Here is a 115,343-nt window from a genome sequence, read left to right as displayed (position 1 = left end):
GGTACGGATTCATTGTTCCGGCATCATAATTGAGGTACGGATCAATCTTCAGCGCCGTGACGCTGAGACCGTGGGACTTCAGCAGGTGGCCAAGGCTGGACGTTATTGTCCCCTTTCCAAGGCCTGAAATCACGCCTCCAGTAATAACTACGTAATGCATCAGAAGGTAGAGAATTAAAATTAATTAATCTTTGCTGGCATGGCAATCTTTGCCTGAAAACGCCAGCCGGGAGGGACAGTACTGCCGGATTCCAGCCGCTGATGTTATTATATTAGCAACCAGGTAAAGGCAACTCATTCAATGCCCCAGAAAATCCCGCAGGAGTGACACTAAGGCTTAATTCAACGATTGCATCACATTCCCGGCTGGGAATGATATGCAAGTGTTCCTGATTTACCTGCTGTGGGCGGCCATGGCTGCTATGGCTGCTGCAATGGCCTTTGCAATATATGCAGCCAGCAGGGCAGACAATCCGCTGCGGAAGCTGGTGGTTTACCTCATCCTTGCAATGATGAACGGAATGCTTGTTGGCCCCTTTATCTATCTTGCATTTCCCGGCATTCTCTCCGAAATCGGTGCCATAGAGGTTGCCCTTGTTGCCATGGCAGTGGAAATCATCCCGTTCCTGGCGCTGTTCATGCGCGATATATTCCTGGAGGATCAGAATGCTTCAAGAAGATTCCTCATGGTTTTCACTGCGTCCTTTGTGATCCTGGACGAGGTCCTCATGAGCCTGGTATTCAACCTTGTTCTGTCGCATCAGCAATACCTGTCACTGATGACTACCAGCCCCGTAGGTGCAATATTCCAGTCGGTCTCCAGCTACTGGTTTGTTTTTCCCATGAGCATTGAGATGTTCCTGAGCATAATTCTCATGAGAAGGGACCAGAACTCATGGGCTCTTGTTCTGTTGCTGACGCAGGCAGCAATAATGTTTCTGGCGCCCCCCGCGGTTGCTGGATATGGCTGGGGCCAGTTGACGGTCTATCTGTCAGGGGCTGTCATGACCGGGTTCTTTGTATTCCTCTTTGAACACCTCTACAGGGCACAATCGGTCAGGAGATCAATGGGATCATACATCCTCATCCTCCTTGCGGTTTACACTGCCATGATGGCGGGAGTTTTCCTGTGGCAGGTTTATGGAAGCATCTACATCTTCTCCCTGGCCATGATAGCAGACATGGTCCTGTACCTGTGGGGCACCATCCACAGGGGCATGCTTTCAACAGGTCCCCGCACCTACTGGCTCGCAAACAGACCATGGTCCTTCGGTTTTCTCCTTCTTGTTTTCGCGGCTGAATTCTTCATGGGTGCAGCCTTTGACGTCCAGTATTACGGGGCTGTTCCGTTCATTGCCTCCACAGGAATTGTGCCGCTTACAGGGAGCATTCTGGCAGTTGCAGGGAAGGCTGTTTTTGATTTCTTCATATTCTTCGGCAGCGTGAGCCTATCCTCATGGTTCCTTGTAATGATGGGCATTGAAATGGGATCTCTTGTTGTTTTCAAGATCAGGAAAACAAGGGACATGGAGACTCGCATCAGGCTTTCACTCATGCTTGTGGCGTACGGCATTTATTCAATACTCCTCCCATCCTTCATAATACAGAATCCCGCAAGTGTACCATTCATCGGATGGTCCATGGGCATAGGAACTGCCGGCCCTGTTTCTCCCCTGCTGATCCTTCCCATGGTGCTGACATATGTCATAAGCGGCATCCTTTCGCTCCTGTTCGGTTCCAGGCAGCTGTGTTCAGTTTTCTGCACTGCACCGGTGATGTATCAGGGGACATTCTACGATTCCATGAAGAAATTCAACACCTCGTCCGGCATGAGCAGATCACTCACAAGGGCGGATCGCACAGGAAATATGGTTTACAGGATCGTCTCCAACATGGTATATGTCTCAGTGATAGCTGCGGCAGTCATATCGTGGCTCGATTCAACAGGCAGGCTGAATCTGACATTTTACGGCACAGATCCAGAATATATGCTCTACATTTTCTATTTCGGCTTCCTCTGGTACGCCGTATTCATACTCATGCCTTACGTGGGATCATACGGATGCATCAACACCGGATACTGCCAGTGGGGCAACTTCAACAGGTTCATCTCAAGATTCGGCTTCTTCCGCCTGAAGGTCAGGGATCCGAACCAGTGCGCGACATGCCCCACCAAGGACTGTGCAAGTGCATGCCCTGTGGGGAATTACGGGCAGCCCGGCAGTTTCATCACCACAGGGGAATACAAGGACAGCAGGTGTGTGGGCATAGGAGATTGTGTTAATGCCTGCCCATATGAGAACATCTTCTATTATGATGTCAGGCACTGGGTAAAGGAGAAAATTTCCAAAAAGTGATGTGTCATCAGGAGGCGACTGGATTTTCGGCAGCTAATGGAACCCTGTCCGGTACAGGGGTAAACATTCCCAGTATTATCTCGAAATAGAGAACCATGGAGGACATCATGGAAACTGCAAATACGAACCATGACAGCCCGAAAGGCCCGTGAACCACAATGGGCTCCAGGAGGCCAGCTGTTGATAGTGCGAATATGAATATGAACCAGCCAACAAGCCTCCGGGACATCCTGTCAATGGATCTGCGGTTGCCATAGACGTAGCTGAATGCGTAATAAACAGCAAATATCATGATTATGGAATATGCAATGAGAAGCGGAATCACTGCTGCGGAATCGCCAAGGACGGCAGGATCAGCCACCTGCATGAGCAGAAGGGCTGTGGAAATTCTCCTTCCCAGGCCAGGGGAAAGCCTGAATGCTATGAAGAAGACCATTTCCGCAATCATGGGTGCAAGAAAGAGGAAATTGGTAATTGAAAGCCCGAAATAGGAAAGGTATGCAGCCAGCGATGCAACGTCATGAAAATAGTAGCCAAGGATTCGGAGAAACAGTGCCATGGATACCTCATTCCATCCCAGAATAAGCGCAAAAGCAAGTGCCATGCTTCTCTTCATGGAATAATCTTTTTCCTTCACTGCAGTCCAGAGGATATAGACAATGGCAATGGCCATGGCGATCATGGAAATGTTTGCGGCAAGAACCACGTTGAAGAAAGTTTTGGGCATTGCCATGTAATAAATCAGGGAATCGAACATGCTGCCCATCATGGATAGAAGGATAACGGATACAGAGAAACTTCGGAGTGTGAGACCCCGGGAATGTTTCCTCAGGTAGGCTATGATCCAGATGATGAATGCGGTCATAACTACCTCGGTGATGATGACCCAGGGGAGATTCAGCATGCCCCCCCATCAAGGTATGATATTATAATCTTCCCGGAAGCATGGAAAACTCAATGTGCGGGCCATCCATACGGGATGGATGCTGGATGCGGACGATGCCATTCAGAAACCAAGAATCCTTTTCGCATACCTGGGCGAGGATGATCCCACAAAGTCAACAATGCTGAAACTGAAGCGGTTTGGACTTGCAGAAAAAACAGGCATGAAAAAGATATCACAGACGCTTTCCCTGACACCTTTTGCTGATGTCTTCGTGACTCCTGCTGATAGCGCCATAATCCTGGAGAGGGGGATTTCAGTGATAGACGGATCATGGGCTAAAATAGAGGGCATAAGGAATCTGCGTCTGAGGTTCCCAAGGAAACTTCCACTGCTGGTTCCGGCCAATCCTGTGAATTTCGGGAAACCCGGAAAACTATCGTCCGTGGAGGCCATTGCAGCTGCACTTTACATCTGCGGTTTCAGAAGTTCCTCCACACTGGTGCTGTCCAAATTCAACTGGGGAATGCAGTTCCTCAAGGTGAACAGGGAGCCCCTTGAGGAATATTCCTCATGCAGCAGCCAGGAAGACGTGACGAAGGCAGAATCACTGTTTTTCTGATTGGTGCCATGCCCCGCCTGTATAAGAGTATGAAAGTGGCGCATACTGGCTTATTATCCTCATGATCCCGTCCCTGTAGGAGTCCGGCACGTGCTGGAAGAGCTGATGCTCATCAGGCAGGAGATGCATTCCCGAGACGTGCTGTAGCCTCTCCATGTCGTCTGCCTCAATGAAGCCCAGTTTCGCCTTCATGTAATTGAGCTCGTCAGTGTCCAGCCTCATCCTTTCCCTGGAAACGTTTTCCTTTAAATTCTCAATTGATTCTGTTGAATACAGGATCTGGTGGGGATCCCCACCAGCGGAAAGAATGAACATGAGTATGCCCAGGCACTTTGAGCACTTTCCGCAGGGAACAATCTTGCCATTCACGCTCCTGCAGGAATGGCATGATCTCTGAAGCCTGAACAGGTCTGGATATCTCTTTATGAGTATATTCTCAACCACTCCTCCTGTTATGGGGTAGACAGCGCTCCATACAGTGAAGTCAATACCCTTGGAATGAAGATATCCGCTCATGTACCTGTTGAAATCCAGTGTCTGGTCATATATGCCGTAGTAGTGCCTGATTCCGTGGAAAGGCTGCATATCGGAAGGATCATCGAATTCATCTCCAAGTACTGCACCCCTTATGCCGTGTTCAATGGCCACAGGGATCATTGACATCACGTATACGGGGAAAATGAACAGCTGAACAGGGTAGGTGTCAGTCTTCATATTCATGACGCGCTGATCCAGTATCCTCATGTTCCTGAGCACGTAGCGGTAGAACCTGTCCACATTTGACCAGACCTTGTGAACATTTGAAAACTCTGCGCTGTAATAATCATAGGCAGTCTTTGCTGTTAGCCAGTGTCCGCCTGATTCATTGAAATAGAAAGCATGAGTGTCCGGATCAATTTCCTTCAGCATGCCGTAGGAGAGCAGGCTTTCCTTGCCGCCTGAGGAAAGAACGGCATTACTGCCTCCCTGAATCTTTCTGGGGGTATCCACATACTGGGATGTAGCGGAGACCAGTGTATTTCCATTGGAGTTTTCCTCAGTTATGTCCTCATCCCGTGGGACATACTCCTGCCTGAAGAACTCGTATCTTCTCCTTGCAAGCTTGTTGATGAAGACCTCGCGGTTATTGATCCGGACAAACTCTGAAATGGCAGCAACATCGGATTCTGACGCCGGAAAATTAAGGGTGAGTTTCTTTGAGAAAAGAGTGAAGTTGATGGCCGGCATTGCAAGAATGAGCCCTGCCAGATTCTGGTCCGCCTCTATTCGATCCGAGTAGGAGAATATGAGATGAAATTTCAGGGTATCTGTTTCCCGCTCAAGACTGATGTCGCCTTCTATTCTGTGGTCGTCATAGGAGGTCGGGGTGACGGTAATGTTCTGGAATTCGGATATTTTCTGGAGATAGGACATCTACGGGTAATCAACTGCCTCAATAAGCTTCTGTGGTTGTGAATTGAGCGGATCAAAGACAGGTATGCCGAATCTTGCCTCAAGTTTCATTATCTCTTCAGCCACCTCGTTATGGTTCATATTTTCCCTGTTTATTGATATGGCAATAACTTTCCTGTCAGACAGCATCTCCAGTATCCTTATGTATTTCTCAAGGTCCGGAATGGGATATTCTGGGAACCCGTCAAATACAAGTCTCCTGGGTGCATGCTGCAGGATTATCCCGTCGGGCTTCAATGCACCAATGATCTCAAAGCTGCCTGGATAGGCCGGATGCAGGACTGATCCCTGTCCCTCGATGAACATCACATCCGGATGTTCCTGTTCCCATGCCTCAACTGCAACTTTCTCCAGCCCGCCAGGAATGAAGTCGTTTATCATGGAATCTATGACAACTGTGTGGTCGAATCCCTGCATCCAGGCTGTCTGGCCTGTTCCCACCATGGATGCGGCTATCCCTTTCTGCTTCAGGGTGTTTGTCAGTATAACTGCGGTTGTTCTCTTTCCTATGGCACTGTCAGTCCCAAGGACAGCGATTCTGCGGGCGCCAATTTCCCTCACACGACCCGTATATGGCGGCTTCATGTCCCTGAACATCTTCCTCACATCTGTTATCCTGCATCCCTTCTTTGCGGCAGCTGCAGCAAACTCAGGATCATCGCTTATGAATTCATGCAGTCCGCTAACAACATTCAGGCCCGAGGAAAGCGCGTCAGTTATGAAATGCCGGTATTCAGGAGGAATGTATCCGCCATCAGTGGCGATACCCACAACAAGAGTATCCGCACCAAGCCTGATACCCTCACTGACACTGCTTATGATGGGTATGTTGTTGGGCACACCGGTCAGGACTGCGCCTGCGTCCTGTCCGTACTTCGTTGAATCTATGACGGATGTAACCCTGAATCGTCTTGTATATCTTACCAGGCCGTTTGCGGTCTTTCCATAGGTTGTGCCAAAAACGCCTTCTGCAAGTACTACTGCGTTGTCCATGTCTTGTTTCTCCCCGTAAGTACCACAACTATGTCTTTGGGTTCGGATTTCCTGCTTATTACATGATCCACTGCCGCAAGGGAGGATGCAGACGCCGGTAGCACAGACAGCATCTCAAAATGCTCTATGAGCGTGCTGTAACGGTACATCTCGTCATCCGAAACGTAGGTTGCCATTCCGTTGCTCCTGTACAGTGCATTGAGTGCTTTCTGCCCATCGTATGATCTGTATGCCACGAGTGGTTCTGAGGCCTTGGTCTCCCTGATTATGGATGGATCAAGCTCCATGAGCGTGTGGTCCTTCCTTTTCCACGAAGCAACAATTGGGTTGCCGTTCGGGGTGCTGGAGCCAATGAATCTGGGAATCTTCCTGATGACGCCTCTCCTCTGCATTTTCTCGAAGCCGGAAAATATGCCTGCCAGGGTTGTGCCATTCCCCAGCGGGACTGAAACGTAACCGGGTGATCGGCCCAGCTGTGAGACTATCTCATAGGCTATGGTCTCATATCCTTCCATATCTATCTCAGAATTCACGGATCCAGGGCTGGAATCATACCATGCCTCGCTGCTGGATTTGTCTCTCATGAATTCCACAAGATCCTCGTACTTGGCCGGGACCTCAAGTATTTCGGCACCATTTCCCCTTATCTCGTCATTCCTGTCTCCGGAGTAATATTCCGGTACAGCCACCACGGACTTCATTCCGTAGAGATTGGCAAAATAAGAGATTGATGCGCCGTAATTTCCGCATGTAGCCAGTGAAATGGTATCATAACCCTTCTCCCTGGCCTTAAGGACATGCAGCTTTGAGATACGGTCTTTCTGGGTTCCTGTTATTCCCGCCCCTTCAAACTTTATGTAAAGGTTCTTAAGTTTGAGGGCGTGTTCAAGGTTTCTAGCTCTAAAAAAAGGTGTTTTTCCAGGAGGTTCGTCCTCTTCTATTCCTTCCATCTCTATTCACTCAGGACATATGCCTGATTGAGTCCTGTTAGAAAATTGAACTATATAAACATATTGCATGACATTTTAATCAAAATGTTCGTGGCGGAATCTGAATTTCCCGGTGTCCACTTAAATCATATAATTTATATACAATAACTTTTATAGCAAGTGCGGCATAGTCAAAAAATGCACAGTTAAATTCTTATTACCTCCAGGCCAAGAGAATCCGCAACGGATAGCACAGTTTCCCTCGCCTGGGACTTTGTGCCCTTGCGATCCATGATGAATCCGCGGCAGCCAGGCGTTTTCTCAACGCTCTGTCTTATGAGGTCCTGGCTTATGTTCTCCAGGGCATGCTTTGAGATCATGTGGCCCATGGCAACCGTATTCTCAACGGAATATTCCGTTATTTTGGGCATATAGTGGCCGCCACCGATGCCAACAAAGGACCCGTTAAAGTTCCTCCTGGGGGCGAAAATACCTCTGATTATGGTGTCCTGAGCCTCTGGGTTGTTCCACTGGGCTTCTGTTGTTCCTATTTCCATGTAAAAGTGGGGCATGTCAAGGGCTGGCCCGTGATGGGTGGCCTCATAGGTCACCTTAAACTCATCACCCCTGTATGTGCTGTGCATCTCCAGCAGGGCAGAAGTCATATCTGCCGGTGCCGTTGGCGAAAGCCTGCCCACAATTCCACCAAGTTTAGCCTCGCTGAAATTTCCCGTGGGATGCACCGTAAGGCTCTTAATATCGGCAGCCGAGGAATGCCGTGAAAGGAATATTACCACATCAATTGCCTGTGAGAGCCCATTCAGGCCGGCATCAAGATTATCCATGTACAGATGCCTCTTCTGTATGTAGCTGAACAGGAAATCTCCGTGCTTCAGCACACCGTCCTGTCCATCAAATGGCCGGAAATCAACAGTGTCCAGGAGCCTCTGGGACATTGCTACGCTGGCCTGGTCATCCTTCGATCCTATTATGAGATGCATTTCAATCAGTGATCAGGAAACGCGAGATTCTATAAAATCAAAGTACAGCCTGTCAGCCTTGGCTACCATGGCCGATTTCTCCGATCTGACAGTTTCCAGCAGGTTTGCTCTTCCGGTTTCTTTTATTTTTCCAGCTACTCTTTCGTATTTCCGAAGGGAATCCGATTCAGTTTTTGATATGAACAGGAGTACGCTCTGAAGGTTGCCAAGATCCAGCTCTTCATTCCTGGAAAGGTGGTCTGTGGCGTGTATGTTCCTGTATCTGCGGGTCTTCTGCCTGATATCGCTTTTCTTAACCCTGCTTTCTTCAAGGTAAGTTGCTATATTTTCATGACCCTTTGCAAAGGTGCTGAGAAACATCTTTATGTTATCCAGTGAGGCCCTGCTCTCAAGGTCTGAATAGATCCTGGCAAGTTCCTCTTCGGATTCTGCCAGTTTCTCAAGTGAATATTTCTGATCTGATGTCATTTCTGATTATGACTATTCAATAATAACGTATTAACATTATGTAATGCAAAATTCCAGTACCTTTCTATAGTTTTGCAATTTGACCTCTCAGTAAACCCATTGTTGACCTGTATGGATTCCCCATGGATGCGAGCAATGCTTCCAGAAACTCTTTTCCACCCTTTTTCCATGGCCCTGAACAGATCAACCAGAATCCAAAGTACCATTGACCTGAATCTCATGCCGGGTGTACCTTTCCCGATTTTAAGATGGGCATCCATGGAACGTATGGCAGAGATTTCCAGAAGCAGCTTACCCAGGGTACTCAGCTTTGCCGTACCAAGCAAGCTTTCATGCGTCCTCTGGTAGAGATGACTTAGGCAGTCCTGCTTCAGTTCCCTGTGAATAACCTCCATGTCTCATCTTTTGAGATACAGATCTATCACCTTTTTCGGCTTCCAGTCAATCCTGTTGGTGACAAAGAACTTTTCCCACATTCTTTCATCCCTGCTGTGATTGATCTCTTTATGACAGCCATCTGCATGGCTATCTTGGACAGCCCATTCTTTGCCTTGAGGTCCAGGTTCAGGGGAAATATCCCCTCCCTTCCAGATATGGCAGCAGTGACATACTGCATTCCCCATACTGATTTTCTCTTTGTGTGATCAAATACCCATGATGCCCTCTCAATATGCCTGCCATTTCTTTCAAGAATTGTGTCGTCAATGACCAGTACGGAATCTGATGAATAACGGTTGATCATGCTGACAGACTTCCTGAATATCTCCAGTACAGGGATATTCCTCAGGAACCTGTTCAGGTTGGACTGATTGGTATGTTCCATGAATATGCCGTTCAGGTGTGCCACTGAACGGGTTGGTGATACCTATGAGGATGTGAGGTATCTTGAGAACTGCCTGAACTGCCTCTTGTCAAAAAGACCCTGAATTCAGCAAGAAGTTCGCTGAGGATGTCGGGAGTAATCAACATGGGGATCCCAATCAAGATATGACACTGCCAGACACATGAATAAATCTTACCAAAACGCAAAACTATAGAACATTATAAGAAAACTGACGGAGTTCAGGAGAATCACTGACAACACAAATGGGATATCAAAGGGTCCAGTTAAAAGCAACCTCTGAAGTTTATTGATAGGATCACTTTTTGATGTCAAATGAACTCGGTGAATTGTTATCTCGCCATTTTTCCAGTTTTTTCTCTTTATTGAAAATATTCATTGAAGCAAAATCCCTCAAATCAGATTTCGTAAGACCATATTTGCTCTGGAAAATTGGAAATGTCAGCTTTTGAATCGACAAAATAGAAAGAGACAACCAAAGATATCCACCAAGGAAAAACACTAAAATGGATATTACTGGGGGAGACCATCCTATGATGTTAGACAGAGATGGTCTGGTTAAGTATAACGCAGTTAATGATACTCCCAAAGAAACTAACGAAACCAAAGTTGGAATTGTAACAGCCTTTATTATATATTTTCCACTTCTGTCATCCGCCAAAGCATAAATTAAGAAAACGATATAACAGGCTATGGTCATTGCTACAAACACATACGTTAATATGTTCATTCAATCACATTGCCCCGAAATCGAGTGCTAGATTTGCCCACTGTGGGGGGTTAGCCAAGTACTTTTCACTATTTATCCCATATACGTCCTTGACATTATTGAAGAGAGTTATGAAGTTCTGTGCAGCCCCTGAAAAGGCAGGCAATATCATCAGTAAAGCCATAAAAGTAACACCTAAAAACTTTGGGTGTGTTGTATTTATCACGCCTTTTGGTGCTTGTGATCAATCATAAATATTAAAGTCAATGAATAAAAGTAAACTCAGCCGCCCTGGTTATTCAGAATCTTCGTAAGCTTGTCAAGTGCTTCAGGGTTTTTTGACGCTACTATATATTGAAGACTCAGAGTCTCTAAGAGGAAGTGAGAAAATGGAAAATACGTAGGGTATATTGGTTAGGTCCCCTAATTGGAGACCATATTGTCCTATAAGAGTTCAAGAGATTTGAAAAGTTAAGACAATTTCAAAAAAATTGAGAGCTCATAGTGCGCACCACATTTTACAGATTTGTTGAGGGCCTTTTCGCTGCATAACCTCGATCAGGATCGGCTTACTTTTTCTCTAGTTCAAGGGCTCTTCTTCTCTTGATCTCTGCCTTCATTTCATTTAGACGTTTTTCACTAAATTGGTATGGATTTATCCCATACAAGCGAATTATATTTTTGTGGCCAGTTCTAAGTAGTTTGACCATATAAAGCATAATAAATGCTGCATATGATACAAATTCAAGAATATCTATAATGGATGATGGATAAGCTCCAATCTTCCATATAAGCAACATATAACCAGTTAATGCACCATCTATGGCAAGAGTTATGAGCGCAGGGACTATCATAGATGCGAGGAACTGCCTTCTGTTTAACTCTAGCGTACGCTTGCAGTAATGCAAGAAGAATATGAAAATGATCATAAGCACAAAGGCGAAGAATGTACCTTGCAAACTGTATAGAAAAACTATAGGAAACATTGTTCTTTCACAACCTTAGAGGGCAGGTATCACACCTGCTGAGAGTAACTTCTTCTCAAATGATGCCCAACTACCTGGTCCATCAAAGGCGTGTTCCTGGTTAACTCCGTAATTATAATGATTGACCAGGGAATTGTACATCGACTCGAAATTCCCTTCTGCACTGGATTTTACCCCAATGCTCCTAAACACCTGGGTAAGTACAGGAGAGGACCCTGTCGGATATTCATATCCCCACCACGAGAATTCCGGAGTAAGCCCCCAATTCCATGCATTCAATGTATCCACGAGCTCAAACTGAAAGTCAGAGCCTGTTCCAAAATGAAGTTCCTGACTTAGGAAAATAGCATTGATATTTGCAGCCATTGTTCCTGGATCACCTGCACCAGAAAGAATGTCATAGATTGAAAAGGCAATAGAAGCAATTCCTCCGACTATTGCCCCAACGATAGCTCCCTTTAATTTACCAATTTCAACACCAATGACGGTGCCTAAAGCAGTAGCTGCTGCAGCCTCTCCAACTATAACGAACAAAGCCTGAACCCAGCTTTTAACTGTGAGTGAGGATACCAGGAACTGTTTGAAGTTGTATGCATTTTTAAGGTTTGTGAATGTGAAGTAAATATTGTAGCTTTTTCCAGATATCAAACCGCCCCATCCCCAATGAATTGTGAACGCGTTTAGCCTGATATATGGATCTACTGGTTTAATTGTCCCGTTCTGATCTATTAATCCATATACCAATGATTTCTTGCCGTTTGTGTATCTGTATGTTAGAAGATTGGCACTTTGGTTGTCATATACGGTTGTCTTGTTGGAAACCAGATGGCCAAGGTGGTTGTTTACGACATAAGAGGTATTTATCTGGTTTTGTATTGTGAACTGGCTTACTTCATAATTTGCAACTGCCTGAACGTCCTCCATTGCATTAGAGCTTTCATTTTCCCACATAGGAAGAATTACGCTGGCATTTTGTGTTGTTATTCCCCTATAATTGGAGGGGATTTGGCTGTAGTTGCCTAAATACCAGTTTATAAAATTTGAATCTGCCTCGAATTGCAATTCGCTTAGTTCATTCGAAGAGATTCCATAATGAAGATAGTTATAGAGAACAAAATGGTAGAGATCATTTATTTCGGATCTGTTTAGCATAATTCCGTTATTTTGATGCTGATATTTCGCAATATCAACAAAATTTGCTTCCGCTTGTGGTTCATTAACATCTTTTCTTGATTGGATGTGTGTGATAATTCCAGTAAATGCGAGCAATAACATGACTGATGTCACTATTATTGCACCTAAAATTTTTATTTTTTCATTCATGTGAGAAAGATACACTTATGAATATATATATATATATTGTAACAGTAATAACTAAAATCTTCAAAGGGCATTCGAAAGTAAATCTGATGAGGCTCAGTACACAGGATGCATCCTTCGTCACATCTGATCATGGAAAGCATGGGAGGAAGAAGCCTCCCGCACCGGATATGCCTGATTTGTCTGAGAAACCGGTGCCGGCGGACAGGGAGGATGCTAAGAGACAGGCCAGGAGAGCCAGGGAGGAGAAGAAACGCCTCAGGAAGGATGAGCGCAGGGAATCCATGACGAGAAGATCCAGGGACGGATCGTTCGCGCAGAAGGATGGGAAGAACTTCTTCGGATACAAGCAGCATTCATCCCATGGTGTTGATATGCCCCTAGTACGGGAATCTGTCATCACCAGTGCCTCAGTGCATGATTCACAGGTTGATCTCTCCATCTCGGCGATTTTGCACAAATCTTGACCGGCGTTTACAGGATGCCCTGTTACAGGGATAAAGGATACCAGGGTGCCTCCTGCCGCGGCATCAATGCAACCATGGATCGTGCATACAGGAACACTCCCCTGACCATGAAACAGGTACACAGGAATCTCAGGATCTCAAGGAAGCGGACACCCGGAGAACGACCGTACTCAGTGATCAAGAGGGTGCAGAATGGTGGCCATACCCTTGTGACCATGGTGAGGAAAGTCATGTTGAAAATGACATTCGTTAACATGGCATACAATCTTTCAACGGTTGTTCACATGAAAAGAAGGGGTATGATAGCGTGAGCGCTCTAAAATAAGGAAAAAGCCAGGAAAAGAGTTGCAGACAGAGGGAATAGCTGTGAGTTTTCTGCCAGAAATTGACTGAATTTGCTGGAATTCCTCATCACATCAATGGAACCCTGGAAAACTGCCAGTTAAAAGAAAACGTCTGAAGTTAATAAAAAAATGAAACATCAAGTGTGAGTGGCATAACGGTCCAGATCTGCCACCAATGAAGCCAGTTTGTTGACAAACTCCGAAGATCTTGTGAGATGGTAAGCTTCCTTGAGATCATCATAATCAGCATGTACCACATAAACTGTGCTGCCTTCCTGGTAAACCAGAACCTTTGAAGGAAGTTCAAGACCTATGTCTGGATTTTCCTCTATTAGGTGCGTTCCAACAAGGGGAGACCCGAACATTATGACCTTTTCCGGCCTGAGGTTGAGCCCAACTTTCACAGCATTTTCATGGTGATCAACTGTTGTGAAAACCGCCACGTTCCTGGATTTAAGGAACTCATATACTCTGTTGCAGGTTTCGTCAAAACTAAATGTGCTTTTTTCTTTATGCAGATTTACCATTTCTTTTCTTGTAGTTATGATAATTTGCTATATATGTTTTGCAGAAACACTCTGTTTTTCAGGGCCAGATCTTGCAGGTAACCGGCTCACTTTTTCCCGTGAATTGCTGAGGCTTCCATGGTGGGTATGAAAATGGTTTTAATTGTCAACATCCTAACCAACAGAATGGATCTAGACATTCCTGCCATGGAAGCCAGATGGAAAAAACTCTGGTCTGAAGAATCAATTTATGCCACTGAAATCGGCCACAGTGAACGGGAGAAGTGTTTCTCCATAGATACTCCACCACCCACAATATCCGGTAAGATGCACATGGGGCATGCCTTCTCATACCCTCACCAGGATTTTATTGCAAGATACAAGAGGCTCAAGGGATACAGTGTATTCTATCCATGGGGGTTTGACGACAACGGACTTCCCACGGAAAGGTATACGGAAAAATCCCTGGGCATAAAGGGTGAAAGAACAGACCTGGGGGAGTTCATCCGTCTCTGCATGCAGGAAAGTGCAAAGGCAGAGGAGGAACTGAAGAAGAACTGGATGGATCTGGGAATCAGCGCCGATTTCTCACACGCCTACAGGACGTTTTCTGAAACTTCAATGAAAATATCGCAATCCATGTTTCTGGACCTGGTGGAAAAGGGGAGGGTATACCGGGAAGAAGGTCCCACAATAAGATGCCCAACTTGCAGGACGGCAATTTCTCAGATTGACCTGAAGGACATAAACCAGTCCTCCGAGTTTGTTTATGTGAGATTCACGGGAAGGGACGGAGGCGTTCTCATTGCCACAACAAGGCCTGAGCTGATGGGGGCATGTGTTGCAGTGGCAGTCAACCCATCTGATGAGAGATATTCAGGTTTCATAGGAAAGAAAGCAACTGTCCCAGTATACGGATACACAGTTGATATCATAGCTGACGACCTGGTCGCAATGGATAAGGGTACAGGGGCTGAAATGGTCTGTACTTTCGGAGACCAGAACGATATTTACCTGTGGAGAAAGCATGGGCTGTCAACCCGCATCATCCTGGACGATTTCGGGAAATTCAAGGAAGAGGCCGGCATAATCAAAGGTCTCACGGTCAGGGAGGGCAGAAAGAGGATCATAGAGGAACTGGAGCACCTGAAGGTCGTTGAAAAGATAGAACGTGTCAAGCACTCAGTCAATGCGCACGAACGCTGCGATACGCCAGTGGAGTTCGGCATCAGCAAGCAGTGGTATGTGAAAGTCCTTGACATAAGGGAAGACCTGAAAGCCTCGGCCCACTCGGCACAGTGGATACCGATTCACATGAGGGTCAGGATCGACAACTGGATAAACGGCCTGAAGTGGGACTGGGGCATCTCAAGGCAGAGGTTCCTTGGAGTGCCTTTCCCTGTATGGTACTGCAGGAAATGTGGCGAAACGGTATATGCCGGCAAGGATGATCTGCCTGTTGATCCCAGAACATATGCCGGAAAGATTGCCTGCCCAAAATGCGGCTCTTCCGATCTTGATCCGGAGACTGACGTGATGGATACATGGGCCACGTCGTCCCTGAGTCCCAGGCTTGCCCTTATACCTGAAGGGCTCTTTCCCAGTCTTTACCCCATGGATGCAAGATTCCAGGGCCATGATATAATTTCCACATGGGCTTTTACAACCATTGTCAGGTCATTCATACACGACGGCATTTCTCCATGGAAGAGCATCCTCATCAGCGGAAATGTATATGATCCGCAGGGCCAGAAGATGAGCAAGAGCCGGGGAAACATAATCGAGCCGGCGGACCTTGTGAATGAATACGGTGCAGATGCAGTGAGATACTGGGCATCCACGGCCCTGCCTGGCGAGGACATAAAGGTGCGGGAGCAGGATTTTGTCCGGGGCAAGAGGACCGTCATAAAGATATTCAACGCCTCAAAACTGGTTGCAATGCTTTCGGGGGGTAGCACAACACCTGCAGTGCCCGAAGCAAAGCATCCAATAAACGCAGGGATAATTTCCGGGCTCAATGACCTCATAGTAAAGGTAACGGACCTTATGGACAGCTACCAGTTTTCCAGGGCAAGATCTGAAATAGACAATTTCTTCTGGAACATATACTGTGACAACTATCTTGAGATTGCTAAGGGAATTGTGAACAGGTCTCAGGAGATTGGCAGCGATACAAGGGAGGAGTTCGGGCGGATACTCAGGTACGTTCTCCTCCAGATAATGAAGATGTACGCTCCTGTAATGCCATTCATTACCGAAGAGGTCTATCATTCGCTTAACCTCGGTTCCGAAAAAAGCATTCATCTGGAAAAATGGCCACTTCCTTCCGGAAACATTTCGGAGAAGAGTGGTGCGGCCGAGTTTGGATATATTCTGCAGGTCCTGTCTGCCGTCCGATCATTCAAGACATCGAAAAAGCTATCAATGGGCAGTCACATTGATTCACTGACCATAATGGGGGATAAGGCCATACTTGAAAGATACAGGGAAGAGGTAATGGCCGTGATGAATATCGGCAGCCTCAGCTTCCAGCAATCCCAGGAAATTCAGGTCAGGGAAGGGTAAGAAATGTTCAGGCCCGTAAGGAAAAGGATAGTGAGAATAGCCGCCATAATACTCATAGTTTCTGTCATTCTCTTCTCGTATTCTGTCTATTCCATTGAGAGCAACGTTTCCACTCACCGTAATGTATCAGTTCTGCCGGGATCAGCGTCATCCGTTTCCATCAGAGAGGATAATGTGCAGGCCGGCAATGATCTGGAATACATCATAGCATCACATAACGGCACTGACATAAATATCACGGCTTACATGCTTTCTCCAGGCGGTGTTCACAGCGGATCTCTCTCAATAACCAACATAAACCAGGGATCAAAGGTTTTTGTGGCAGATTCATCGGGCAACTGGACACTTGTCATAACCAACAATGCCCACACGTCAGCTGTAGTGGATGTGACAATTACGAATATTGGCTACCTCTATCTCATAGGGGCAATATTTGGTTTCATTCTCCTCATAGTGGGAATAGTAATGATAGGGCTGAATTCATACGCAAGATTAGCTGAAAGAAGAAGGGAAAAGAACAGGGGATTCTCTGAGTGAAAGGTCAGAGAATGGGCAGGTACCTGTCCAGTTCCCATTTTGTGACATAGGATCTGAAAGCATCCCACTCCCGCTGCTTCACGGTTATGAAGTTCTCAAAGATATGCTCCCCGAGGATCTCCTTCATTAATTTGCTGTTACGGAAGTGGTGCAGAGCTTCCCCAAGGCTCTCAGGCATGGACTGTATGCCATGCTTGACGCGCTCCTCTGCGGTCATGTGGAATATGTCTTTTTCCACGGGGTCAGGCGGCTTTATGTTGTGCTCAATGCCGTCAAGGCCGCATCCAAGGATCACGGCAAACTGCAGATAGGGGTTCCCAGCAGAATCCGGGCATCTGAGTTCCATTCTCTTCCTCATTCCGTTTCCTGCAGGCACCCTGACAAGTGCCGATCTGTTCTTGTTTGCCCATGAAATATAAACCGGTGCCTCATAACCAGGGATGAGCCTCTTGTATGAGTTTACCCAGGAAGCAAGCACCGCAGATGCCTGATTCACGTTCTTGAGTATGCCTCCAAGGTAGTGCATTCCAAGATCGCTGAGGCCATATTTCGTTCCCGCATCATAGAAAAGGTTCTCCTTTTCGCCTGTGGACATTATGCTCTGGTGAACATGCATGCCTGATCCATTGACCCCGTTGATTGGTTTGGGCATGAACGTGGCATACATTCCATGGTTCTGCGCAACATTCTTTATGATGCTTTTGAGCATTGCAACCCTGTCTGCCATTACAAGCGCCTGGCCGTATCTGAGATCGATCTCGTGCTGGCCGTAGGCCACTTCATGATGAGCAGCCTCAGGCTGATAGCCTAGGTTGTACATTGATCTCAGGATATCCTGCCTGATCTCATTCGCTGCATCGATGGGGGTATTGTCGAAATATCCGCCATAGTCACTTGGAATTGCAGTTGGATTCCCCTGGCTGTCCCTTTTGAAAACAAAGAATTCGAACTCTGGCCCCACAAAGAAATCCATGTCCTTCTTGTGGAGCTTCTCAAGCACTCTCTCAAGGGCATATCTTGGATCTCCGGGAAATCTTGTGCCTTCAGGAGTGAATACATTGCAGATGAATCTTGCAGTCCTGACATCCTTTGTACTTTCAGGAAGGATAGCATATGTATTCAGGTCCGGATGGGCCCTCATATCAGATTCTTCAATCTGTGCGTACCCTGCCACCGAACTTCCGTCAAAAACAACACCTTCTGTCAGTGCGCTCTCGAAACGGTTTTTAGGAACAGTCAGGGTTTTTACGGCCCCAACTATATCCATGAACTGAAGTTGCAAAAACTCAATATTATCCTGCTTTAGCCGGTCAAGGGCGAATTTAACATCCTCTTCCATGCTCAAGCTAATTTTAGGTGAACTTAAATAACTTTAGTTTCAAGCCGGTTAAATTTGTGAGAAATTTCTTCATTGCTTCGACATAACGTATACCGCCGGTATTATGTGAACGGCGTTGGTTTTCCGCGAACAGGAAATATGGGTTACAGTATTTCCACATTGTGAGGGTTGAATTCGGACAGGCCGCAGATTCAGTCATGATCATTTTTTTCGCACCTACATAAGTTATCAGGTGAACCCGCGGAAATCAACCCGGAAGGCAAAGAGTGTCAGGAAAACCTTTTCACCCCAGTCGCAAATCTATATTTGAGGTAATTAAGATGTTTGGAAAGCTTAAGATGAAAGTAGACGAGATTGACATACAGAAGATAAAGGTCAAGACCGAGCTTGGTGCCGGATCGTACTGTGTAGATTAATAATTCCTGATTTTTATAAATTTATCCACCTCTTCTTCAATTTCCAGTTTTTTCGTTAAGGACTGAATATAAGCCATCTTGTTGTTTAGCACCTTTTCAGGATAGTTGTAAAGTGTCAGCAGCTTTATGTAAACGCTGAATGCTTCCGCTATGAGGGAATTCTGTTTCTTAACCTTGAAATTCTGGATCATCTTGTCTATATCCTTTTCAGCCGCACCAAGATCCTTTGTGGCAAGATCATATGACATATAGACTTGGTACACCTGCCCCAGTCCGTTCGTGTCAAAATTCCTCCTGAAATATTCAAAGGCCTTTTCAATATATTCGTAAGCGTCTCCCGGCCTCTTTGTGTAAATGTATATCATTGCAATGTTGAGGCCGGATAGGTGCTGGACCCTTTCATTGCCTGTCTTCATGGCCAGGTGATTCGCCTCGATCACAGATTCTATTGCCGCATCGTACTCTCCCATGGCTAAAAGTACGGAAGACTCGTTCTGGTAACAGTACTGAAGATGATGGTCATCCGACCGTGATATGAAAAACTTCATGGCTTCGTGATTCAGTGTGAAGAATTCTTTCATGTTTCCCTTCTTAGCCAGTGTGAAGGCCTCGTTCATTTTCACCTGGTTCATACCCGTTTCATCACCCACTTCTTCGAAGAGCAGAAGAGCCTTCTCGAAGTACTGCATTGATGATTCCGGATCCCCCTTATATCCAAAGTATGATCCGAGCCCAAGATGTGCCTTTGCAGAAGTTAAAATGTCGTCTGCTTCCTCTGCATAACGTATTGATCTTTCGAAGTGGTTCCTGGCGAATTCAATGTCCATGCGATAGAGGTTTATCGATCCATATATCTGGTGTGCTCGTCCAAGCAATTTAGCGTCTTTGTTCTTGGTTCCCATATCAATAAGGCTGGAACCCAGATCAACTGCACGGTTGAAATTGCCAGCCTTCAGGAAATAATCTGCAAGTATGTAAGTTTCCTCAGATAATCCCTCCTTGCCGGCAAGGTAATTCTCAAGATAGCCTCTTATGAGTTCAATGATCTTTTCATTGTTTTTCATGTAGTCCTTTGTCAGCCCGTTCTCAAAAATATCAATTCCGAGCTTTGTGGGCTTCAGGCTTATGCGATCTCCCTCGTCGTATGAAATGTATATCCAGTCCAGATCCCTCATGAACTGCAGGATAGGCATGGATTTCTGGTCACCGTATACATTGAAATCCAGATCTTCAAGCTTCTTGAACTCCTTTTCCGGGATCAGGTGCCTGGCCAGAAGTTTGATTCCAGCGGGCGCAGATATATACATAGCAACGTGCATTAAAAGTTATATGAATAAAAAGATTGCTATAATAGAAAATTTAAGATGCGAAATTTTTCAGTTGGCTCTGAGGATTTTTCCCAGCACAAACTGAAGTATTCCGCCACTGGCAAGGTATTCCGCCTCAACAGGGGTATCAACACGCAGCGTAACTTCTGTGGTTTTCCTGTCGTTGGATCCTGTCGGGTAATACCTGAATGTGGCCTTTCCAAGCGGCTTGATTCCCTGGTCAAAGATGATATCCATGGGCTTGCTGAAGTCCACCTTAAGGCTGACATAGGTCTCTCCCTGCCTGAACTGCAGGGGAACAATACCCATCCCAACCAGGTTGCTCCTGTGGATCCTCTCATATCCGGTGGCAATCACTGCCTTCACGCCAAGAAGGAACGGCCCTTTTGCTGCCCAGTCCCTGGAGCTTCCGGTTCCGTACTGGTCACCGGCAAGAACAATTTCCGGGACATTTTCCTTCATGTACTGCATGGCAACATCGAATACGCTACCTTCCTTTCCGTCAGGGAAATGAACAGAGAAGCCCCCTTCTTTCTTCACCATCAGATTCTTTATCCTGTTGTTTGCAAAGGTGCCCCTCATCATCACCTCATGGTTACCTCTCCGGGATCCATAGGAATTGAAGTCTGCAGGCATTACACCCCTTTCCATCAGGTATTTCCCTGCAGGTGTGTCCTTGCTGAATGATCCAGCAGGAGAAATGTGATCAGTGGTGACAGAATCACCCAGGACCAGTAGGGGCCTGGCGTCCAGTATTTCGCTGTACTCAATCTCCGTGTCCGGGTTGAAGTTGTCGAAGAATGGCGGCTTCCTTATGTAAGTGCTTTTCTCATCCCATGCATATGTCTTTCCGGACGGTGCCTCCATGGCTTTCCATTTCGGGTTGTACTCATCCAGATTCCTGTACTTTTCCACGAACATTTCCCTGCTGATGGAACCCTTCATGGCAGATAGTATCTCATCTGATGTTGGCCATATATCCTTCAGGAAAACCGGCTTTCCATCGCTTCCCAGCCCAAGAGGCTCACTGTCCATGTCGATGGTGACCCTCCCTGCCAGGGCAAAAGCAACCACCAGAGGAGGAGACATAAGGTAGTTCGCCTTCACGTTCCTGTGAATCCTTGCCTCAAAGTTCCTGTTGCCTGAAAGAACGGCAGCAGTGCTCATGTTATCGCTGACGATGGCACGTTCAATGCTTTCATTCAGGGGGCCGCTGTTTCCAATGCAGGTTGTGCAGCCGAAACCCACAAGCTCAAAGCCAAGCTTGTCCAGATATTCCTGGAGTCCGGCCTTTTTGAGGTATTCCGATACAACTCTTGATCCGGGAGCAAGGCTCGTTTTCACCTTTGGGTTAACCCTGAGCCCTTTCTGGACGGCCTTCTTTGCAAGAAGTCCCGCGCCAAGCATCACGTAAGGATTGCTGGTATTTGTGCAGCTCGTGATGGCTGCAATGACCACATCCCCTTCCGTCAGGGTCTCGTCTTTGCCATTGATCTTAACAGGGGCTGATTTCAGGACGACCTGCTTCTGGGATCTGCTTCCTGTCTCCATGACAGAACCGCTCTGCTCCATGAATGCCAGGAAATTGTCCCCAATCCTTCCGAGATCAGTTCTCTGCTGAGGAAGGCTTGGCCCGGAAACACTGGGTTTAACTGTACCCAGATCAAGCTCTATGACCCTTGAATATTCAACATCGTTCTGTGAGCCAAAAAGACCCTGGGCCTTGAAGTACTTCTCTATGAGATCAACCTGTTCCTCATCTCTTCCGGTTAGTTTCAGGTACTCAATGGTCTGTTCGTCCACCGGAAACATGGCAACAGTGGCTCCGTATTCAGGGCACATGTTTGACACTGTGGCCCTGTCTGGTATGGTCAGTGACTTTATTCCATCACCGAAAAATTCAAGGAATTTGTCAACGACCTTGTTCTTCCTGAGGAGTTCAGTTATGGTGAGAACCATATCGGTTGAGGTCACGCCCGGCCTGAGTTTGCCTGTGAGCTTTACGCCGATGACCTCTGGAGTCTTGAAGGTGACGGGCTGATCAAGCATGGCCGCTTCAGCCTCTATTCCTCCGACTCCCCATCCTACAACTCCGAGGCCGTCTATCATTGTTGTATGTGAATCCGTCCCAACAAGGGTGTCAGGATATGCCCAGAGATCATTGCCTGATTTCCTTGTCATGACCACCTTAGCCAGGTATTCAAGGTTCACCTGGTGAATGATGCCTACTGATGGTGGCACTATGCGCATGTTGTGGAATGCATTCTGTGCCCACTTCAGGAAACGGTATCTTTCCCCGTTCCTCTCGAATTCCTTATCCACATTCTCCTGGAGTGCATTGGGTTCACCGTAGAAATCAACCTGGACCGAATGGTCAATGACAAGATCAACAGGGACCTGCGGGTTGATTACCTCAGGGTCTTTCCCGGCAGCCCTGGCGGCATCACGCATTGCCGCAAGATCCACAACTGCAGGTACCCCTGTGAAATCCTGCATCACAACCCGGGCAACCTTGAAGGGAATTTCACTGTCTGAGGGCTTTGCAGCATTCCACTTCAGCAGGTTTTCCACGTCGCTCTCCGTGACAGTCTTGCCGTCGATGTTCCTGATGAGTGATTCAAGAATGATCCTCACGGGGTAAGGAAGCCTGGAAATTCTGTGCCCATCCTTTTCAAGTTCCTTCAGAGAATAAAATTTGTATTCTTTTCCACCCGCCTTTAAAACCGATATTTTCTGGAATTTAGAACTCATGAATATCCATTGATAATCCATTCACTCTAATTATGATTTTCCAGCGGTTTCAGGATAATCTGGAAATATTTTCATGAAAACATTATAATGCATGATCAATGTGCACATCTGTCCATGACAGAGCTGGCAATGGGTTCAATGAATGAAATAGGCTTTTTCCTGATATGTTTAAGTACCATCCCGGTGATTCACTATTATGGCATCAAAAATAAAGAACATAGAGGTTCTTGAGCTTGGGGAAAAGGGAAAGGAAATTTCTTCGCCCTGGAGTTCAACAATACTGCTGGTGAAGCTGACATCGGACGACGGGCTCGTGGGTTATGGAGAAGCACCCACAACGCTGATGACGCTGCCCGTGAAGGAGAGCATGGAGGAGGTCAAAAGAGTATTCCAGGATGCTGACTTCTTCAACGTGGAGAAGAACCTGAAGGACTTTTACAGGAATTCATTCTATCTGTCAAAGTCCATGGAAGCCACCTCAGCCTTGAGCGCATTCGAGATTGCCAGCTGGGACCTCATAGGGAAGGCAGTTGGCTCACCGGTCTATAAGCTTCTGGGTGGTGAATTCAATCAGGACCTCAGGGCGTATGCCAACGGATGGTATTCAAATTGCGTGACGCCTGAGGATTTCGTCAAGAAGGCAAAGGAGGCACATGCCAAGGGATTTGACGCCTTCAAGTTCGACCCATTTGGAGACAACTATGACAGGTTATCCAAAGAGGGCCTCAAGAATGCCGTAAATATAGTGTCAGCCCTCAGGGATGAATTCGGGGATTCAGTTGATCTGCTCATTGAATGCCATGGAAGATTTTCAACAAGGGCAGCCATAGATGCTGGAACAGCACTGGATGAGTTCTCTCCCCTGTTCATGGAGGAACCTGTCCATCCCGAACTGGAAGTGGGCCTTGCAGAGCTGAAGAGATACATACGAACGCCAATAGCCCTGGGAGAGCGCCTCCTTAACAAGACGGACTTTGCCAGGTACATATCTGAGGGATTGGTAGACATCATACAGCCTGACCTCACAAACTCACTTGGAATCCTGGAAAACAAGAAAACCGCTGCCATAGCAGAAGCATTCGGAGTTCCTGTTGCATTCCACAATGCTTTCGGCCCCATCCAGACAGCCGCAACCCTGAATGTTGACAAGACACTCCCCAACTTCCTCATACAGGAAAGTTTTGAGGCATTCTGGCCGGACTGGAAGCGAAATCTTGTGAAGACAGGATATAAACTGGAGAATGGCAGATTTACGCTTTCCGGGAAACCAGGGCTCGGTATCGAGGTCAATGAAAAAATACTTGAGTCCAGTAAAGTTGATGGCATGGAGCCCTTTGATCCGGTTGAGCCTCCGTGGGTGGTATCTGGGACTTACAAGAAACCCAAAGCCTAACCCCATATTTGCATGGCGACCGGCCCTGGAAGCAGGTCTTTCAGCATGACCTGTGTGAAGAAAGGCAGCTGCCCACTGGCACTCTGGATGCAGGGAACCGCAAGAGAAAGGATATATGCAGGGAGAGGAAAAGGAGGAACAGGTGCAGGACAGGGAAGACCTGCTGCATCTGCGAGCAAAGCTTCTGGAACAGATAGAGCAGTCTACCAGGCTGCTGGCTGAGGTGGACAGGTCTCTACAGGCAACTTCAGTTCCTGCGAGGAAACAGCGTCCAGATTATCCTGCAGCCCCAGCAGTAAGTGGCAGGGCGGCAACCGGCATCTCCAAGCTTGACGATCTCCTGCGGGGCGGATATCCAGTTCCGTCAAATATTGTCCTGAACGGTCCACCCTTCAGTTCCAAGGAGATATTTGCGTCACAATTCATAACCGAATCCATTGCGGAAAATTATCCAATCATAGTTCTCACACTGGACAGGGAACCATCATCCATAATGTCCGCCCTTGGGGATTCAGCAATGATTGATCAGTGGCAGAAGTCAGGAATCCTCACAGTTATTGATGCATATTCCCGGTTTGTGCAGGTTGAGCCCATGGATGCTTCGGCAATAGTCATAGACGGGAGCTCAAACATCAGCAATTTCATGAAGAGCATAGACTCGGTGTGCAGCCGGATCATGGCACAGGCAGGGAAGTACAGGATGGTTGTTTACTCCCTGACCGGCCTCATGACGCAAACTGATGAGAAAACATTCATAAGATCCCTTCAGCACATTTCCCAGAGAAGAAAAGCAGAAGGATCGGTTTCCCTGTATCTCCTGGAGGACGGCATCTTCGAGAGGAAAATATACGAGAACGTCAATTATTTCATGGATATTTCACTGGAGTTCCGCACCGAGGCTACCACTGAATATCTCAGGGTTCGGGGTCTCCCGTCGGCAAGGACAAGGGAATGGGTCGAAATAATCAGGAACGAAGGATCTGTGGATCTGGGCTCATTTGACCTGAAAAGGGTAAGATAATCACAATTTATTTTTCAGTAAAGCGCCACAGCCAGTATTATGACCGCCATGAACGCCACTATCATGTACACCATGTACCATGCTATGGAGCTGTTCATGAATTTCCTTGTTGCTATCATGCACATTCTCCTGTAACCTCTTCCAAGGGAGTTCATTGCGAACCAGAAGACATCTATTACGGAAACAGGCTGGTTGTCATTTCCCATTCTGGTTCTGAGCACCCTGCGCAGCATGAGCCTTATGTTGTTGGCATAGGCAAACGAAGTATATTCGCTGGAGACTGATCTGCCGCTGTTCCATACCTCCGCTGTCCTGGTCTTTGGTTTCCTGAAAACGGCATAGGCTGCAAGCGAGAATACTGTTATGAGTGCTATGACATAGTCCGGTGACAGCAGCCCGAAATCCGCAGCGGAAAACCTGGATTCTATGGTGAACCCGTTGAATACAAGCACAGACGGTATGCCTCCCCTGAATACTGCTGGAACCAGCAGCACAGAAATGACAAAAAGTACCAGTATTGTGGCACCCACACTGAATACAGTCACTGTCTCAACCCTGCTGGCATGTCCTTTCCTGGCCCGGAACAGTGCTGAAAATGACAGTATCTTCATCATGGCGCCAGTGGCCATGCCTTCCGAAATTGCAATAACAGACCCCACTATTATGGCTATGATGCCAATATATCCGCCAAGATACGCCTGCATGAAGAAGGATTCAAGAAGCATCCATACTGCAAGCCCCCCAATGGCAGGGAACAATCCGGACAGGGACATAGTTGAAAGCAGGGTTCCCACACGCATCCACCTGTCCTCCGGTGCCCTGGCCTCCCCGAAATACTCGCCTCTGGTGCTCCCAATGGAAAGGAAAAGGCCAGTCTTTGACACTGCGTGGGACAGCGCGAAGATGATTATGGTAACCAGTTCAAACTCACGAAGGATGCTGTTCCCGGATACAAGGTAGAGGCCGAAGGCTGCAAGAATGGCTGCCTGGTTCTCTATGGTGCTGAAGCCCCCAAGCATCTTCATGTTCTCGGATATGTAGGCATAGATGGATGCAAACAGGATTGAGATGCTTCCTATGATCAGGAAGAGGATTCCTATGTAAACCAGTGCAGGACCTGCTGCACTCAGGAATATCATCCTGGTTATGAGGAAGACACCCATGAGCGTCATTGTTGCACTGAATACGGCCGATGCATTTGCGGGAGCATTCCCATGGGCTATGGGGAGCCACTCGCTGATCATGAATGGTGACATGCCCATCTTTATGAGCGCGCCGAATGAAATGAGAAGGAGCGGGACAAATGTGGCCAAATGGATGAAGCCAAAGGAGGAATTCCCTGATGCCACGAATGATGACACTGCGCCGGCAATGATCAGGACAGTGCTGAATTCACTGAATGTCATGAATGTGAACGCCGGCCCCTTCTGCGACCTGTTCAGGGCAACTATGGCATATGAGGGCACAGACATTATCTCCCAGCCAGCTATAAGTGCAGGATAATTGTTTGACACCAGTATGATGGACATTCCCAGAACTGTGAGTGACATCAGGGAAGCCAGCCATCTGCCGTACTTCTCCCCGTAAGATAATGAATAGATTCCGGCAAATACCCAGACAATTCCAGCTATGATGGAGTAATAGGAAAGATAATTCCCGTATACAAACTGGGTGGCAGCGAATACAATGGATGAAGCAGTCAGCATGAGGTACGAGGCTTTCCTGTTGAATATCCCCAGGAGGGCTGCAATACCGAATAGCACTACTCCAAGGTAAGGAAGCATTTTCAGTGCACCTCCGTACTTTCCCGTCCTGAATCCGTGTGGCCGTTGATGCCGCCTCTTGCAGCGTTGAGAGCAGCCAGCACTGTGTAGGGGGAAGGAGGGCAGCCGGCAATTTCCACATGATATTTCTCCCTGTCCAGCGGGGCATCCCCAACAATGCCACCCGTTACTGCACAGGCTCCCAGGGCTATCACAAGCCTGGGTTCTGGCATAGCCTCATAGGCCCTGTCCAGCGCCTCTTTCATTCCAGGCGTCATGACCCCCATTACGACAATTGCATCTGCATGCCGCGGCGTGTTCACCATGAATATGCCAAGTCGATTTGCATCATACTGTGGGGAAAATATGCTGAGAAACTCCATGTTGCATGAACCGCAGGCACCGGAATCCAGGGGGAAGACATGAAAGGACTTCCTGAACATTGCCTCAGCCTTCTTCACCGTGAATATGCCCTGTTCTCCCGTGGGCTGGTAATCTGGCAGGCACCGGCGGCAGAATATGCATTTCTCCATGATCCAGCCCTCCGGTGTTATTGCATCAACGGGGCAGTTGCCTGCATCAATTCCGGAGAGGCGTGACGGCCACAGCGGCGCGGCAGCAGGATCAGCGGAAGGATACCTTTCGGTCTTTATTCCCTTTTTCACGCCATTGAGGAACCATATGCTGCTCACTGCATCACCACCGCAAGTTCAGATATCCAGATGCCAAAGCTCTCCCAGTTGAAGTGGTAATCAGTGAAGATATTGCCTGCCATGGATTTCCTGAAGGCATCAATATTCAGCAGCGATGGAGAGGACATCTGAATATCATCAATCCTGCCGTCACTGATCTTGACGTAGTAGAACAGATCCCCCTGCGGGCTCTCAATCCTGGCTGCGCCTTCACCATTCATTCCAGCAGTATCGGCCTCCGTGGAATTTTCGCTGTTCTCCAGGGCCTCCAGGATCATGTCAGCGGAGGCAAGTATCTCCTGGCTTCTCACATAGAAACGCCCGAATGCATCTGGCTCATCGAATATGAAGGGTCTGAAGCCAAGTTTCCTGTATGGGATCAGTGTTTCGTCCAGCCTGGCATCCACGTTCATGCCGGCAGCCCTTGCCGCTGGCCCAAGCAGGCTGCCTTCACTGATGTTTCCGTTGTTCTGCAGTCGGTTAAGGAATATCTTGGACTGCAGCAGCGCATGGAAAATCTCCTGGAATTCTTTCCTTACGCCACCGATTCGGGTTTCGATCCCTGATTTGCTGATCTGGCAGCCTCCTACGGATGAAGCTGAAAAGAAATATCTGTGCCCTGAAAGCCGCGATATGATCCTTGCCACATTCTCCCTGAGGTATGCAATCTGGTTCTGTGGAACGCCAAAACCGGCAGGTTCACATACACGTTTCACAACCTCCAGGTTGCTTCTTATCCTCTCAAGTTCAAGCATTATGAGCCTTGAATACTGAACCCCCTCAGGCACGTCTATATCCAGTGCATCCTCCACTGCCATCTCGAATGCCACAGCATTTGAGGCCGCATGAAATCCGTTGATACGCTCCACCATCAGGAGAGCGTCACGCGGTGTGAGCCCCTTCACTTTCAGTTTCCTGGTCTTCACGTAGGGGTCAACCTCAATATGCTTGATGACTTCGCCGGGGGTATGCATGTCAAAGGCCACAGATTCCATAAGGCCTCCCGTTGCCGGGCCGTATGCAAACGTTAACTCTCCCGGGAGGTTCTGGTATGTTTCTGCAGGTATTTCATGCCTCTGTTCTGATATGACCTGTTCATACACGGAATACTTTTCCGTATTTCCCACGAATCTGCCCTGGGGACTATCGAATCTATAATATCTCAATGTACACCACCAGATAGAAAATTCCAATGAAAAGCGGCAGGACAGCAGAAAGCATGGAAAGTGCCGGCATGAGCCGGTCCTTCTCCACGTTGGGCTGGTTTCCGCTGAATATCATCCCGGTCACGTTATAGTTCATTGATATGAAGGCAGCGGCCAGGAATATGATCACTATGATGAACTGCGCATACATGTGCAGTGAGAGTATATCTGCAAGGATCAGGAACTCTCCAAAGAACGTCCCGAAGGGTGGCGCACCTGTCACAGCCAGTGACGACATCAGCAGGGAAGCGGACGTGTAGGGCATTGAAGTGCCCATTCCACTGATCTCTGCAATTTTCTTCTTTCCCGTGAACCTGAGCACATTTCCCGATGAATAGAAAGCCCCTGCCTTTCCGAAGCTGTGAGAAAGCAGTAGCAGCAGGGCTCCGGTAATTCCAAGCGGTCCCCCGGCAGCGATCCCTAGAAGTGCAAGATTCATGTTCTCCATGGTTGAATATGCGAACATCCTCTTGTACCTGACCTGGTAACCCAGGAATATTGATGCAGCCACTATGGATATGACGGCAAACCAGACATACAGGTCCCTCACCGGCTCGATTTCGTATACTCTGTAAAGCACGTAGAGTGCTGTTGGCAGCAGTACCCCCGAGAACATGGCACTCACAGGGGAAGGTGCCTCGCTGTGAGCATCTGGAAGCCACGTATGGACAGGGAAGACGCCAACTTTCGTGCCGAAGCCTATGAGTGCCAGCGAAACAGCAAGGACCATTATCCTGGAATGCACGTGTGAGGATATGGCAGCTGAAACGGAAAGGGTGCCCAGAGTATAATATATGAGAATTATTGAGATGAAAGCAAATGTTACTCCTGCTGAAACTATCACTATATATCTCCACGTTGCCTCAAGGGAAGTTTCTGTTTTCTCCGTGATGAGAAGGAGAGCAGATGAGATTGTGGTGGCCTCTATGCCGACCCACATCAGTCCATAGTTGTTTACCTCCAGTGAGAAAAGCATTGAAACAGTGAAGAGGTTCAGGAGAAGGTAGTAGGTCGGTTCGCTGATGCCCATCACCTCCACGCCCTTCAGGTATCTCGTGGAATATACTGTTGACAGCAGATATACTGCCAGAACCATTACTATGAAGACCATGGTGGAATTCTGGATGAAGAAAAAACCCACCTGGGGGCGGATGAAATACATTATGCCCGCAATGGCCAGATCAACTGCACCCCCAATGATGGAAGCCTGCTTTATGCCGGTGCGGTACAGGATGCCGGCAGCTCCCGGTATCAGTATGATAAGCACTGCAAGCAACTGGCCCAGAATCATCCTCTCAGCTCCTCCACAGGCTCGTGGGTGAATTTCTCCAGTACAACTATCGATGATATGACCACAAGGGCAAGCACATCAAGGAACACGCTGGCCTCAATTATGATTGGTATGGGAAGAAGGAACATTGCGAATAGAACCAGGGAATTCTCCTCCTCAACGTAGCCTATTATCTGGGTGAATGTGGTCCTGCGCGAGGCTATGAGAAAGAGCCCCTGGAAGAAGAGAGTGAGTGGGAAAACAAGCACAGCTGAATTTCCGGAATTCCCAAGGAACGAATGCAGGACTATTCCGGAGAATGCTATGGAGTATATTATGAACACAGATATTACGATGAATATGAGGTCAAGCAGGAACAGGTAGGAGAGGCTCACCTTCCTCTCATACAGGTAAACCTTCTGCTTCGGTATTCTTTTCTGGAGGAAGTAATTGACAAGAAACGCCCTGAGGACTATTATGAGCGCACCCAGGATGAAGAAATCATAGGACCTCTCCTGCCAGCCTATTATGAATGCAACAACTGCTATGAGCACGGACTGGACGGACTGTCCCCTTATCATTGAAACGATGAATTCCTGGCCCTGGATGTAAAATGCTGAAATCGCAATCAGGCTGGAGATAAGGTAAACCACAGTGTCGATGCTGTTCATGGTATCACCTCAGCAAAGATGAGGAAAAGTATGGAAAATGTGAAGGCGGTGGCAAGGTAGTCCATGACCCTGAAGAGCCTCAGCTTTGCCAGCGTCGTTTCCACCACAAGGACAATCAGTATGAGGAGCATCCATTTTGCAATCATGACCGGAATGTCAAGCAGGAAATACGGTGATGAGGAGAACAGTCCCCATGGCACAAGGAAAACATTCAGGAGGACGGAACCCAGCAGGTATTGCTTGATGTATGACGACCACCTGTTTATGGCCAGGAGCTTTCCACTGTATTCATAATTCAGCCCCTCATCTATCATTCCAAGCTCCTGCACACCTGAGCTTTCCAGTGGTATCTTCCCGGTTTCGTAGAAGAAGAGCATGAAGAATGCCAGTGTTGAGAATATATGTGCAAGGGATAGATTCTCAAGGGAATGGGATACAAGGAACGCATTTGTTGTATACGGGTTATTTGTTGCAGTCAGGAGTGACACGGCAATGAAAACCGTTATGAGGGTGCCTTCCGAGAGGAAATTGAATGACATGGATCTGGAGACGCCAAGGGCCACATAATTGCTCCCGGAGTTCATGGCCGCCGCAGTCTTGAGGAAAGCTGCAAGCGAGAAAAGTATGGCACCGCTGAGAAAATCACCGGAGGCAGTGAAATATATGGGTACGGGAATAAGTACGGGTATTATGAGCGCAATGAGAGAATAAATGCCGAAGAGGACATAGGGAATATATCTGAAGAATACACCTGAACCCACAGGAATTATGGTAACTTTCCGGAAAAGTTTCCAGAGATCATAGTAAGGCTGGAATATACTGGAACCTCTTCTTGATTCAACCATGCCCTTGAGCTTGGCAAGTATTCCTGCGTATAATGGGGCACTGAGAACAACAAAGAAGTACTGAGTTAAGGTCTCTGCCAGTGTGATCATGTCCATGTTTAACCACCAGTTTCAAGCAGGCGTCATCAGCCAGCTTCAGCCGGCGGTTTGAATTAGTGGAAACGCCATTCCACGGACCTCAGGATATTTTGATGATTTATTTAAATCCATCTTCAGGCGCATAAAAAGGTACCACTCAGTCTGCCCGTCGTTCATCACATATCAGACAAGGCTGAATTCATCACAGTGGCAGACTATGATCATGGAAGACTATTTCTTAATTTCCATCTGGTCATTCGCACAATGGTGCATTGCCCTGCGGATGGCGATGATCATAATGCGGGTGTCAGAAGGTATTCATCAGGCAAAAAATCAGGCCGCATCTAACACGGCAATTGCGTTAAATTTTTATCCGTACAGTGATGTACTGATTCCACCAGGGGGCTGTGGGGTAGCTTGGTATCCTACGGGCTTTGGGAGCCTGAGACTCCGGTCCAAATCCGGGCAGCCCCATGTGATCCAGGTCCGGATTCGTCCATTTGCACGGATTCGATCATTTTTTCACTTCCCTGAAATATCTCCCCAATGCGGGATCTGACCACCTCCGCAACTTCATGCTGAGACACATGGGTGTACCTCTGTGTCGTCCGGAGTGATCTGTGCCCCAGATGGATTTGGACCATGCGGATATCCATGGGTTTTGCTCTCAGGTAGCCCTTCAACAGGGCCGTGGCCGTAAATGCTCTCGCTTACGTTTCCCTGTTTCCGACTTCCGTCTACTATGCAATCAAGGGCATATTGAAACCTGTGTTCCCGGTTACGGGCGAGAGAAAGGCAAAACGATCCATAAAACTGGAACTTGCAGGAGATATGGCCATGGGAATATTCCTCGTCACAACCGGAGGATTCAGCATCCTTGGTGTGGTTTGCCTGCTGACAGGCATACTGTTCTGGGTATATAACTGAACTTAACGGGAATACACCATCTGGCAAAGACTAACTTTTCTGAAGCAAATGTTATTATAAAAAGTGATTTTCCAATATTATATGGTGCATTTTGAATATTTAAAGGAGGAAGAATTCCCTGAATACTGGAGATATTCCATAGAATCTGGAATGCATGACATGCAGAAGGCGGGTTTCTTTGGCAGGGACATGACCTATGAAGAGGCGGAGAAACAGCTCAGAAAGTATCTCCCCGATGGGTTGAAGACAACAGGGCATCATATAATGCATATCCTGAACAATGATGGTGTTGTAGGCAACATCTGGTTCGAGATTAGAAGCAAAAGCGTTAGGGAAGCCTATCTTTGGGACATCATAATTTTTAAGGAGCACCGGGGGAAGGGATATGGAAGGCAGTCAATGAATGAGCTTGAATCATTCGTAAAAAAGGAAGGTGTGAAGCAGATCTCACTTAACGTATTTCCTTACAACACGGTGGCCAGGAATCTTTATCAGACATCAGGTTACAAGGAAGCTGCCATTACAATGTTGAAGGATCTTTAGCAGCCATCAGTTATATTTTTTGAAATCCAGAGTCATTTTTACAGTTTATTCAGCTGAGTTGAATGGGACAATGTTCTCTAGGTCGCTGATGTTTATCCTGAGGCAGGAGTATTTGTCCGTTCTTACTGTGATCGTTGCGCCATCAAAATTCAGGAATTCAGCCTGGAACGGTTCATCCAGGGATACCTGAGAGGGTTCAAAGGTATTGCACCTTTCGCCATATGCTGTAAGAATATCACCATATCTGGTGCTCAGCGGGTAAACTGCAATTTTCTGGCCCGGGATGAGACCCCTTACGATTCTCTCCAGCCTGTCATCCATTCTGTCACGGCTATGAACTCCAACACTTAAAGATTATCGGACGGTTATAATTTCATCCATCAGTCCGCGGCAATATATTCAGTTATTCTGTCATTATGGCATTCCGCTTGTTTCTGAAATGCGATATTGTACATCATTTAATGGCGGAAACACCTGCGGGAAGCCAACGTTTCACGTGAACAGAAAAATTCCGCGATGGCATTCCCAGTATAAAGGTAACCTGCGTGCAATTTGCACTGTGGAAAATGCTTAATAATTCCCGGTGACAACTTCCCACGTGGAAAGGGAGGTTATCCTGAAAATCAAGAAGCTCAGGGAAGGGCAGAATATTGCAATATATCCTTTCAGCAGGGACTTCGGAGATCCGTTCACTGCTGTCGGATATCCATGCCCTGGCCAGGGCCCTGATCTCCCCATGGAACTGAGAGAGCCTTTTAAGGCCGTATTTCTCTCTTATTCTGGCACAGTTCTAATGATACGGACCGATAGAGGTCAGTATTTGCTGATTGAGGCTGAATTAATCAGGGATGTTGAAACCATATAGTGAACAAATAGATCAGAGGTCTCATGTCCTAGCTCTACTAGAAACTGCAAGATTCTATTCTATCTTTCTGACGAATATACTGCCATTATCTTCATAAAATCCCACGATGTCTTCCTCTTTGAGCCCAAGCTTTTCACGGATTGTCTTAGGCAACGTTATCCTCAAAGAAGATCCTCTCTTTGACACATGTGATACATCTAGCAATTGTGGCATTTATGGGTATACTAGGTATAGATTAAAAAGTTGATTTTGTTGTATTTTTAAGAAATCACGGCAAATATTTAAATTAGTTTAAAAAGAATGCGTTTCTAGAGTAGAAGTAAATGATACAACTGTATAAGTATTCCTTTAAGTTCATTCTTTATTTAAACAGCTCTAAAGATGACATCCTCTTCGATATAGACTTCTCAAATCCTAGAAAACATAATGGAAGAAAAGGGGCTTATGTTACACCTGATAAACTTAATAGCAATTTTTATGTAAGATACAAATTATCTCTGACTTACGTTCCAAATTACGTAAGTGAACTGGATCAGAAATTATTGATGCCGCTAATAAAAAATGAACAGCTGCGTGTTCTAAATAATAAACAGCAAGACATAACTCCATCATTTATAACAAATCAAGACAACTTTGACAGAGTATGGCCTTCATTCGGCTCTTACGGTGGAGCAAGAGAGGCTTTTTTGTGCTTCGATCAAAACATCAAACTAGGTTTCGGAAAAATCAATAGTTTTTCTATTCCGGGAAATATGGATTTTTACCACTCTGACGATGATGAGAATATTGCTCTCGATTTAATTGGTTTATTAGTAGAGATTGCAGAACTTTATCCTCATGGCGAAAATTATCCCGGAAGAGAGAATGGACAAGTAAAGAGAGCTGGAAAAAATATGTCTATAAATGTAACATACAGTGGGCATATAAATATAACGGCTTCAATAGCTTACAACGATTCTACCCACTCTGCCTACTTGAAATGTTGGTTAAATGTATGGGCTGATTTTCAAACTTCCATGAAGAGAGAAATATATTTTTCTCAATCTGCCGAATATCTCTTTGAAAAAATAGGCTTAAATGAGCTTTGCCAGCAAAAAAATTTGGCTAGGAATTTGTTCTTTCCCCTGTTCGAGGAATTGAAATCCTATATTCCGCGAATCAATGCCCATTTAAGTTCCATATACGAAGTGAAACTCACTTAACGCTTTTCTTGCAGCTATGCTAAAGTAGATTTGAGTTGTTAGTAAATATTTCTCCTTGTTGTAATCTGAGACCATTCGACTCGAGCAATTTTTTATTGTACCCCAGTTTTATGAAATGAAAGACCTTGAAGCATGATCTTAATAATATCAAGCAGTTGTCGACTACTCAGTGGTTTGGACACATTATAACACATTTGGCCAACCTTGATTTTTCTTATTAGAATCTTCATATCGAATGAAATCATCAACGAGTCTTGATATCCTTACTAGACGTAGTAACCCACTTTTAATATCGCACTTTGGAATCAAGAGTTTCGTTGGATGCATAACCTTTGGCCTCATAGAAACAATATCCGCCAGAGTTTTATCCGGGAGAGTTTCTCTGTGTTTGTTTCTGATATACTGTAAGGCAGATTCCTTCTTAAAAACTGTAATGAGGTCATCTATACTTGCCACAGCCAGTGTACTTTCATCCTTTTCTTTCGACCGCTTTGTTAACACCGTGGTTCTCTTTTGATCAAGAGACTTCATCCAATTAATGCTAATTTTTCTATATTTTGTCACAAACGTTTTGCTAATATTTTCTTTTAACCATTGTTCTAGGAATAGAATAATTACATAATTATAGATATAAACACTCCTTCTGTTAAAATCGGCGTAAGTCATTATCCCCAGCTCTTCATCATCATTTTTTACCAAGTAGGCATTAGACGATCCAGTTTTTTCAAAATCGACATAAATTCTTTCTACTATGCTTCTCACACTTTCTTCTGCCGATAAAGTATAGTTCTCGAATTTTTTAGTCATATGCTTACGCCGAGATATATTATCCCTGTTAGCTTCCAATTGCTCCCTTGGAATAAAACCCATTAACCTATCACCGTCATTTACGATGATGTTGTCGTAATCACCATTCCCCGGAGAAGCCTCGTACAATGCGTCATTTACTTCCCTTATGGAACTATCAAAGGTAACTGCACACAGTGAGTTCTTGTTTGTAGCCAAGTTTTTTGCTTTAAATATTTCATTATTTAGAAGTTCGATAAACACAACTTGGAAATAAATAGGAACACTTAAATTTAATTACCCTACATTTGTTCGGCATAGATTTTCCCAAACGCCTATACAGGTATTATCTCTTATTACCTGAACTCTTTCACATTAACCCATATTTTTTAATCAGCTGAACCCGTGATTTATGGGATCGGATAGGATGTTGTCATTTTTTATTTCAATCCATCCTTATTCTTCCAACCCTTTATTACGGCCATTTTCAGTGGAAACATGTAAATAGTAATAACACATGTGATTAACACATATGTCCATGATCCATAGTGCCCCGGATGCAGTTAAGGATACATACCTTAAGATGAAAAGCGAACAGGGAAAGAAACTTGAACTTAAGGTAATAGGAGGAAACTATTACCTGTATGTTGCAAAGGGCATATGGGACAAAAAGAAAAAGAAGCCTGTGAAGAAGACCATACTCCTCGGTTCCATTGATGAGAATGGAACTTACAGGGAGAAGAGGCCAAAGAGGATATTCTCATCCTCCATGGTGTATGAATACGGAAACTCACAGCTTGTGTGGAATCTTGCACAGGACATGTATACGATCATGGAGAAGCATCCTTACCGGGATCAGATCATTGCAATGGCAATGATCAAGGCCATTGATCCCATGCCCCTGAGGCTTGTTGCATCAAGATTCCAGAAGCTGTATATATCCAGATCGCTGAAGCCCAATCTGGATCCTGACGAACTGTCAAGAATTCTTGGATATGTTGGGAATCATTTCCCGGATCTGTACGAAATGTTCAGGAAACTCATGGAACCCGGCGGTTTGCTTTTTTATGATATGACATCCATCATATCATACTCAAAGAACCTCAAGCTTGCGGAGAAGGGATACAATCCTGGTCATGAATATGAGAATCAGGTCACAGTAATAATGGCATTCTCCGTGAAGTCTTGGATACCGGTGGCAGTGGATGTGTTCTACGGTTCAGTAAAGGATGTCAAGTCGCTTGGATATTTCATCGACCGTTTTCATGACCATGAAATAGGGTTCATCATGGATCGGGGCTTATTCTCAGAATCCATGGTTAAGGATCTGAGAAGGATGAAGATGCACTACATTGTCCCATTGAGAAGGAATTCCACCCTCGTTCCCGATAAGGTGAAATTTGATTCAGCGTTCATATACAACGGAAGGCCAATACAATCCTCAAGAAGATCCTCAAGACTGGGATATGTGTACATGTTCCAGGATCCAATGATGAGGGCGGAGGAGGAATCATCAATACTGAAGGATGTTGCATCCTCCAGGAAAGACATGGAATACTTTGAGGATAAGAAGAACCGTCTGGGTGTTTTTGCAATAATATCCGATCTTGATCGAAATCCATCAGAAATATATGAACAGTACAAGTCAAGGGAGGAGGTGGAACAGGTCTTCGACACAATGAAAGGTGATCTTGAATCGGACAAGACATACCTCGGGGATAATGAGAAAGTGAAAGGATTCTTCTTCATTGTCTTTCTTGCACTGAGAATAAGATTCAAAATACTGAAGGTGCTGAAGGATCACAACTTACTGGGAAAGATGTCTGTAAACGAGATAATCTTTGAACTGTCAAAGATGGAGAGGATTGTTGAAAAGAGCGGTGCAGAATACTTTGCAGCGGTTCCAAAAAAGGTTGAGAAGATTGTTGATCTGTTCAAGGACATGATACCTATGGGTTAAATTAGGGGGAGTTCAGGTTATTATACAAAAGTGATTGCGATCGCCTCTTTAAAAATTTATCAATTTTAACTGCAGAGTACATTTTCGAAATAAATTATTCAATCTACCTAACAATCTTGGTTTAAGCCTTTGTCCAGCGTTCTCAGGTCTTTATCGATCTCACTCTAAGAGTTACCATAAAAGTGAAATCAATAGGGTATATCAGAAATTTTAATGGAAAAACAGCAAAGATCAATTTCCTCGAGGTTAATGATGTTGTAGCTACAAGAAAGAATGATACAGGTAAATTTGGTATCTATCTTTTTATGAATCTATACGTTTATACATCCGATTAAAATGATAAAACCATCTGAGGACCAGGTCAAAGAAGCAGCCAAGATTCTTAGTGACATTTACGGAAATATTGATGAAACCAGAAGGCTAGAGATGAACAAAAATAAAGCATCTGTGATAGGTGATTATGCCCCAATATTCAGTATAGACAGAATAGATTCCCTTCAGTACGAAAAACTTGAGGAATTTGCTCAGTTTGAATATAATTGTCACTGGAAAGGTATATTTAGGCACTCTAATCAAGTTAAGGAAAATTTTGATAAAAACAGAGAAGCTTTAAAGATACTAGTAGATCCGAAAGTAGGGCCGATTGGAGAGCGTCTTTCGAAAGCCTATCAGTTATCAAAAGGCTTGGGACCTGCATTAATGACAGCGATTTTGTTGATCGAATTCCCCGAAAGTTGTGGAGTCCTTAATGGTATTTCATACTCAGCTCTCAAGGACTTGAAATTGGTAACATTTTCAGATTCTACCTATGGATATATAAAGAATTACAGTGTAGCGAATGAGGTTATCCTTAAATTAAAAGATTTTACGAAACTTGATCTCTGGACGCTTGACTGGATGTTTTATGAGTACGAAAAAAATATGGGAAAAGATCCAGAACCGGAACCGGAGTACCATAAATGGTACGTAGAAAAAACCAATGAAAGCAACCACAGATTACCAACAGGTCCAAACTCAGATATTGGTAAATTGCTATTTAGCCCAAAGACAGATAGTTCTGGTAGGGAAATATATCGTAACATGGAATTAATCTCCTCAGGGGACTATATCATCCACCTTGTAATGGATAATGGAAACTCTATAATGGGTGTATCGGTGGCCAAAGAAAGTGCAAAGTCTTTTGCTATACCCCCCGGGACATCAAAGACCAGTGAGGGCTTCATGGTGGAACTGGAAGGGTTCAGGCAACTATCTTCACCCCTTGAATGGTCGGAGATTCGTAAAAACGAAGAAAAAAGCTTACTGAATTTGCTGGAAGCTGCTTCAGGTCTTTTTTATGATAAAGACTTAGATTTACACCAGGGGGCTTATATCACTGCTGCACCTAAAGAACTGGTCTCTATAATTAACAGGGTGTATAATTCAAAAACCAATGAGAATTTGCCTTATTTCGAATCGACTGCCCAAACAACGTCCGTAGTCAATACACAATCACCTCCAGATAAAGATACTTGTGGAGACATACCTAAGAATATAATACTCCACGGCCCAGTCGGCACGGGAAAGACATTTTATGCAAAACTCTTGGCCCGAGGATTAGCACACAATAAAATTAGGGGCATTGGAGACATTGAAAAATTGTTAAGAGGAGATCAGGAGAAAGTCCAATCTCTTTCCGTATTAGATATGGGGAAGGAAATTAGAACTGTTACATTCCACCAGTCATACGGCTATGAAGACTTTATTGGTGGTATTAAAGCTACAACAGGAGAAGGCAAAGGTATTGAGTACAAAGTTGTGCCAGGCATATTCAAGACACTATGTGACGAAGCAAGAAAAGACCTTAACAAATCATATGTTATGATTATAGACGAAATAAACAGGGGAGACATCTCAAGAATATTTGGAGAGTTAATTACCCTGATTGAGGATGATAAAAGATCCAATGAAGAATCAAAAGGTATGGCAATAAATCTCCCTAACTTTGATGAGGAGTTTTCCGTTCCAGAGAATGTATACATTATTGGAACTATGAATGATTCAGATAGAAGCATTGCTTTACTGGATGTAGCATTAAGGAGAAGATTTTTATTTTTCTTGGTTCCTCCGAGTGATGAAATTATTAAAAGGTGGTTAAATAACAACCAATTTACGAGCGACCAGAATTTTCAAGATACAGTCATAGGTCTATTCAAGATGCTTAACCAAAAGATATTAGAAACCAAGGGCGAAGATTTTTTGATCGGCCACGCTTTCTTCAAAGATATTAAGGATTCTACTGCAGATCCATACGAGGCCCTTCGCCAAACATTCATGTATAAGATAATTCCACTTCTCAAGGAGATGTATTATGGCAGAGATGAGATCCTTTACGAAACAGTTTTGAATAAAAAATTCTTCTCAAAGAAGGGAAACGGAGGAAACACATTTTACGATCCCATGGACACTTCACTATACAGCGCTGAAGGCTTCAAATCAGAGATCAAAGATTTGGTAGGTAACACTATTGACCGGTCCTAAGTATACTAAACTGGTTGCCGAATATGGCCGTATCACAGACGGGCAACTGTTAAGGGAGCTAACCAGTTTGTACATGAAGGATGAGAAAATGTCCAAATTCCTCAAAGTGCAAAATTCGGCTGCCTATTTCAAGCATTATGTTGGTACGGTTCAAACGGAACACTTTACCGTTTCCATTTTCCCGAAAGTATGGGCAAAGTCCGATTTGATTCAAAACGATACTATAAAAAATCTTCTGAGGATACTTCTTTACACATACCTTACTTCATCTCTTTTTAAGCCGGAAACTATGATTTCTCCCCAGTATGAGAAGAACGATTTGTTTGAGTTGCTCATATTGTTCTATTCTAAAACGTTGGAAAAGGAACTGAACCAGGGGATGTTTCGGCGATACGTACGAAGAGATGAGGAGAGTAGGTATCTCAGAGGAAAACTGATTTTGGAGAAACAGTTAAACCGCCCGGATAAATCCGTCTTTGATATTACCGACTTCAGATTTTCAGCCGATAACGAGATGAACAGATACTTTGCCTATGCTACCAACCTGTTTTCAACCTTTACGCAGGACTTGAGGAATCTTGATTTGCTTACATCCATCGAACTGTTGTTTCAATCTGAGCTTATTGCGAATCACACTTTGCCAATGAATGTCAGCTTCAATCGTCTTAACGACAGATTCCAGATACCGTATAATTACGCAGACCTGATAATAAAACATTTGAGACCAGAGCCTGGCAATGGTAAACGGGCAATGATGATGCTATTCGATATGAACACGGTATTTCAGGAATTCTTTATTAAATTCATTAAGAAAAACAAGTCCGTTATTTTTCAAGATTGGGAAGTAATGATATGCTCTCAGTACAAGCATAGGAATTTTATTTTCAACCAGTCAAGGGCCTTAAGGTATACAATACCTGATTTGTGGATAGAAGTGAAGAAAGAAAATGTCATCAAAAGATTCATACTTGACATGAAGTATAAGATAATGCGTGATATAGAAATTGAAGAGACGTCTGAAGACTCTGATGACGATATCTTCAGGATAACTCAATCAGACCTGTATCAGATGTTCACCTACTCCAACCTTTATGAAGCGGACGGAACTATCCTGGTATTCCCCGGCAATAAAAACCAAATTGGAGGGCCTTACAATTTCAAAAAAGATGGAGCTATGCTTTGGGTCTGCATGCTGCGCTTAGATTTCAGCAAAGACACCTGGGAGAAGGATCTTGCAGAAGAATTCAGAGAAAAAGTATTCAACGAGATCGCCAGAACTATATTTTAAATGATTTTGAGCAGTTTCTCAGTCTCATCTCCTGTTAGGCGTTTGTTAGTCTGGAAATATGGTAAACCGGCATCGTCAAACGAAACCGGGTTTATGGGAGTGAAACCGGAAAGGATAATGCAAGTTATGGCATAGTCCTGATTTGCTGATTTGTCATCAAGAACCTCCGATATGCGCTGAATCATGGCAAATAGCCCTAGAGCCCCGTTGCCTATGCCATACCTGTCCCAGGCATCCTTTATTGTGACTCCACTTTCAACGCGGTTCACTCTAGCCATACCGATAAAACGTCTGTTATTCTTCATGAAGAATATCTCCCCTGGAAACAGGTTGATTTTTCTGTCTGTAATCCAGAAGTTAATCTCATCCGTGATACCGGAATTCTTAATGTTTCCAAACCAGGCGAGGTCCGTGATAGTATCCCGAATTTTGTGTAAGAGAGTCTAGCACTATCCTAGATCATGAGAGAAATTTCATGAAAAATGAAAGGATGCCTCCAGGAGCGACCCAGGAGGCAATAAACAATGGAAGAACTTGATAAAAAGATATCTGAGATTGTAAGATCGACAGTGAAGGAGTTCATGGAATCTCTCCTGAAGGGAGAGATTCAGGCCTTCCTTGAGGAAAAGGAAGGCCAGAGAAATGGATATTACGAGAGGGACATAGGGACAAGATATGGGAAAATAAATGAACTCAGAGTTCCAAGAGACAGGGACAATGAATTCCAGACCGCCCTATTTGACAGGTATCAGAGGAATGTTGGAATTGACGATCTTGTTGTTTCCATGTACTCAAAGGGCATTTCAACAAGGAAGATGGCTGAAATCCTGGAAGAACTGTTTCACAACAGGTATAGTAAATCCACAATATCAAGGATCACAGACATCACTGTTCCTGAAATAAGTAAATGGACCTCCAGAGCATTGGAGAAGAGATACATTGCAATATTCATGGATGCAATGTTCTTCTCCCTCAGGAGAGAGACAGTCCAGAAGGAATGTGTCATTTTCGCGATGGGCATCAGGGAATCCGGGAATTATGAAATACTGGGATTCTACATGAATCCTGTAGAAAATCATGTTGCATACAGGAATGTTCTCATGGACCTGCATGAAAGAGGAGTGGAAGAACCATTGCTATTCATAGCAGATGGCCTTCCGGGAATAGAGGAGGAGATCAGGCAATTATATCCAAGAGCTGATTTCCAGTTGTGTACCATACATGCATCAAGGAATTTTGAATCCCATGTACGTGTGCAGGACAGGAATGAGATTGATTCGGATCTCAAGGGAATATTCCTCTCCCGATCAAGGGAGGAAGCATTAAACCAATTCACGGAGTTCAAGAATAAATGGTCCTCAAGGTATCCTAGACCAATATACAATATGGAGAAGAATCTAGGCATATTGTTGAGGTACCATGATTATCCCGAATCCATAAGGAGATCCATACATTCAACAAATCTGATAGAACGCATGAACAAGGAAATACGGCGCAGAATAAAGATAATAGATTCTCTGCCATCAGAGGAGAGCGCCATGAAGATCATCTATCTCAGATCGGCTGAGATAAATGAGGCATGGTCACAGAGATCTCTGAGAGGATTCTATAAATGCAAGGACGAGATCGGGGAAATGTTCCAGAAGAGGTATCCTTTATAAGTACACAACTTTCGGGACGCTATGGGTCCGTATGATAAGCAAAACTCTCTGACATCAAAAGAAGTTAACGCTCGATCATAAATTAATTTTGCAATATTTTGATAATGTCCGATTTTACCCAGATAATGGTGAAAAATGATGTATTTCATAGCCTTTTCACTTTTATTTTCTCGTGAATTATCATCGCCTACGATGTCCCGTCAAGAAATCTTTCCGCTACAGGGTTGTAGCATATTTAAGTGAGGTGGGTCTTAACCCTCACCCTCTTCATTATTCCATAATATTTTTCCTTCCTTAAATTTATTAGTCTGGAAAGTTTTGTCCATTGAACGTTTATGAAGGACTCTGACTTTGAGGGCAAACTTAAGGAAGCGGCAGAAAATGCCACATGTGAGCTGAGGAAAATAGTTAAAAAGAGACATGAAGATAACAAGAATGATGAGAATATATATCCATTTGAGTCAACCTTCACTGCTTTAGTTTTTCATCATCTTTTGGAAAAAAACTTAAAAGTAGAAAATCTGGAGGTAGAATCATCCTATCCGGATGGGCGAAAGAGGATGGATATCCGCTATTACGATGATCAGAATAAAGAGGAATATTGCATCGAGATTAAGACTGTGCTCTCTCTGACTAAGAAGGGTATGCTTCGAAAGATAAGAGACGGTCTGAATGGAATAAATGAAGATATTTCGAGACTAAAGAAACTTGGGGGAAGTCGGAGGAAAATTATGTTGGTTGCATACCTTGGACTTGAAGATATAGATACTCAAAGTTTTGAAAAGTGGGAGCATCAGGTTGGAGAAGCAGGAGAGGTTTTTCTTAAGTTCTTTTAATGCCATCATATCAGAAGAACCACCTCTTGAATAGACAAATAGTAATGCTTGGAATTTTTACAGAACCAGTAAATATTCTAGAGGCAACGACTAAAGTTCTAATGACTGCTCCTTTCTTTGTTCTCATAGAGAGCTTATCCCCAGCCGGTGTTCAGAATCTTTATATGCCAGTCATGTCATGATTACTTGAACAGAAATGGCTGAAGAAAAGAAGCGTTCATCAAACGTCCAGAGGTCGGCTGCCCTCAATCCAACGTCAAGGGATTCAACAGCCAATGCCAACAACAGGAGCAACCAGATGAACCCTAACAATCCGGCCTACAGATCTTCAAGGAAGGGGAGAAAGTAATTTTCACCCTGCCATTTTTAAAGGGCTTTTCTTAATATGTCAAAATTTACATTTTGTCATGTTATGATTCAGTGGACTTTTCTATATTTATATACTCTAACCTCTGAGTCGGGTTCTCTCCCAGGTTACCATATGAACAAACCTATTTAAAGACTGAAATATTGTCATGTTATGTCTCTTCCAATACCCAAGAGCATGATGATCCAGTCCTCAGGAAGGCGACCCTCGATCGATTTCTTTTCAGATGAGGAGGTACAGCAGATCTTCAACGAGATTGCCGAAAAGATCAATGCTGACATAAGGAGGGCTGACAGGCATAAACGGTATTACCTCCTCGTCAACTTTCTATACAGGACTGGTGGTAGGATAGATGAGATCCTCATCCTCAGGCCATTAGACATCAATCTGGCCACAAATTCGGTCAGGATGCAGACACTCAAGCAGGGAAAGGACAGGAATGGGATTCAGAAAGAAAAGTACAGGATTATACCACTACATGCTGATCTGAGGGATGCCTATATGGAATATCTCCTGGATATGAACATTTCAACTAAATCTGAGGATATACTGTTTCCCATGTCAAGGCAGGTTGTTGATCTGTATTTCAAAAAAATTCAGGAGAAACTTGGTTTCAGGATTCATGCACACAAGTTCAGGCATACATTTGCTGTAAAGGCCATAATGGACAATGTCCCGTTGAATGTCCTGCAGCAGTGGCTGGGGCATTCTTCAATATTCACAACAAGCATCTACACACAGATAACCGGAATGGACACGTCGCAGTTCATGGAGAGGGTGAGATGAGGAAGTGGGTGGAGGGACGGAACTGGCAATTTCAAATATCAAAAATCTGTTTGAAAGGTAAAGAATCAAGTCAAATTTACTAGTTATATTATTATTTTAACAAGTTAGTAGCGGCTGAAGGTAAAATTATTTCAGTCATCAGATAGGTATATTGAAATGATACATAGAATAGTATCCTGCCAATGTTGACCTTGGATGAATACTCCATGCACAAATGAATCCATTTAGTGGAATCTTTTCAAAAAATGTCCGCTATCGAAATAAGGAGCAAATGCCTTGAGAAAATTAGGAGGTGATAAAGAATGAGTTCCAGGACCCCCAATGACCAAAAGTCAAATGTTCACAACCCCACTAGCTCTGATTACAAGGCAATGAACGACAACAGGTCAAACCAGATGAACCAGAAAGACCAGGCATATTACAAATCTAGGGGAAAGTAGATTTATCGACTTAAGGAAGGTTCATAACCCTTCCTCATTTTTTAGTATGGTGGAAGACAGAATTAGAGAAGAACTGAGGCAGAAAATTACTTTTGGCATAAACAGAACAGCAATTCTTTACAACCAGCAACGTTTGACTGACCCAGAAAAGTATGATTTCCAGTACCAGTGGGATCACCTATGGTTCCAAATCCGTCGGACTCGGGATCCGGGCTTTTTCCGTAAAATTTTCCAAATGTCACATGGAAGCTCAAATTTTCAAAGCAACAGATCATTTGTAATGAAGATCATACTGCGAGATCTCTGCTTAGGGCGTTTTAATACCCAGCAATTATCTGGTGAAACAGAACTGGAATCTTTCCATAAAAAAAACAAGACCGGCAACTATGAACCGAGGCATGTTAGACGAAGGCTGAACGATGAAATGAAAGATCTGGTGCTTAAAATAGGAAGAATAGGCCAAGATAAGAGAGCAGTAAGTTACAGCACTGCATTTAGTTTGGACCAAGTGAAACAAGAACCATTGCTTGACGAAGCGGGGAAAATGTGGGAAGAAGAAGTGCAACAAGCATTGAAAAGCAACCAGCAAGTTTTAAACGAATTCAAGGCGATCATGGTTAAAGAGATATTTCATGAAAGATGGCTTGATCTAATTGAGTTGCGGGAGAGTATGCTTACAACTTTGGGAACTCTTGACGATGAAGTAAGAATAAGCCCGTATTTTAAGGCCTTACATCTAGAAGTCTCTGAGTTCTCTCCTTATTTTATCAACTTGTGCAACCATTTAAACTCCACCTGTGAGATCTTCTGGTTCATGAAGAAAAAAGAGGAAAGTCGAGCTAATCTGCTGCAATCACCTCAGGTGCTGAAAGTTTACGATAACGACATTGACAAAACACTTTCTGCTATGCAATCAATAGGGTGGGACTCACAACACATTGTGAGTCGCCTGATGAGTACTCCAGATGCCCTAATCTCATCTGGATTTCTCGGTCAAGCGCTGAAACTATCTAAGGAACTGGTGGTGCTGAGCATGGGGACAGAAATATGGGGCGAAACATGTCTGGAACTTATATCCATGCTCAGAAACCAGAAATATTATGGAGAAATGCTTGAGCTATCTACTTCCATAATGAAGAATGTTGGTCAAGTTAAAGATCAATTTTTATCGGCTTTGCTTAGAATCAGGCATGCTGAAGCTCTAGGTCTGAATGGAAAACATAGCTTGGCTGTAAATGAACTGGAAAAAATATTTAGCGCTAGGAATCAGTTTACAGGAAACTATGTTCCATATGGCAGCATAGTCTTCCAAACTTTTAGATATGTGTTGACCGAGAAAGAGCCGTCCCCTAATGAAGGATCGGTGTCAGTCAAGATTTCAGTATTAGAAAATCTTTCTTTTGCAGCTTATAGGATAAGTGAATATTGCCTTGCGATGAAATATCTGGAAGAACTCCTTTACGGCGAAGCGGATTATTTTAAGCGAGATGATACGCTCGACTCATATTTGAGTTTGTCTAAGATTTACAACGAAATGATTTTTAAGTGTAATTCAAAGAAATACTTCTAAAAGAAAAATGGCAACCCCCTAAGAATTAAAACAGCTTTTAATCGATCCCTAAGCATGACGATCTGGTAGGCTGCGTGATGCCGGCATTGTACAGTCAATATCTATCGGCGTGGGATGAGGAGCTAAAAGCGAAGCTCAATTAGTACAATGAAGACGGCCTTAGATCACTGATGCATTTTATGGATTGTATCCTCGCTGGTGTCGCATCAATGGGCAACAGTCAATGAACACATATCCGTCAGAGTAAAGAAAATGCAAGTTGGCAGGTATATGTGAAGTCAGTGTACCTGCCGGAGCGGCCAGCGCCAAAAGTCAAATTTATCAGCAGTTTGAGCGGAGCTAGGAACTTTGGTGACAAAAAGTCACTGTACTTCAAAGGGCCCCAGTCTAAAATTTAAAGCGGATCAAGGCCATATCTTCTGACTATCCACGGCTATGCATGATTTTGAATGATATCATGGAGAGTCCACATTCAATGCCAAACTTCAATTGAGGGTGGGCAGTCGGATTTAATCAGGTATGCAGGTTCCGGATTTTGCCAGGAGTCCCTGCGGGCTTCATTGTTTAAAATTTTCCCAGGTATTCGCCTTATTTATTGTCATTACGGAAAAATCCGCCCCGTCAGTAAGGACAGCATGAAACGAACCACCTTCAATGAAACAAAATATATAGTTCACTGGCTATACTTACCGTGTCAACAGTGGTGTTGTTATCTTGCAGTAGCCGTAAGCGCAGGGAAAGGACAAAAGCCGAATACATGTACACAGGAGACCTGTTCAGGTATTCCCTTCTTTATGCCAGGTCCCTAAATCCAGACCGCATATACATATTGTCTGCGAAATACTGGCTTATTGGCCTTGACAGAGAGATCGACCCGTACAACGAGAGCCTGAATGATATGACAGCCTCAGGCAGGAGGTCGTGGTCGGAGAAGGTCCTGAGAGAGCTTGCAAAAGAGAATGACCTGGAGAGAGATACCTTTATCATGCTGGTCGGGAGAAGATACAGGGAATTCCTGACTGCCCGAATATTCCACCATCAGGTGCCGCTGGAGCACATGAGGATAGGAGAGCAGTTAAAGTATCTCAAGGGCATGCTTGATGAGTGAGACGTGCAGCAGGCTGCATGAATTTGCGCGCAGTTTGAGGAGGTACACTTTCCCGTATAACAAGAAGGAACTCCCCAAAAGCGGGCTCTACATTATGTTTGAAAGGGGTGAGGAAGCCCACGGGGGAGAGAGGATAACGAGAATCGGCACCCATACCGGAGACGGGAACCTGGCCAGCAGGCTGGGGGAGCATTTCTACAACGAAAACAAGGACAGGAGCATATTCAGGAAAAACATAGGGAGGGCGATACTTAACCGCAGGAAGGAATATTCTCTGCTCAAACAGTGGAACATTGACCTGACAGCATCCAGGTCAAAGGAGACTTATCTGAAGATCATCGACAAGGCAGGGATGCAGAAGATAGAGAGGGAAGTGTCAGAATATATTCGGGACAATATATCCTTCGCGGTCATCCCGATCACCGGTAAGGAAATGAGGCTGACCTTGGAATCACGGCTTATTGCCACAGTGGCGCAGTGTGAGGAGTGTGAGCCCTCTGATACATGGCTGGGGAAGGATTCCCCTGTTAAGAAGATAGCTCAGAGCGGTTTGTGGCTTGTCAGTGGGCAGAATGGCGCCATCCTGTCTCCGGAAGAACTGGATATGATCAAGATGACCTCAGAATGGAAGTGAAACCGCCGTTTTTTACCTAAAGGAAAAAATCCATCCGGACAAACGGTACGATTTGATTGATTATACAAGGATGAAAAGGAACACCTCTCCTGCTGTTAGTGACTGCAGTGAATTCATGCACATAAGACGCAATGGCGCTTAACATCCGGACATGAGACATACAAGGGAGCTTCCTGATGCATGATGCAACAACTTTCGTTTCTGCTAAATGAGAATTATATGCAATATAACCCTTTGTTCCCAGCATAACTTGGAAACAAATCCCCACCTAAGTTTAAGAAAGAACGTTCTGTTTGATGTCCATATGAAGGAAATAGTTCATGCGTTATCTCCTTTGATTATTCTTTCCAAATCAGTAATTGAAGCCGGATCCAAAAATAGGTCTAGTTTCTTCCTTATGTCATCGGGGCTGGATAGTTTATTGAGTAAGAGAATGTAATTCTGAAGAGCAATTCTTACATACCCGAAAAGTCTTGGTATAATGTCATTATTTATGGATGGAACCTGATCCCCGTGAAATAATTTGTTTCTTACAATATATATTGATTTCAAATCCTCATACGTCTTCTGTTTATCGGAATAAACGGATGAAACAAGTACTGCCACCCTGCGTCTTATTATTTCAGAGGAAGCATAGTTTCCGGCAACAATTGCTTCAAGGCATATCATCAAATTCAGAAATCTGTAGGTCTTTCGGTCAGCTCTACTCTCCTCCTGGCTTCTGAGAAAATAGTAAAGGGGAACATCCGCTTTTTCTAAGGCTTTTTTCTCTATTCTCGACAAAATTTGGATTGAATTGGCTAGGTCAATTGCCTCTTCAAGAGTCTGACTCTCACTTTTCTTTCGTGGCAAGAACGGAAAAAGAGGTATGGTCCAGTTTACCATTTCTTGCCCAGTCTTTGGATCTTTGAAGGTTAGTACATTTTCATTTGCGAAGAGGATCATTTGGTATTCCTCTTCTGGACCAACATTTAGATTAAACCATGCCAGATCTTGATCGAGCATTTTTTTGCTTTTGCAATTGGGTCCTCATTCTCATTTACTTTAACAGTGATACGAGCTCTGAGCGATTGTCCGGCACCCATAAATACAGTACCGTGAGGAAGCTTTACCTTTTCCAATGAAACGAAATTTTTAACGTTTGATTCTATATACCAAGTGCTTACAAAATCATATTCCATAGATGCTATGAATTCAATGATATATAGAAATTTATTTTCACCATTATTAAATTTAAATGGTTTTGCCTTTTTAAAGTTTATGGGTATTTATTTAAGATATCCACCAAAGAATATTGCTCTTTTTTAAAGCTCATGTAGGTTGAATTTCTCATAGACCTTGGGACCATCCACCGATTCTTGATGAAATCAACAATTTCGTGTTGCTTGATATTATAATAACCGACATTTTTAGTCTCGCCTCTCAAAAATTCGAATGAATGTTTGCCCAGTGGCATTGCAAACAATTCTCTTTTAACATTATGATAAAGCAGATCTCGAGGTAAATTAAGCTTATCTAGGGCTGCCGAAATTACAACTCTCTTGTTTCTTATACCAGTCCCCCACAACGGATTTTTCCTCTGTTTAACTTCTTCCTTCACTAAGGTCGCTAATTGATCATAGAAATCGGAAAAAAGATGGAATTCACCAGAACCACTTGACCATCCAGCATGAAGCATCTCAGGACCATTGTGTATTTTAATTCTGTCGTATACTGAACTTTTCCCAAATGCCGATGCGGTAGTTATCAGGGCAAGTTTTCCGTCAAATATCCTGCCACTAATCCGCGATCGTTTGCCTCTATACTTGTTCTTAAAATCGGATCTGATCCTCGGAGCAGCCAAAAGCGATGCAATCAGTTTACCTCCAAGAACTAATGAATAGGGCGGAACTGCCCCAAGTACGAATGCATCCATTACATTTCTGAGCATTTCACCTCTTGCTTCTCTTGTCCACCCTATGAGATTATCTCTGTCCTTGATGCCAAACACTGGATCAGCAAGGCCAATTATCCCCATCACCGCACCATTTGTATTGTCCTTCACAATATAACGAAGTCTTCGGCCATATCCTGCCGATATCGGAATAGACCAATGCAGTTTTATCCAATTGAATAAATTTGTATTTTCCTTGTCAACCAGCATAAATTTTGGTTCTATCTTGGCCACATCGAGGGATTTACCGTCAATTAAGTATTTGTCAATAAATTCTAACTCATGTTTCAGAATCATATGTCTGTTTTTGTTAATAGATATGCTTACAGCAGCTTGATGAGCCTCTCTCACGTATGATTTGTCTTTTGGCAGAGATAATTGACCCTTATCAGTTATCATAAAGCCAATTTTTGTGAGGTGCGACAGAATCAGCTCTTTAAGATTCGAAATTGGCTGCCCATAACTCTGATTCTTGCATTGACACAACTCAGTTTGCATAATTACGCCTAAGGGATCCTCAGGCCTAAACTTTTCTATGCTCTCAGAACTATTCAATACTTATTTCCCCAAGGAATTATAATATCTAGTTTTAACAGCAAACTCAACATTGTCTTTAGTCCTGGATTGAATTTGCCCCTCTTCTCTTAAATATGCCTTCTCGCGTTCATCAAGTCTGTTAAAAAGTTCGATAGTTCTTCTATTTATTTCTAATCCGGCCATATCTTTTTCCACTGCATTGTATTTTGAAATAATAGATGCAAACACTGGATTTCCGTTGCGATTTTGCGTCACTGACTGAATATTAGACAGCAGATCAGAATCTTTTTGGACTTCAGTGCTTCTGTTTGGTTCCACCACCTCCTCAAAGTTGTTTACAGATAGAGGCAAGACAAATGGTTGAAATGAGGTCCACATATAACATTTACCAGGAATAGGCTCACTCAAAATCTGTGTTAATATATCGTCAGAATAGTGCGCATTGGCACGTCTTAAACTCTCTAAATCACTTCTGCTTATGAGGTGGAATACGAAGAAATTATCCGCCTGGCTAAGTATTTCAAATGGAATGCTACCTGGCTGTTGTGTTATGAAAATACCGCCCAATCCATATTTTCTCCCTTCCTTGGCCAATTCTATGAATGAAGTGTAATTGGAATCCTGCCCTATCACAGACTGAGCTTCTTCAACCACAAAAGTTGCTTTGATTAAGCTTTTGGCTTGGTCTGTAAAGTGACGCTGATTATGATCAAATATTGATTTCACAACCATTGAGCTTAGCTGCAAGGCAGTCCTGCTATCCAGTAACGAGATGTCCACAATTACAACTTCTTCTCTGCGCATCGCTTCTGTAATGATAGCCATCAGATGAGAGTCAGGATTATGTAAACTACGGATAGGTGAAACCAGATTGTTTAGGACTGGCTGGAAATTTCCAGGATCTTCATCGCTACCTGTGACAATTCTAGCGACCTCGGCTAAATCTGCCCTCCAGCCATCCCTAAAGAGTAAATCAACAAGATTTCCCCACTCCTCATTTTCCATTCCCATTAATTTTGAAAAGAACACGGTTTCATGTTTTGAGGGATTGACTATGATTGGAAGGATGAATTTTGGGTCAAACTCGCGTAAATTGAGCTTCATGTAGGGATAAACATTTCGAAGCGTGGTGTCAACTCTCCTGTTGGTAATGAGGATCGCTTCCCTATGGTCCATAATTCCAGGCCTTTGTTTATTGTCAGTCACTGCATATTCGCCCTCAGGGTCAAATATAACAAGACCACCTTCGCCCTTTGGCCAGCCGCTAGATATAAGTTTCATAAGGTTACTTTTTCCATATCCGGCCCTGGCAAATACAAATGTACGCTTGGAATTAAGTTCCGAGATGTTGAATTTAATTTTAATATCTTTATCAGAATAAAGTGAGCCTATCTCCCTACCATTGGACTGCAAACGATTTACCGTTTCGATTATTTCTGAGAGCTGGTCTTTAGAAGGTTTATACACCTTACTCGTTATATTGGGTATCCTTGTAACGCCTGGTCTAAAACTTTGCCGATCCAGCGTTCCGAGTATTTTAATCCGGACTGCATATCTGATTTTCTTTTCTTTTATATCCATCCCAATGGCATCTAAGTTGTTTGCCACATCTCCAAGCCATTTTTGACCCATAAAAGCGGTCAATTCGCCAGTTGGTCTATATTCAGTAACCCGGGAAACAATATATGTCCCCATGTTTTCTATGAGAAGAAAATCCCCAATTTCTAATACAAAGTTGGCCTGATAAGGAGCAATAATATTTGCTATATATTCATAAGTTGCACTCTCTAATCCAATGAAAACACCCATTACGTTACCGTTATTCATCAATGTAACCACCCCCTAATACTCCCTTGTTAACGAATTCTGTAAGCACACTAGCATCTCTCATGAAATCCCTTCCTTCCGCATCCAGCATTTCCTTAAGTTTGTCCATGATCTTGTCTCTAACAACAGAAGCAGGGAACCCAACTCTAGCAGCTGCCTCGTGTGCCTTCATTATTGTCTGCGGATACCCAAGTACAGGATAAGAATAAGCAGAATCCTTTGCTAAGTGTGCCATCAGCTCGGTAATTTCCCGCTCGGAATATATTTCTTTGTCATTTTTTAAATCTCGTGGAATTTCAACTGTAACAAGGAGGTTACTGTTTCTAGATAATTTTGCAATATACAAATCGCCAAATGCATAGTATATCTTATTTTTCGTTTCAGAAATTTTACCCTTGCCAGACCACCTATACGCTCTTACTTCCAGATTTCTTGGAATTTTAACGTAACCTATTGAATTGATTGGGAAGACATGCTCCATGGATATGGCCGTTGACAGCAAGGTCATCACCTTGGAGGATTTAGAAACACCAACCAATCTAACAAGTCTCTTTTTCTCTTTCAGAATGTCCCAGAGATTAGGTATGAGTTCGGCTTTGATCTTCTTTGTCCTAAGGAGGCCATCCCTCATCAGTATTATTGGATCATCGCTCGAATTTGCAATTCTTTCAAAGATACAGGCCCATTCGGACAACTCCATATAAGTATCAGACTGATTCAATATTTCAGAGATTTCCTGAACACTTTTCTTCCCAAGCATATCCAGAAATTTTCTAACAATTGGATCCTCATCAAGGAAATTGCCCTCTCCTATTACATCGCTTTCCTTTTCATCACTTTCATCAGATTCTTTGGGTAAAACAAACTTCATCTTGAGATTGCCATAGGAATCGGCTACTTCAATCAAATCTATTTCGAGTGGTTCAAAGGAAATTTTCATCTTTCCGCCGTCTATGGCTTTGTAAGTTACAGATATGTATGAACCGATTGGATCTATTGGAACAAATTTTAGTTTTCTGACTTCTTCCCTCAGGTTTTCTAGTTTACTTATTTGAGATTTGAGGGATTTTTCCAGATTTCTTACATTCTCTATATCTGTGTCATTAGGATTTATCAATAATTACCACGTTTATGCCATGTCTTACTCATAGGAAAGATATAAGTTTTTTTATGATAGCATGACAATATTTATCATTTAGTTTTCGCATATTCTAAAGTTTAACATTTGTGCAATGAACGGGCACTAAAGAAGTCCCTATTCAGTGAGCGGCCATAGCTCGTTGAATTTTCTACTGAAATTGTGACTCCAAGGTAAATTTAAAGAACATTTCACTGTTTTACGCCTCAAACTCTTTGGATTTAAGATGCTTCCATCTAGAGATACCCCCATTCAGAAAACATAAAGAAAAATAAGTTACGCGCCAAGAATTGGGAGATTAATCCGCATTTGCTTATTTGACTCAAAATTGGTTCTCTCCTTCCCGCATACCATAATCCACGCAAGACCCGGAAATCCATCAGCTAGTACCCCAGTAATTTTCCGGACTGCCTATTGGGGCGGCAAAACTTCGCGTCAGTCATGATCTGGCCCCATAGCTGCATATTCTATTATAGTCGCATTCAGCGCACTTTGAGGACGAAGGTGATGGGGGGAACTCCCTGCCGGTTATTTTTGAAACCACTGTTTTAATCTCATTCTTGGCGGCCTGAAGCCTTGGTTCTGAAATGTCAACCTCCGTGAAGGCTTTGGAGGGATCATCCTGATCAAGATGATGCACAAAGGCCTTTTCAGGTTTCATGTTCAGCGATTCAAGGCACGCTATTGCATAGTACCGGAGCTGTCTCTCATAATCGGCGGAGTAAGCTCCGTCAAGTTTTTCCGTCTTGAAGTCAATTATTTCCACCTGCTTTATTGCCCCGTCACTGTCCAGCTTCTTTAAAAGGTCAATCTGGCCGTTTATGAGAGCACTGTCAAGTACAAACTCGAATCTCTTCTCTGTTTCAAGAATCCGTGAGAAGTCCCTGCTGTGAATCTTCACGTAGCGCTGTATGACCTTTATTGCAGACTCCATCATGTTCCTCTCCATTTCCCGCGTTGCATATCGGAGTCTGAACATCCTCTGCGTGATGCTTTCTATCTCCTTTTCATCCGGGACTCTCCCCTCTCTGATGTACTGGCGGTGAATCATGTTCAGAACATTGTGGATGTTTGTCCCGTATCCAAATGCTGCCGGAACTCCCGCATTGAACCCGTATATGTTCCTCAGTAGGAAGTCTTCAGGGCAGCGCAGATAGCTTATCATCTCGCTGTAGGATGTCTCATATTCGCCTGTGGCTCTGAGTCTCGGCGGGTAACCGCTCCTGCTTCTGGAAAGCATCGACGCCCCGGACACATATTTTGCAGGCATTTCTCCCAGAAACCGGTGCATATCCCTGGGTTTTTTCCTGTCTGGCACAGTACGGGATCCCGTCATAAAGATGTATTTCTCTGACCTTGTCAGTGCTGTGTAGTACACTCTCCGCTCATCCTCTTCCCCTCCCCTGTACCTGTCACTATTGTAAAGATTTCTGTCGACAAATGTCTGCGTTTCATTGGGACGACGTTTATCAACGAAATCCGGAATGAAAACTACCGGAAACTCCAGTCCTTTAGCTTTGTGTATTGTCATTATCCTCACCGCGTCCACAAGACCCTGATCGCTGTGTCTCGGGTCCTGGTATGCGTCATCGCCGTAGGCACTCACGAAATTGAAAAAATATTTCACTTCCGATGCCCGGAGCCTGACCCATACAGATTCGTAGTCTGAAACGGCCTGGCTGAGTGCCGCCAGGTTGTAGCTGTACACCTCGCCGAAATCAAACCTGTCCGCACCGGCCGCCTGAAGGATCCTGTGGTATATCTCCTGGAGACCAAGACCGGGCAGGTAATCCTTATCATCCTTCTCCGACAGTCTGATCATGTCCCCCCTTATTTGTTCAATATTCCTGACAAATAGGGACGGATCAGCTGGGCTAAACCTTTCCCGCGGAAAAATTGCGGAATAGGAGTTCCTGAGGTACTTGGCGTCAGGCAGGATTCTGCCGTCACGTCCAAACCTTTCGGTCCTGAAGACATAGGACAGACAGTCAAGTGCAAACTGGACCTCGGGCCTTTCAAATATGCTCTCCCCGCTTGATGCGACTGCCGGTATGCCCCCCCTCTCAAGCCTGTCAATAATCTTGGATGCCCAGCTGTTGGTCCTTGTAAGAACAGCCATGTCAGACCATGAGATGGAGAACGGTATGTTTCTCCGGTCAGTGAAATCGGTTTCATGCAGTTCCCTCATCCTGCCAACGATGAAATCAAGCTCCTCCTCCTCGTTCCCGAACATTCCCGCCTGAATGTCGCCAGGCTCGTATCTCCTTGCCAGCTTGGGATTGGATTTCATAGCCTTGCTGAGTCTTCTCCGATTGTTGGAGATGAAGACCGAGGCCAGATCAACTATTTCAGGAGTGCTGCGGAAATTTGTCTCCAGCTTCACATCGGTGCACGCGCCTTTGGTCTCTGATCCGAAATCAATGATAATGCTCACGTCAGTCCCCCTCCAGTGGTATATCCCCTGATCGTCGTCCCCCACAACGGCCACGGACTGAGCCCTTTCCGAAATTATGTCAAGAAGCTTTCCCTGCAGCGGATCAACGTCCTGGAACTCGTCGACAATCACGTGGCGGATTCTGTGTTCTATGAGATCCAGTTTCCCCCTGTCGCCTTCAAGTGTGCTGACCAGCCTGCTGATTATGGACGGGAAATCAAAGTATCTCTGGGCGTCAAGCTCGCTGATGTAGTTCCTGAAGACTTCGGCAAAGCTGGTGTCTGTAAGATTATCCGGATTTATGCTTTCCGTAAGCATTATGTCAGCACTCCGCATGAACTGCCTTACGGTCTGGTAAAATCTGAGACCGTGTTTTTTTTCGAGCCTTACCAGCCCTATATTATGGTAGTAGTTTCCGTATTTTGCCAGGAATGCCACCCTCCTGGGCCCGTCAAGTATATCATATGTCCTGTAAACAGGATCCATCTCCCTCAGCATCTCCAGACAGAAGGCATGTATGGTGCCGATGAACAGGTCACCAAAATCAGCCCTCTGGGGAAACTCTGAATCCAGGATTTTTCTGATCCTCAGCTTCAGCTCACCGGCGGCCTTCTCGGTGAATGTTATGGCGGCTATGCCCTGAGGCGGGCTTCCATTCTTTATCAGATTTGCAATTCTGCGGGCAATAATCTCGGTCTTTCCCGATCCGGGGCATGCAATGACCCTGAGTCTCCCCATCTCATGCCCCGCAGCACGTTCCTGCTGATCAGTCAGCACTATGTCATCAGGCATGAATTATTCATGCGGCAGAGTTTATAAAACTATCACCCTGTGCACGCATGATCCGGCTGTGACGCCCCGTACCGGGACAGAATGGATACAAGCCGTGCCAGCGCCGGCTCAGGGCCGTCACGGATTTCACATTCCCACAGTGTCACCACCGTCCAGCCCCTGCCCGTGAGCAGTGCTGAAACCTCAGCATCCCTCTCCCTGTTTCTCTCGAGCTTGACTTTCCAGAAATCCATTCTGGTGGATGGCATCTTTGAAAGGCGGCACCCGTGCATGTGCCAGAAGCAGCCGTTGACGAAAACTGCAATCCTCTTTCCGGGGAAAACAATGTCCGGTTTTCCGGGAAGCGGATAGTGCAGCCTGTACCTGAACCCCGCCGAGAAAAGATATTTTCTCACGGCAAGCTCTATTGAGGTGTCACTGCTGCGTATTCTGGACATGTTCCAGCTTCTTCTCTCCCCGGATATCCTGTCCGTTTCCCATCACCTCCAGAACCTTCTCAGCAACCGCCCTTACGACCGCCGGAACCACAGCATTGCCGAACTGCCTGTAGGCCTGTGTGTCCGACACCGGGACAGTGAACCAGTCCGGGAAGCCCATGAGTCTCCTGCACTCCCCCGGGGTCAGCCTCCTGGGATTCCGGCCCTCCTGCCTGATGAGTATCTCGGATCCGTCCTTGTGGTACCTTGCGCTGAGAGTCCTGGTTATCCTGTCCCTCCCGGGGTCCACAAGGCCGTACCCAAAGCCGTTGCCCTTTGCCCTGTGCTTTTCTGCATAGTTCTGCAGGTACTCCCACAGATGATCGGACAGTGTGTACTTCGGATCCGGGTTCTGTTCCAGTATGCGGGCCAGTGCCGGGCCATGAGCCGGCGGATCGGGGAACGTGAACTGCGGGTCCGGGTAGAGGTCCCCCCTGAATCCCACGATAATTGTTCTCTCCCTGTGCTGGGGGACGTACGCGGAGGCGTCAACGATCCTCCAGAATATCACATAGCCCAGTTCGGCCGTGAGTGTGTTCCTTATGATCCTGAACGTTCTCCCGCGGTCGTGGTGCACCAGGTTCTTCACGTTCTCAAGGATGAATGCCTTCGGCCGCTTTGCGGCAATTATCCGGGCTATGTCAAAGAACAGGTTGCCCTGCAGCTCGTCCAGAAAGCCGTGGGGTCTCCCCAGGCTGTTCTTCTTGGAGACGCCAGCAATTGAGAATGGCTGGCAGGGGAATCCGGCGGCAAGGATGTCATGGTCCGGTATGGTCCTCTCGTCTATCCGGGTTATGTCACCGGCCGGTTCCTCACCGAAGTTGGCCCTGTATGTCTCCCTCGAGAACCTGTTCCACTCGGATGAGAAGACGCACGTTCCGCCGAGTTCCTGAAGTGCCACCCTGAATCCGCCTATCCCGGCAAAAAGATCGATGAATGTGAATCCGCTCAAATGACCCCCTTCCTTCTCCAGACCTCCATCCTGGGATCAAGATGGTCCCGGAAGAACTCCATGAACGAGATAACGTTCTCCCTGCCGTTATACTTTTCCATCTTCAGGGCATGCGGGACGACCATGTATATCCTGTGCGACATCATCTCGGCAAGCTGCTCCGAGGAGACCCCGGGATCAATCGTGGCAAGGTAGAAGCCAAGACCCCTGGTCCCCTCTGTGACTATCTGCCTCCATCTCTCCCTTATGGTTCTCTTTGCCGTGAATATTATGCTTTCCATGGGGTTTTTCCTGTAGTAGTCCACCGATGGCATGACGAAGTCCGGCTTCCCGTTTATCACCGCCTGGGCCGTGAAAGGGTAGCCCAGCCTGGAGAAGAGGCTGTTGTGTATCTCCTCAAACCCCTTGCCAGCTCTGGACTTCCTCGACTGTGCCAGAGACAGGTAGAAGTGGTCAAGGATGGTGAAATGGTCACCCAGGACCGTGCCAAGGTCATCCAGTGTCCTGATCTCGCCGGTTGCGGACAGATGCTCTGCGAATTCCAAGAACACTCTCCTTCCGTACTCCCTCTCCTTCTTCAGATATATCCCGTACGCAAGTTTCTCGGAGAGGGAAACCGCCTCGTCAAAATTTTCCTTGAGCACCGCGGGGTCATCGCCGTATCCGGAAATTATCGACCGGAGAGCCTCATTCACAATGCCGTCCTGCGGCGGTATCACAATCCCCCGATCCTCGGCGAACTTTTTCAGATCAGCCACAGGCATATTATTTCACCATCCACTGCACCATCACATAATGCTGATTGCAAACCCCTATTATCCTTTATCGGAGATGTCCCGTGGACATGCATTCGGAGCAGGAGTTTCCCCGGGATTTCATCAGGCATCACTGTTCTGTTGCCGGCCGTTCCCGTCCTTTCCCTGCTTGAGTGTTTTCAGTCTGATTGAATTTGTGGCCAGATTTATGCTTAATGGCCTAACCTTTAGGATTTAATCTATCCTTTCGCATGTTCTGAAGAGAAATTCAACAAGAAGGAAATACCTTCTGTGCTTTTCTGACCTGCTCTTATCTGCCACGTTCTTGCGGGATATTTCATGCAGTATCTGCTGGATCTCCTCATCTGAGAAGAAATCAATTGAGAGCGGTCTTCCAGAAGACCGGATCAATATACTCTTTGTGGGATGGGAAGAGGCATAACGTGACAATATTTTAGTCTTTAAATGCGTTTGTTCATAGGGCAAATGAAAAACGTCTTCATCCAATGTGCCTGAGTATATAAACACGGGCAAGACCAACGAAATATAACATGACAAAATGTTTGTTTTGTCAATCTTGAGGAATAATGAACGGGGTAAGTTTGCATTAGTTTTACGATGCGAAAAAGTTATTATTAACAATCAACGCAAACTTGTACACATTCCATAATGGTATGTGATGCAGAAAAATTAGTGTTAGGCTAAACCACAAAGAGTGGACAGCCAAGCTAATCTAGAAGGGTTTCTAATTTTCAAAGCTTCTTTGCATTCAGCAAGGACATCTGATTTATCCACAGTTACACCAAATTCCCTGAAATACTGGTTGAATCTATCTATAGTAAAGTTCAACTCGTCCTCACTTGTTATTTCAACGATATTTGGCTTTACACGAGGTCCGCCATTGAATACTAAATTTTTAATGAAATTGGGTGCCGTGATTAAAAATGAGTTCTCAAGCCCGACGACCCCATAAGGCCCCAACAGATTTTCTGCAATAGATAGGCAATTCTTGAAGGATTCTGCCGCAGAATGAAAATCCAAGTATTTACTGTCCTTCTCAGAAACAAGTGAATAACCAAATTTGCGTAGTAGTGCAATTTCAACTATTTCTGGTTCCCTAGAAGCCCCGGTCATTATTTCTTCAAGACTCTCCTCAAATTGTGGAGATTCATATTGAAGGAGACTGCTATTCTCCTTCAACAATTTTTGAGCTTGTTTGGATATTTCTATGGAGGTCTTTTTGCCACCGCGCATTTGTGTAGGAATTCTGTTGATCTTACTTTCTTTGCTTACACCTGTTACCTGATAGAATTTTTCTCGTATAAAATCAGCACATCTTTCGGGATTCGCGTTAAGCTCCTCATTCTTTATCCTTATAACGGTGTAACCCATCATTTCAAGTGCCCTCTGCCTTATTCTATCTGGTGTTTTCATCCAGCTTCTATCATGTATCTTTCCGTCAATTTCCACAATGAGATTGCCCCCGACAATTAAGTCAGGTGTGTAAAACCTCGACAAAGAGAAGAAAAGTTTATGTTCTACTTCGAAGGGTATACCTATCTTCTTGAGTAAATATCTCGCCTTCAATTCACTTTTCGTTGGCTCTGGCATTCGGTCATCTCTTGTCATATCCTTTAGGGAGTATTTCCAGTAACTCGACATAATCCGCGTGCAATAAATGGAAACCATCTTTTATATGTTATTCTGTCCAAAGATCATTCTATGAAGACCCGAAAAACACATCTAAATTACTCAGGAAATCAGACACATAATTCAAAAGAATAAGGCGAGGTTTTAATTTGTATGGGTTCAGAAAATTGTGATATATTTTCTCAATACATTATCAATCATAATCAGAGGTTTCAAAACCAACGGGTCTGAGGGCCCTCACCCGAAATTTTTGAAGATCTAACTATGGGCCTAAATATAGCTGTTTAGATATTGACAATAATCATCATCTCCCTATGTTTAGAAAATTAGTTATTCATCCTGAGTCCCATTAATCTCACACTTGTTAGTTGAGATTACAGTGCCTTTATCATAATAGTGAATGTATTATCTGATGAAAGTTAAGATTATGAATTAAATTTAACGCAAGTATCTACCTGTTGTGCATTAGAAGTTAAAATTTTATTCGATGAGAATGTATAATTTATTCCCGTTAATGGATCATATTAACAGATTTGTATCTGTCATTTACCATTTTAATAACCAAAGCAGTTTTTTTAAGGATTTCTAAGGTCGAATCCTTGTCTTTCCAGAATTCTATTAACTGACTCGCACTTAAAGAACTTATCTCCTCACTTATTTTTTCACTGTAGTGTGCCACGATATCCCCACTGTGTCTGATTAGACCTGTTTCTTTGCCGTTTGAATCCAATTTTGGTTCTAACCACTTTTTTTCATTATCATTCAAATACTTATTAGCCTCTCTCAGGATTTCGTCATATTTCATATATCCTTTTTGGCCTCCTTTTTCCTTATTTTGTGGCCTCATGAATTTTATTTCCCTTTTATCGTGATCATACTCAGAGTTTATTGCGATAAATAAGAGTGATTCGGTAGCAGTCCGGCACATTATACATGATGCCATGTATGCTCCATTTTGGTAGCAGGACAGAGCTTCCCTGAATAAATCAAGGACACTTCTAAACTGGCCTGGAATAAATTTACTAATGTCAAGTGATTTCCACACCGAATTCACATCAGATGCCCTTCCATCTCTTTCATTTCCACACTCTGAGGGACCTATTGAAATCTGTTGCAAACCACCCTTTTTGTTGAAGGTATTCAAAACATTTACTGAAGTTGTAGACGGGGCAGATGAAATTACATATGGTCCATCATTTACTACAAATTTTATTGCTTCATTGCTAACCATGCGTCTATAAATTTTTAAAATATATAAATCCATAGGAAATATTTCAATACCTTAATTAGTTCTAAGTTCATGGCTGGATTCGAAGCAGAAGTAAGGTCTGCAACAGACTCAGATCTAGTAGACATTGTTTCACATTATGGCTCTGACGGAGGTTCTCCGTTGAATCCCTTTTCATCAATTGAACGGATCAGGTTCCTACCCATTGACGGATTCCTGATAGCAGATTTTGTCAACCTTGAGGAATAATGAGTCTGGTAAGTTTGTATTAGCTTTACAATACGAAAAAGTCATCATTGATAATCAATAATGTGCCATCTGTCCCAGTGACTTTCTATACGAGTAACTCCTAAGAACTCCTTCAGGGTCGAAGGATTCGTTAAAATTATATGGGTTAAATATGTTTTTGCAGCATGTGGAGGAAAAGAGATCTGATCATTGCCACTGTAGTAACCGTTGCATTAATTTCTGCCTCGATTGGATTTTATGAGCTTGGCCTTAACCATGGTAAGGACATTGGATATCAAAATGGGTTCTCCCAGGGATCAAGATCTGTTCTTATACAGAGTTTCAGTCAATTTTCGTTGTCGCCAAATGGAACCATATTGATTAACACCTATCCATTTTCAACCAGCAATGTAAGTGTCGTGTATTCATTCTATGTAGTCAATGGCCTAGGACAGAATCAGACCGTAAATATGATCGTTGTGGGGTGGAAAAATTCTAGTTCTGAAAAATTTCCATTTAGCACTGGTTACAAGCCAAACGACACCGGGATTGTAAACCTGACAAAGGTGAGCGCAGTGGAGATAGAGTTCAGGGCAAACCCGAATAATACGGCGAAGATCGATCTTGAATTCACCTACCCACTCCAAATTTTATTCAATTAATATATTTCGTCATTCTAAACAATGGCCTTAAAAAAATAGAAGGGTGAAAATTACTTTCTTCCCTTCCTTGAAGATCTGTAGGCCGTATTGTTAGGGTTCATCTGGTTGCTCCTGTTATCGGCATTTGCCCTAGAATCACTGGACGTTGGATTGAAGGCATCCGACCTTTGGGCGTTCGAAGAACGCTTCTTTTCTTCAGGCATTTTGTCTCATTGTACGAAACCATTGCTAGGGCATAAATTTTTGCCAACGTTGACTTTGATTAAGTCATCCATTATTATTGTAACGCCCAATAATTTGTTCTTTTTTTACCGTGTCAATTCGCTACTTGGACATGCATTTTCTATAACTGAACGGTCGTAATGGGCTTAACTTTGAGTATGTTTCTAATTAATATGGGCAAGTAAATGAAAGCACAAATTAACACTCCACTAAAAAATGCTGCTATATGTACGAAATAGTTAATGTGAGGAAGCTCTGAAAAAAATGCTCTCTGTCCATCATACAAATCCGCCAATACGATTATTGAGAACACAACAGAGCAGGCACCTCCTATCCATCTCAACCTCTTCGAGCTTGACTTAAGTGCCCCAATTTGAGAGGAATTTCTTCTGATTAATTTGGCTCCTTTGCCGATTATGATAATTATGGTATCGAAGAGGAACAGGGAAAAACATGCGCCCCAGAATGCATAGACAACCCCTGACTGGCCGGCACTGGTAACAGTGCTCCCACTTCTAAACATCTCATAAAACCACAAAAAGTTCGCAATAATGCCTCCTGCGAACATACTTACTAATGTGGCTATGTATCTTCCATTTCTAAGTTTAATTTTGAATGACACGCTTGTAAGATATAGAAATACTAGAAATAGAAGCATAGCTTCCATGTTCTGGAAGCCGTCAAAGACAAAGTTAGACGTGATTATTCCCCAGGGTGTATTCACGGAGTTAGCAAGAGACAACACTGCATTTCCAAAAAATATTCTAACTAAAAGGCCGACAATGAAGAACACCACTATAACAAAAAATGGAATCACATCGACAGTGTAAATTTTATATACTGACTTTGCCAGATTTATACCTCTTCACTACATTCAAGGTTTAATTATATAAAATATCTCTTTTGCTGTGCTGTGTTTGATCCGAGACCCCTTGCTCTGTTAATCATATTGAAGAATATTTAAGCCCCGTTAAGTTTTACAACAGGAGTTAACAAGAAATAAACAAAAGCGCCTAGAAGCTCTTCGCATTCGTACGCAGTAAAACCTGTGATTCTGTTTTCAATCCTCAGATTCACTGCTCTGCCATAAGCCTACTTTGAGTGTAAGGTAATATTTGTACCCGACAGCGCGCACTTCTATATCCTCATATACGTCATTGAAAATAGGTTCATCCTCATTTGAACCGTAGCGCGTAAATCCCATTTTCTTGGCCCGGTCCAGTATCTGATTATCAAAAAAATTACTCTTTGTTCCATTGCCTGGACTTGATTTTCGACATGAGGCAAAAACCAAACCGTAAAGTTTACTTCCAACTGCTTCCTGAACCACTGGATAACCTCCGTGTTTGTTGGTAATAACATTCTTGAGTTGTTTTGAGAGGCTCTTCAGAGTTGTGCCGATATTGTCAATGGCATCTTCCTCTTTTCTAAGTTTATGAGCGTTCGTAATATACTTGGCTTCAAATGCACTTACTATTTCTCTATTACCCATTAGATTGTTTTTAATAAAAGCAATGTCATACTTCCGCTCCCCTTTGTTTCCAAGATTGGTTATTCCTAAAATTTCACCCCTCGTTTCCTTGTACACATGAACTATAAATTCATGTACGAGATAATCTTCAAGTAAGCCTGTTAGCTGAAGTGGCGCAAGAGATCCACTTTTATTTGAGAGGTGCCGGAGAAAACGATTATAGGTTTCCGAAATTTCAATTAATCCCATTGAAAATGTATATTCCCAGCATCATTATTAAATCTCACTCCTACGGTCATCGTTCTGATGAGTAGATTTCCGTTTGTTCATCCTATTCAGATGAGGTTCTTTCTTCTGTATTGTGTCTCTTTCAAGCTTTTCTATATATTCTGCTTCACGACCAGTTTCTTGTTTCTTGTTAATATCAGAATAACTCCCGTTGTCCCAAAAAATCTTATCATACATAAAATTTACAAGGAACAACTTCAAGTCCGTTAATGCTTGATAGACTGTCTCCGAAATGTCATCACTTTGACTAAGTTCATCAACTCGTCTTCTGGCAATTGTAGCAAACCTAGCATGATTCCTGCAATCAAAATGAGATGGGATTCTTTCCATAAAAGACCTGGAAGTGCATTTACCAACATATTGAAGCTCATTTCTCATATTGTAGAAGAAATAAAGTCCAATGCCCGGGTATATGGCCAAGTCATTCAGCGTTAGTACGGATAAAGGTATTGCGTTTCCTGGATTCACACTTTTCATCAAAAGCTCGCTGTCTAGATTTTTTGCAGACATAAAAGAAACTACATGTTTCCTTTCCTTGTCGAAACTTGGTTCCGGGATCATATTACGGTTAAGAATACAAACATTTGAATTGTTGTATCTTTTAAACAAAATATATTATCAAGTCTGTCATTCAAATTTCTATGTTCAAACCAGAGTGTCTTTACTGTTATCAAAAGAGGGAATTCAGGTCATGGAAAGAAGTAAATTACCCATGTTAAGCTGAATCAGCCAGGACAGGAATATCTTGACAAATCTTATTACAATCCGCTTTTTAACACCATGTTCATAATACTGCTATTCACTATCATTGAGATTGCTGCAAATTTCCAAGCTATGAATCCGATCATAAGTGTTGTGCTAATCATAGAAAGTGGTTTAGTTCCTGTGGTTTACACAGTTTTAGATCATAAAAAATTCAGAGAAAGATATTCTTGCCCAAGATGCGGATCTTTAGTGTTCCCAAGAATAGGTAAGGATAATGTGGAATACTGGGTATGTGCCAACGATTCCTGTGAGTTGCATGACGGGAAAATAGATTTTCTAACATGGCAAGATTATGAAATATTAAGATAATTTGTTAAATATTTCGTTTATCAGCCACCTTGCATTGTTCAGAACCCTGTCAAGGTTCTCCTTTCCTAGTCCTTTTCCCGCCTTTTTAGCATCATCAAGCCATCCCTTGATGTATGCTGAAGAATCCTCTCTGAAGTCAAAGCCAAAGTGCGCTCCTACAAGGTATGTTGACAATTCTGCCTCAGATTCAGCAAGGCCTCTTGGAAGTTCTTTCCTGTAGAGATATTCAAGCCGAGCATGGGACATCTCATGTATCAGGGTATGGAGGACATTCACATCCTCTCCTAGTATCTTCATCACAACTATCTTCTGGCCTTCCCCTGAATGTGCTGTATATCCTCTTGCACCATTATTGATTGGAGATTCCTCAACCTCGTAATGCTCCTTTGCGATCTTTTTCAGAGTGTTGTAAAGGGTTGTCGCCTTTACATCCGCCTCAATCGGCTTTGCTTTTCCAGGAATGGGTGTGGTCTGTGAGAAGTAATATACCTTTCCGGTGCTTTATACCTTGGTAAAACCACCACCAGTGAGGTTGAATTTCTTCCTGACAATTTACTCAAGGGCTTCATCACTAAGACCTTCAAATCTTTTCTTCTCAATACAGTCCTTCACTTCTCTAGGGCCATCCTTGTGTGCTTCTCCCACAGGATAGAGCACACTTATTGGGATTGCACCATCATTCACTTCCCGACCGAAATACTTCCACTCGTTCCTAGACCTGACGATGGTAGCATTTGGACCCTGCATCCCTCTGAGCAGTGAATTGAAACCAGAATAGTCCCCTAGAGTGCCGGATTACTTTCTCATCTGCGGTAGGAGTTGATCCACTGTTGTTATTATGCTGAGACCTCCAAGGAGATTCCGGGCCTGCTTCTCAAGCTGTGTTTGCGTGGGACCGATGTCCTTCATCCGGAGATTGAAACATGAATATGATCAGGGGGCCACGATGACAGCACCAAAAAATTAGATGGGATAATTCCATCTTTTTCCAGAACCATTCTTAACCTTATTTGCGGACTTCTTTTACATGAGGTTTCTTCCGCAAACCGGAAGAAACGGAAACCACGGAACTGCCTGGCTCAGTGTAACATTTCCCGCCTATTTTCTTGCGAAACTCAATTTTTAATTCATCCGGAAAGTAAAATTAATTATAGGGCGCTGATGAATTTCAGTTTATATGGGCGATTCAAATTTCGCAATTTTTCTTTTGTATTTCAGGAAAAACCATTTGAGAAACTCCGTTTCGTCATTGAATTTCAAAGATCTTTCCAGTGCGTTTTCATACCGTTTCCTCTCACTGTAATCAATGTCCAGAATGGGAAACCCACTGGCATGTAAAACGCAGTTCATTGCGAGCCTTGCAATGATTCCATTCCCGTCCTGAAACTGTGGCCTTTTAAATAAAACAAAATGAATCAGGCCAGCAAGCATGAGACCACCAAATTTTTCTCTGTATTCTCTGTAGGCAGAATCGAACCCTGAATATTCCGCCTCAGCTCCATGCACCCCTGTGATTACACCGGCAATCGATGGCTTGATCTCACGATAGAGCTTCCAGTGCCACTCAGCCAGAAGGTCGAGGGAAAGTTGCGGGCTGTTTAGAAGAATGTCTTTTGCGATTCCATAGTGAACTACCGCCAGTTTAACATCATCCGTGTCGCGCCAGCCAGGGATCACTTTATCAACGAGAAGTCTTTTAAGTTCGAGTTCCGTCAGCTTGGAACCAGCCAGTTTCAGTGTACTGGCAGTGAAATGCAGTGCGGTTTCATGGTAAAACTGATCGATCTTCTCCCTTGACATTCCATCAGTCCGGCCTATCATCACACTCCTGGCATGCAAGGATAGCGGTTCCCGGCGGTTCTCAATGATCTCAAGCTGAAACTGCCTCTTAAGGTGATCAATATCCTCCGGAATATCCTTTCCAATGTATCTCGAATATTTTCTGACCCTTCCGTTAACCTTAACCGGGTATTCCAGGTAGTAGTAGGTTCTGCCTCCCTGCTCCATCTTCCTTATGGTGACCATGATTCCCAGCCAGAATATCGCTTGATTGAAATATCCGCGCCCTTGCAGAGCTCCACCTTATTCAGTTACCTCACCGTCTTGCATATCAGGTTCGTGGATTCTGTCCAGTTCAAGGAGCGAATTGAAGGTTAGGCCTTCGCTGTATCCTGAATCCCTTATGACCTGCAGAAGCTCACGGAGCTTGTCCCTTCCGTATTTTGCCTCCAGCACATCAAGATCAATTCCTCCTCCATCTCTGACAGTTTCCACAAGGTTTAGGAGGATGTTTAAGCGCAGATTTCCATACGGGAGTTTCTTCGCACGATTCATGAATGAGGAATCCTTTTCCAGATGCATGGGAGAAAACTTTACCTTTTTAATGCCGTTGAAGAAACTGAAAGTGTTCCCGGAATATGTAACCAGCGAGGTGTTCAGAAGGGCTTCAGGTATTTTTGAGAACGGTATAATCTCATCTCCGTTCTGGTAAAAGCCACCATCTCCGGCATGCCCCACCATGTTCCTAAAAATGGATACTATTTTTCCAAAGTCTTCATCCCTGCACAGGAAGATAATGGGATTGCCCATGTAATCCACCATCTTCTTCGCAATCCTGTGAGAAACCATGAGATCGGAATCTTCAACCTCACAGTAAATGATCCTGCCGTTATGTTCAATGAGTATGTCCGGTATAAGATTCCCGATATTGGGCTCAACAGTTACCTTCACATTCCTGGACTCCAAGAAGTCTGAAAAGAGAAAGATCAGCCTGTTGTGCAGCGTGGAATTTTCACAGGATGATGTCGTATTCTCCTCACCGTATCCGATTCTGTTTATGATGGATGCCTTGATTTTTTGCACAGAGGCAGTGTCAGGGGCATGTGCAATCAATGGTGGCTTCAGGGTGATGGGACCGTATTTTCCAGAATTACTGGATGATGATCCCTCCGCCTCAACATGATTGCATGTCACTGTGACATAATGTCTGGGCTGGTTTACCAGTGTCTCTATGACACTCTGCCTCTTCGAACTCCATGTTATGTTGTCCGATATGTACTTGGCATCCCTCTCAGTCAGGTTGAAGCAGGCATAGTTGTTCAGGTTCGAGAACATAACATCCCTGAATTTGTCAGTCAGCTGGCCAAGGGACTGGTAGGCAAGGATGAGGATGACACCATATTTCCTTCCCTGGGAAAGAAACATGTCAAGGACAGATTCAGGTATTATGTGGGCTTCATCGATGATGATATATGTCTTGTAATCAGATGGGCCGCGCCCAACAAGTATGTTCCAGATTCTTGCCAGAAGCACGCTTGCAATGATGCTGGCCGATGTTACCCCGGTCTCACCAATACTGATTTCAGGGCTTATGAGCTTGTTTCCAGTGAGTATGCAATGATCCAGGTTAACGCTCTTTTCCTCAGAAACTGAGATGACTCTTCTGATCAGCGGATTTCCCACCAGCGGCAGGAGCTTGTTCAGTGAACTCATTATGAAGTCCCCCCAGTTCCTTGAAATATTGCCGGAACTGAGTGCATTTCTTATTGGGGAGTGCTCCTGAACCGGAAAATAGGAAAAGAGTCTCTTCTGATCTGTGAGGATTTCGGTGAATCTGTCAAGCGGTAGACCTTTCTCCCTTAACATTATGTTGACCATTACCTGCGAGATGATCAGGTTGATTCTTGGACCCCAGCTTCCGTTGGACATGGCCTCATTGCTGGAAAATGCCTGTACCATCCAGTCTCCGACCCGGTAGGCATTTTCCTCCTCTCCTGAAGTATGAAGCGCGTTGATCCCAGAGTATCTGCCCTCAGATCCGGGATAATCGTGACCGCTGAGGATAATGGGGTCCTTCCCTGTCATCGAAAGAAAGGAATCTGCAGTCTGCCCGTGGGGATCTAACAGGACAATGTTGCAGTCTTCCCTGTCGATATGCTTGAGGATGTGGAGCAGATAGTTGGATTTTCCAGCTCCTGTCTTTCCAATGACTATTCCATGGGAGCCAAGAGACATCAGCCATGGCTTGCCGGCATAGGGGGGATTCGCTGCGTTATCCCTTATAACATAATATCTTCTGTACATTTTCCGCCATGGAATGAAGAATGTAAAATTTATTCCCTGATCCTGAAATTTTTGAGAGGAGGTTGAAGCCATATGAACTGGATACCTGAAATTCCGGCCAGAGAATGGAAGAAGACTTCTGCGTTCTGTGATGATATATCGGGGAGAAACAGCAAGTGAACCTGTATTGGAAATAGGGGCACCCTGAGGCAGCAGAATGGCAGCATTCATTTATCTCTATGGGTCGGCAGCACAGTGAGAATCCCATGCTGGATCGGATATTGACATTTGCCTCCAGAGTGCCTGATCCCAATTGTCCACGAAATTGAATATCCGAATTCAAGCCTGTGGAGATTGCCACTCCGGGTATGTGCGGAATATATCCATACAGGCAGATGCCAATCCATGAATCAGGAAACCCCATCCGATAGGGGGGCGATATCACAACAGATCCAGTCTACCGCTTTCCGGGATGGACATGTTCCCTTGCATACTGTATGAGATCATGAATTGCCATGAACGCCTCACTGGAATCACGTTCGCTGACAACAATGATGGCGTCCGTGTAACTGTTGGTTGTCTCCTCCACATTTATCCCGGAAAATGCCAGTTTGGAATAGAGCGACATCAGGTACCCCGGCGTTTCGATCATTGAGACGGGGCTCTTCACTATTATCACGGCAAGTCCAGTCTTCCTGTCTACTATGCCTCTCCTGATAATTTCAGAAAATGAGCCAAGGTTCCTGTCCTCGACTATGAATGTGGTGAACTCAGTTCCGGTGGAAATATAAACTGCCCCGGGCATTTTCAGTTCATACATTTCCCTGAAAACCCTTTCGTTCTTGTTCACAGGAAGCACAAACTTGGTGACAGAGGTCAGCATCTGCACACTGGTCTGGGCCATGGATTCCAGGACCCTGTTATCATATTTTCTGGACGTATCCCTGTTTCTCTTCAGAGCAGAAATTATGGCCTCTGTATTCACCTCCTGCCCCAACCGCATCTCTATTGCTGGCTTGAGGTCGCGAGCAACAGCGCTGAGATTCACGTATCCCCTGTTCAGTGATGTTGCAAGGAATATGTCATTGGTAACCATGTTTTTCACAAGGCCGTTTATACTTAGCTCCATTTTGGTCATTTAAGTCAAACTATGACCAGAATAGGTCATAAAATATTAATATTTTCCAAGACTGAAACGGTATATTGCCATCTTATGATGACAGAAAAGGTGTGAAATATGGAAACAGAGTGTAATGTTTGTGGCGGGTCGCTGCAGGTTCCCGATGATGTAATAAAAGGCGAGATTGTGAGTTGCCCGGATTGCGGAGTTGAGTATGAGGTTTCAGAAATACGTGATGGAAACCCTGTCCTGAGGGCAGCAGAGGAAATAAGGGAAGACTGGGGCGAATGATCAGCCTGCCTCTGAATCATTTTCTATCTTTTTGGATTGATATTTTTGTCTAAAGTAGGCATTATCGGCGCATCCGGATACACAGGCGGAGAAATCCTCCGGCTCCTGCTGAATCATCCCGAAGTTGAAATTACCGCAGCCACATCAAAGCACAATGCTGGGGAATACATCGCCAGGGTTCATCCCAACCTGAAGGGTTACACGAACCTGAAGTTCACCGATGAAACGCCAATGGACGTTGCAGCAAAGGTGGACATTCTGTTTCTGGCAGTTCCACATGGATCATCCGTGAAGATAACACCGCAGCTTGTTGAAACAGGCACAAGGATCATAGACATGAGCGCTGATTTCAGGCTGAAGGATAGCTCCCAGTATCCAGTATGGTACGGTTGGGAACATCCTGCTCCGGATCTCCTGCAGAAGTTCACCTATGGTATGCCTGAACTTCACAGGGACGAGATACGCAATTCAAGGCTGATCGCTGTTCCCGGCTGCATTGCAAGCTCATCCATATACAGCCTGGCACCACTGGCAAAATCCGGATTGCTGGCCGGTATCACCGTAATAGATGCAAAGATAGGATCATCTGGGTCTGGCAACAAATCCACGTCCGCAACCCATTTTTCTGAGAGATTTAATTCAGTGAGGATTTACAGCCCCTCGGATCACAGGCATATAGGTGAAATTGAGCAGGAATTATCAATTGCTGCCGAAAAACGGGTGACAGTTACCATGTCTGCACATTCGGTGAATATGGTGAGGGGCATACTGACAACATCAAGCATATTTACAGAACACAGGCCCGCGGAAACTGATTTATGGAAGGCTTATCGCTCCATGTACCGAAACGAGCCATTCATAAGGTTCATGATGGATCCCAATGGCCTCTTCAGGTACCCGGATCCAAAGCTGGTAATCGGATCGAATTTCGTGGACCTGGGATTTGCAATTGACAGGCACGTGAACAGAGTTGTTGCCATAGGAGCAATTGATAACCTGATCAAGGGTGCAGCAGGTAATGCAATCCAGTCAATGAACATAATGATGGGATACCCTGAAAATGCAGGCCTCAATTCTGCCCCTCTCAGGCTGGTGTGATCATGGTCACAGTGGTGAAGGTTGGTGGAAGCATTGCCAGCAGCGGAGTTCCAGATTCTCTCATAAAGGAAATTGCATATTATGAGAATGACCGGATTGTTCTTGTCCATGGCGGTGGGCCGGCGGTAACTGACCTGACCATGAGGCTTGGCATTGAACCCAGATTTGTCACATCTCCTGACGGAGTAAGGAGCAGGTATACGGATGCACAAACAATGGAGGTCTTTCTTATGGCGATGAAAGGCAGGATAAACACCGATATTGTTCTTGCCCTGAGAAAATACGGCAGAAATTCGGTGGGCATCACCGGTATCGATGCAGGATTGATGGTTGCTGAACGCAAGAGCCGATTGAAGATACTGAGCGGGAACGGGCGTCCCATGTTTGTAGATGGTGGCTACACAGGGAGGATAACAGAGGTCAATTCGGCCTTCCTGAATGGCCTTATGGATCTTGGCCAGTTGCCGGTCATAGCTCCAATAGCAGTCAGCAAAGACGGGGAGGCGCTCAATGTCGATGGAGACAGGGCTGCGGCGGCAATAGCAGGTTCTCTGAAGGCGGATCTGCTTGTTCTTTTGACAAATGTTACTGGTGTGATGCGTGAAGATTCACTGGTTCCGCATATTGCAGGGACGGAACTGGATGAAGCCATACGGGGTGTGGGAAACGGAATGGATAAGAAACTGATTGCAGCAAGGGAGGCACTGGCCAGTGGAGCCGGAAGGGTCGTCATCAGTTCCGGTTCCATATCAAACCCGCTTGAAAATGCAGTTCAGGGAAAAATGAAAACGGTGATTGAAAAATGATGGATAATGGATATTACCAGAAGATAGAGGATGAATTCCTGGCGGGAACCTACCAGAAGATACCGGTACTGGCCGCCAGGGCCAAGGGCGTAAACATATGGGATCTGGACGGTAAGGAGTATCTGGATCTCATGAGCGGCTATGGGGTTGCCATCCTTGGACACTCTGATGAGAAAATCAAGGAAGCCATAATGCAGCAGATGGAGAAGGTATACATAACTCATGCCTCGGTTTACAGCCCTGCAAGAGCTGAATTTCTAAAGGACTTCATGTCAATAGCGCCCAGGGGGCTTAACCGGGCTTTTCTTTCCAATAGCGGAACCGAGGCTGTTGAGGCCGCAATAAAAATTGCAGTGAAGTCCACCAGGAGACACAGGATGATAAGCATGGAAAGGGGATACCACGGAAAGACACTGGGATCACTCTCGGTCACGCATTCCTCAAAATACAGGAAATCGTTCCAGGATCTTCTTGTTGGCGATGTTGAATTTGTGAAATTTGGCGATGCAGAAATGCTCAGGAAAGCCCTTTCGTCCTTCGACGTGGCAGCCGTCTTTTTGGAGCCGGTTCAGGGGGAGGGCGGAATAAACCTTCCTGGAGACCAGTATCTTAAGGAAGTGAGAGAAATGACAGAGGCATCGGGAACGCTTCTCATCATGGATGAGATTCAGTCAGGCCTGGGAAGGACCGGAAAGATGTGGGCCCACGAGCACTGGGGCATAACACCGGACATCATGACGGTAGGAAAGGGCATAGGTGGAGGAATCCCCATGGGCGTTACAGTGGGGAGGAGCGAGTTCGTGGATGCCCTTGAAATAGGGGAGCAGAGTTCAACAACAGGAGGCAACCCGCTGGCCTGTGCCGCAGGAAGTGCAGTTATAGGCCGGCTCAGGAGCGGATACGTGGAGAAGGCAGGGGATACTGGAAAATACTTTCTGGAAAGGATGCAGGAGGATCTGGGAAACCATCGTCTGGTTAGCCATGCCAGAGGGATAGGCATGATGCTTGCCCTTGAGCTTAGAATCAGGTTTCTGCCAGTTCTGATGAATCTTCTGGACAGGGGCGTCATAACCCTGTACTCCGGTATCAACATCATAAGGATGCTTCCGCCCTACATCCTCACAAGGGAACAGGTGGATGAGGCCATCGTGGAAATAAAGGGGGCTCTTGATGGCCAGCTAAAGCGGAGTGGGGCAGAATGAAAATCTCAATGGTTTATGATCTTGTGAGATGGGAGGAAAAGGCATTGCTCAAGGCCGGCCAGGACCGGGGCATGGAGATCAACATGGTGGATGTCAAGGACATGGATATGGACCTTGATGCGCCACTGCCTGGAGAATACGGATCCGTGACTCTCCAGAGGTGCACTTCCTACTATCGCGGCCTGCATTCAACAGCCTATCTGGAGTTCAAGGGGCAGAAGGTCATAAACGACTTCAACACCATTGATGTGGCGGGAAACAAGATGCTGACATCACTTGCCCTGGTGAAGAATGGCGTGCCAACTCCAAAGACTTCAGTGGCAGCCTCTTACCCTACAGCCATGAAGCAGTTTTCCTCCAAGTTCGGAGGCAGGGCGGTCCTGAAACCTGTTACAGGGAGCTGGGGAAGGATGGTTGCGCTTCTCAATGACAGGACGGCTGCATCGGCCGTAATGGAGGACAGGGAATACATGTACCCGTTATATTCCATCTTCTATCTTCAGGAATTCGTAAAACGGCCGCCCAGGGACATCAGAACATTCGTTGTGGGGGACAGGGTCATCGGAGGAATCTACAGATACCAGTCGGACGATGACTGGAGGACCAACACGGCAATTGGCGGTAGAGCCGAGAAATGTCCCATCACACCGGAACTTGAGGACATATCCATAAGGGCGGCAAGAAGTGTTGGGAAAGGCGTTTTCGGGGTTGACATCATGGAAACTGAAAATGGCTATGTGGTACACGAGGTGAACAGCACTACGGAGTTCAAGAACACTGTCAGGGTAGCACAGGTGGATGTTCCCAGCGAAATCATGGATTATGTCAGGGAGGTTCTCAGGTGACGCATCCCACAGACAGGGTGGTGAAAGAGCTTGTGGATATATATTCTCCAACAGGGAATGAGGAGAAGGCTGTAGAATACTTTGGAAGGGAAATGTTGCGCCTGGGCGCAGACGAATTCTTTGTGGACAGGGCCGGTAATGGTGTTTCCATTTTCAGCGGCGGATCTCCGGAAATTCTTGTCTGCGGGCACATAGACACTGTCCCCGGCCAGCTACCTGTGAGGGAGGATGGAGGCACTCTTTATGGAAGGGGGGCAACGGATGCAAAATCCTCACTGGTATCGCTGATGTTTGGCGTGTCGATGGCGAAACAGAGAGGATTCAGCGGAACCATACGTATGATTGCTGCTGTGGGTGAGGAGGGACCTGGCAAGGGCATTATTGAAGTAGCCTCCAGCCAGCCCAGATCAGACTATGCCATTTTTGGCGAACCCTCTGCAGTAACAGGCATAACAGTGGGCTACCGTGGGCGCATCCTTCTGGATATGGAATTCAGGTCAGGGCAGGTGCATGCCAGTGCTCCCTGGCTGGGCCAGAGTGCTGTGGAATCTGCCGTGGAGGCATGGAATTCAGTCAGGGATAAACTTGGAAAGAACAGGGAATTTTCAAAGGTTTCAGCTGCGCTGACATCCATAAGGGCAGGGGAGGCGGACAACATGACCCCTTCAAATGCCGCGATGACCCTTGATGTAAGATACCCTCCATCCAGAAAGCAGGATGACGTCCTTTCAGAAATACTGGACCTGGTGAAATCCTCCACCGCTTCTGAACCATCTTTCATGATCAGAAGCAGTGTGGAACCTTATGTTTCAGGGCTGAAGACGCCTCTGATCTCAGCCTTCAAGGAATCTGTGAGAAAGAACACCGGAAGTGAAGCGCAGTTGCTATTCAAGAGCGGGAGCGGCGATATGAACATACTTGGGTCAAGATGGAAAATACCGTGCGTGACCTATGGGCCAGGCAACCCTCAGCTTTCACATACGGAACTGGAGGAAATATCGCTTGAGGAAGTATGGAGAAGCGCCGAAATAGTTGCAGACGCACTGTTGAATCTGGAACGAGGCCGAAAGGAAGGCCAGGTGATCAGTGAAAAGAGGAGAGGGACTACCTGAATATTGCTGAGAAGATACTTTCCTCACATTCTTCGGACAGTTCAGGGAAGGTGGAACCGGGCGACATAGTAACCGTGTCCGTGGACAGAGTGATCCTGCTTGACATAGCGGGCCAGCATCCTGAACTGATCCAGAATCCACCGGCAAGGGTCTTTGACCCATCAAAGATCAGCGTTGTTTTCGATCACTTTGTACCTGCGCCAAACGTGGAGATGGCCAATGGCACTGCCAAGATACGAAAGCTGGTGAAGAGACTGAACCTGAATGATTTCTATGACTACGGGTCTGGAGGAATAGCTCACGCCTTTGCCGCCGAGTCAGGATGGTTCTATCCCGGCCAGATTGTTGCCAATACAGATTCCCATTCTGTGGCTGCCGGGGCATTCAACATGCTGAGCAGAGGACTTGGAACGCCAGAACTCATGCAGGTCATGTGCACCGGAAAAACGTGGTTTGCTGTGGGTGAAACACTTAAGGTTGACCTTTCTGGAAAACTTTCAGGAATGTCCGAAGCAAAGGATGTTTTCCTGAAAATGGCTGGTGACCTTGGGGATATGCCCAACATGAATATTGAATTTGCAGGAGACGGTGTGATGGCCCTGAACATGGATCAGAGGACGGTTATCTCAACCATGTGTGCTGAACTGAGTGTGGAATTTGCCGTCTTTCCAGGTGATGAGGTACTGCGGTCCTATGTTCAGGAACGGGGAGTTCAGGAATATTCCCCGGTGTCTCCTGACCCATCTGCCAGTTATGCAGGCGCATACCAGCTTGATATGTCCGAGGTGGTGCCCATGGCCGCACTACCAGATTCTGTTGCCGGGAATACCAGGCCGGTGGATGACATACAGGGAATCAAGGTTGACCAGTGCACCATCGGATCATGTGCCAACGGGAAACTGTCCGATCTGGAAGTGGCTGCAAGGATTCTCAAGGGAAGAAAGGTGCATCCAGGAACAAGGCTGATTGTGACGCCTGCCACCCAGTCCATCTATCTAAGGGGGATGGAACTTGGCTACATCCCAACAATAGTGAAGGCCGGAGGGATCGTGACCAATCCAACCTGCGGATCATGCATGGGTGGCCACATGGGTCTCCTTGCTGACGGAGAAACTGCCATAACATCAACAACCAGGAATTTCAAGGGAAGGATGGGTTCCAGAGATGCCAGAATATACATGGCATCCTCCGCCACAGTGGCGGCCTCGGCAGTTGCAGGTGAGATAGTGAGCCCCAGCAGCATCCCTGGAGGTTCATAGATGGACGATAAGATCAGGGGAAGGGTGTGGGGTTTTGGAGACGACATAAACACAGACCTCATGTATCCCCACATTTGCTATACGCTTCCGGAGAAAGACAGGCCAAAGTATACAATGTGGGCAAACAGGCCCGGATGGGCCTCCCAGGTTAATAGGGGTGACATCATCGTTGCAGGCCGGAATTTCGGGGTGGGCTCTTCTCGACCAGCAGCGGCAAATCTTGTGGGTCTCGGTATAGTGCTGGTGATGGCAGAAACCGTCAACGGACTTTTCATGAGAAACGCCGTTAACTGTGGGCTACCGGTTTTGCGTATGGACGGGATTACGCAATGGATCGCCGAGGGTGATATCATACAGGTTGACTTCCAGCACTGCACTGTAACAAGGGAACAGGACGGATCAGTGAGAGAATTCAACAGGATTCCAGACCTGTTGATGAATATCGTGAGGTCAGGCGGCATAATAGAAGTGCTCAGATCCAATGGATATATTGACAGCGAGCCGCTGTGAGGACAAAGGATTCAGTATGAAGGATAAATACGACATAAGCGTGGCTGCCGGAGACGGCATCGGACCAGAGGTGGTGGAGTCAGCTGTTTCTGTGTTTTCCGCAGCAATGGACAGGCTTGGTTCATCCGGCCTTATATCTTTCAGTAAGGTGCCGGTTGGATGGGAATCATTCCAGTTGTGGGGCAAACCCCTCACAGATGAGGTTCTTAAGAAGATTGAAATGTCAGATGGGCTCATACTGGGGCCACTGGAAGTTGGCAGTTATCCCGGTTCAAAGGGGCAGAAGAGTCCGTCAGGTGCCATAAGGACCCATTTTGATCTCTACGCCAACATCAGGCCGGTGAGAACATACCTGAGGGGAAGACTTGATCCCATTGACACGCTTATAGTCAGGGAGAACACCCAGGGATTTTATGCCGATAGAAACATGTTCCTGGGCAGTGGGGAATTCATGCCCACCAGGGATGTGGCACTTTCAGTGCGTGTAATAACAAGGGAGAAAATGGCCAAGATCAGCGATGTCGCATTCCGTTATGCGGCCACCAGGAGAAAAAAGGTGACAGCGGTTCACAAGGGCAATGTGCTCAGTGTTACGGATGGGCTGTTCCTGGAAGAGTTCAGAAAGAAGGCTGCGGATTGCCATGACATCCTCTCCGAAGATCGGCTGGTGGACTCGGTCGCATACGACCTGATACTCCACCCGGACAAGTTCGATGTCATAGCCACCACCAACATGTACGGTGACATACTCTCGGACGAGGCAGCGGCTGTGGCCGGGAGCCTGGGAATTGCCCCGTCACTTAATTTCGGCGATAACTGGGCAATGGCACAGGCTTCACATGGGACAGCACCTGACATTGCCGGTAAAGGATTTGCAAACCCTCTTTCTGAAATTCTCTCGGTTTCAATGCTCTTTGAGTGGCTGGCAAATAGGCATCAGGATAAGATGCTCATGGATGCACACAGGGCGGTTGATGACTCAGTTCACAGGATACTGGAATCTGCAGGGAGCCTTACACCTGATATGGGCGGGAAAGCAGGGACGGTCGATGTTACCGCTTCAATCCTGAAGAATCTTTGAAACTTTAACTGAAAATTGAAATTAAGTTTAATTTATGATATGTTTGACCAGTATTGGTCAATAAGCTATTATATATGTTCTTGATAATTTTGCAATGATGACCAAAAGATACGCAGGAATCCTTGATACTACCCTGAGAGAAGGTGAGCAGACCCCTGGAGTTAATTTCTCTGTTGAACAGAGGGTCATGATCGCACGGAGCCTATCTGATCTGGGTGTGAGAATGATAGAAACAGGACATCCATCCGTTTCACCAGATGTACTGGAAGGCATCAGGCAGATAGTCAGGATGAAAGACCAGGGCATGATATCCTCTGAGCTCATAGCCCACAGCAGATCACTTGCGTCCGACATTGACCTTGCAGTATCCACAGGAGTGGACAGGGTGGCCATTTTCTATGGAGTCAGTGGAACACATCTTTCTTCAAAAACCCACAGGACCCAGGAAGAGGCACTTCAGATAATAGGCGAGGGTGTAGAAAGGGCGAGATCCCAGGGTGTAAAGGTAAGATTCACTCCGGAAGATGCATCCAGGACGGACTGGGGCTATCTTACAGATGTGATACGTACTGCAGAATCTGCAGGAGCAGATCGAATTGGTATAGCCGACACGGTGGGAATTATGCTGCCATGGAGGACGAGGGCCATGTTCCGGCGACTGTCGAGGTCCTTCCCAAGACTTGAGTTTGACATACATGCCCATAATGATTTGGGTAATGCAATGGGGAACTCTCTTGCAGCAGTTGAAGGAGGGGCAACAATCATTCATGCCACAGTAAACGGATTGGGTGAAAGAGTGGGAATCACGCCGACGCAGGTTATTGCTGTGGCGTTGAAATATCACATGTCCATAGAGGCTGCAGACCTGACAAAGCTTGCCGGGGTATCAGAAATGGTCGAGAGATTCAGTGGAATCAAATTACAGCCCAATTACCCTGTTACTGGGAAGTATGCTTTCACGCATAAATCAGGAGTGCACGTTGCCGGGATTGTGAACAACCCTTCAACATATGAATTCATCGATCCATCCTTCCTTGGGCGGGACAGGAGTTTCACCATTGACAAGTACACGGGAAAACATGCACTTGCCAGCAGGCTCAACAGCCTGGGACTCAAATGCAGTGGAAACCAGCTTGACATCCTGATGGAACGTATAAAGGGCAGTCCTGAAACATCATCATTCGCTGATGATGCCATTATTTCCATGGCCAGGGAACTGCAGTCCACTTCAGCCGACGAAGTCAGGGCCAATAGCCATACCGCCTGATATCTATTTTATTCAGTTTCAATTTCGCCTTATCCTCAGCCATGGTCATGACAATAATGGAGGTAGAACAACCATTGTCTAATCTATCCAATTCCTGTTAAATCTGTCAGCAATGTACATTAATTGAAAGAGATTTTTGAAATAGCTATGATATTGCTATTTTATACATTTTATTTGCAATTTTGATAGTATAGTGGTTATGATCAGGTCTTCTTCGGAACTTCGCGTTTGTATCGCGCTATGGAAAAGACATGGACTGCTGGAGCCGGATGAAAATCTTACGCGATCGGAGCGAACAAAACAATGGCTCTTTAATGGTCAGTTTCCATTTTCAGCAGGTTAAGGCAGCCTGGAATATCTTATCATATCATTGATGGCGGAGAATGCATCACTGGAGTTATCATCGTCCACAAGAATGACAAGATCAGAATATGAGTTCGCGGTTCCAATTACATTGATTCCTGCCATTGAAAGTTTCTCGAATAGAGAAGTGAGAAAACCCGGAGTTTCCAGGGCATTCCTGTCCATTATCAGGTGCATCGCCGAGACATTCTCCCTTATGTTGGAGACAAGCTGTCTCAGGGATTTATCCATGTTACGCAGAATCGCTTTTTCAGCCACAAAGCTTGCACTCTGGAGGCCGGTGGAAAGGAACACTGACCCATTGGTAATTCCAGCCTGGAGGTAATCGAGCATTCTTGGAAAATAGAGGTTGGGCAAGATCAGCTGAACCATCCCTGTAGTCATCTTCACTGTGGATGCGGCCAGAGCGGATTTCACCGCCCCCTCCAGGCTGAATATATTGCCTCGATTACGCTTTATGGCTGACATTATGGCCTCCCTGTTGGGAAGCTCACCAAGCCTGGATTCTACTCTAGGGGCAATAAATCTCGCAATGCCGCTCAAATTAGCATATCCATTCCTCAGAGATATGTTCAGGAACAGGTCTTTCTCCATGATATCGCGTACTACACGATTTACGCTCATTGAAGTATTGCTGGGCTTGTGCATTTATGAACCATATAGGTCATAAGTAATTAATATTTGTCGATGCTTAAGCATCTTAATGGCAGACAGAGCGACCATATACGAATGTGCAACATGCGGTGGAAATCTGAACGTACCTGAGGATGTAATGACTGGAGAAATACTGGCATGTCCAGACTGCGGAGTGGAGTTTGAGGTTGTGTCACTTGATGGCGGCCAGGTTAAGCTGGCTGCGGCCGAGAATATCAAGGAAGATTGGGGAGAGTAGTTCCTTCAATGATACAGATCTTTGTATATCGTATGTGATATTATGAAAAATATTAACAGTATATTATTTTTGAATATGGAATATCAATCTGTTATGAATTTAATCAGTTTATGATTGGATTGGTAAAAGATGGTAACAGTATCGGTTCTTTATGATGTGCTCAGATGGGAAGAAAAGGAACTGCTGAAGAAAGCTGCCGAAATGAACATCCCGGTTGCGGCGCTGGACATCAGGAAATTTACACCAGCTCTGGGTGATGAAAAGCCAGAAAATCTTGGAGACATAAGCATTCAAAGATCCGTTGGGTTCTACAGAGGCCTTTTCTCCACGGCAATACTTGAGCAGATGGACCATCGGGTCATGAACACATACCGATCCCTGGAAATAACTGGCAACAAGTTGGTGACATCCCTGCACCTGCATAAAAACGGGATTCAAACACCATTTACCGCTTTTGCATTCGAGGAGGATGCTGCGCTTAAGTTGTTTATGGAAAGATTCAATGGTGAGGCTGTTCTCAAGCCAATTACCGGAAGCTGGGGAAGAATGATAGCGCTTTTAAAGGATAAATTCGTAGCTCAGGTAGTTCTTCACGACAGATCACTGATGCATCCCATACAGTCCGTATACTACTTTCAGGAATTTGTCAGGAAGCCAGGGCGGGATATCAGGATAATAGTGGCAGGAGAGGACATCATTGCCGGAATGTACCGATACCAGATTGGAGATGAATGGAGGACAAACGCTGCAATTGGGGGAAGGGTGGAGAAGCTTCAGAAAAACAGTGAAATTGAGGAGCTTGCAATAAAGTCGGTGAGCTTCCTGGATACCGGGATTTACGGTGTGGATATAATGGAAACAGATGGTGGGCCGATGGTTCACGAAATAAATGGCACCATGGAGTTCAGGGGGACCACTGCAGCCTCTGGCATTGACGTGGCTACAGAGATGCTGAAATTTGTCATTAAACAGGAAAAATGTTGATTTTATGGTCTAAGTTCTTCTATCTCATCCCCGCATCAGGTTATGGATTTCAAGACCAGTGATTTAAGGGTCAGTCAATTTGTAAATGGTCGATCATTTTTCACTCACATTTTCTGGCTCAGCTTTGATGCAAATTTCATTATAGCTGATGCTCCATAATCCGATATCAATGGTATCCTTGGATCGGACACTTGCGGTTGCGTATTCATGGGGATTTCCATGTTTCTATTCAAGAAGCTGTTTCCATGTTGCGCAGTGCCCTGTATTCCTTTCTGGAAAACTTCATAATTTCCATCCAGGAACTTGACAAGATTGCGGCAATTACTACAATCAGCCATTCATGCAGCCCCAGCGATGACGTATCTATTATGGAATGAAGTGGAGAGTACACAGTCACAGTTACAAGCATTCCCACAATTATGATCCCCCATGCCAGTATTATGGGATTCGAAAAGAATCCTTTCCTGATGACTGGCTGATACTCAGTTCTGAGATTCTGTGCCAGAATCACCTGGGATAGTATCCATGTCGCGAACGCGCTCGTCTGCGCCTGGACAATATTTCCATGTGCATAATACAGGTAAAGGTACACAGCTGTTACTGCAATGAATATTCCCGCTGCGGCTGTAGATATGGAATACATCATATCTCTTGTGATGAAACTCGATCTCTTTCCCGGGGGCTGCCTCTCCACAATCCCTGCTTCGCTATTTTCATAAAGGAATCCCCAGAGGGCACCAACATCCATGAAAAGCTCCATTATAATTATCTGTATGGGAAGAAACGGAAACGGAATCACCAGGATTACCGGGACCAAAAGGATAGAAATCAAAGATAGTTTGACAGATATGTAATACCTGAGGCCTTTCCTGAGTGTGTATTGCATTTTTCTTCCCTCAAACACAGCCTCGGCAATGGTCTGGAAATTATCGTCCTCAAGTACCATGTCCGAGGCTTCCTTTGCCACATCTGTCCCCCTTATTCCCATTGCTATGCCTATTTCCGCAGCCCTGAGCGCAGGGGCATCGTTGACGCCGTCCCCTGTCACAGCGACAGTCTCGCCAAGTTTCTGTAATGACCTGACAATTCTGAGTTTTTGTCCATGGCTTATCCTGGCAAAAATTGAATGGCTCCTGACTGATCTTTCCAGCTCTGCATCGCTCATGGATTTTATCATGTCTCCAGTCATGGTGCTGCCTGATCCGTTTATGCCAACCATTCTTCCTATTGCCGCAGCAGTTCCGGGGTGGTCCCCAGTCAGCATTATGACACGTATCCCTGCATTCTGGCACATTTTTATTGCTTCCCTTACACCCTTTCTGGGAGGATCAATAAAACTGAAGAGGCCCAGGAATACCAGACCTTTCTCTGCTTCACTCCTGACCCTGCTTATATTTGAGGATACGCGGTATGATATGGCTATGGTTCTCTCTCCAGAAGCAGCCAGTTTTTCAACAGTCCCAAGCACAATATTCCTGTGGCCATCGGTCATAGGGCTTTCCGTCCCATCGCTTGCTGCAAATCCTGTGCATCTTCCCACGACTGTTTCCGGGGCGCCACTTGTAAAGATCGCCTGGCCAGAGGGAGTTTTGTAAATGTAAGACGCGAGCTTCAGAGCCCCGTCAAAAGCAAACTTATTCTCGGGCACAAATTCGTGGCGCACTTTCTCAAAATCGATGTCATGTTGCTTCGCGTAATTGAATATGGATATCTCCATGGGGTCCCTGAAAATTTCTGAACCCCTGCTGTCCATTGTCAGGGTTCCGGTAGCCAGAACTCCCGATACCAGTAAACGGTGTCCGGCAGCATTGCTCGCGTCATATAATTTTTCTCCCTGCATCACATGCCCTACGCTCATTCTGTTCTCGGTAAGTGTGCCGGTTTTGTCGGTTGCAATCACGGTCACGCTTCCCAGGGTCTGTGCAGCCTTCAGCCCCTTTACAATGGCATTTTTCCTGGCAAGAGAATACGCTCCGACGGCCAGTGTGATGGTTATCAAAATAGGCAGCTCTTCAGGAACCGTTGCGAAAGCCATGGACAAACCGGTAAGTACCATCTGGTCAATCGGATTACCGTGCAGGTAACCTATGAGCGGTATCAGGAAACTGAAAAATACGGCAATGCCTATGAGTACTCTGGAGGCCCTTTTCAGGGACATTTCCAGCGGGGTCTCAGGTTCACCTTCCGTCCTGACGGATTCCGAGACTTTCCCGATCTCTGTATTCACGCCTGTTGAAACAACTGCAAATTTTCCGCTTCCCTGTACTACCAGTGTACCGGACATGAGCAGGTACTTCTCGGAATCCCATGGCTCACTGCCGAGATTACTAATTGCCTGCTTATGGACCGGAATGGATTCTCCCGTCAATGAAGATTCGTCCACTTCCAGGCCAAAACTCTCAAGGATGATGCCATCTGCCGGAATCCTTTCCCCGGAATGAATGAGTACAACATCACCGGGGACTATATTCGAGACCGGTACCTCAACTGTAGTGCCGCTTCTGACAATCCACGCTTTCGATGAAATAAGAGATCGCAGGGCGAGTATGGATATTCTCGCTTTTCGTACGTTGTATACCTCTATGGCGATTACGATGAATACTATGACAATGACAGATATGGATTCAACCGGAGTCCCGATGAGAAAATAAATCAGCCCTATGATTATGAGTATGAGAATCATGGGTTCCCTTACCTGCTCCAGTATTATATGAAAAATACCTCCGCTGGTTGATTCCGGGAGTGCGTTCAACCCATCCTTTTTTAACCTGAGTTCGGCTTCGGACTGCGTAAGACCGTTCTCAGAATCTACTCCGAGGCGCTTGAGCGTCTCTCCTGGATCGGCAGTTGCACTGTGAATCCCGTTATCCACAAACATGTAACGTGCTTATAATTATAGCTTTAACCAGACAATTTTTTTTGCAGGTAAAACTCCCGCTAAAGAAGTTTCAGCAAGGCAGAATTCCTTATGAAGGCTCATAGCCATAATACATAAGAGCAGCATTTTCAATGAATTGATCAGGAAAACCACTGAATCTGCCATGTGGATGAATTGCATGCGACAGACCAGCAAACACAGAAAAAATGAAGGAAATATACCTCCTGGCGGAGGGAAATTTAGGCCTGATAAACCACCCGGAAGGGACGGCAGGAGACGGAGCATGATCTCCGGATATCATGATGGTGAACTGTCCACGAAGCAGGAAACATAGAACCTTCGTGATGAGAGTATGTCGGGCTCAAGAAGCCAAAGACAAACCAGACCATTCGGGCGCTCTGGAAAATTCCTGGCAGAGAAGGCTAAAACACTGATAATTCCTGAAAGGTATGAGAACCTTACTGCATTTCTGGAATATAAAATGGCATACAATTACAAGCGTATGCCGAAGACATATTACTGCTGGCAAAAAGTATATGCTGCCAGATGTTGCTGCCATCAGATGGAAATTCGCATTATAGGATAGTGCGATAATGGGCCGGTGAGACAGGACTCAGGGCAGGAGGAAACTGGATGACGGAAACTGGAAAGATCAAATTAGCCAAAGGAAAGAGGCTAAATCTTGCGAATATAGTTTCGGCAAGGGTATTACTGAGCTTCAGTTACGGCTTCCTGAATGTACTGCTCAGTCTGTATCTGCATCATCTTGGTTATTCCCTCATAGAGATTGGCCTGATTCTGGGCGGAGCTATACTCATCAGTTCAGCTCTGTCATTTCTTCTGGCAATGATGGCTGACCATTACGGTCGGAAGCTGTTTCTTATAAGCCTTTTTCTACTTTTCTCCATGTCTTCCCTGCTCTTTCTGACCTCAAAGGATATACTGGTGCTCATAGTTCTCAGTGGAATTGGCGGATTTACCGGGTCCGGTGGGGGCCCCATAGGATCAGGCGGGCCATTCGGTGCAGTTCAGACAGCCCTGGTAACTGAGTTCACAGAGAGGAAAGAATTCTCAAAAATACTGTCTCTTGCCTCTGCTCTTGGCATAATGGCGGCCAGTGCAGGATCATTCCTCATTGATCTTGTGGAAGCCGAGAAAATAGATGTCTACTACCTCTTCTATCTTGCCAGCATCATGGGGGCAGCCGGGGCATTGATCACAGTGTTCCTCAGGGATAATGGGGTGAGGAGCAGGCACATCCTTCCAAACCTGTCATGGAAGAACATCATGAAGCTGTCTCTCCCAACCATTCCCAGTGGCATAGGTGCAGGCTTCATATCACCAATATTTTCACTCTGGTTCCATCTCAGGTTCGGCATATCCTCGGGCGAGATAGGAATAATCTTCGGTCTCTCCAATCTCTTTGTCCTGCTGGTCATGCTGATTCTGCCAAGGATCCTGCATCCTGAAACAGAGCTTTCTTCCATAATATGGACAAGAATGGCTGCATCAATTGCACTGATAGCGCTGGCAGTGACACCATTACTGCCGGTTGCAGCGGTGCTGTATGTGCTGAGGCAGGGGATGCAGATGGGAGCAGTCCCGGTGAGGCAATCCTTTGCAATGGGACTTGTGGACCCGTCAGAGAGGGCAACTACCTCTGGGGCAACGTCAATGACAAGGACCGGTTTCTCAGCGGCTTCACCTCCTGTTGCAGGTAGCCTCCTGGCCATCAATGTAGTGTATCCGCCTCTTATTGGGGGAATAATAACAATAATGGACCCTTTCCTTTATTATTTCCTGTTCAGGAAGAATTTTACTGGAAAAAAATGAAGATAAAAATGGATAAAAATATGGAAAAACGCTCCTCGTGTTCAATCAGTTTTTCTTCTTCTGCCTCCCGTAGCTGTAGACGCTGACCGATGCCACTGCAGCCACAATGCCCACTATAACAGCAGCCATTATGCCGCCGATATAGTAGAATGGGGATCTGTCATTGTTCTTCCCGCTCAGTGAGTTTATCTGCTGCTGGAGGTTTGCAATCTGCTGCTGCAATGAAGCTATAGTGTTCTGCTGCGCTGTGGCGTTTGCCCTGTACTGGGAAATCTCGCTGTTCATCTGCTGGATCTGCTGCTGGTCAGCTCCGTTCTGTTTTTCTGCGTTCAGTAGCTGCGTCTCAGCACTCAGTAGTTCTGAAGAGGTGAGGTTTTCCTGAGATTCAGCAGATGCAAGGCTGGAGCTCATTTCCCTGATTGTCTGGTTCAGTGTCGCTATCTGGCTCTGGAGTGCACTGCTGCTGACTGACGACTGTGACAGCTCTGCCTTGAGGGTGTTCAACTGCTGTATTGCCGATGAGTATTCTGCTTCAAGGCTTGCTATCTGTGTTTCAAGCTGGGCCTGTGTGTTGTCTATATAGACTGTTTCCTGAGAGGTGGATGTTAGGCCAGTTGACGTGGTCACTGAGTACGTTATTGTGTAGTATCCGTCAGGATAGTCTGCAGTGTTTATGACAAATGTACCCTTCATGGGAAGATTCTGGGAAACAACCTGCTGTCCTGCCGCAGATGCCACAGATATGCTGGAACTCACCAGTGAGGTTTCAGAGGATGCCGAATAGGAGAGTGTCAGGTTCCCATTCACCAGGCCGGTCTGAGAGGCTGAAAGCACAGTTGCAGGCATTGCACCTGGGTTGCTGATGATCAGTGGATCGGACCACACTATGGGATTCTGCACATCCTGTATGGCAAAGGTGAACCCGAAAAAGCTGAAACTCAATGACAGATCGTTGTATCCCTGGGCAACCATGTTCATCACAATGGGGGTACCAGCAGGCGGCAGATTTGTGAAGTTCACAGGGATCACGCCATTGAACACTCCACTTACGGGCACACCTGTGAGTGAATCGACAAACTGTGGCGGATAGCTGACATTCACATACTGTCCAGGCTCTGATCCTATGGATATATTCACGTAATTCACGTATTTCATGTCACTGAAGGTCACTGTTCCCACCAGAGCTGTGCCGGCACTGTTGAGGCCGATGTTTGGATAGAAGCTTCCGCTCTGCGGTTCTATGTACACAGTCACCATGTTGCTGGTGAGGTTTCCGTATGTGGCGTAGATCATCTCAACCTGTGTGTACAGAGGGCCATTGATCTCTGCAAGGAAAGCATCCGTCCAGAAGTTGAACATGCCCCTTCCGTCAGACAGGAACGTTCCAATCTGCACTCCCGGTGCATAGCTTGATACAGGCAGTGTGGGATCCTCGAACGAGAACTGTGCGTTGCTCACCGATACTTCATGCACAACAGCATTGCTCACAGGAGTTCCATTGAGGAACACTTCACCGGTAGCGCCAATGAGGTTGTAATAGCCGGTCTGGGTGTCCATGAACATTGGAACTTCCGCAACGCTTGTTTCAAGCATGCCAAGTGCGTTTGTGACACCAAGTGTCAGGTTCCCGCTTGTCACCGGTGGGAGAACAACAGCAAATTGCTGGAAGCTCCCTTCACTGCTTGCCACTGACGAAACAAGGAAGTAGCCGTACTCTGAGGCGGCCGGGCTTGGAGAGTTCATGTTGTAGACAGGCGTGTAGTTGAACATCCCCTGTGCATTGGTGTGTATCTGTGTTACTGTCCCTCCTCCATACATGCCGTTATTGGGTCCTCCGGAATAAGCCTCCACAGTGTAGTATCCTCCAGGCTGGCCGTTGGCAAGTATCACCTGGAATGTGTATGTGGTACCTCCAACAAGGGTTTCGAACTGAGCTGGACCGGAAGGAGTCAGTGCCATTACGGTGAATGGCTCATTCATCAGGGCGTGCTGTGTGCTTGGCACCTGTCCAATGAGTGCGCTGTCCATGATTCCAACGTTGATCATTCCAAGACCCTGCAGGTAGTTCCAGTTGTTTCCGGCCGGGTTTCCAAGGGTGAAAATCCACCAGGGCACAATTGGATCAGAGGGCTCGTTTATGCTCAGGTTGAAATAGTACCAGTCAAAGCTGTTTGTAGGTCCATAATTGAATCCCTTTCCAATGTTCTGCATGTCTATGTAGGGGTTGAAGTGAACTGAGGACATTCCTGCTTCATAGGCATTGTGTGCCTGGTACAGCGTCGGGTTTATGTCTCCCATGGATGGAGATCCGAAGGCCACATTTGCCTGTTCATCTATGAGTGCCCATTCACCTGCAGTTATTGGAGTTGCAAATGATGTTCCACCATAGAAGAGGTTCCAGAATCCCGTATATACGGACATGTTGAATGCGGCAGGTCCGCTGACAACGGGGTCCATCCTTGCCCCTGAACTGTATGTGTCAAGGGCGTTCTGCCACCAGGGCTGTGAAGACATTATGGACTGACCGAATCCTCCGCCGATGAATCCCTTGAATGTGCCATCCTCACCAAAACCATATGACCAGTACGTGTATGACTCCACACCAGTGGCAGGTGCAACCTGCATCTCGAGGTCAAACTGGGAATTCAGTGCGTAGATGCCAGTTTCCGGGAAAACGACCCCATTGCTCTCTGCTGTGAGCTGTCCTCCGCCTACGCTGGTGGATCCAGTGGCTATGGCAGGCACTCCGGCCGATGTTGCCCCATACTCAAACGCTGCTGCGTATGATCCATAATCACCAGATGCGAAGAAGTTCGTCACGCCCACAGCATTCAGTTCGGAAAGCAGGGTGTTTTCAACGGTCATGTACATGGGAGCGCCAAAGAATGCCGTGTATTCCTCTCCGCTGCCGTAGGAGTTGCTGGTGATGCTGATTGAATCAGTTGCATTGTTCCCGCTCACCAGGTTCTGGGCAATATACTGGTAGGCATAGTCAAAGGACGAGAACTGGGGATTGGGCACTGCCACAAGGTCAATGTGTGCGGCTGGAGCCATTGCTGCTACATATTCTATGTCAAGTGCTGTCTCAAGAGTCCACCCATATATCTCTCCATCGAATAGATTTGCACCCAGAAGATTGACAACGCTGAGCCTGCTTGTGATCTGGTTGGGGTTGTTCCATACTTCCTTAGCAAATCCCTGAAGCCATGAGAGTGGCAGGTCTCCAACCTCTATGACTGCAACGGTTACACCCTGGCCCATGTCTGGCTCACTTGCAATGGTGGACTGTCCGGACCATAAATTGCTGGCTCCAGTGAGAACGTGCATGGTGCTCGGGAATATGAACTGGTAATTTCCAAATGGATCGTTGAATGCTGCATCAGTTGGTGTCAGATAGTTCGGTGCCCAGGTGTAGTTCGCATCCGTTATGTTCTGCACGGATCCTAGATCATACGGGTTGTTTATGCTTCCAGGGGCCTGTGAGGAATTCAGGGTTACTGTTGATCCGGTGCTGTTATACAGGCCAGGCACAACTCCACTGGGACTCATGCCGTAGGGCAACATGAGGTCTGGTGAGGCAGCCATGCCGTCAAGGCCTGTTACTCCGCTAACGTACTGTGCTATACCTGCAGGCATGTTCAGGCCGGCGGTGTTGACATATTCAACCGGTGACAGAGAAACACTTCCCGGAACTGCACTGCCATTGCCGAACAGTGGCATCCAGACGCCATCGCTGGTATACTGTATGGCATATGCCCCTATCTGCGTGTCGAATGCTGATTCAAACTGTGAGACTGTACCAACAAGTGTTAGAGACAGCCTTGCAGGACTCGTCTGCACGTTAAGGCCGTACTGGCTGAAGTAAGACACAATGGAGCTGTAAGCCTGCTGTGAAACCCCGAACATATTTCCAAGCCCCGCTGCCGACGTGTACTGCCTGTACATAGCCGAATCCGGATTTGATATGGCGGATACGTACGATGAAAGGTTTCCTGTGGGCTTAAGGCTCAGGGTCACAACAAGCTGGGCATTTGGATTGAACTGGGAATTTTCGCTTACAAGCTGGAAGTTCCCAAATTTGGAAAGCTGCCCGTTTACGGACGCTCCCTGCATCTGCACCAGCTGGCCAGAAGACATTGTGCTCGCCGGTGCGGTCGAGCTCTCTATCCCTGTTCGCCCGGTTGCGTTGCTTACGCCATACACCATGACTGAGGCAACAAAAAGTGCAACCACGATCACAGAGACAATAACTTTATACCTATTATCCATGGTTTTTTCACCTCGGACGGTTGGGATTTCTGTCTCTTGGGGAGGAGAGTCCCAACCCTGAGGAATTCAATCAGGAAATGTATTTCAGTATTTTGTCAAGCATGCAGAATGATAGCAGAGTGCACTGTTATATAATGTAGAAACCGAGATAGTTGGCCGGTTCAAAATTCAGCATATCCACGATGCATGAGGATGTATATATGTGACAGAATTTTTTGACAGCACGAATGAACGCGAATTCCAGATTCCCAAACCCCATCACTCCACACGGTCAAGGTTTTCCTGTTCTATCTGCTTGCTTATCCTGATAATCTGCCTGTATGAATATTCGACGCCGAACCTCTCCTTAATGGCATTTTTTGCAGCTTTCAGGGACCTGCTTCTTTCCACCATCTCCACAAGCTGCCTGGATGAAGCCTTAACTTTCCTGGGCCTTCCGGCTTTGGACCCGGGAATGAACGCTGTTGGACCCTGCAGATTCCAGCGATTCAGCCACAGATAACCACATGATTTCGTTATGCCCACGAGGGCACATGCCTCCGAAAGATTATGTCCCTCATAGAGGGCTCTTATGAACAGCAACCGCTTAATCATCCTTGCCCGGGATTTCTCCCTGGAAATGACCATTTCAAGCTGTTCCTTTGAGACATGTCTTACCAGTGGCGTGTCCATCACCATTGAAGTTAACTGCATAGACTTTAAATAATTATGTCACATAAAAAACGATCATTTTTTGACATCACTGTAAAATCCTAATTTTTAAGGTTTTCCTGTAACTTGCCTGATCTCACTAATCTATATTTCGAATATGATAATATGACATAAATCTTGTTCAACCGGTTATGTCCATTCTTGCCATTGGCTCATAGGTTCCACAGCTATATGCGTCTCCATATGAGACTTTGTTGTAATATTAATCACTGAGGAAGAGCACTGTGAAAAATGGATGGAGAAATACAACACAATTTCAGGTTGTGGCCCGAAAAGTAACGGTCTGGAATTTGTTTTGCTCTGTTGGATTATGAGATTCAGGTTCTCCATGCCAATTCAGATACCTATGGTACTGTTCATTACGTAAATGGAATAAATAAGTAGTGTTTTTTTCACATCATGCAGTGACATCAAAATGAAACTTTTTATCGTTCGTCGGGGTCATCTAGGGAGATGGAAGCAGAAGACAACAAGGGAATTGAACGTCAGAGGATGAATTACGACCAGGAACTCCATCTTTATGAAAAGCTGCGCATAAATTATTCGCACCTCATAATGGAACCAAGAGATGACACCGAAACTATACTTAACTCTGTTTTCAGCAGAACATCCCTGGTAAGGCTCTGGGACAAAATTACCATTGATACCGAGCACCCCTTTCCTGGAAATGGTGGCATCACAAGAGGTGAGGCCATGAAGCTTGAAAACGGCATTAAGTTTCTTTCTCTATATGGAATGGGAGAGGATAAGGGACGGAAGAATAGTGCCCTTGTGGAGATCATGAGAAAAACTGACCCTGAACTCATAGATGAAATAATCAGGGTGACAAAACTCGTGCTCAATGAAATCAGGGATAAATACAGGTTTGAGATAGTAACCATGCAGCAGAAGGCAGAGAACGCGCTGAACCAGGAAATGTTATCTTCCGTTTATGGAAAAAATCTGGAGGAGATATTCAGTCAGATACTGGCAAAGAATGCAAACATACTGCAGAATGATGAATTCATGAAGGTCTTCAGGAAGATGAAGATCTATTCCACATACTTAAGAATAAGTGAAGCCACCAAGACAGGATCAAAAGATCAGGTGGTTCCGCAGGAGGACATCGAGAAACTCATATACGCACTTCAGTTCCTTAAATTCTTATTCCTTGTAAGGGTTGAAAACTACGGCACAAAGGACATACTAAGGTTTGACAAGTTCCTGAAGCGCGCTTCGGATCTGCATCCTGATTGGCTTAATGAGATCGAAAAGGACTACAACAGGGCACTGCGTGGTGTTTACGGAAAAAATGTCAGAAAGTGACTCCGGCCAAAAGGTTGTATGAGCTCGTCAGCTTCCTCCGTCTTCTGCTGAAATCAATGTGTGATTTTAAACAGTCGATATTAACATTTTTATTCCTCCGGGGAATGGCTTGTCGATACAGGAGCTCGGAAAACGGATCGCATCATTACAAATCGACGCCGGATTCATCCCCGAAGAAGCAACGTTATTTTCCAGTTAACATAAGGTAAAATCAGAAGGCAAGGATTAATGGCTTATTCTTTATGGTGATTTCGGTGCAATGATAAGCCATCGGCTCAGGGACAGAATGGTTGAACTTATCAGGAAGAATCTGTTCCGTTCAATAAAATATTCTCTATCGGGTTATCTTGGCTTTTTTGTCCTTGAGATCGTTACCTACCTGGGGCTGAGGCTGCTTGGATATAGCAGAATCGTGGAAATAGATGCGGTTGCATTCTTTACGGGAGTGAGTCTTGAGTTCCTGGTGAACGAGTACTGGACCACCAGAAATGAAGGGTTTCACGAGTCATCTCTAAGGGGAATTTTTATCAGGCTTGGGAAATTCCAGGTTTTGAACCTGCTTGGAAATATAATAGCAATATCTATTCAGCTTTCTCTGTTGCATTTCTTTGGTATTTATCCACTGCTGGGGAACATAATAGGTTCAGCTATAGCCTTTCCGTTTAATTATATTATCCAGATGAAGTCTGTATGGAAAATTAATGTTGTAAATTGAAAAATATTGGGAATTTAATCCATTTCACTTATGTCCTGAAATTCAGCGTTCTCTATTATACCTTCTTCCTTCACTTTCTTAAGGGCAACCACCACCAGCATCGCAACTGCCAGGACTGCCAGGTTGACTACAAGTGAAAGTATCCCAACGTAAATGAAATCGATGGGCTTATACAGGGAACTCTTGAACCCGATTTCAAACAGTGCATAGAGCGCAGTTCCCAGCCCTGCTGCCCAGCCAAGGCCGACAGCATACTTGTTCAGCTTTCTTGTGTAGAGAGAAAGGTAAACTGCAGGCAGCGTCTGAAGAATGAATGCACCACCGAATGTCTGAAGATATACTATTTCCCCGGATGCTGCCGGAACGAAAGAGAAGGCAAGGGCCAGTGCTATGACCACAATAACCAGCACCTTGGAGAGAAGGGACTGTGTTGCACTCGATGCATTCGGGTTTATGTATTCCAGATAAACATTCCTTGTGAGCAGATTAGCTGATGCTAGGGCCATTATGGATGCTGGAACTATGCTTCCAACAACAACGGCAGCAAAGGCGAATGCGGTAAAAGCAGAGGGGAATGTGTGAAGTATAACATCCGGAAAAGCAAGGCTGCTTGTGGAAGATGAATACAGGCCATTATTCTGTACAACGGCGGCAATACCTATTATGGCAACAAAGAGGAGGAGTACATTATATAATGGAAGTAGAGCAGAATTCCTCTTTATGGTCTTTGAGCTTTTTGAGCCCAAAGTGCCGGTGATTGCATGAGGATACAGGAAAAGTGCCAGAGCGGATCCCAGCGCAAGTGTTACATATCCAAGTTCAAGTGCAGGCGAAAGACTTACGGTACTTGGAGAAATAGCTGCTGCAGCTGAAAACATGTGACCGAAGCCTCCAAGCTTCAGTGGGACATATATAACTATTACTATGACTGCAGCCCATATTATGGCATCCTTAATTATTGCAGTGAGGGCTGGTCCCCTGAGACCACTGAAGAATGTGAATCCGGCAACAAGCAGAAATGCTATTGTCAGTCCTATTATTGCAGGAATTGCCAGCGAGGACATAACGAACTTTATGCCCACAATCTGAAGTGCAATGTATGGTATTTCAGCAACAACTCCTGTCAGTCCAATGAGCATTGCAAGCATTCTGCTGTTGAAACGGTCTTTAACGTAGTCTGATGCAGTAACATACCCTCTCCTCTTGGATACATTCCACATCCTGGGCATAGTGGCGTAAACTATTGGATATATCATGATACCATAAGTTATTGCAAACATACCCAGTGCACCGCTGCTTGCGGCCAAACCCGGTACGGCAACCAGTGTATAAGCTGTATAGAGGTCTCCGCCAAGCAGGAACCATACGACAACAGTGCCGAAACGCCTGCCGCCAATTCCCCACTCCTGGATATCCTTAAAAGTGGTGGGCTTCCTCCAGAAATGTCCGAGAAAACCAGCCACCAGTACCCCTATAACTATTGCAAAAAATATTACGTAGTCGGTCAGGGCAAACGTGTAGCTCATTGTGCATCACCTTTCTTGGAAGCCTTTTCCCTTCTTTCCACAAGGTATACGGCCGAAGTTAATATGGCCGCAACGAAGATCCAAACTAGCTGATACCAATAGAAAAATGGCCATCCTCCAAGTTCAGGGTTCACCCTATTATATATGCCTATCCCCAAAACCATCAGAAAGTATGGGATAGCCAACAGAATGAATTTAGCTATAGCATTCATTGAGATGAAATATTAGATACGATACTTATAAATCTTTTTGTAACAGGTTATTGCCGGTGACACATAAGTGGATTTTTAAGTTTATTTTCTCAGGCCTGTGAATTCTTTTCCATATGTATTGTTGCATAAAAAACAACAATGTTTAAATTATATCATTGCATTTTGGGTAAGATTCAAGAGTCTCAGGTACATTTAAATAAAGATAAAGGGGCAGGTAATTTACTAGATGAAATACAATGAATTCAAGATGAATAAAAAATCATCAATTCACTTTGGGAGGCAGCAGTATGGGTGTGGAGATGAGTAATGAGTACGTAAGTTCCGGATCCCTGAATCATGCAGAGGGTAAGTCCGGTAATAATGTGAATTTAAAAAGAAAGGGATCGGCCAAGTTCCTCTATGATAGGGAAACAAACAACATAGACACAATTGTTGAAGCGGGATCATCCATGATAGGATCCAGGCCAGTGCAGGTTGCCGCGGGCCCATGTTCCATAGATTTTGAGGGCATGGACGAATTTGCCCTTGAACTGAAGAAAGCAGGCGCCAGCATAATACGTGGTGGCGCTTTCAAGCCAAGGACCAGCCCGTACTCGTTCCAGGGATACGGAGAGCAGGGAATAAAGGAGCTTCTAAGGGCAAAGGAACTGACGGGTCTGCCGGTTGTATCTGAGATCATGGATATTTCCCAGCTCCCATTTTTCAGGGATGTGGACATACTTCAGGTGGGCTCCAGAAACGCACAGAATTTCACCCTTCTCACCAAGCTCGGCGAATTGAGGAAGCCAGTACTGCTCAAGAGAGGGATGGGAAACACAATTGATGAACTGCTTGGTTCCGCTGAATATGTACTGCAGGGCGGCAACAGATCAGTTATACTCTGTGAACGGGGCATAAGGACATTTGAAAACTCCACAAGATTCACCCTTGACATCGGTGCTGTACCGGTACTGAAGCAGAGAACGCATCTCCCAATCTGCGTGGACCCCAGTCATGCTGCTGGAAAGCGGGATCTGGTCATCCCTCTGGCCCTGTCAGCAGTTGCCGCTGGTGCAGATATGATACTTGTTGAGGTCCACCCAGATCCGGATAATGCCAGGAGCGACAGTGAACAGCAGCTGACGATAAAACAGTTTAAGAGCCTGATGATACAGATTCGGAAGCTGGAAGATGCGCTTGGCAGGTAATTCGAAAACTGTGCTGGTAGATTCATCAACGAAAAAGCCATATCGTGAAGTTAATGATCTGTCGGCGGAAATATCGCGGCTGAAGGGCCGTAAACTTGTATTTTATTCTGAAACAATAAGGAATCCTGTTGACTCTGCCCGAGGAGATAACATAATAAGTGTTGCGGTGGAGGACGGGGAAAATCTCAAGAGCCTCCATGGATTTGAACGCCTTCTGGAGATAATGCTGGAAAATAATATTGGCAGGGAAGACTATGTTATTCCGGTAGGAGGGGGCAGTGTCACAGATGCAGTTGGATTCGGTGCCTCTGTTTTCAAGCGCGGCGTTAAGACCATAAATGTGCCTACCACCCTTCTTGGTATGGTGGATGCGGCGGTTGGGGGAAAGACAGGGATCAATTTCAGAAACACGAAAAATCTCGTGGGGACTTTTTATTTCCCAGAAGAGATCTGGATAAACGGCGATTTTCTTTACACTCTTCCTGAAAGGGAATACAGATCCGGTATTGCTGAAATGCTGAAATACGGGTTCATAATGGATCGTGATTTACTGAAACTGATGCTGGATAACTCCAGTAAGATAGCAGGCAGGGAAAGATCTGTTCTGATGTCGGCTGTGAAAAGGTGCATTGAGGACAAGATGACAGTGGTTAACAATGATCCCCTTGAAAAGAAGAATATCAGGAACATCCTGAATTACGGACATACCATAGGCCATTCACTGGAGGCGGCATCAGGATTCGCCATCACGCACGGAGAAGCCATCTCCGTGGGAATGATTATGGAAAACAGGTTTGGAGTGGAGCTCATTGGTATTCCTCCAGAGGGAAGTGCAGGAACTGAGGATGTTCTCAGGTCTTTCAATCTGCCGGTATCATATAAGGATCTGAAACAGCATATTGACATTTCCATTCTGAAGAATGCACTTGTGAGAGACAAGAAATCCAGACAGGGGAAAATACTGATGCCATTTATCAGGGAGGCTGGAAAGGCAGAGGTGAAGCCAGTACCCGTTGAAATGCTGGAGGAGTTTCTTGACAGGGAATTCGCCTGAGGGAACGCTCCGGTTTGCCATTGTTGGCGAAAATATTGGATACACCCTTTCACCGCAGATTCACAGGGCAATATTCCGGAAAGCTGGCTTGAGTGCAGCATATGAGATATTTGATGTGAATCATGGTGCACTTGCATCAACAATCCACAACCTTATGAGGAACTACGATGGATTCAACGTTACCAAGCCATACAAGGCTGATGTTCATGCAATGGTTGAATCCCTGAGCCAGGAAGCAGTACGCTGCGGCAATGTGAATACAGTGAGAGGAAGCAGAGGCTTCAATACGGATTATACGGCACTCAGAAACATTGTGGGTCCCTCTATCCCAAAGGCATCAGGCCAGCAGGCAATAATACTGGGTTCTGGATCTGCTGCCATGACATCGGCCATAGCCCTTTCGGACCTGGGGATGAGTATTGGCATAATATGCAGGAACCCTGAGGCAGGTTACAGCATATCCGATCGCCTTGTTGATCTGGGATTCAGGGAAGCAGAAGTCCGGGATTTCAAATCAAATTTGCCCATTAAGGGTTATGTCGCCGTGAATGCAATATCGTCTGGAACCTTTGAATTCCCTGCCATAGGCTGCAAGATCGCCATTAACTTCAATTATGGGGAGAGAGGAACAAATTTTATCAAGAGTGTAAATGGCATGACAACTATTATCACTGGTGAGCAGATACTCCTTGAGCAGGCCATCGAAGCTGAAAGAATATGGCTGGGGAAAAGGATTGACGTGACATGGGAAGAGGTGAATCATGGTTAGCAGCATGGGGAGGCATCTTGTTCTCACTACTTTCGGGGAAAGTGCCAGCAAATATGTTGGCGCTGTTATTGACGGTATACCTGCAGGTTTGCCCCTGTCACAGGAAGACCTCAGGTTTGAGCTGGGTTTCCGCAGGACAGGGAGGAAACTTGTGTCCGGGCGCAGGGAAGAGGACAATCCGGATATAGTCAGTGGTACATACAACGGATACACAACAGGATCGCCTGTTACGGTTATGGTGAGGAACAGCGATCCCCAACCTCTCCTCTATCGGGATGTTTCTCACCTTCCCAGGCCGGGACATGCCGATCTTTCATTCATAAAGAAATACGGAAGGGAAAACTGGGATTACGTGGGTGGAGGCCGCAGCAGTGCCAGGGAGACACTTTCAAGGGTCATAGGCGGTGCCGTGGCAAAGAAACTTCTCATGCTTGCAGGCACACAGGTTGCTGCCTACCTTAAGTCAATTGGAGGAAGAGGTGATAATGATGCAGTCACGTTCTCAGAGGCAATGGGGTCTAAACGTTTTCCCACCAGGGCAAGGAACAGTGAATGGGATGCAGAATTCTCTGAAATAATAAGCAGGCTGTTCTCGGAGGGCGACAGTGCGGGAGGTATTGTTGAAGTCCAGTCATCGGGTGTTCTTCCGGGAATGGGCGATCCTGTTTTCTGGAAGATAAAGTCAGCTCTGGCCTCGGCAATAATGTCAATGCCTGCAGCCACAGGTTTCGAGTATGGCCTTGGTTTCAGGAGTGCAGCCATGAAGGGAAGTGAAGCCTCCGATTCAATTGTGAGGGATAGCTCAGGAGATCTCCGGACTGAAAGGAACCTCTCCGGCGGGATACTGGGGGGGATAACCACGGGACAAGATATTGTTGTGAGATGTGCGTTCAAACCCACAAGCTCCATAAGAAAACCGGCAAAGACAGTGGATCTGGACACAATGGAACCTGGAAGCATATCAGTAATTGGCAGGCATGATCCGGTTGTTGCCGTTCGTGGTGTTGCGGTAGCAGAGGCAATGGTTGCGCTGGTTCTTGCGGATTTCTATCTCTACGAAGGCATACTCCCATCTTCAAGGATATCGCGAGCGGCTGCAGCTGAAATGGAGGAAAAATGGAAAGTATACATGAAGGAATATGCTCAGTAGGCCACGGGGGAATATCCATCCTGAATGGCATCCCAACAGGATACGGGGCAGCAGTTGCTGTTGATCTGCAGGCTGAATCCTGCGTCATGGAGCGTGGTATTGAGGTTCAACAGTCTGATCTTGTCAACGCTGTTATGGAATACTTCCACAAATCAACGGGGAAGAGGTACGGTGTGAAGATCAATTCCGGAATTCCGGCCGGCATGGGGCTGAAGAGCAGCAGCGCAGTTTCGGTGGCACTGATTGAAAGCCTCCAGAAGGCCACAGGCCTTTCAGGCTACCCTCCGCTGCTTTCAGCCCTCATATCAAGGGAGGTTGGACTATCAGTGACGGGGGCATTTGACGATGCAGTGGCTGCATATCATGGAGGGAGTTTCCTGACAAACAACACAGCAATGGCAATCGAACAGAGAATTGACTTTGATTGGGAAACCGTGTTCGTACTGTTGCTTGACGGAAAGCGTGGGATTGCAGGGCCAGAGATCCTCCGCAAACACAGTTCTGAATTCATGGAGGCAGTACGCCTTGCCAGGTCGGGAGACATAACAGGCGCCATGAACCTTAACGGAAGGCTTGTGGCCGAGCACCTGGGATACAGCATGGAACCCATCAGAACTGCGGACCGTTATGGTGCTATTGCATCAGGCATCACTGGAAATGGCCCGGCTGTTTTCGCTCTATTCAGGGAGGGGCAGGAAGGCCCCCTTGTGGATTGTTTTTCACGCAGGGGTAAAACAATGGTTGTGAGGCCGATCATGCATGATGGCAGTGATTAAGAAGTCAAGAATATCCGGCAATATGATGGCTCCAGCATCAAAGAGCCATGCCATACGCCTTGTTCTGTATTCTCTCATACATGATGTGAATGTTCAGGGCCTGCCGGATTCATCAGACGTTGCAATGGCAGTGGACTTTGTTGGAAGGCTGGGAATTATCAGGAGAGAAAACAGCTTCAGCCGGCATAGAGAAGAGCTGAAACACAGGGCTGATTTATACTTCGGCGGTTCCGGAACCACCCTGAGAATGGCTCTTCCCCTTCTGGCATACCTGGGTGGAGAATTCACCATAGATGGTGACAGGACGCTGAGGGCCAGACCAATTAAAGATGAGGTCAGGGCACTTTCAGAGGCCGGAATCAGCTTTTCATCCGATTCCATTCCACTCAGGATGTCTGGAAGGGCTGTTGCCGATCATGTCGCCATAAAGGGAAGTGAGAGCAGCCAATCCATATCAGGATTGATTTTTGCACTTCTCATGAATGGGGGAGGGCGCATTGAAATTGTACCGCCCATTGTCTCAAGACATTACATAGACCTGACATGCAGCATCCTGAAATCCCTTGGAGCAGACATTACATTCAGCGGAAACGTTGTCCGGATCAATGGAGGAGACATGAAGGAATATTCAGGCCATGTTCCAGGTGACTATCTTCTCTCTTCATTCTATGCGGCTGCAGCCTATGCAACCGGCGGAGATATAAGAATCAGCGGCCTTCCGGAACAGGAAAGCTGGTGGGGTGATCACAGCATTGTGGGTGTACTGCAGGAAAGTGGCGTGAAAAGCAGTTTCCAAGATGGGACATGGCATGTTGCATGGTCGGATTCCGGAAATGGCATCACCATGGACACAAGCCAGTCACCTGACATGGCAGTGTCAATAGCAGCATTTGCTCCATTCCTGTCAGGCAGGACAACCATTTCAGGAACAGAAGGGCTGAAGTCCAAGGAGAGCAACCGCATACTCACCATCACCAGGACACTTTCGGCATTCGGAGTCAGTGTCAGTGCCAATGGCAGCATAACAATTCACGGCCAGCCTTCCATGGAAAATCCTGTACTTGATGCGGCTGGAGACCACAGGATCGCCATGCTTGCTTCCGTGCTTTCACTGCATGCCGGTGGAAGGATCAGGGACGCGGACTGTGTATCAAAGAGCAATTCCGGGTTCTTCAGGGACCTTGCGGCAATGGGAGGAGATATAAAATTAGTGCAGTGAAAAGGCCAATTCTCATCGGTTCAATCCCCGTATTCAGCCTTGACTCCCTGGAAAGGAAGATCAAAGATTCGGAAGGAATCTGTGATCTGGTTGAACTGAGGCTCGATTATATGCGAGAAGTGGACCCGAAAATCCTGGAATTGCTGAAGCCCTTTGCCGGGAGGTGCATCCTTACCCTGAGATCCAGGGATGAGGGCGGAATAAATCATTTTCCTGACGACATCAGGGAAGCATTCCTCTCTAAGGCCGTCAGGGACGGTTTCATGGTTGATGTTGAGCTAGTCACATCATTGCGGACGGGCATTAAGCCTTTCATATCATCCATGCATTTTCTCGGGAAGCTCCCTGAGAGATCAGCACTTTCAGGACTTGTTGAAAAAGCCAGAGGCATGAGCAAACACGTGAAGATCGCGTATGTGCCATCCCACGGTTCTCGCTCCTCTATGTTGCATATACTTGAGGAATCTGAGAATCTGTCCATAATGGAAATTGGCGGCAGTCCCGAAAGCCGCATTGCCTTTTCCCTGCTTGGATCGGAGATGATATACTGCCATCTTGGGGATCCCACGGCATCCGGGCAGATGGAATGTTCCAGGGCAGTGAAAATCATTGACTGCATCTGGAAGAGCTTATGATTTAACAAAAATGAGCGAGAAATCCTCTTCCGAAAGGATATGGGGAAGTCACGTGGGTTTCTTGATGACCTCGAATTTTCTCTCATTCCTGAGGAATGCATAGATTCCCATCACGCCTCCCAGAGCTTCCAGCGGGCCTATTACCAGGAAGAACAGGGGAACCATTATGACAGCCTTCTTCCAGAAAGGCATTTTCTCTTCTGAAACAGAGCTGTTTATCTGAAGCCCGTTCCAGTAGAACCATATCCAGAAGCTGAATGTGAACGCCCACATGACAGCCATTGGGGGAGTTATGAGCTCAAACGCAATGAGATGAAGCCCCTCAAGCAGGAGTATCACCAGCATTATGTTCTGGGTGGCCATGCTGCTCCAGAATATAACTGAATAGATGAGAAGAAGCCTGTATTTCCATGGGAGCGGCCCGTAAACTCCAAGGTTTGTCAGGTCCACCAGCCACCTTCTTCTCTGTTTCAGCATATCCCTGACATTTGATGGTGATGCGCCATAGGTGAATGCCGGGAGAAAAGAGGATTTTCCGGGATATTTCTCAGAGAAACGCAGGCCGAAGCAACTGTCATCCGAAATGGGGCGGTTTCCGCTGTCCCACCCTATGCTGCTCTCAACGTCAGACCTGACCAGGAGGTTCTCTCCATGAAGGCCAACAAGCGGGGTCTTGAGAAGTGCCGTGAAAAAGTAGAATCTTGTGAGGTCATCAGTCGGCCTCATGGAATCAGCAAATTTCGGTATTATGGATTTTGAGAGATGGTGCGGGAAAGCAAGTACACCCTGGGCGATGTAATACTCATGCCCCTTGAACTTTATGTGCTCAGCAATCGCAGCCACGGTGTCTTCACCTATCGATGCGTCATCGTCCAGATGGAATATCCAGATGGCATCGCTGTTCTCGCCCCTTCCAATATGGTATTCAGTTGCATACTGCAGTGCCCTTGACTTGTTCAGCGATCTGCTCTCTGTCTGATATTCCATGGGGACAACAATCAGGTTGAAATTTGGCAGTGACCCGTACTTTTCAGCAATTGCATCCCGTGCCTCAGACCACTCCTCTGTGACTAGGTCGATGCGCCAGTTGTCAAGGTTTCTTGGCGCAAACTTTATGATTGAATCCACAACCCTTGACAGGGCCGGGATAACATCCTCATTGGCAATGGTGGGTATCTCGAAAATTACCAGGTTCGGTATTCTTCCCTTGAAATCAGACATCCTGAAGCTCCTGCTTCTCAGTGCCCCTATGAAGCTCATCATTATGATGGGCAGACCGAAGGACCACGAGAGGGTGGCGTAGATGGTGAACAGGTTCCAGGTATTGCTGACGTGAAGTATGACAAATGACAGCACAGTAAAGAATACGGCGGCCAGGAGCCAGAGACTCACGCCAAGCCTTGGGCCAAGTTGCTTTATTTCTCTGTCATTGTGGAACATTTGTCGTCTTCACATACAATTAACGGATATAATATTGATCACTGCCATGATAGTTTAGTGAGCGAACTAAATTCACCGTACATTCAAAACATCTGAAATTTCCACAGATATGAACCACGGTACCGACTACAGGTGTCAGAACTGTTCAGCAAAGTTATTATCCTGATAAATATCGTCATCTGACAGTAAATGCAACTGAATGAAATTCAGGAAAAAGTGCAGGAAGGTAAGATACTAATCATTGATGCTAGGGGCAGCAGCGATTACATGGCATCCCATATTCCAGGATCCGTGAGCGTTCCCTTCAGCCCGTACTCATGGGCAAGGGCAATCAGGAACTGGCTGAACGGCCAGTCACCTGATATTGTGCTGGTTGCTCCAAATGCAGAGACAGGTTCCCGGGGTGCGCAGGAGCTTACTTCTGTTGGCCTTAAGGTTGTTCATGTCATGCAGGATGGGCTGGAGAGCTGGAAATCATCCGGACTTTCTGTGGCATCGGTTGAGGAGATCACTCCAGAAGACCTGAGTTCCAGACTGGATGAATATGTAATCCTTGATGTAAGGGAGCCATTCGAGTGGAATATGGGCACAATAAGCAACAGCCTGAAGATACCCATGAATGAGGTGCCGGAGAAACTTGGCGATCTTCAGAAGGACAGGAAATACGCTGTAATATGCGCCCACGGAAACAGGAGCGAGGTGGTATCTGTATATCTTGCAGATAACGGCTTCAAAGTTGCAAATGTCCTTGGCGGCATGCAGAGGTGGGTCGCCGAATCACTCCCCCTGGATGAAAGCTACTGAATTACAATGATTACATTCTGGTAAGCTGGTTTCCCCGGATAATCTATATTAACCCTGAAGTATATGGTGTAGCGAAATGGAGAGAATCTCTCTGGCGGATATCAAATGGGATGAAGTCTCTGACGGCAAGCTGGGAATTTTACAGAGCGTGGTAAACTCCATGGGCAGCGGCATGATCAAGTTCCTGAAGTTCAAGCCAGGCGCCGTTTATCCAATGCATTATCACAGGGACAGGTTTGAGTGGGTATATGTTGTGGAAGGCACCATCGAAACAGAGATTGATGGTGGAAGGAAGACCATGAAGAAGGGGGATTTTCACTCTTTTCCAGTTATGGTCAAGCACTCCCTGGTGGCTGGAAGATCAGGAGCCACCGTCATAGTATGTGCCCTGCTCTGCAGAAGCGACACAAAGATGCCTGAAACAGGTGTCAGCTGACTGGAGTAAGCCATCTTCTGTATTCCGGAAGCCTGCCGGTGACAGCGTCAAAGTATGTTTTCTGCAGCCTTGAGGTTATGGTGCCCTTTTTCCCGTTGCCAACAGGAACGCCGTCCACATTTATAACTGGCGTGATCTCAGCGGCTGTTCCGCAGAAGAATACTTCGTCCGCAGTGTAGAGTTCTTCCCTGTGTACCTCTCTCTCCTCAGTCCTGATGCCCAGATTCCCGGCGATTTCAATGACTGAACTCCTTGTGATGCCAAGCAGGATGTCGGATTCCACACCTGGCGTGAGAAGACGTCCGTTCCTCACAATGAATATGTTCTCCCCCGGCCCTTCAGCAACATAGCCCCTTGAGGTGAGCAGTATGGCCTCATCAAAATCCGTGCCTTCCACATCCATGGAGGCTATGATGGAATTGAGGTAGTTTCCGCTGGCCTTGGCCTGGACAGGAAGGATGTCAGAATTTATGCGTCTCCATGAGGATACGCGGCATTTCACACCCTGGGACAATTTGTCTCCGAAATACTGCCCGAATGGAACTGCAGCAACGGCAACGCTAACCCTCTTCCCTTTAGTTGACAGCGATATATCATCGCTGGCATAGTACGCGAATGGACGGATGTAGCATGCCTTAAGGGCATTTGCCCTGACAACTTCAATGATGGCTTCCTCAAGATCACTGGGAGAAAAGCCAAGATTCATGTGGTAAACACGTGCCGTGTCTAGGAACCTCTTTACATGATCACTGAGCCTGAAAATAGAAGCAACTCCAGAATTCTCATAGGCCCTTATGCCCTCAAATATCCCGGTACCGTACTGCAGGGAATGCGTCAGGATTGGTACCCTTGCGCTGTCATAATCAACAATTTTCCCGTCTAGCCAAACCTTTCCCGGCATTTTTCTCACGTGGATCAGATAGAAATTGTTTATAATCCCTTGTATTCGCCATCCATTTCCGACGTGGGTCACACCGGAAAAGATTTTATGGAGACCATGCGTTATTCCATTACCTGATGGTGCATGGAAATGGTGGAAAGCACAGTTACTGGTGAGGAAGGCTGGCTGGGCGGAATACGTTCAATTTACTCCATCCTCCACGACGCTGAATCCCATAACACAAGTTTTCCCATAATAATTTACCACGGAAAACATGTCACATATCACAGCCTGCTCTCAATGGCTGATTCCATGGCAGAAACACTCAGGAAGAAGTTTTCAGTGAAGAAAGGAGACAGGATAGGGATTGCTCTGCCGCTGTCTCCGCAGTTCATGGTGACGTTCTTTGCTGCAATGAAGATAGGCGCAGTTGCAGTTCCCATGGATCACCTCCTGACGACATGGGAGATGGAGAATGTCATACATTTCACAGGCATCAAGGTGCTTGTGGCAGTCTACACCGCCGATATAACGGTGAAACAGGAAAGCGGAATATCCGGAATTATACTAACAAGACTGCAGGAATTCCTGCCGTTTGAGAAAGCCGTATCGGTCACGGCAGGGCAGATTGCCAAATCCGTTAAGCTCGCCACCACAGGGGTGACCACTGCATGGTTCAGTGAAATGATATTTGAGCCCAGAGGCGAGGAGGAGCAGGTGGATCTGGAAGCAGACCCGGCGGTAATGTTTGTCTTTCCGTCCATAGATGGCGATCTGAGGGGCATAACTTACAGCGGTTCAAACCTCCTGAACTCCATAGCCGGCATGAGGGAGAATCTCAGGATACCAAAGAGAAGATTCAGGATTGCTTCATCCACACCTGTTTTCTCTCCTTCGGGCTTTCAGTTATCAGTAATGCTTCCTGCCGTTCTGGGCGGAACAGTAATATGCGCGTACGAAAGGAATGATTATGAAAGATTGGCCAGGCTGTGCAGCCTCTTTGACTGCGACTATGTATGCGGAATGCCGAACGACATATACTCAATGGCTGATGAGAACGTTCCGCTGCAGGGATCAAAGAGCCTCAAGGGAGCTCTCTGCCCCTCATATCTCATGAACGATGGAATCAGATCAATGTTCCAGGAGAAATTCAAGGTCCCGGTGCTTGAATACTACGATGTGCCGGAGATGACCGGCATCACCCACATGCAGCCCGCAGACAGGAACCAGATAAGGCAGGGAAGTGTGGGTCGGCCTCTCAGGGGAGTTACACAGAAAATAGTGGATGAGGCCACAGGGGAAGACCTGGAACACGGCAAGGTTGGCCTTCTCCTTCTTGGGGGCAATCAGATAACCAGGGGATATTTTCCAGCAGAGGGCACTGAAGGAAATTTTTCCGGCAATATGCTGAAGACAGGAGACATGGCAAGGATAGACGAGGACGGTTACCTTTACGTAACGGATTATCACAGGGAATTTCTCATATCAAGGGATGTCATCGTCAGTCCGGGAGAAATTGAGAAATTCCTTTCTCAGGTCGAAGGAGTATCTGAGGCCGCGGTTATCGGCCTGGACACGGGGCAGGGAGACCAGAAAATAGTTGCTGTGGTGGTACCTGCCAGTGGAAAAGATGTTTCAATAGACAGACTCAGGGAAGCGTGCGAAAGCAGGCTTTCAAAGGAGAAGGTTCCAGCAGAGTTCTACCTCAGAGATTCCATGCCAAAGAGCATAAGCGGAAGAACACTGAAGAGGATACTCATAGAGGAACAGACCTTGAAGAAATAGAAGAAATCATGAAAAAATCCCTGAAAAGTTTTTCTACAAGGTTTCCTAACCATGCTCATGAATGGAAGCAGGTCAACCAGGATAGCGGTAACAGTATTGGCTGTTGCCATGGCTTTTCTCATGGTCAACTCTGCTTTCCAGCAGCATGATACCGTTTCTGCATCGCCTTTGCCTGCTTTTTCCCATGTTTCCGACTCACTTCAGGCACTCGTAAATGTCCCGTTCCTGGGCAAGGTTGTGAATGGATCCTCGCCATACACGGGAAAGGAGCAGATAGTGGTGATCCTGAACTACAGCAATGAGAGCAGGCTGCAGTCTTTCCTTCACAATCTTTCTGATCCTTCCAGCCCTCAATATCGCCATTACATGACTGCGGATCAGTTTTACGCCAATTTCTCACCATCTGCAGCTGAATACGACAGGGCAGTTGCCTACTTCAGGTCTGCCGGCATGGTGAACATAACAACATTCCAGGGCAGGAACACCATCGCAATGTCAGGAAGCAGCCAGGCCATAAGCAATGCATTCCATACAAACCTGGTGGGCGCATCTGAGAACGGTTCCATGGTTACGGGGCCCTCGTCCAGCCCAGAGCTTCCAAAGTGGCTGTCGTCTCAGGTTTATGACATAGTGGGCCTTGGCACATCCCCGCAGCTTTCCTTCAGCCTGAATGTGGAAGGTGAGCTGAAACAGCTTGAGACTGTCAGAACAGACACCGCAGGGGGATATCCTAAGGTTGGGTATCTCAGCAACGGTGCCGAAGCGCTCTACGGTACTTACATGCAGGTGGCTTACAACGAAACCCAGTTATTCGGCAGCCATTATGACAGAGGTGAGGTCATAGCCACCCTTTTATGGTCAGGCAACTATACAAACAGCAAAGGGATCACAACTTATACAGCCCCCTTCAATCCATCTGATATAACAAAATACTTTCAGGATTCATATCCTAAGTATCCCAACGGAACGTATTCTGAGCCATTCCCAACGGTGACTGGGGTGCCAATAGACGGCGCCCCTGCACCAGGTGTTTCAGCAGAGAAGGACACCTCAGGAGCGACAATCGAGAACACTCTTGATCTTGAGATGGCTGGAAGCCTTGCACCTGGAGCCCAGATATACAACATATACGGCCCTCAGGCAAGCACAACAGATCTGACGCAGGCCTTTGCCACTGCGCTGAATTTTCAGAACCTCACGGTCATATCCAATTCCTGGGGTGGGTCAGACGGGACTGATTCCACATGGAACACATATCTGCAGGAGGCTCAGGCTCGAGGCATAACAGTTCTGGCCAGCAGCGGAGATTCGGCAGATAATACAAGCAGCCCCAAATATGCCGGCCCGCCGGACATGGTGCAGTTCCCTTCATCCATAGGATACAATACCTTCGGAGTAACGGCAGTGGGAGGCACAAACGTTACAGTAAATACCACAACGCTGAAAGTCCAGGAACAGGGCGCGTGGTATATGCCTTCTCCAGGCAATACCGTTGGCTCAACCGGAGGAATAAGTACCGTATACCATGAGCCATCCTGGCAGACCAATTCGTCCGCCAATACTGTGCTGAAGGGAGCTGGGAGAGGAGTGCCTGACATTGCAGCCCTTGCCAACAATACGCTTATTTATTATTCCAACACCACGGCAAGCGGTCTGTTCGTGGTCTCAGGAACAAGCGTTTCATCGCCCGTTGAAGCCGGAATTATCGCAACAATGGATGCATACCTCAACGCCAGTGCAGAGGCTCCATTGGGATTCGTTGATCCCCTGATATACAAACTTGGAACCGGTCAGTACGATCCAGCATTCCTGAAGGAGTCCCGGCTGACCCGATCGCCGTTCTACAATGTGTCATACGGCAGAAACAGCCTGTACAATGTAACACCGGGCTACAATCTTGTCACTGGCTGGGGTTCAATAAATGCATACAACTTCATACAGGACAGCAACATCAAAAGATATAACGTATCCTTTGTTGAGACAGGTCTCAAAGCAGGTACAGGCTGGTCTGTAAGCATTGTGGGCAGATCGTTTCTTTCAGGCGCTGACAGCAGGTACGTCAATTTGAGCCTCCCCAACGGGACATTCCAGTACGAGATACCTCATGTTGGAAGCATGGTGGGGGTTCCCCCGCAGTCGTCAATAAATATCACTGGCAGAAACGTAACAGTTCACATTATCTTCAAATATGGATATGTGGTGAATTTCACACAGTCGGGGCTTCCAGCAAATGATACATGGGAACTTAATGCGTGGAATTACAGTCGCCAGTATTCAGGTTATAGTGCAGCACTGTATTTTCCAAACGGGTCATATAATTATACCGGAATGCCCGCTGATCCGAATTATTACGGCCAGTCCGGTAACTTCACCGTTAATGGCAAGACCCTTGACATCTCCATGAAATTCCGGCATGGGCAGTTCAATGTTTCCTTTATAGAGAGTGGCCTCCCTGCCAACCAGGAATGGAGTGTGATGGCCCAGAACAGCACTTCAAACCAGACACTATCTGGAACAACGGACAATATAACCTTCTACCTGTATGGAGGGCAGTACACATTCTACATGTTCCCATCCGGCTACGATGCCCCTAATATATCTGTGGTGTCACTGAACACCAACGGCCAGAATCAGACTGTATACGTGAACTACAGCTATGGTTATTTTGTGACATTCAGGGAAACTGGCCTCTCTTCCGGGACATTATGGGGAATTTCCTTCCACGGGCTTACAAACATGACCACCGGCCAGACGGTAACTTTCGAGGTGCCAAACGGCACCTACAGGTATGATGTGCGTGGCAGCACAACTCCAAACGGTCCATCTTCAGGATACGTGAACGTATCAGGAAGCAACCAGAGTGTTGTCATCAGCTACCAGCCACCGAAATCATTTTTCCAGACTGAGGTTCTTTACCTTGTGCTTCTGTTCTTCGGAATAGTTCTTCTGGTAAGTGGTGTGTCCCTCATAAGGAGGAAACACTGATTCCTGTACCTTTGGGGACATTCCGTGCTGTTCATATTCCCCACAGGGATAAGGGATCAGAAGGCCGCAATGAATGACGACAAAATCCATGAAAAGAAACTGATTCTTGACACATCTGCCATTCTTTCACGCAGGGTGAGCCTTATGAATGGAAACATAGTCACAACTCCATCTGTGCTGGATGAAATAAGGCTGGGAAAGATTGCCAGATACACTGATTTCAGCAGCGACATGATGGACATACTGGCCCCCGGAAAGGAAAGTCTGTATGCCGCAAAAGAAGCCGCTAAAGCAACCGGTGATCTGCACGAACTCAGCAGCACTGACCTGGACTTGATTGCCCTCTGCCTTGAACTTAATGGCATCCTTGTTACAGATGACTATGCCATGCAGAATGTGGCCAGCAGGCTTGGAATAGAGTTCATGGGAGCCGATCTGAAGCCCATTGACAGGGATATAAAGTGGCAGTACCGCTGCACGGGATGTGGAAAGACGTTCCGGCAGCACGTGGAGATATGCCCTGTTTGCGGTCACCAGACAAAGAGGGCGGTAAGGTCTTATAAAAAGCGCCAATAGTGATTCATGATCGATATATCATTGCCACTGGATTGGAACCTGATCACGTATCCCGGAGATGCAAGGTACGAGCATTACGACTACATGACCCATGAGAAGAATGGAGTGCACATCACCAGGGTCATAATGGAAACCCATTCCGGCACACATATAGATGCGCCGTTCCACGCTCTGCCCAATGGAGGAACCATGTCATCCATACCCCTGGAACACCTCAACGGTCCTGCAACCGTCGTGGAAGTTAACGGTAATGCCATCAATGCTCAGGATATTCCAGGCACCGTGGAGAAGAGAGTGCTGTTCAAGACAAAGAATTCGGGCCTTTATGACAGTTTCCATGAGGATTTCTGCTACATTTCAGAGAGTGCAGGAAAAAGGCTTGTTGATCTTGGAGTGGAAACGGTAGGTATTGATTACCTGTCCATTGAGCAGTTTGGAACAAAGGGAATGAAAGTTCACAAGATACTGCTGGAGAAAGGAATTGCCATAATAGAGGGACTGATGCTGAAGGACGTGAAGCCAGGCAGATACGAACTCATGTGCCTGCCTATAAGGATAGACACGGATGGCGCCCCCTGCAGGGCAGTCCTGAAGTAAGCTCCTTTCTCAAATTACTTCATCATGGACACCACTGATACTGGCTTGCAGATGATGGAAAATGAGAAGCCATCAAAGATCAGCATATGCAGGGAGCATCCAGGAAATATGCTTGCGAGCCCATGGAAAATTAAAGGCCAAAAATCATCAGAAATTAATAGCTGGATCCTGAATGAGACCCCGGATATGATTATGGGGGCATCTCCGTGAAGCAGTTACCATGATAACATAAGAGGAAAGGATTACAGGACCGGAACACAAATCATATTTATAGTGTAAGCGAATTTTGCGCCATGAAGGTTCTGGTTTTTGCAAAGCAGGTCCCGGATGTGAACAGCATCAGGTTCGATCCAGCTACAAACAGGATTGTCAGGGAAAACGTTCCACTCTCAATGAATTCATTTGACAGGAAGGCTGTTGAGGAAGCCATCAGGATGAAGGAGAAATTTGGCTTTCACACCGTGGTTGCAAGCATGGGGCCTCCACAGGCTGCCGACATACTGAACGAATCCCTGAGGATGGGAGCAGATGAAGCTTATCTCATAACAGACAGGAAGTTCGGAGGTTCAGATACGCTGGCAACATCAAGGATACTTGCTGAATTTGCAGAAAGGATAAAACCAGACATAATCCTCGCAGGCAGATATTCACTTGATGGTGAAACGTCGCAGGTACCGCCTGAGGTCGCGACAATGCTTGGATACAGCTTCAGGTCATCGGTTTCAAAAATTGATATTGATACGGCGGAGAATACCATTGTTGTTGATCAGGACCGTGAAAATGGGATTGAGAGGTACCACGTCAAAATTCCTGCAGTGCTTTCCGTGAGTGAAAAGATAAACAGGGCAAGGGCGGTGAAGCCTGATGTTCCTGACATGGGGGATCGCGTAGTCATAGTTGATTCGGCATGGCTCGGCCTTGACATAGACGGCAGGGAATACAGCCCCACTGTGGTGACCGGCACAAGATCAATGGAGAGTTCCAGAAAGGTTTCAATGCTTGACTTTGACGATAAAGTATATGGCAGGATCATTGAACTGATGAAATCAGCAAGATCCAAGTCTTCGGGGGGTAGCACAGAATTCCATATGCCGCCATATGTGAACGGGAATCCTCTTGTGCTGGGGGTTGCGGTTGGCGATGCGCAGACGGCAATGGAGATTGCGTCAAGAATCTCCCAGATGGCCCTGCAGCATCCCATGAATGTGGCCGTGATTGGAAACATTCCTGCAGATAAATTGAGAGGGATTCCCTGCCATGACCTCTACTATGTGGATTCACGGGACTACATATCCCTGGCTGGCTCAATAATTGATTTCATAAGGCAGTATGAACCTGCATACATTGTGTTTCCATCCAATTCCGACGGAAGGGATGTAGCTTCTGTGGTAGCGGCAAAACTTGGCCTGGGCCTCACCGCTGACTGCGTTGATCTGCAGGTGGAAGATGGAAGGCTCATCCAGTACAAGCCCGCCTTCGGAGGCAGCATAATCGCAAGCATATACTCAAGGAAAACTCCCGCAATGGCCACCGTCAGACCGGGAATGTTCAGGAGCGTCAGATCTTCTGAAGAACCAAGAATCCAACAGTTTCCACCAGGCCATGGATCAGGACAGGAACTCATTGAGACCATACCCGTACCTTCAGAATACAGGCCCCTCAATTCAAGTGATGCCGTGATAGCCATAGGGAGGGGCATAAAGAAGCGAGATTCGGTCAGGGATGTGCTGAAACTTGCAGATGCGCTGAATGCATCGGTGGGTGCCACAAGGCCTATGGTTGACATGAATTTTCTTC

Annotated in this window: 110 protein-coding genes, 1 tRNA gene and 1 riboswitch (2 of these 112 running past the window's edge); of the genes, 57 read left to right on the top strand and 54 right to left on the bottom strand. The window is 45.9% G+C overall.

Translation table 11 applies throughout. The annotated features are described in order from the left end of the window. On the bottom strand, positions 1–160 hold the 5' end (the start) of the coding sequence (gene pyrG, locus RE469_04605; protein ID WMT45479.1) for a CTP synthase (glutamine hydrolyzing). It extends 1,451 nt beyond the left edge of the window; the window shows 160 of its 1,611 coding nt (coding positions 1–160); its start codon is at positions 158–160; its stop codon lies beyond the left edge, outside the window. Positions 161–377: 217 nt separating this feature from the next. Between pyrG and RE469_04600 the strand changes: the two genes are divergently transcribed. After that, positions 378–2,357 carry a hypothetical protein gene (locus RE469_04600; protein WMT45478.1) on the top strand — a complete coding sequence of 660 codons (1,980 nt, stop codon included), beginning with the start codon at positions 378–380 and terminating at the stop codon, positions 2,355–2,357. 7 nt (positions 2,358–2,364) lie between these two features. Here RE469_04600 and RE469_04595 read toward each other — a convergent pair whose 3' ends face one another. After that, positions 2,365–3,261, bottom strand: coding sequence for a hypothetical protein (locus tag RE469_04595; GenBank protein ID WMT45477.1), 897 nt, complete (start codon positions 3,259–3,261; stop codon positions 2,365–2,367). Positions 3,262–3,340: 79 nt separating this feature from the next. On the opposite strand from RE469_04595, the gene RE469_04590 reads away from it, so the two are divergent. Further along, positions 3,341–3,862: a DUF367 family protein gene (locus RE469_04590; protein ID WMT45476.1), complete on the top strand. Its 522-nt coding sequence runs from the start codon at positions 3,341–3,343 to the stop codon at positions 3,860–3,862. Here RE469_04590 and RE469_04585 read toward each other — a convergent pair. The 11 genes from RE469_04585 to RE469_04535 all read right to left on the bottom strand — a co-directional run bounded on the left by RE469_04585 (position 3,848) and on the right by RE469_04535 (position 12,564). Then, positions 3,848–5,275, bottom strand: a complete 1,428-nt coding sequence (locus RE469_04585) for a metal-binding protein (protein WMT45475.1) — start codon at positions 5,273–5,275, stop codon at positions 3,848–3,850. The two genes, RE469_04590 and RE469_04585, sit on opposite strands and share 15 nt — an antisense overlap. Continuing rightward, entirely contained in the window at positions 5,276–6,307 is a 1,032-nt protein-coding gene (locus tag RE469_04580; protein WMT45474.1) for a DUF1611 domain-containing protein, read from the bottom strand. Next, the gene (locus tag RE469_04575; GenBank protein ID WMT45473.1) at positions 6,292–7,257 is read right to left on the bottom strand and encodes a pyridoxal-phosphate dependent enzyme; all 966 of its coding nucleotides are present in this window, start codon (positions 7,255–7,257) and stop codon (positions 6,292–6,294) included. The genes RE469_04580 and RE469_04575 overlap by 16 nt, the downstream gene beginning before the upstream one ends. Before the next feature lie 185 nt (positions 7,258–7,442). After that, the gene (locus RE469_04570; GenBank protein WMT45472.1) at positions 7,443–8,237 is read right to left on the bottom strand and encodes a D-aminoacyl-tRNA deacylase; all 795 of its coding nucleotides are present in this window, start codon (positions 8,235–8,237) and stop codon (positions 7,443–7,445) included. 12 nt (positions 8,238–8,249) lie between these two features. Next, positions 8,250–8,705 (bottom strand): hypothetical protein, encoded by a 456-nt coding sequence (locus RE469_04565; protein ID WMT45471.1) that lies wholly within the window; start codon positions 8,703–8,705, stop codon positions 8,250–8,252. Further along, entirely contained in the window at positions 8,702–9,100 is a 399-nt protein-coding gene (locus RE469_04560; GenBank protein WMT45470.1) for a hypothetical protein, read from the bottom strand. Before RE469_04560 ends, RE469_04565 begins: the two co-directional genes overlap by 4 nt. A 26-nt stretch (positions 9,101–9,126) precedes the next feature. Next, entirely contained in the window at positions 9,127–9,528 is a 402-nt protein-coding gene (locus RE469_04555; protein ID WMT45469.1) for a hypothetical protein, read from the bottom strand. A 316-nt stretch (positions 9,529–9,844) separates the two neighbouring features. Next, positions 9,845–10,207: a hypothetical protein gene (locus RE469_04550; GenBank protein ID WMT45468.1), complete on the bottom strand. Its 363-nt coding sequence runs from the start codon at positions 10,205–10,207 to the stop codon at positions 9,845–9,847. A 73-nt stretch (positions 10,208–10,280) separates the two neighbouring features. After that, positions 10,281–10,481 (bottom strand): hypothetical protein, encoded by a 201-nt coding sequence (locus RE469_04545; GenBank protein ID WMT45467.1) that lies wholly within the window; start codon positions 10,479–10,481, stop codon positions 10,281–10,283. 343 nt (positions 10,482–10,824) lie between these two features. Further along, positions 10,825–11,109 carry a hypothetical protein gene (locus RE469_04540; protein WMT45466.1) on the bottom strand — a complete coding sequence of 95 codons (285 nt, stop codon included), beginning with the start codon at positions 11,107–11,109 and terminating at the stop codon, positions 10,825–10,827. 147 nt (positions 11,110–11,256) lie between these two features. Beyond that, positions 11,257–12,564 carry a glycine zipper family protein gene (locus RE469_04535; GenBank protein WMT45465.1) on the bottom strand — a complete coding sequence of 436 codons (1,308 nt, stop codon included), beginning with the start codon at positions 12,562–12,564 and terminating at the stop codon, positions 11,257–11,259. Positions 12,565–12,650: 86 nt separating this feature from the next. On the opposite strand from RE469_04535, the gene RE469_04530 reads away from it, so the two are divergent. Continuing rightward, positions 12,651–13,028 carry a hypothetical protein gene (locus tag RE469_04530; GenBank protein WMT45464.1) on the top strand — a complete coding sequence of 126 codons (378 nt, stop codon included), beginning with the start codon at positions 12,651–12,653 and terminating at the stop codon, positions 13,026–13,028. Beyond that, entirely contained in the window at positions 13,025–13,339 is a 315-nt protein-coding gene (locus RE469_04525; GenBank protein ID WMT45463.1) for a hypothetical protein, read from the top strand. Before RE469_04530 ends, RE469_04525 begins: the two co-directional genes overlap by 4 nt. A 170-nt stretch (positions 13,340–13,509) precedes the next feature. Here the strand turns inward: RE469_04525 and RE469_04520 are convergent, their stop codons facing one another. After that, positions 13,510–13,899, bottom strand: coding sequence for a DUF302 domain-containing protein (locus tag RE469_04520; GenBank protein ID WMT45462.1), 390 nt, complete (start codon positions 13,897–13,899; stop codon positions 13,510–13,512). 165 nt (positions 13,900–14,064) lie between these two features. Between RE469_04520 and RE469_04515 the strand changes: the two genes are divergently transcribed. Next, entirely contained in the window at positions 14,065–16,443 is a 2,379-nt protein-coding gene (locus RE469_04515) for a valine--tRNA ligase (GenBank protein ID WMT45461.1), read from the top strand. Between the two features lie 3 nt (positions 16,444–16,446). Next, positions 16,447–16,980 (top strand): hypothetical protein, encoded by a 534-nt coding sequence (locus RE469_04510; protein WMT45460.1) that lies wholly within the window; start codon positions 16,447–16,449, stop codon positions 16,978–16,980. Between the two features lie 4 nt (positions 16,981–16,984). On the opposite strand, the gene glnA is transcribed toward RE469_04510, so the two are convergent. From glnA to acnA, 3 genes are all read right to left on the bottom strand, one after another. Then, complete coding sequence (glnA, locus tag RE469_04505; protein WMT45459.1) at positions 16,985–18,319, bottom strand: type I glutamate--ammonia ligase; 1,335 nt, start codon at positions 18,317–18,319, stop codon at positions 16,985–16,987. 412 nt (positions 18,320–18,731) lie between these two features. Then, positions 18,732–20,042 (bottom strand): hypothetical protein, encoded by a 1,311-nt coding sequence (locus tag RE469_04500; protein ID WMT45458.1) that lies wholly within the window; start codon positions 20,040–20,042, stop codon positions 18,732–18,734. A 69-nt stretch (positions 20,043–20,111) separates the two neighbouring features. Continuing rightward, positions 20,112–22,814 (bottom strand): aconitate hydratase AcnA, encoded by a 2,703-nt coding sequence (acnA, locus tag RE469_04495; protein WMT45457.1) that lies wholly within the window; start codon positions 22,812–22,814, stop codon positions 20,112–20,114. Positions 22,815–23,010: 196 nt separating this feature from the next. Here acnA and RE469_04490 point away from each other — a divergent pair, with 196 nt between their 5' ends. Both RE469_04490 and RE469_04485 read left to right on the top strand, forming a co-directional pair. Further along, positions 23,011–24,207 (top strand): mandelate racemase/muconate lactonizing enzyme family protein, encoded by a 1,197-nt coding sequence (locus RE469_04490; protein ID WMT45456.1) that lies wholly within the window; start codon positions 23,011–23,013, stop codon positions 24,205–24,207. 115 nt (positions 24,208–24,322) lie between these two features. Further along, positions 24,323–25,228: an RAD55 family ATPase gene (locus RE469_04485; protein ID WMT45455.1), complete on the top strand. Its 906-nt coding sequence runs from the start codon at positions 24,323–24,325 to the stop codon at positions 25,226–25,228. A 14-nt stretch (positions 25,229–25,242) separates the two neighbouring features. Here RE469_04485 and RE469_04480 read toward each other — a convergent pair whose 3' ends face one another. Genes RE469_04480 through RE469_04455 form a run of 6 tightly spaced genes read right to left on the bottom strand, consistent with a single transcriptional unit; the run spans position 25,243 to position 31,770 of the window. Continuing rightward, positions 25,243–27,012, bottom strand: coding sequence for a proton-conducting transporter membrane subunit (locus RE469_04480; protein ID WMT45454.1), 1,770 nt, complete (start codon positions 27,010–27,012; stop codon positions 25,243–25,245). A gap of 2 nt (positions 27,013–27,014) precedes the next feature. Then, positions 27,015–27,683 carry an NADH-quinone oxidoreductase subunit B family protein gene (locus RE469_04475; protein ID WMT45453.1) on the bottom strand — a complete coding sequence of 223 codons (669 nt, stop codon included), beginning with the start codon at positions 27,681–27,683 and terminating at the stop codon, positions 27,015–27,017. Beyond that, on the bottom strand, positions 27,680–28,849 hold the full coding sequence (locus RE469_04470) for a Ni,Fe-hydrogenase III large subunit (protein ID WMT45452.1): 1,170 nt from the start codon (positions 28,847–28,849) through the stop codon (positions 27,680–27,682). The genes RE469_04475 and RE469_04470 overlap by 4 nt, the downstream gene beginning before the upstream one ends. Then, positions 28,836–30,179, bottom strand: coding sequence for a hydrogenase 4 subunit F (locus tag RE469_04465; protein ID WMT45451.1), 1,344 nt, complete (start codon positions 30,177–30,179; stop codon positions 28,836–28,838). The genes RE469_04470 and RE469_04465 overlap by 14 nt, the downstream gene beginning before the upstream one ends. Continuing rightward, positions 30,176–30,829 (bottom strand): hypothetical protein, encoded by a 654-nt coding sequence (locus RE469_04460; GenBank protein ID WMT45450.1) that lies wholly within the window; start codon positions 30,827–30,829, stop codon positions 30,176–30,178. Before RE469_04460 ends, RE469_04465 begins: the two co-directional genes overlap by 4 nt. Further along, on the bottom strand, positions 30,826–31,770 hold the full coding sequence (locus RE469_04455; protein WMT45449.1) for a respiratory chain complex I subunit 1 family protein: 945 nt from the start codon (positions 31,768–31,770) through the stop codon (positions 30,826–30,828). Before RE469_04455 ends, RE469_04460 begins: the two co-directional genes overlap by 4 nt. Before the next feature lie 13 nt (positions 31,771–31,783). Continuing rightward, positions 31,784–31,855: riboswitch (Fluoride riboswitch) on the bottom strand. Between the two features lie 298 nt (positions 31,856–32,153). On the opposite strand from RE469_04455, the gene RE469_04450 reads away from it, so the two are divergent. From RE469_04450 to RE469_04440, 3 genes are all read left to right on the top strand, one after another. Then, a tRNA-Pro gene (locus RE469_04450) sits at positions 32,154–32,226 on the top strand. Between the two features lie 216 nt (positions 32,227–32,442). Continuing rightward, positions 32,443–32,679 (top strand): hypothetical protein, encoded by a 237-nt coding sequence (locus RE469_04445; GenBank protein WMT45448.1) that lies wholly within the window; start codon positions 32,443–32,445, stop codon positions 32,677–32,679. 81 nt (positions 32,680–32,760) lie between these two features. Continuing rightward, positions 32,761–33,222: a GNAT family N-acetyltransferase gene (locus RE469_04440; GenBank protein ID WMT45447.1), complete on the top strand. Its 462-nt coding sequence runs from the start codon at positions 32,761–32,763 to the stop codon at positions 33,220–33,222. Between the two features lie 45 nt (positions 33,223–33,267). Here RE469_04440 and RE469_04435 read toward each other — a convergent pair whose 3' ends face one another. Beyond that, the gene (locus tag RE469_04435) at positions 33,268–33,543 is read right to left on the bottom strand and encodes a hypothetical protein (GenBank protein ID WMT45446.1); all 276 of its coding nucleotides are present in this window, start codon (positions 33,541–33,543) and stop codon (positions 33,268–33,270) included. 277 nt (positions 33,544–33,820) lie between these two features. On the opposite strand from RE469_04435, the gene RE469_04430 reads away from it, so the two are divergent. Continuing rightward, on the top strand, positions 33,821–34,087 hold the full coding sequence (locus tag RE469_04430; GenBank protein WMT45445.1) for a hypothetical protein: 267 nt from the start codon (positions 33,821–33,823) through the stop codon (positions 34,085–34,087). 54 nt (positions 34,088–34,141) lie between these two features. Here RE469_04430 and RE469_04425 read toward each other — a convergent pair whose 3' ends face one another. Then, on the bottom strand, positions 34,142–34,300 hold the full coding sequence (locus tag RE469_04425; protein WMT45444.1) for an AbrB/MazE/SpoVT family DNA-binding domain-containing protein: 159 nt from the start codon (positions 34,298–34,300) through the stop codon (positions 34,142–34,144). Positions 34,301–34,410: 110 nt separating this feature from the next. On the opposite strand from RE469_04425, the gene RE469_04420 reads away from it, so the two are divergent. Beyond that, on the top strand, positions 34,411–35,289 hold the full coding sequence (locus RE469_04420) for a hypothetical protein (protein WMT45443.1): 879 nt from the start codon (positions 34,411–34,413) through the stop codon (positions 35,287–35,289). Between the two features lie 183 nt (positions 35,290–35,472). Here RE469_04420 and RE469_04415 read toward each other — a convergent pair whose 3' ends face one another. Further along, entirely contained in the window at positions 35,473–36,339 is an 867-nt protein-coding gene (locus RE469_04415; GenBank protein ID WMT45442.1) for a hypothetical protein, read from the bottom strand. Between the two features lie 268 nt (positions 36,340–36,607). Here RE469_04415 and RE469_04410 point away from each other — a divergent pair, with 268 nt between their 5' ends. The 3 genes from RE469_04410 to RE469_04400 all read left to right on the top strand — a co-directional run bounded on the left by RE469_04410 (position 36,608) and on the right by RE469_04400 (position 41,843). Then, positions 36,608–38,035: a transposase gene (locus RE469_04410; GenBank protein WMT45441.1), complete on the top strand. Its 1,428-nt coding sequence runs from the start codon at positions 36,608–36,610 to the stop codon at positions 38,033–38,035. Positions 38,036–38,371: 336 nt separating this feature from the next. After that, positions 38,372–40,555, top strand: a complete 2,184-nt coding sequence (locus RE469_04405; GenBank protein WMT45440.1) for an AAA family ATPase — start codon at positions 38,372–38,374, stop codon at positions 40,553–40,555. Next, positions 40,542–41,843 carry a nuclease domain-containing protein gene (locus RE469_04400; GenBank protein ID WMT45439.1) on the top strand — a complete coding sequence of 434 codons (1,302 nt, stop codon included), beginning with the start codon at positions 40,542–40,544 and terminating at the stop codon, positions 41,841–41,843. The genes RE469_04405 and RE469_04400 overlap by 14 nt, the downstream gene beginning before the upstream one ends. On the opposite strand, the gene RE469_04395 is transcribed toward RE469_04400, so the two are convergent. After that, positions 41,840–42,148 carry a hypothetical protein gene (locus RE469_04395; GenBank protein WMT45438.1) on the bottom strand — a complete coding sequence of 103 codons (309 nt, stop codon included), beginning with the start codon at positions 42,146–42,148 and terminating at the stop codon, positions 41,840–41,842. The genes RE469_04400 and RE469_04395 overlap by 4 nt on opposite strands. Before the next feature lie 219 nt (positions 42,149–42,367). Here RE469_04395 and RE469_04390 point away from each other — a divergent pair, with 219 nt between their 5' ends. The 8 genes from RE469_04390 to RE469_04355 all read left to right on the top strand — a co-directional run bounded on the left by RE469_04390 (position 42,368) and on the right by RE469_04355 (position 49,245). After that, complete coding sequence (locus RE469_04390; GenBank protein WMT45437.1) at positions 42,368–43,504, top strand: IS256 family transposase; 1,137 nt, start codon at positions 42,368–42,370, stop codon at positions 43,502–43,504. A gap of 335 nt (positions 43,505–43,839) precedes the next feature. Beyond that, positions 43,840–44,340 carry a hypothetical protein gene (locus tag RE469_04385; GenBank protein WMT45436.1) on the top strand — a complete coding sequence of 167 codons (501 nt, stop codon included), beginning with the start codon at positions 43,840–43,842 and terminating at the stop codon, positions 44,338–44,340. Between the two features lie 196 nt (positions 44,341–44,536). Continuing rightward, positions 44,537–44,689: a hypothetical protein gene (locus RE469_04380; GenBank protein ID WMT45435.1), complete on the top strand. Its 153-nt coding sequence runs from the start codon at positions 44,537–44,539 to the stop codon at positions 44,687–44,689. A gap of 171 nt (positions 44,690–44,860) precedes the next feature. Then, on the top strand, positions 44,861–45,493 hold the full coding sequence (locus tag RE469_04375) for a site-specific integrase (GenBank protein WMT45434.1): 633 nt from the start codon (positions 44,861–44,863) through the stop codon (positions 45,491–45,493). Positions 45,494–45,795: 302 nt separating this feature from the next. Further along, positions 45,796–45,933 carry a hypothetical protein gene (locus RE469_04370; GenBank protein ID WMT45433.1) on the top strand — a complete coding sequence of 46 codons (138 nt, stop codon included), beginning with the start codon at positions 45,796–45,798 and terminating at the stop codon, positions 45,931–45,933. 46 nt (positions 45,934–45,979) lie between these two features. Beyond that, positions 45,980–47,503, top strand: a complete 1,524-nt coding sequence (locus tag RE469_04365) for a hypothetical protein (GenBank protein ID WMT45432.1) — start codon at positions 45,980–45,982, stop codon at positions 47,501–47,503. Positions 47,504–48,260: 757 nt separating this feature from the next. Continuing rightward, on the top strand, positions 48,261–48,611 hold the full coding sequence (locus RE469_04360; GenBank protein WMT45431.1) for a hypothetical protein: 351 nt from the start codon (positions 48,261–48,263) through the stop codon (positions 48,609–48,611). Further along, positions 48,604–49,245, top strand: a complete 642-nt coding sequence (locus RE469_04355; GenBank protein WMT45430.1) for a hypothetical protein — start codon at positions 48,604–48,606, stop codon at positions 49,243–49,245. Before RE469_04360 ends, RE469_04355 begins: the two co-directional genes overlap by 8 nt. A 318-nt stretch (positions 49,246–49,563) precedes the next feature. Here the strand turns inward: RE469_04355 and RE469_04350 are convergent, their stop codons facing one another. The 12 genes from RE469_04350 to RE469_04295 form a co-directional block, all read right to left on the bottom strand. Further along, positions 49,564–50,250 (bottom strand): HEPN domain-containing protein, encoded by a 687-nt coding sequence (locus RE469_04350; protein ID WMT45429.1) that lies wholly within the window; start codon positions 50,248–50,250, stop codon positions 49,564–49,566. Then, on the bottom strand, positions 50,217–50,426 hold the full coding sequence (locus RE469_04345) for a hypothetical protein (GenBank protein ID WMT45428.1): 210 nt from the start codon (positions 50,424–50,426) through the stop codon (positions 50,217–50,219). Before RE469_04345 ends, RE469_04350 begins: the two co-directional genes overlap by 34 nt. A gap of 77 nt (positions 50,427–50,503) precedes the next feature. After that, a complete protein-coding gene (locus tag RE469_04340; protein ID WMT45427.1) occupies positions 50,504–51,733 on the bottom strand; it encodes a DUF4338 domain-containing protein in 1,230 nt (409 codons plus the stop codon). Between the two features lie 3 nt (positions 51,734–51,736). Next, positions 51,737–53,542 (bottom strand): ATP-binding protein, encoded by a 1,806-nt coding sequence (locus RE469_04335; GenBank protein WMT45637.1) that lies wholly within the window; start codon positions 53,540–53,542, stop codon positions 51,737–51,739. Next, positions 53,535–54,659, bottom strand: coding sequence for a DNA double-strand break repair nuclease NurA (locus RE469_04330; GenBank protein WMT45426.1), 1,125 nt, complete (start codon positions 54,657–54,659; stop codon positions 53,535–53,537). Before RE469_04330 ends, RE469_04335 begins: the two co-directional genes overlap by 8 nt. 460 nt (positions 54,660–55,119) lie before the next feature. After that, entirely contained in the window at positions 55,120–57,906 is a 2,787-nt protein-coding gene (locus tag RE469_04325; GenBank protein WMT45425.1) for an ATP-dependent DNA helicase, read from the bottom strand. A 32-nt stretch (positions 57,907–57,938) separates the two neighbouring features. Then, a complete protein-coding gene (locus tag RE469_04320) occupies positions 57,939–58,343 on the bottom strand; it encodes a very short patch repair endonuclease (GenBank protein ID WMT45424.1) in 405 nt (134 codons plus the stop codon). Further along, on the bottom strand, positions 58,321–59,334 hold the full coding sequence (gene dcm / locus RE469_04315) for a DNA (cytosine-5-)-methyltransferase (protein ID WMT45423.1): 1,014 nt from the start codon (positions 59,332–59,334) through the stop codon (positions 58,321–58,323). Before dcm ends, RE469_04320 begins: the two co-directional genes overlap by 23 nt. Then, positions 59,331–60,098 (bottom strand): type II restriction endonuclease, encoded by a 768-nt coding sequence (locus tag RE469_04310; GenBank protein WMT45422.1) that lies wholly within the window; start codon positions 60,096–60,098, stop codon positions 59,331–59,333. The genes dcm and RE469_04310 overlap by 4 nt, the downstream gene beginning before the upstream one ends. Before the next feature lie 225 nt (positions 60,099–60,323). Then, positions 60,324–60,539, bottom strand: coding sequence for a hypothetical protein (locus RE469_04305; protein ID WMT45421.1), 216 nt, complete (start codon positions 60,537–60,539; stop codon positions 60,324–60,326). Between the two features lie 246 nt (positions 60,540–60,785). Next, positions 60,786–61,700: a DUF559 domain-containing protein gene (locus RE469_04300; GenBank protein ID WMT45420.1), complete on the bottom strand. Its 915-nt coding sequence runs from the start codon at positions 61,698–61,700 to the stop codon at positions 60,786–60,788. A gap of 550 nt (positions 61,701–62,250) precedes the next feature. Further along, positions 62,251–62,970, bottom strand: coding sequence for a hypothetical protein (locus RE469_04295; GenBank protein ID WMT45419.1), 720 nt, complete (start codon positions 62,968–62,970; stop codon positions 62,251–62,253). Positions 62,971–63,039: 69 nt separating this feature from the next. On the opposite strand from RE469_04295, the gene RE469_04290 reads away from it, so the two are divergent. Further along, a complete protein-coding gene (locus RE469_04290) occupies positions 63,040–63,216 on the top strand; it encodes a hypothetical protein (GenBank protein WMT45418.1) in 177 nt (58 codons plus the stop codon). A gap of 164 nt (positions 63,217–63,380) precedes the next feature. Next, complete coding sequence (locus tag RE469_04285) at positions 63,381–63,857, top strand: hypothetical protein (GenBank protein ID WMT45417.1); 477 nt, start codon at positions 63,381–63,383, stop codon at positions 63,855–63,857. Between the two features lie 343 nt (positions 63,858–64,200). On the opposite strand, the gene RE469_04280 is transcribed toward RE469_04285, so the two are convergent. The 3 genes from RE469_04280 to RE469_04270 form a co-directional block, all read right to left on the bottom strand. Continuing rightward, positions 64,201–64,875: a hypothetical protein gene (locus tag RE469_04280; protein ID WMT45416.1), complete on the bottom strand. Its 675-nt coding sequence runs from the start codon at positions 64,873–64,875 to the stop codon at positions 64,201–64,203. Positions 64,876–65,139: 264 nt separating this feature from the next. Beyond that, the gene (locus RE469_04275) at positions 65,140–65,799 is read right to left on the bottom strand and encodes a hypothetical protein (GenBank protein WMT45415.1); all 660 of its coding nucleotides are present in this window, start codon (positions 65,797–65,799) and stop codon (positions 65,140–65,142) included. A gap of 27 nt (positions 65,800–65,826) precedes the next feature. Further along, on the bottom strand, positions 65,827–66,399 hold the full coding sequence (locus tag RE469_04270; protein ID WMT45414.1) for a hypothetical protein: 573 nt from the start codon (positions 66,397–66,399) through the stop codon (positions 65,827–65,829). A 219-nt stretch (positions 66,400–66,618) separates the two neighbouring features. Between RE469_04270 and RE469_04265 the strand changes: the two genes are divergently transcribed. After that, positions 66,619–66,912: a hypothetical protein gene (locus RE469_04265; GenBank protein ID WMT45413.1), complete on the top strand. Its 294-nt coding sequence runs from the start codon at positions 66,619–66,621 to the stop codon at positions 66,910–66,912. On the opposite strand, the gene RE469_04260 is transcribed toward RE469_04265, so the two are convergent. The 4 genes from RE469_04260 to RE469_04245 all read right to left on the bottom strand — a co-directional run bounded on the left by RE469_04260 (position 66,904) and on the right by RE469_04245 (position 72,112). After that, entirely contained in the window at positions 66,904–67,209 is a 306-nt protein-coding gene (locus tag RE469_04260) for a hypothetical protein (GenBank protein WMT45412.1), read from the bottom strand. The two genes, RE469_04265 and RE469_04260, sit on opposite strands and share 9 nt — an antisense overlap. Before the next feature lie 876 nt (positions 67,210–68,085). Next, on the bottom strand, positions 68,086–68,937 hold the full coding sequence (locus RE469_04255; GenBank protein WMT45411.1) for a hypothetical protein: 852 nt from the start codon (positions 68,935–68,937) through the stop codon (positions 68,086–68,088). A gap of 57 nt (positions 68,938–68,994) precedes the next feature. Beyond that, the gene (locus RE469_04250; GenBank protein ID WMT45410.1) at positions 68,995–70,995 is read right to left on the bottom strand and encodes a type IV secretion system DNA-binding domain-containing protein; all 2,001 of its coding nucleotides are present in this window, start codon (positions 70,993–70,995) and stop codon (positions 68,995–68,997) included. A 436-nt stretch (positions 70,996–71,431) separates the two neighbouring features. Beyond that, positions 71,432–72,112 carry a hypothetical protein gene (locus RE469_04245; protein WMT45409.1) on the bottom strand — a complete coding sequence of 227 codons (681 nt, stop codon included), beginning with the start codon at positions 72,110–72,112 and terminating at the stop codon, positions 71,432–71,434. Between the two features lie 99 nt (positions 72,113–72,211). On the opposite strand from RE469_04245, the gene lysW/argW (RE469_04240) reads away from it, so the two are divergent. The 10 genes from lysW/argW (RE469_04240) (at position 72,212) to lysS (ending at position 81,565) form a co-directional block, all read left to right on the top strand. Beyond that, a complete protein-coding gene (lysW/argW, locus tag RE469_04240) occupies positions 72,212–72,385 on the top strand; it encodes an alpha-aminoadipate/glutamate carrier protein LysW/ArgW (protein WMT45408.1) in 174 nt (57 codons plus the stop codon). Positions 72,386–72,430: 45 nt separating this feature from the next. Beyond that, positions 72,431–73,483 (top strand): N-acetyl-gamma-glutamyl-phosphate reductase, encoded by a 1,053-nt coding sequence (gene argC / locus RE469_04235; protein ID WMT45407.1) that lies wholly within the window; start codon positions 72,431–72,433, stop codon positions 73,481–73,483. A 2-nt stretch (positions 73,484–73,485) separates the two neighbouring features. Then, positions 73,486–74,289, top strand: a complete 804-nt coding sequence (locus RE469_04230) for a [LysW]-aminoadipate/[LysW]-glutamate kinase (GenBank protein WMT45406.1) — start codon at positions 73,486–73,488, stop codon at positions 74,287–74,289. Beyond that, complete coding sequence (locus tag RE469_04225) at positions 74,286–75,491, top strand: aspartate aminotransferase family protein (GenBank protein ID WMT45405.1); 1,206 nt, start codon at positions 74,286–74,288, stop codon at positions 75,489–75,491. The genes RE469_04230 and RE469_04225 overlap by 4 nt, the downstream gene beginning before the upstream one ends. Continuing rightward, entirely contained in the window at positions 75,488–76,336 is an 849-nt protein-coding gene (lysX, locus tag RE469_04220) for a lysine biosynthesis protein LysX (protein ID WMT45404.1), read from the top strand. Before RE469_04225 ends, lysX begins: the two co-directional genes overlap by 4 nt. Continuing rightward, entirely contained in the window at positions 76,333–77,448 is a 1,116-nt protein-coding gene (locus RE469_04215) for a M20/M25/M40 family metallo-hydrolase (GenBank protein ID WMT45403.1), read from the top strand. The genes lysX and RE469_04215 overlap by 4 nt, the downstream gene beginning before the upstream one ends. Beyond that, positions 77,445–78,707 (top strand): aconitase/3-isopropylmalate dehydratase large subunit family protein, encoded by a 1,263-nt coding sequence (locus tag RE469_04210; GenBank protein ID WMT45636.1) that lies wholly within the window; start codon positions 77,445–77,447, stop codon positions 78,705–78,707. The genes RE469_04215 and RE469_04210 overlap by 4 nt, the downstream gene beginning before the upstream one ends. Then, the gene (locus RE469_04205) at positions 78,708–79,217 is read left to right on the top strand and encodes a 3-isopropylmalate dehydratase (protein ID WMT45402.1); all 510 of its coding nucleotides are present in this window, start codon (positions 78,708–78,710) and stop codon (positions 79,215–79,217) included. 16 nt (positions 79,218–79,233) lie between these two features. After that, the gene (locus RE469_04200) at positions 79,234–80,298 is read left to right on the top strand and encodes an isocitrate/isopropylmalate family dehydrogenase (GenBank protein WMT45401.1); all 1,065 of its coding nucleotides are present in this window, start codon (positions 79,234–79,236) and stop codon (positions 80,296–80,298) included. A gap of 94 nt (positions 80,299–80,392) precedes the next feature. Continuing rightward, on the top strand, positions 80,393–81,565 hold the full coding sequence (gene lysS / locus RE469_04195) for a homocitrate synthase (protein WMT45400.1): 1,173 nt from the start codon (positions 80,393–80,395) through the stop codon (positions 81,563–81,565). Between the two features lie 339 nt (positions 81,566–81,904). Here lysS and RE469_04190 read toward each other — a convergent pair whose 3' ends face one another. Further along, positions 81,905–82,576, bottom strand: a complete 672-nt coding sequence (locus RE469_04190; protein WMT45399.1) for an ACT domain-containing protein — start codon at positions 82,574–82,576, stop codon at positions 81,905–81,907. A 55-nt stretch (positions 82,577–82,631) separates the two neighbouring features. Between RE469_04190 and lysW/argW (RE469_04185) the strand changes: the two genes are divergently transcribed. Both lysW/argW (RE469_04185) and RE469_04180 read left to right on the top strand, forming a co-directional pair. Then, the gene (lysW/argW, locus tag RE469_04185; protein WMT45398.1) at positions 82,632–82,820 is read left to right on the top strand and encodes an alpha-aminoadipate/glutamate carrier protein LysW/ArgW; all 189 of its coding nucleotides are present in this window, start codon (positions 82,632–82,634) and stop codon (positions 82,818–82,820) included. A 129-nt stretch (positions 82,821–82,949) separates the two neighbouring features. Then, a complete protein-coding gene (locus RE469_04180) occupies positions 82,950–83,804 on the top strand; it encodes a RimK family alpha-L-glutamate ligase (GenBank protein WMT45397.1) in 855 nt (284 codons plus the stop codon). Positions 83,805–84,033: 229 nt separating this feature from the next. On the opposite strand, the gene RE469_04175 is transcribed toward RE469_04180, so the two are convergent. Beyond that, positions 84,034–86,682, bottom strand: a complete 2,649-nt coding sequence (locus RE469_04175; GenBank protein ID WMT45396.1) for a cation-transporting P-type ATPase — start codon at positions 86,680–86,682, stop codon at positions 84,034–84,036. A gap of 633 nt (positions 86,683–87,315) precedes the next feature. On the opposite strand from RE469_04175, the gene RE469_04170 reads away from it, so the two are divergent. Further along, positions 87,316–88,515, top strand: a complete 1,200-nt coding sequence (locus tag RE469_04170; protein WMT45395.1) for an MFS transporter — start codon at positions 87,316–87,318, stop codon at positions 88,513–88,515. A 45-nt stretch (positions 88,516–88,560) separates the two neighbouring features. Here RE469_04170 and RE469_04165 read toward each other — a convergent pair whose 3' ends face one another. Then, a complete protein-coding gene (locus RE469_04165) occupies positions 88,561–92,784 on the bottom strand; it encodes a protease pro-enzyme activation domain-containing protein (protein ID WMT45394.1) in 4,224 nt (1,407 codons plus the stop codon). 258 nt (positions 92,785–93,042) lie between these two features. After that, entirely contained in the window at positions 93,043–93,462 is a 420-nt protein-coding gene (locus RE469_04160; GenBank protein WMT45393.1) for a helix-turn-helix domain-containing protein, read from the bottom strand. Positions 93,463–93,948: 486 nt separating this feature from the next. On the opposite strand from RE469_04160, the gene RE469_04155 reads away from it, so the two are divergent. Continuing rightward, positions 93,949–94,800 (top strand): hypothetical protein, encoded by an 852-nt coding sequence (locus RE469_04155; protein WMT45392.1) that lies wholly within the window; start codon positions 93,949–93,951, stop codon positions 94,798–94,800. A gap of 259 nt (positions 94,801–95,059) precedes the next feature. Beyond that, positions 95,060–95,515, top strand: a complete 456-nt coding sequence (locus RE469_04150) for a GtrA family protein (GenBank protein ID WMT45391.1) — start codon at positions 95,060–95,062, stop codon at positions 95,513–95,515. Positions 95,516–95,529: 14 nt separating this feature from the next. On the opposite strand, the gene RE469_04145 is transcribed toward RE469_04150, so the two are convergent. Continuing rightward, positions 95,530–97,041 carry a sodium:solute symporter gene (locus RE469_04145; GenBank protein WMT45390.1) on the bottom strand — a complete coding sequence of 504 codons (1,512 nt, stop codon included), beginning with the start codon at positions 97,039–97,041 and terminating at the stop codon, positions 95,530–95,532. Next, the gene (locus RE469_04140; GenBank protein ID WMT45389.1) at positions 97,038–97,253 is read right to left on the bottom strand and encodes a DUF3311 domain-containing protein; all 216 of its coding nucleotides are present in this window, start codon (positions 97,251–97,253) and stop codon (positions 97,038–97,040) included. Before RE469_04140 ends, RE469_04145 begins: the two co-directional genes overlap by 4 nt. A gap of 299 nt (positions 97,254–97,552) precedes the next feature. Here RE469_04140 and aroF point away from each other — a divergent pair, with 299 nt between their 5' ends. From aroF to RE469_04105, 7 genes are read left to right on the top strand one after another with little or no spacing between them, the layout of a single operon-like run. Continuing rightward, entirely contained in the window at positions 97,553–98,440 is an 888-nt protein-coding gene (aroF, locus tag RE469_04135; protein ID WMT45388.1) for a 3-deoxy-7-phosphoheptulonate synthase, read from the top strand. Beyond that, positions 98,430–99,494 (top strand): 3-dehydroquinate synthase, encoded by a 1,065-nt coding sequence (gene aroB, locus RE469_04130; GenBank protein WMT45387.1) that lies wholly within the window; start codon positions 98,430–98,432, stop codon positions 99,492–99,494. The genes aroF and aroB overlap by 11 nt, the downstream gene beginning before the upstream one ends. Continuing rightward, positions 99,475–100,263 (top strand): hypothetical protein, encoded by a 789-nt coding sequence (locus RE469_04125; GenBank protein ID WMT45386.1) that lies wholly within the window; start codon positions 99,475–99,477, stop codon positions 100,261–100,263. The genes aroB and RE469_04125 overlap by 20 nt, the downstream gene beginning before the upstream one ends. Further along, positions 100,256–101,413 carry a chorismate synthase gene (aroC, locus tag RE469_04120; protein ID WMT45385.1) on the top strand — a complete coding sequence of 386 codons (1,158 nt, stop codon included), beginning with the start codon at positions 100,256–100,258 and terminating at the stop codon, positions 101,411–101,413. The genes RE469_04125 and aroC overlap by 8 nt, the downstream gene beginning before the upstream one ends. Further along, entirely contained in the window at positions 101,380–102,189 is an 810-nt protein-coding gene (locus RE469_04115; protein WMT45384.1) for a shikimate kinase, read from the top strand. The genes aroC and RE469_04115 overlap by 34 nt, the downstream gene beginning before the upstream one ends. After that, on the top strand, positions 102,173–103,408 hold the full coding sequence (locus RE469_04110; protein WMT45383.1) for a hypothetical protein: 1,236 nt from the start codon (positions 102,173–102,175) through the stop codon (positions 103,406–103,408). Before RE469_04115 ends, RE469_04110 begins: the two co-directional genes overlap by 17 nt. Then, the gene (locus tag RE469_04105; GenBank protein WMT45382.1) at positions 103,405–104,043 is read left to right on the top strand and encodes a type I 3-dehydroquinate dehydratase; all 639 of its coding nucleotides are present in this window, start codon (positions 103,405–103,407) and stop codon (positions 104,041–104,043) included. Before RE469_04110 ends, RE469_04105 begins: the two co-directional genes overlap by 4 nt. A gap of 48 nt (positions 104,044–104,091) precedes the next feature. Here the strand turns inward: RE469_04105 and RE469_04100 are convergent, their stop codons facing one another. Beyond that, positions 104,092–105,483 carry a glycosyltransferase family 2 protein gene (locus RE469_04100; protein ID WMT45381.1) on the bottom strand — a complete coding sequence of 464 codons (1,392 nt, stop codon included), beginning with the start codon at positions 105,481–105,483 and terminating at the stop codon, positions 104,092–104,094. A 189-nt stretch (positions 105,484–105,672) separates the two neighbouring features. On the opposite strand from RE469_04100, the gene RE469_04095 reads away from it, so the two are divergent. Further along, a complete protein-coding gene (locus RE469_04095; protein WMT45380.1) occupies positions 105,673–106,287 on the top strand; it encodes a rhodanese-like domain-containing protein in 615 nt (204 codons plus the stop codon). 76 nt (positions 106,288–106,363) lie between these two features. Then, positions 106,364–106,723, top strand: coding sequence for a cupin domain-containing protein (locus RE469_04090; protein WMT45379.1), 360 nt, complete (start codon positions 106,364–106,366; stop codon positions 106,721–106,723). On the opposite strand, the gene RE469_04085 is transcribed toward RE469_04090, so the two are convergent. Then, positions 106,716–107,624, bottom strand: coding sequence for a branched-chain amino acid transaminase (locus RE469_04085; protein ID WMT45378.1), 909 nt, complete (start codon positions 107,622–107,624; stop codon positions 106,716–106,718). The two genes, RE469_04090 and RE469_04085, sit on opposite strands and share 8 nt — an antisense overlap. 129 nt (positions 107,625–107,753) lie before the next feature. Here RE469_04085 and RE469_04080 point away from each other — a divergent pair, with 129 nt between their 5' ends. The 6 genes from RE469_04080 to RE469_04055 form a co-directional block, all read left to right on the top strand. Continuing rightward, positions 107,754–109,388 carry a class I adenylate-forming enzyme family protein gene (locus RE469_04080; protein ID WMT45377.1) on the top strand — a complete coding sequence of 545 codons (1,635 nt, stop codon included), beginning with the start codon at positions 107,754–107,756 and terminating at the stop codon, positions 109,386–109,388. Between the two features lie 57 nt (positions 109,389–109,445). After that, entirely contained in the window at positions 109,446–112,373 is a 2,928-nt protein-coding gene (locus RE469_04075; protein ID WMT45376.1) for a S53 family serine peptidase, read from the top strand. Between the two features lie 24 nt (positions 112,374–112,397). Further along, positions 112,398–112,949, top strand: coding sequence for a hypothetical protein (locus tag RE469_04070; GenBank protein ID WMT45375.1), 552 nt, complete (start codon positions 112,398–112,400; stop codon positions 112,947–112,949). Between the two features lie 6 nt (positions 112,950–112,955). Then, positions 112,956–113,546 carry a cyclase family protein gene (locus tag RE469_04065; protein WMT45374.1) on the top strand — a complete coding sequence of 197 codons (591 nt, stop codon included), beginning with the start codon at positions 112,956–112,958 and terminating at the stop codon, positions 113,544–113,546. A gap of 51 nt (positions 113,547–113,597) precedes the next feature. Further along, positions 113,598–113,756, top strand: a complete 159-nt coding sequence (locus RE469_04060; protein ID WMT45373.1) for a hypothetical protein — start codon at positions 113,598–113,600, stop codon at positions 113,754–113,756. 83 nt (positions 113,757–113,839) lie between these two features. Next, a protein-coding gene (locus RE469_04055) for an FAD-binding protein (GenBank protein WMT45372.1) crosses the window boundary here: on the top strand, positions 113,840–115,343 show its 5' portion. The gene runs 242 nt beyond the window's last position; 1,504 of the gene's 1,746 nt are visible here — the first part of the coding sequence; it begins with the start codon at positions 113,840–113,842; its stop codon lies off the right edge, out of view.

It is taken from the genome of Cuniculiplasma divulgatum (genome assembly GCA_031200235.1).
GTDB lineage: Archaea > Thermoplasmatota > Thermoplasmata > Thermoplasmatales > Thermoplasmataceae > UBA509.
Note: the sequence above shows the minus strand (reverse complement) of the source record. Positions and strands in the feature narration are given on the sequence as shown.

Coding starts and splice junctions, on each gene's coding strand:
- RE469_04600 (WMT45478.1), top strand. CDS start 378: ATGCAAGTGTTCCTGATTTACCTGCTGTGGGCGGCCATGGCTGCTATG.
- RE469_04595 (WMT45477.1), bottom strand. CDS start 3,261: ATGCTGAATCTCCCCTGGGTCATCATCACCGAGGTAGTTATGACCGCA.
- RE469_04590 (WMT45476.1), top strand. CDS start 3,341: ATGCTGGATGCGGACGATGCCATTCAGAAACCAAGAATCCTTTTCGCA.
- RE469_04585 (WMT45475.1), bottom strand. CDS start 5,275: ATGTCCTATCTCCAGAAAATATCCGAATTCCAGAACATTACCGTCACC.
- RE469_04580 (WMT45474.1), bottom strand. CDS start 6,307: ATGGACAACGCAGTAGTACTTGCAGAAGGCGTTTTTGGCACAACCTAT.
- RE469_04575 (WMT45473.1), bottom strand. CDS start 7,257: ATGGAAGGAATAGAAGAGGACGAACCTCCTGGAAAAACACCTTTTTTT.
- RE469_04570 (WMT45472.1), bottom strand. CDS start 8,237: ATGCATCTCATAATAGGATCGAAGGATGACCAGGCCAGCGTAGCAATG.
- RE469_04565 (WMT45471.1), bottom strand. CDS start 8,705: ATGACATCAGATCAGAAATATTCACTTGAGAAACTGGCAGAATCCGAA.
- RE469_04560 (WMT45470.1), bottom strand. CDS start 9,100: ATGGAGGTTATTCACAGGGAACTGAAGCAGGACTGCCTAAGTCATCTC.
- RE469_04555 (WMT45469.1), bottom strand. CDS start 9,528: ATGGAACATACCAATCAGTCCAACCTGAACAGGTTCCTGAGGAATATC.
- RE469_04540 (WMT45466.1), bottom strand. CDS start 11,109: ATGATAGTCCCTGCGCTCATAACTCTTGCCATAGATGGTGCATTAACT.
- RE469_04535 (WMT45465.1), bottom strand. CDS start 12,564: ATGAATGAAAAAATAAAAATTTTAGGTGCAATAATAGTGACATCAGTC.
- RE469_04530 (WMT45464.1), top strand. CDS start 12,651: ATGAGGCTCAGTACACAGGATGCATCCTTCGTCACATCTGATCATGGA.
- RE469_04520 (WMT45462.1), bottom strand. CDS start 13,899: ATGGTAAATCTGCATAAAGAAAAAAGCACATTTAGTTTTGACGAAACC.
- RE469_04515 (WMT45461.1), top strand. CDS start 14,065: ATGGATCTAGACATTCCTGCCATGGAAGCCAGATGGAAAAAACTCTGG.
- RE469_04510 (WMT45460.1), top strand. CDS start 16,447: ATGTTCAGGCCCGTAAGGAAAAGGATAGTGAGAATAGCCGCCATAATA.
- glnA (WMT45459.1), bottom strand. CDS start 18,319: ATGGAAGAGGATGTTAAATTCGCCCTTGACCGGCTAAAGCAGGATAAT.
- RE469_04500 (WMT45458.1), bottom strand. CDS start 20,042: ATGTATATATCTGCGCCCGCTGGAATCAAACTTCTGGCCAGGCACCTG.
- acnA (WMT45457.1), bottom strand. CDS start 22,814: ATGAGTTCTAAATTCCAGAAAATATCGGTTTTAAAGGCGGGTGGAAAA.
- RE469_04490 (WMT45456.1), top strand. CDS start 23,011: ATGGCATCAAAAATAAAGAACATAGAGGTTCTTGAGCTTGGGGAAAAG.
- RE469_04485 (WMT45455.1), top strand. CDS start 24,323: ATGCAGGGAGAGGAAAAGGAGGAACAGGTGCAGGACAGGGAAGACCTG.
- RE469_04480 (WMT45454.1), bottom strand. CDS start 27,012: ATGCTTCCTTACCTTGGAGTAGTGCTATTCGGTATTGCAGCCCTCCTG.
- RE469_04465 (WMT45451.1), bottom strand. CDS start 30,179: ATGATTCTGGGCCAGTTGCTTGCAGTGCTTATCATACTGATACCGGGA.
- RE469_04460 (WMT45450.1), bottom strand. CDS start 30,829: ATGAACAGCATCGACACTGTGGTTTACCTTATCTCCAGCCTGATTGCG.
- RE469_04455 (WMT45449.1), bottom strand. CDS start 31,770: ATGGACATGATCACACTGGCAGAGACCTTAACTCAGTACTTCTTTGTT.
- RE469_04440 (WMT45447.1), top strand. CDS start 32,761: ATGGTGCATTTTGAATATTTAAAGGAGGAAGAATTCCCTGAATACTGG.
- RE469_04435 (WMT45446.1), bottom strand. CDS start 33,543: ATGGATGACAGGCTGGAGAGAATCGTAAGGGGTCTCATCCCGGGCCAG.
- RE469_04425 (WMT45444.1), bottom strand. CDS start 34,300: ATGCCACAATTGCTAGATGTATCACATGTGTCAAAGAGAGGATCTTCT.
- RE469_04420 (WMT45443.1), top strand. CDS start 34,411: ATGATACAACTGTATAAGTATTCCTTTAAGTTCATTCTTTATTTAAAC.
- RE469_04410 (WMT45441.1), top strand. CDS start 36,608: ATGTCCATGATCCATAGTGCCCCGGATGCAGTTAAGGATACATACCTT.
- RE469_04405 (WMT45440.1), top strand. CDS start 38,372: ATGATAAAACCATCTGAGGACCAGGTCAAAGAAGCAGCCAAGATTCTT.
- RE469_04395 (WMT45438.1), bottom strand. CDS start 42,148: ATGAAGAATAACAGACGTTTTATCGGTATGGCTAGAGTGAACCGCGTT.
- RE469_04390 (WMT45437.1), top strand. CDS start 42,368: ATGGAAGAACTTGATAAAAAGATATCTGAGATTGTAAGATCGACAGTG.
- RE469_04385 (WMT45436.1), top strand. CDS start 43,840: ATGAAGGACTCTGACTTTGAGGGCAAACTTAAGGAAGCGGCAGAAAAT.
- RE469_04380 (WMT45435.1), top strand. CDS start 44,537: ATGGCTGAAGAAAAGAAGCGTTCATCAAACGTCCAGAGGTCGGCTGCC.
- RE469_04375 (WMT45434.1), top strand. CDS start 44,861: ATGTCTCTTCCAATACCCAAGAGCATGATGATCCAGTCCTCAGGAAGG.
- RE469_04370 (WMT45433.1), top strand. CDS start 45,796: ATGAGTTCCAGGACCCCCAATGACCAAAAGTCAAATGTTCACAACCCC.
- RE469_04365 (WMT45432.1), top strand. CDS start 45,980: ATGGTGGAAGACAGAATTAGAGAAGAACTGAGGCAGAAAATTACTTTT.
- RE469_04360 (WMT45431.1), top strand. CDS start 48,261: ATGTACACAGGAGACCTGTTCAGGTATTCCCTTCTTTATGCCAGGTCC.
- RE469_04355 (WMT45430.1), top strand. CDS start 48,604: ATGAGTGAGACGTGCAGCAGGCTGCATGAATTTGCGCGCAGTTTGAGG.
- RE469_04350 (WMT45429.1), bottom strand. CDS start 50,250: ATGCTCGATCAAGATCTGGCATGGTTTAATCTAAATGTTGGTCCAGAA.
- RE469_04345 (WMT45428.1), bottom strand. CDS start 50,426: ATGGAATATGATTTTGTAAGCACTTGGTATATAGAATCAAACGTTAAA.
- RE469_04335 (WMT45637.1), bottom strand. CDS start 53,542: ATGAATAACGGTAACGTAATGGGTGTTTTCATTGGATTAGAGAGTGCA.
- RE469_04325 (WMT45425.1), bottom strand. CDS start 57,906: ATGCCTGATGACATAGTGCTGACTGATCAGCAGGAACGTGCTGCGGGG.
- RE469_04320 (WMT45424.1), bottom strand. CDS start 58,343: ATGTCCAGAATACGCAGCAGTGACACCTCAATAGAGCTTGCCGTGAGA.
- RE469_04310 (WMT45422.1), bottom strand. CDS start 60,098: ATGCCTGTGGCTGATCTGAAAAAGTTCGCCGAGGATCGGGGGATTGTG.
- RE469_04300 (WMT45420.1), bottom strand. CDS start 61,700: ATGCCAGAGCCAACGAAAAGTGAATTGAAGGCGAGATATTTACTCAAG.
- RE469_04295 (WMT45419.1), bottom strand. CDS start 62,970: ATGGTTAGCAATGAAGCAATAAAATTTGTAGTAAATGATGGACCATAT.
- RE469_04290 (WMT45418.1), top strand. CDS start 63,040: ATGGCTGGATTCGAAGCAGAAGTAAGGTCTGCAACAGACTCAGATCTA.
- RE469_04285 (WMT45417.1), top strand. CDS start 63,381: ATGTGGAGGAAAAGAGATCTGATCATTGCCACTGTAGTAACCGTTGCA.
- RE469_04275 (WMT45415.1), bottom strand. CDS start 65,799: ATGGGATTAATTGAAATTTCGGAAACCTATAATCGTTTTCTCCGGCAC.
- RE469_04270 (WMT45414.1), bottom strand. CDS start 66,399: ATGATCCCGGAACCAAGTTTCGACAAGGAAAGGAAACATGTAGTTTCT.
- RE469_04265 (WMT45413.1), top strand. CDS start 66,619: ATGTTCATAATACTGCTATTCACTATCATTGAGATTGCTGCAAATTTC.
- RE469_04260 (WMT45412.1), bottom strand. CDS start 67,209: ATGAAGATACTAGGAGAGGATGTGAATGTCCTCCATACCCTGATACAT.
- RE469_04255 (WMT45411.1), bottom strand. CDS start 68,937: ATGGTCACCATAAGGAAGATGGAGCAGGGAGGCAGAACCTACTACTAC.
- RE469_04250 (WMT45410.1), bottom strand. CDS start 70,995: ATGTACAGAAGATATTATGTTATAAGGGATAACGCAGCGAATCCCCCC.
- RE469_04245 (WMT45409.1), bottom strand. CDS start 72,112: ATGACCAAAATGGAGCTAAGTATAAACGGCCTTGTGAAAAACATGGTT.
- lysW/argW (WMT45408.1), top strand. CDS start 72,212: ATGGAAACAGAGTGTAATGTTTGTGGCGGGTCGCTGCAGGTTCCCGAT.
- RE469_04230 (WMT45406.1), top strand. CDS start 73,486: ATGGTCACAGTGGTGAAGGTTGGTGGAAGCATTGCCAGCAGCGGAGTT.
- RE469_04225 (WMT45405.1), top strand. CDS start 74,286: ATGATGGATAATGGATATTACCAGAAGATAGAGGATGAATTCCTGGCG.
- lysX (WMT45404.1), top strand. CDS start 75,488: ATGAAAATCTCAATGGTTTATGATCTTGTGAGATGGGAGGAAAAGGCA.
- RE469_04205 (WMT45402.1), top strand. CDS start 78,708: ATGGACGATAAGATCAGGGGAAGGGTGTGGGGTTTTGGAGACGACATA.
- RE469_04200 (WMT45401.1), top strand. CDS start 79,234: ATGAAGGATAAATACGACATAAGCGTGGCTGCCGGAGACGGCATCGGA.
- lysS (WMT45400.1), top strand. CDS start 80,393: ATGATGACCAAAAGATACGCAGGAATCCTTGATACTACCCTGAGAGAA.
- RE469_04190 (WMT45399.1), bottom strand. CDS start 82,576: ATGCACAAGCCCAGCAATACTTCAATGAGCGTAAATCGTGTAGTACGC.
- lysW/argW (WMT45398.1), top strand. CDS start 82,632: ATGGCAGACAGAGCGACCATATACGAATGTGCAACATGCGGTGGAAAT.
- RE469_04180 (WMT45397.1), top strand. CDS start 82,950: ATGGTAACAGTATCGGTTCTTTATGATGTGCTCAGATGGGAAGAAAAG.
- RE469_04175 (WMT45396.1), bottom strand. CDS start 86,682: ATGTTTGTGGATAACGGGATTCACAGTGCAACTGCCGATCCAGGAGAG.
- RE469_04170 (WMT45395.1), top strand. CDS start 87,316: ATGACGGAAACTGGAAAGATCAAATTAGCCAAAGGAAAGAGGCTAAAT.
- RE469_04165 (WMT45394.1), bottom strand. CDS start 92,784: ATGGATAATAGGTATAAAGTTATTGTCTCTGTGATCGTGGTTGCACTT.
- RE469_04160 (WMT45393.1), bottom strand. CDS start 93,462: ATGGTGATGGACACGCCACTGGTAAGACATGTCTCAAAGGAACAGCTT.
- RE469_04155 (WMT45392.1), top strand. CDS start 93,949: ATGGAAGCAGAAGACAACAAGGGAATTGAACGTCAGAGGATGAATTAC.
- RE469_04150 (WMT45391.1), top strand. CDS start 95,060: ATGATAAGCCATCGGCTCAGGGACAGAATGGTTGAACTTATCAGGAAG.
- RE469_04145 (WMT45390.1), bottom strand. CDS start 97,041: ATGAGCTACACGTTTGCCCTGACCGACTACGTAATATTTTTTGCAATA.
- RE469_04140 (WMT45389.1), bottom strand. CDS start 97,253: ATGAATGCTATAGCTAAATTCATTCTGTTGGCTATCCCATACTTTCTG.
- aroF (WMT45388.1), top strand. CDS start 97,553: ATGAGTAATGAGTACGTAAGTTCCGGATCCCTGAATCATGCAGAGGGT.
- aroC (WMT45385.1), top strand. CDS start 100,256: ATGGTTAGCAGCATGGGGAGGCATCTTGTTCTCACTACTTTCGGGGAA.
- RE469_04115 (WMT45384.1), top strand. CDS start 101,380: ATGGAAAGTATACATGAAGGAATATGCTCAGTAGGCCACGGGGGAATA.
- RE469_04110 (WMT45383.1), top strand. CDS start 102,173: ATGATGGCAGTGATTAAGAAGTCAAGAATATCCGGCAATATGATGGCT.
- RE469_04100 (WMT45381.1), bottom strand. CDS start 105,483: ATGTTCCACAATGACAGAGAAATAAAGCAACTTGGCCCAAGGCTTGGC.
- RE469_04095 (WMT45380.1), top strand. CDS start 105,673: ATGCAACTGAATGAAATTCAGGAAAAAGTGCAGGAAGGTAAGATACTA.
- RE469_04090 (WMT45379.1), top strand. CDS start 106,364: ATGGAGAGAATCTCTCTGGCGGATATCAAATGGGATGAAGTCTCTGAC.
- RE469_04085 (WMT45378.1), bottom strand. CDS start 107,624: ATGCCGGGAAAGGTTTGGCTAGACGGGAAAATTGTTGATTATGACAGC.
- RE469_04080 (WMT45377.1), top strand. CDS start 107,754: ATGGTGGAAAGCACAGTTACTGGTGAGGAAGGCTGGCTGGGCGGAATA.
- RE469_04075 (WMT45376.1), top strand. CDS start 109,446: ATGAATGGAAGCAGGTCAACCAGGATAGCGGTAACAGTATTGGCTGTT.
- RE469_04065 (WMT45374.1), top strand. CDS start 112,956: ATGATCGATATATCATTGCCACTGGATTGGAACCTGATCACGTATCCC.
- RE469_04060 (WMT45373.1), top strand. CDS start 113,598: ATGATGGAAAATGAGAAGCCATCAAAGATCAGCATATGCAGGGAGCAT.